Annotated in this window: 97 protein-coding genes and 1 riboswitch (2 of these 98 cut by a window edge); of the genes, 37 read left to right on the plus strand and 60 right to left on the minus strand. The window is 48.0% G+C overall.

All coding sequences use genetic code 11. From position 1 onward, the window contains the following. Both ACJJI8_RS18740 and ACJJI8_RS18745 read right to left on the minus strand, forming a co-directional pair. Positions 1–249, minus strand: the beginning of a protein-coding gene (locus ACJJI8_RS18740; protein WP_444933347.1) for a penicillin-binding transpeptidase domain-containing protein. 543 nt of this gene lie to the left of the window's left edge; only the first 249 of its 792 coding nucleotides appear in the window; its start codon is at positions 247–249; its stop codon lies beyond the left edge, outside the window. A gap of 290 nt (positions 250–539) precedes the next feature. Further along, on the minus strand, positions 540–1,442 hold the full coding sequence (locus tag ACJJI8_RS18745; RefSeq protein ID WP_444927968.1) for a prohibitin family protein: 903 nt from the start codon (positions 1,440–1,442) through the stop codon (positions 540–542). 868 nt (positions 1,443–2,310) lie between these two features. Here ACJJI8_RS18745 and biuH point away from each other — a divergent pair. Then, positions 2,311–3,033, plus strand: coding sequence for a biuret amidohydrolase (gene biuH / locus ACJJI8_RS18750; RefSeq protein ID WP_444933348.1), 723 nt, complete (start codon positions 2,311–2,313; stop codon positions 3,031–3,033). 68 nt (positions 3,034–3,101) lie between these two features. On the opposite strand, the gene ACJJI8_RS18755 is transcribed toward biuH, so the two are convergent. The 4 genes from ACJJI8_RS18755 to ACJJI8_RS18770 form a co-directional block, all read right to left on the minus strand. Then, positions 3,102–3,623, minus strand: a complete 522-nt coding sequence (locus tag ACJJI8_RS18755) for a DUF4166 domain-containing protein (RefSeq protein ID WP_444933349.1) — start codon at positions 3,621–3,623, stop codon at positions 3,102–3,104. Positions 3,624–3,743: 120 nt separating this feature from the next. Then, entirely contained in the window at positions 3,744–5,048 is a 1,305-nt protein-coding gene (locus ACJJI8_RS18760; RefSeq protein WP_444933350.1) for a S8/S53 family peptidase, read from the minus strand. 257 nt (positions 5,049–5,305) lie between these two features. After that, positions 5,306–6,514 (minus strand): ABC transporter permease, encoded by a 1,209-nt coding sequence (locus ACJJI8_RS18765; protein ID WP_444933351.1) that lies wholly within the window; start codon positions 6,512–6,514, stop codon positions 5,306–5,308. After that, complete coding sequence (locus ACJJI8_RS18770; protein WP_282932998.1) at positions 6,504–7,241, minus strand: ABC transporter ATP-binding protein; 738 nt, start codon at positions 7,239–7,241, stop codon at positions 6,504–6,506. Before ACJJI8_RS18770 ends, ACJJI8_RS18765 begins: the two co-directional genes overlap by 11 nt. Before the next feature lie 86 nt (positions 7,242–7,327). Here ACJJI8_RS18770 and ACJJI8_RS18775 point away from each other — a divergent pair, with 86 nt between their 5' ends. Beyond that, entirely contained in the window at positions 7,328–7,951 is a 624-nt protein-coding gene (locus tag ACJJI8_RS18775; protein ID WP_444894019.1) for a DUF3299 domain-containing protein, read from the plus strand. Between the two features lie 51 nt (positions 7,952–8,002). Here the strand turns inward: ACJJI8_RS18775 and ACJJI8_RS18780 are convergent, their stop codons facing one another. Beyond that, complete coding sequence (locus tag ACJJI8_RS18780; protein ID WP_444927975.1) at positions 8,003–10,228, minus strand: S46 family peptidase; 2,226 nt, start codon at positions 10,226–10,228, stop codon at positions 8,003–8,005. Positions 10,229–10,858: 630 nt separating this feature from the next. Between ACJJI8_RS18780 and ACJJI8_RS18785 the strand changes: the two genes are divergently transcribed. The 5 genes from ACJJI8_RS18785 to ACJJI8_RS18805 all read left to right on the plus strand — a co-directional run bounded on the left by ACJJI8_RS18785 (position 10,859) and on the right by ACJJI8_RS18805 (position 15,419). Further along, a complete protein-coding gene (locus ACJJI8_RS18785; protein ID WP_444927977.1) occupies positions 10,859–11,581 on the plus strand; it encodes a DUF1826 domain-containing protein in 723 nt (240 codons plus the stop codon). A 42-nt stretch (positions 11,582–11,623) separates the two neighbouring features. After that, positions 11,624–12,541 (plus strand): TonB-dependent receptor, encoded by a 918-nt coding sequence (locus ACJJI8_RS18790; protein ID WP_444933352.1) that lies wholly within the window; start codon positions 11,624–11,626, stop codon positions 12,539–12,541. Positions 12,542–12,696: 155 nt separating this feature from the next. Then, positions 12,697–13,950 (plus strand): TonB-dependent receptor domain-containing protein, encoded by a 1,254-nt coding sequence (locus ACJJI8_RS18795; protein ID WP_444933353.1) that lies wholly within the window; start codon positions 12,697–12,699, stop codon positions 13,948–13,950. A 165-nt stretch (positions 13,951–14,115) separates the two neighbouring features. After that, positions 14,116–14,331, plus strand: a complete 216-nt coding sequence (locus ACJJI8_RS18800; RefSeq protein WP_413662157.1) for a hypothetical protein — start codon at positions 14,116–14,118, stop codon at positions 14,329–14,331. 530 nt (positions 14,332–14,861) lie between these two features. Continuing rightward, positions 14,862–15,419 carry a hypothetical protein gene (locus tag ACJJI8_RS18805; protein ID WP_157953999.1) on the plus strand — a complete coding sequence of 186 codons (558 nt, stop codon included), beginning with the start codon at positions 14,862–14,864 and terminating at the stop codon, positions 15,417–15,419. A 170-nt stretch (positions 15,420–15,589) separates the two neighbouring features. Here ACJJI8_RS18805 and ACJJI8_RS18810 read toward each other — a convergent pair whose 3' ends face one another. The 6 genes from ACJJI8_RS18810 to ACJJI8_RS18835 form a co-directional block, all read right to left on the minus strand. Further along, positions 15,590–16,075: a DUF6702 family protein gene (locus ACJJI8_RS18810; RefSeq protein ID WP_444897483.1), complete on the minus strand. Its 486-nt coding sequence runs from the start codon at positions 16,073–16,075 to the stop codon at positions 15,590–15,592. A gap of 107 nt (positions 16,076–16,182) precedes the next feature. Further along, complete coding sequence (locus tag ACJJI8_RS18815; RefSeq protein ID WP_444933354.1) at positions 16,183–18,546, minus strand: M1 family metallopeptidase; 2,364 nt, start codon at positions 18,544–18,546, stop codon at positions 16,183–16,185. A 121-nt stretch (positions 18,547–18,667) separates the two neighbouring features. Beyond that, positions 18,668–19,708 carry a CobW family GTP-binding protein gene (locus ACJJI8_RS18820; protein ID WP_444933355.1) on the minus strand — a complete coding sequence of 347 codons (1,041 nt, stop codon included), beginning with the start codon at positions 19,706–19,708 and terminating at the stop codon, positions 18,668–18,670. After that, on the minus strand, positions 19,708–20,175 hold the full coding sequence (locus ACJJI8_RS18825) for a Fur family transcriptional regulator (protein ID WP_282933007.1): 468 nt from the start codon (positions 20,173–20,175) through the stop codon (positions 19,708–19,710). The genes ACJJI8_RS18820 and ACJJI8_RS18825 overlap by 1 nt, the downstream gene beginning before the upstream one ends. Positions 20,176–20,178: 3 nt before the next feature. After that, on the minus strand, positions 20,179–20,688 hold the full coding sequence (locus tag ACJJI8_RS18830; protein ID WP_444908145.1) for a ZrgA family zinc uptake protein: 510 nt from the start codon (positions 20,686–20,688) through the stop codon (positions 20,179–20,181). Positions 20,689–20,697: 9 nt separating this feature from the next. Continuing rightward, entirely contained in the window at positions 20,698–21,060 is a 363-nt protein-coding gene (locus ACJJI8_RS18835) for a MerC family mercury resistance protein (protein WP_444933356.1), read from the minus strand. 124 nt (positions 21,061–21,184) lie between these two features. On the opposite strand from ACJJI8_RS18835, the gene ACJJI8_RS18840 reads away from it, so the two are divergent. After that, entirely contained in the window at positions 21,185–21,604 is a 420-nt protein-coding gene (locus ACJJI8_RS18840; RefSeq protein WP_444933357.1) for a TraR/DksA family transcriptional regulator, read from the plus strand. A gap of 49 nt (positions 21,605–21,653) precedes the next feature. Here ACJJI8_RS18840 and ACJJI8_RS18845 read toward each other — a convergent pair whose 3' ends face one another. The 12 genes from ACJJI8_RS18845 to ACJJI8_RS18900 all read right to left on the minus strand — a co-directional run bounded on the left by ACJJI8_RS18845 (position 21,654) and on the right by ACJJI8_RS18900 (position 34,056). Further along, positions 21,654–22,904, minus strand: coding sequence for an anthrax toxin-like adenylyl cyclase domain-containing protein (locus ACJJI8_RS18845; RefSeq protein ID WP_444913944.1), 1,251 nt, complete (start codon positions 22,902–22,904; stop codon positions 21,654–21,656). 791 nt (positions 22,905–23,695) lie between these two features. Further along, the gene (locus tag ACJJI8_RS18850) at positions 23,696–24,193 is read right to left on the minus strand and encodes a hypothetical protein (RefSeq protein WP_444933358.1); all 498 of its coding nucleotides are present in this window, start codon (positions 24,191–24,193) and stop codon (positions 23,696–23,698) included. Between the two features lie 89 nt (positions 24,194–24,282). After that, positions 24,283–25,176 carry a cobalamin-binding protein gene (locus tag ACJJI8_RS18855; protein WP_444913946.1) on the minus strand — a complete coding sequence of 298 codons (894 nt, stop codon included), beginning with the start codon at positions 25,174–25,176 and terminating at the stop codon, positions 24,283–24,285. Positions 25,177–25,206: 30 nt separating this feature from the next. Further along, positions 25,207–26,040, minus strand: a complete 834-nt coding sequence (gene cobS, locus ACJJI8_RS18860) for an adenosylcobinamide-GDP ribazoletransferase (protein ID WP_444933359.1) — start codon at positions 26,038–26,040, stop codon at positions 25,207–25,209. Further along, a complete protein-coding gene (locus tag ACJJI8_RS18865; protein ID WP_444933360.1) occupies positions 26,024–26,629 on the minus strand; it encodes a histidine phosphatase family protein in 606 nt (201 codons plus the stop codon). The genes cobS and ACJJI8_RS18865 overlap by 17 nt, the downstream gene beginning before the upstream one ends. Then, positions 26,619–27,665, minus strand: coding sequence for a nicotinate-nucleotide--dimethylbenzimidazole phosphoribosyltransferase (cobT, locus tag ACJJI8_RS18870; protein WP_444933361.1), 1,047 nt, complete (start codon positions 27,663–27,665; stop codon positions 26,619–26,621). Before cobT ends, ACJJI8_RS18865 begins: the two co-directional genes overlap by 11 nt. A 20-nt stretch (positions 27,666–27,685) precedes the next feature. Continuing rightward, positions 27,686–28,234, minus strand: a complete 549-nt coding sequence (gene cobU / locus ACJJI8_RS18875; RefSeq protein WP_444933362.1) for a bifunctional adenosylcobinamide kinase/adenosylcobinamide-phosphate guanylyltransferase — start codon at positions 28,232–28,234, stop codon at positions 27,686–27,688. Then, the gene (locus tag ACJJI8_RS18880) at positions 28,227–29,009 is read right to left on the minus strand and encodes a heme ABC transporter ATP-binding protein (protein ID WP_444933363.1); all 783 of its coding nucleotides are present in this window, start codon (positions 29,007–29,009) and stop codon (positions 28,227–28,229) included. The genes cobU and ACJJI8_RS18880 overlap by 8 nt, the downstream gene beginning before the upstream one ends. Continuing rightward, complete coding sequence (locus tag ACJJI8_RS18885; RefSeq protein WP_444933364.1) at positions 29,009–30,031, minus strand: FecCD family ABC transporter permease; 1,023 nt, start codon at positions 30,029–30,031, stop codon at positions 29,009–29,011. Before ACJJI8_RS18885 ends, ACJJI8_RS18880 begins: the two co-directional genes overlap by 1 nt. Next, positions 30,028–31,536: a cobyric acid synthase gene (locus ACJJI8_RS18890; protein WP_444933365.1), complete on the minus strand. Its 1,509-nt coding sequence runs from the start codon at positions 31,534–31,536 to the stop codon at positions 30,028–30,030. Before ACJJI8_RS18890 ends, ACJJI8_RS18885 begins: the two co-directional genes overlap by 4 nt. A gap of 12 nt (positions 31,537–31,548) precedes the next feature. Continuing rightward, positions 31,549–32,163, minus strand: coding sequence for a cob(I)yrinic acid a,c-diamide adenosyltransferase (gene cobO, locus ACJJI8_RS18895; RefSeq protein WP_444933366.1), 615 nt, complete (start codon positions 32,161–32,163; stop codon positions 31,549–31,551). Between the two features lie 36 nt (positions 32,164–32,199). Beyond that, positions 32,200–34,056 carry a TonB-dependent receptor plug domain-containing protein gene (locus tag ACJJI8_RS18900; protein ID WP_444933367.1) on the minus strand — a complete coding sequence of 619 codons (1,857 nt, stop codon included), beginning with the start codon at positions 34,054–34,056 and terminating at the stop codon, positions 32,200–32,202. A 103-nt stretch (positions 34,057–34,159) separates the two neighbouring features. Continuing rightward, positions 34,160–34,307: riboswitch (cobalamin riboswitch) on the minus strand. Between the two features lie 1,736 nt (positions 34,308–36,043). On the opposite strand from ACJJI8_RS18900, the gene ACJJI8_RS18905 reads away from it, so the two are divergent. Next, positions 36,044–37,033 carry a right-handed parallel beta-helix repeat-containing protein gene (locus tag ACJJI8_RS18905; RefSeq protein ID WP_444933368.1) on the plus strand — a complete coding sequence of 330 codons (990 nt, stop codon included), beginning with the start codon at positions 36,044–36,046 and terminating at the stop codon, positions 37,031–37,033. Positions 37,034–37,497: 464 nt separating this feature from the next. On the opposite strand, the gene ACJJI8_RS18910 is transcribed toward ACJJI8_RS18905, so the two are convergent. The 4 genes from ACJJI8_RS18910 to ACJJI8_RS18925 all read right to left on the minus strand — a co-directional run bounded on the left by ACJJI8_RS18910 (position 37,498) and on the right by ACJJI8_RS18925 (position 40,964). After that, positions 37,498–37,728, minus strand: coding sequence for a hypothetical protein (locus ACJJI8_RS18910; RefSeq protein ID WP_444933369.1), 231 nt, complete (start codon positions 37,726–37,728; stop codon positions 37,498–37,500). 176 nt (positions 37,729–37,904) lie between these two features. Continuing rightward, complete coding sequence (locus tag ACJJI8_RS18915) at positions 37,905–38,258, minus strand: DUF1428 domain-containing protein (RefSeq protein WP_444897492.1); 354 nt, start codon at positions 38,256–38,258, stop codon at positions 37,905–37,907. Between the two features lie 106 nt (positions 38,259–38,364). Then, positions 38,365–39,117: a class I SAM-dependent methyltransferase gene (locus ACJJI8_RS18920; protein ID WP_444933370.1), complete on the minus strand. Its 753-nt coding sequence runs from the start codon at positions 39,115–39,117 to the stop codon at positions 38,365–38,367. A 911-nt stretch (positions 39,118–40,028) separates the two neighbouring features. Next, positions 40,029–40,964, minus strand: a complete 936-nt coding sequence (locus tag ACJJI8_RS18925) for an SPFH domain-containing protein (protein ID WP_413662199.1) — start codon at positions 40,962–40,964, stop codon at positions 40,029–40,031. A 448-nt stretch (positions 40,965–41,412) separates the two neighbouring features. Between ACJJI8_RS18925 and ACJJI8_RS18930 the strand changes: the two genes are divergently transcribed. Beyond that, complete coding sequence (locus tag ACJJI8_RS18930; protein ID WP_444933371.1) at positions 41,413–42,699, plus strand: hypothetical protein; 1,287 nt, start codon at positions 41,413–41,415, stop codon at positions 42,697–42,699. 545 nt (positions 42,700–43,244) lie between these two features. Next, entirely contained in the window at positions 43,245–44,519 is a 1,275-nt protein-coding gene (locus ACJJI8_RS18935) for a hypothetical protein (RefSeq protein WP_444933372.1), read from the plus strand. A gap of 288 nt (positions 44,520–44,807) precedes the next feature. Here ACJJI8_RS18935 and ACJJI8_RS18940 read toward each other — a convergent pair whose 3' ends face one another. The 4 genes from ACJJI8_RS18940 to ACJJI8_RS18955 all read right to left on the minus strand — a co-directional run bounded on the left by ACJJI8_RS18940 (position 44,808) and on the right by ACJJI8_RS18955 (position 51,071). Further along, positions 44,808–47,954, minus strand: coding sequence for an efflux RND transporter permease subunit (locus tag ACJJI8_RS18940; RefSeq protein ID WP_444933373.1), 3,147 nt, complete (start codon positions 47,952–47,954; stop codon positions 44,808–44,810). A 13-nt stretch (positions 47,955–47,967) separates the two neighbouring features. Next, positions 47,968–49,209, minus strand: coding sequence for an efflux RND transporter periplasmic adaptor subunit (locus ACJJI8_RS18945; protein WP_444933374.1), 1,242 nt, complete (start codon positions 49,207–49,209; stop codon positions 47,968–47,970). A gap of 14 nt (positions 49,210–49,223) precedes the next feature. Then, positions 49,224–50,594, minus strand: coding sequence for a TolC family protein (locus tag ACJJI8_RS18950; RefSeq protein WP_444933375.1), 1,371 nt, complete (start codon positions 50,592–50,594; stop codon positions 49,224–49,226). An 84-nt stretch (positions 50,595–50,678) separates the two neighbouring features. Further along, entirely contained in the window at positions 50,679–51,071 is a 393-nt protein-coding gene (locus tag ACJJI8_RS18955; RefSeq protein ID WP_444908108.1) for a hypothetical protein, read from the minus strand. 222 nt (positions 51,072–51,293) lie between these two features. Here ACJJI8_RS18955 and ACJJI8_RS18960 point away from each other — a divergent pair, with 222 nt between their 5' ends. Both ACJJI8_RS18960 and ACJJI8_RS18965 read left to right on the plus strand, forming a co-directional pair. Then, complete coding sequence (locus ACJJI8_RS18960) at positions 51,294–52,226, plus strand: DUF2092 domain-containing protein (RefSeq protein WP_444908107.1); 933 nt, start codon at positions 51,294–51,296, stop codon at positions 52,224–52,226. Then, on the plus strand, positions 52,223–52,711 hold the full coding sequence (locus ACJJI8_RS18965) for a hypothetical protein (RefSeq protein WP_413662207.1): 489 nt from the start codon (positions 52,223–52,225) through the stop codon (positions 52,709–52,711). Before ACJJI8_RS18960 ends, ACJJI8_RS18965 begins: the two co-directional genes overlap by 4 nt. A gap of 39 nt (positions 52,712–52,750) precedes the next feature. On the opposite strand, the gene ACJJI8_RS18970 is transcribed toward ACJJI8_RS18965, so the two are convergent. Together ACJJI8_RS18970 and ACJJI8_RS18975 are read right to left on the minus strand one after the other, a co-directional pair. Continuing rightward, on the minus strand, positions 52,751–52,954 hold the full coding sequence (locus ACJJI8_RS18970) for a zf-HC2 domain-containing protein (RefSeq protein ID WP_282933051.1): 204 nt from the start codon (positions 52,952–52,954) through the stop codon (positions 52,751–52,753). Positions 52,955–52,956: 2 nt separating this feature from the next. Continuing rightward, complete coding sequence (locus ACJJI8_RS18975; protein WP_282933052.1) at positions 52,957–53,574, minus strand: RNA polymerase factor sigma-70; 618 nt, start codon at positions 53,572–53,574, stop codon at positions 52,957–52,959. 403 nt (positions 53,575–53,977) lie between these two features. Here ACJJI8_RS18975 and ACJJI8_RS18980 point away from each other — a divergent pair, with 403 nt between their 5' ends. Next, complete coding sequence (locus tag ACJJI8_RS18980) at positions 53,978–55,024, plus strand: methyltransferase domain-containing protein (RefSeq protein ID WP_444913969.1); 1,047 nt, start codon at positions 53,978–53,980, stop codon at positions 55,022–55,024. A gap of 25 nt (positions 55,025–55,049) precedes the next feature. On the opposite strand, the gene ACJJI8_RS18985 is transcribed toward ACJJI8_RS18980, so the two are convergent. Continuing rightward, positions 55,050–56,042 carry a hydrolase gene (locus tag ACJJI8_RS18985; protein WP_444933376.1) on the minus strand — a complete coding sequence of 331 codons (993 nt, stop codon included), beginning with the start codon at positions 56,040–56,042 and terminating at the stop codon, positions 55,050–55,052. Positions 56,043–56,076: 34 nt separating this feature from the next. Then, positions 56,077–57,330, minus strand: a complete 1,254-nt coding sequence (locus ACJJI8_RS18990; RefSeq protein WP_413662210.1) for an MFS transporter — start codon at positions 57,328–57,330, stop codon at positions 56,077–56,079. A gap of 77 nt (positions 57,331–57,407) precedes the next feature. Here ACJJI8_RS18990 and ACJJI8_RS18995 point away from each other — a divergent pair, with 77 nt between their 5' ends. Then, positions 57,408–58,655 carry an ArsB/NhaD family transporter gene (locus ACJJI8_RS18995; protein WP_444933377.1) on the plus strand — a complete coding sequence of 416 codons (1,248 nt, stop codon included), beginning with the start codon at positions 57,408–57,410 and terminating at the stop codon, positions 58,653–58,655. Positions 58,656–58,664: 9 nt separating this feature from the next. On the opposite strand, the gene ACJJI8_RS19000 is transcribed toward ACJJI8_RS18995, so the two are convergent. From ACJJI8_RS19000 to ACJJI8_RS19015, 4 genes are all read right to left on the minus strand, one after another. Further along, positions 58,665–58,949, minus strand: a complete 285-nt coding sequence (locus ACJJI8_RS19000; protein ID WP_444933378.1) for a DUF411 domain-containing protein — start codon at positions 58,947–58,949, stop codon at positions 58,665–58,667. A 193-nt stretch (positions 58,950–59,142) separates the two neighbouring features. Continuing rightward, on the minus strand, positions 59,143–60,111 hold the full coding sequence (gene egtD, locus ACJJI8_RS19005; protein WP_444933379.1) for an L-histidine N(alpha)-methyltransferase: 969 nt from the start codon (positions 60,109–60,111) through the stop codon (positions 59,143–59,145). A gap of 2 nt (positions 60,112–60,113) precedes the next feature. After that, the gene (gene egtB, locus ACJJI8_RS19010) at positions 60,114–61,418 is read right to left on the minus strand and encodes an ergothioneine biosynthesis protein EgtB (protein ID WP_444933380.1); all 1,305 of its coding nucleotides are present in this window, start codon (positions 61,416–61,418) and stop codon (positions 60,114–60,116) included. Positions 61,419–61,780: 362 nt separating this feature from the next. Then, positions 61,781–64,330 (minus strand): TonB-dependent receptor, encoded by a 2,550-nt coding sequence (locus tag ACJJI8_RS19015; protein ID WP_444933381.1) that lies wholly within the window; start codon positions 64,328–64,330, stop codon positions 61,781–61,783. 355 nt (positions 64,331–64,685) lie between these two features. On the opposite strand from ACJJI8_RS19015, the gene ACJJI8_RS19020 reads away from it, so the two are divergent. Then, positions 64,686–66,983: a penicillin acylase family protein gene (locus tag ACJJI8_RS19020; protein ID WP_444933382.1), complete on the plus strand. Its 2,298-nt coding sequence runs from the start codon at positions 64,686–64,688 to the stop codon at positions 66,981–66,983. Positions 66,984–67,005: 22 nt separating this feature from the next. Here ACJJI8_RS19020 and ACJJI8_RS19025 read toward each other — a convergent pair whose 3' ends face one another. The 8 genes from ACJJI8_RS19025 to ACJJI8_RS19060 form a co-directional block, all read right to left on the minus strand. After that, a complete protein-coding gene (locus tag ACJJI8_RS19025; RefSeq protein WP_444908100.1) occupies positions 67,006–67,269 on the minus strand; it encodes a hypothetical protein in 264 nt (87 codons plus the stop codon). A gap of 64 nt (positions 67,270–67,333) precedes the next feature. Beyond that, on the minus strand, positions 67,334–68,728 hold the full coding sequence (cysG, locus tag ACJJI8_RS19030) for a siroheme synthase CysG (RefSeq protein ID WP_444913973.1): 1,395 nt from the start codon (positions 68,726–68,728) through the stop codon (positions 67,334–67,336). 92 nt (positions 68,729–68,820) lie between these two features. After that, positions 68,821–70,104: a serine--tRNA ligase gene (serS, locus tag ACJJI8_RS19035; RefSeq protein ID WP_282933066.1), complete on the minus strand. Its 1,284-nt coding sequence runs from the start codon at positions 70,102–70,104 to the stop codon at positions 68,821–68,823. A gap of 47 nt (positions 70,105–70,151) precedes the next feature. Then, entirely contained in the window at positions 70,152–70,526 is a 375-nt protein-coding gene (crcB, locus tag ACJJI8_RS19040; RefSeq protein WP_282933067.1) for a fluoride efflux transporter CrcB, read from the minus strand. Positions 70,527–70,545: 19 nt separating this feature from the next. Beyond that, positions 70,546–71,889, minus strand: coding sequence for a replication-associated recombination protein A (locus ACJJI8_RS19045; protein WP_413662219.1), 1,344 nt, complete (start codon positions 71,887–71,889; stop codon positions 70,546–70,548). Next, positions 71,882–72,493 (minus strand): outer membrane lipoprotein periplasmic chaperone LolA, encoded by a 612-nt coding sequence (lolA, locus tag ACJJI8_RS19050; RefSeq protein WP_444913974.1) that lies wholly within the window; start codon positions 72,491–72,493, stop codon positions 71,882–71,884. The genes ACJJI8_RS19045 and lolA overlap by 8 nt, the downstream gene beginning before the upstream one ends. 93 nt (positions 72,494–72,586) lie before the next feature. After that, a complete protein-coding gene (locus ACJJI8_RS19055; RefSeq protein ID WP_444933383.1) occupies positions 72,587–74,929 on the minus strand; it encodes a DNA translocase FtsK in 2,343 nt (780 codons plus the stop codon). 226 nt (positions 74,930–75,155) lie between these two features. Then, on the minus strand, positions 75,156–76,211 hold the full coding sequence (locus ACJJI8_RS19060) for a methyltransferase domain-containing protein (protein ID WP_282933071.1): 1,056 nt from the start codon (positions 76,209–76,211) through the stop codon (positions 75,156–75,158). A gap of 412 nt (positions 76,212–76,623) precedes the next feature. Between ACJJI8_RS19060 and trxB the strand changes: the two genes are divergently transcribed. The 4 genes from trxB to infA all read left to right on the plus strand — a co-directional run bounded on the left by trxB (position 76,624) and on the right by infA (position 79,407). After that, positions 76,624–77,571, plus strand: coding sequence for a thioredoxin-disulfide reductase (gene trxB, locus ACJJI8_RS19065; protein ID WP_444917332.1), 948 nt, complete (start codon positions 76,624–76,626; stop codon positions 77,569–77,571). An 87-nt stretch (positions 77,572–77,658) separates the two neighbouring features. Then, positions 77,659–78,351 (plus strand): leucyl/phenylalanyl-tRNA--protein transferase, encoded by a 693-nt coding sequence (aat, locus tag ACJJI8_RS19070; protein ID WP_444935176.1) that lies wholly within the window; start codon positions 77,659–77,661, stop codon positions 78,349–78,351. After that, complete coding sequence (locus tag ACJJI8_RS19075; RefSeq protein WP_413662222.1) at positions 78,344–79,063, plus strand: arginyltransferase; 720 nt, start codon at positions 78,344–78,346, stop codon at positions 79,061–79,063. Before aat ends, ACJJI8_RS19075 begins: the two co-directional genes overlap by 8 nt. A gap of 125 nt (positions 79,064–79,188) precedes the next feature. After that, positions 79,189–79,407, plus strand: a complete 219-nt coding sequence (infA, locus tag ACJJI8_RS19080; protein WP_010130378.1) for a translation initiation factor IF-1 — start codon at positions 79,189–79,191, stop codon at positions 79,405–79,407. 96 nt (positions 79,408–79,503) lie between these two features. On the opposite strand, the gene clpA is transcribed toward infA, so the two are convergent. Both clpA and clpS read right to left on the minus strand, forming a co-directional pair. Further along, on the minus strand, positions 79,504–81,783 hold the full coding sequence (clpA, locus tag ACJJI8_RS19085) for an ATP-dependent Clp protease ATP-binding subunit ClpA (RefSeq protein ID WP_413662223.1): 2,280 nt from the start codon (positions 81,781–81,783) through the stop codon (positions 79,504–79,506). Positions 81,784–81,917: 134 nt separating this feature from the next. After that, a complete protein-coding gene (gene clpS / locus ACJJI8_RS19090; protein ID WP_444913975.1) occupies positions 81,918–82,298 on the minus strand; it encodes an ATP-dependent Clp protease adapter ClpS in 381 nt (126 codons plus the stop codon). Between the two features lie 265 nt (positions 82,299–82,563). Between clpS and cspD the strand changes: the two genes are divergently transcribed. Continuing rightward, the gene (cspD, locus tag ACJJI8_RS19095) at positions 82,564–82,863 is read left to right on the plus strand and encodes a cold shock domain-containing protein CspD (protein ID WP_413662225.1); all 300 of its coding nucleotides are present in this window, start codon (positions 82,564–82,566) and stop codon (positions 82,861–82,863) included. Positions 82,864–82,967: 104 nt separating this feature from the next. Here cspD and icd read toward each other — a convergent pair whose 3' ends face one another. After that, positions 82,968–84,218 (minus strand): NADP-dependent isocitrate dehydrogenase, encoded by a 1,251-nt coding sequence (gene icd / locus ACJJI8_RS19100; RefSeq protein ID WP_020415259.1) that lies wholly within the window; start codon positions 84,216–84,218, stop codon positions 82,968–82,970. Between the two features lie 149 nt (positions 84,219–84,367). Between icd and ACJJI8_RS19105 the strand changes: the two genes are divergently transcribed. The 6 genes from ACJJI8_RS19105 (at position 84,368) to ACJJI8_RS19130 (ending at position 89,955) form a co-directional block, all read left to right on the plus strand. Next, complete coding sequence (locus ACJJI8_RS19105) at positions 84,368–84,970, plus strand: pseudouridine synthase (protein WP_444928047.1); 603 nt, start codon at positions 84,368–84,370, stop codon at positions 84,968–84,970. 97 nt (positions 84,971–85,067) lie between these two features. Continuing rightward, a complete protein-coding gene (gene mnmA / locus ACJJI8_RS19110; RefSeq protein WP_444933384.1) occupies positions 85,068–86,213 on the plus strand; it encodes a tRNA 2-thiouridine(34) synthase MnmA in 1,146 nt (381 codons plus the stop codon). Between the two features lie 6 nt (positions 86,214–86,219). Beyond that, a complete protein-coding gene (hflD, locus tag ACJJI8_RS19115) occupies positions 86,220–86,858 on the plus strand; it encodes a high frequency lysogenization protein HflD (RefSeq protein WP_413665869.1) in 639 nt (212 codons plus the stop codon). Positions 86,859–86,873: 15 nt separating this feature from the next. After that, complete coding sequence (purB, locus tag ACJJI8_RS19120; RefSeq protein WP_413662229.1) at positions 86,874–88,247, plus strand: adenylosuccinate lyase; 1,374 nt, start codon at positions 86,874–86,876, stop codon at positions 88,245–88,247. Between the two features lie 129 nt (positions 88,248–88,376). Continuing rightward, complete coding sequence (locus ACJJI8_RS19125) at positions 88,377–89,531, plus strand: JmjC domain-containing protein (RefSeq protein WP_444933385.1); 1,155 nt, start codon at positions 88,377–88,379, stop codon at positions 89,529–89,531. 1 nt (position 89,532) lies between these two features. Beyond that, a complete protein-coding gene (locus ACJJI8_RS19130; protein ID WP_444913226.1) occupies positions 89,533–89,955 on the plus strand; it encodes a GNAT family N-acetyltransferase in 423 nt (140 codons plus the stop codon). A 49-nt stretch (positions 89,956–90,004) separates the two neighbouring features. Here ACJJI8_RS19130 and ACJJI8_RS19135 read toward each other — a convergent pair whose 3' ends face one another. Then, positions 90,005–90,610: a TMEM175 family protein gene (locus ACJJI8_RS19135; RefSeq protein ID WP_444897520.1), complete on the minus strand. Its 606-nt coding sequence runs from the start codon at positions 90,608–90,610 to the stop codon at positions 90,005–90,007. A 493-nt stretch (positions 90,611–91,103) separates the two neighbouring features. Between ACJJI8_RS19135 and ACJJI8_RS19140 the strand changes: the two genes are divergently transcribed. After that, complete coding sequence (locus tag ACJJI8_RS19140; protein ID WP_444933386.1) at positions 91,104–92,402, plus strand: MFS transporter; 1,299 nt, start codon at positions 91,104–91,106, stop codon at positions 92,400–92,402. Here the strand turns inward: ACJJI8_RS19140 and ACJJI8_RS19145 are convergent. Both ACJJI8_RS19145 and ACJJI8_RS19150 read right to left on the minus strand, forming a co-directional pair. Then, positions 92,364–92,951 (minus strand): flavodoxin family protein, encoded by a 588-nt coding sequence (locus tag ACJJI8_RS19145; protein ID WP_444933387.1) that lies wholly within the window; start codon positions 92,949–92,951, stop codon positions 92,364–92,366. The genes ACJJI8_RS19140 and ACJJI8_RS19145 overlap by 39 nt on opposite strands. Further along, positions 92,948–93,793, minus strand: coding sequence for an arylamine N-acetyltransferase family protein (locus ACJJI8_RS19150; protein ID WP_444933388.1), 846 nt, complete (start codon positions 93,791–93,793; stop codon positions 92,948–92,950). Before ACJJI8_RS19150 ends, ACJJI8_RS19145 begins: the two co-directional genes overlap by 4 nt. A 192-nt stretch (positions 93,794–93,985) precedes the next feature. Here ACJJI8_RS19150 and ACJJI8_RS19155 point away from each other — a divergent pair, with 192 nt between their 5' ends. Together ACJJI8_RS19155 and ACJJI8_RS19160 are read left to right on the plus strand one after the other, a co-directional pair. Continuing rightward, positions 93,986–94,999: an MBL fold metallo-hydrolase gene (locus ACJJI8_RS19155; RefSeq protein ID WP_444933389.1), complete on the plus strand. Its 1,014-nt coding sequence runs from the start codon at positions 93,986–93,988 to the stop codon at positions 94,997–94,999. Between the two features lie 83 nt (positions 95,000–95,082). Beyond that, positions 95,083–96,221, plus strand: a protein-coding gene (locus ACJJI8_RS19160; protein ID WP_444933390.1) for an IS3 family transposase whose coding sequence is annotated in 2 segments (ribosomal slippage) — positions 95,083–95,332 and positions 95,332–96,221 — 1,140 coding nt in all. Because the reading frame shifts where the segments join, the coding sequence is not laid out codon by codon here. Positions 96,222–96,518: 297 nt separating this feature from the next. On the opposite strand, the gene ACJJI8_RS19165 is transcribed toward ACJJI8_RS19160, so the two are convergent. Next, the gene (locus ACJJI8_RS19165) at positions 96,519–96,953 is read right to left on the minus strand and encodes a helix-turn-helix domain-containing protein (RefSeq protein WP_444933391.1); all 435 of its coding nucleotides are present in this window, start codon (positions 96,951–96,953) and stop codon (positions 96,519–96,521) included. 1,190 nt (positions 96,954–98,143) lie between these two features. Between ACJJI8_RS19165 and ACJJI8_RS19170 the strand changes: the two genes are divergently transcribed. Beyond that, positions 98,144–98,944 carry an IclR family transcriptional regulator gene (locus ACJJI8_RS19170; protein ID WP_444933392.1) on the plus strand — a complete coding sequence of 267 codons (801 nt, stop codon included), beginning with the start codon at positions 98,144–98,146 and terminating at the stop codon, positions 98,942–98,944. Between the two features lie 35 nt (positions 98,945–98,979). On the opposite strand, the gene ACJJI8_RS19175 is transcribed toward ACJJI8_RS19170, so the two are convergent. The 3 genes from ACJJI8_RS19175 to ACJJI8_RS19185 all read right to left on the minus strand — a co-directional run bounded on the left by ACJJI8_RS19175 (position 98,980) and on the right by ACJJI8_RS19185 (position 102,829). Then, entirely contained in the window at positions 98,980–100,410 is a 1,431-nt protein-coding gene (locus ACJJI8_RS19175; protein WP_444933393.1) for a coniferyl aldehyde dehydrogenase, read from the minus strand. 64 nt (positions 100,411–100,474) lie between these two features. Then, entirely contained in the window at positions 100,475–101,602 is a 1,128-nt protein-coding gene (locus ACJJI8_RS19180; RefSeq protein WP_444933394.1) for an acyl-CoA dehydrogenase family protein, read from the minus strand. A 27-nt stretch (positions 101,603–101,629) separates the two neighbouring features. Then, positions 101,630–102,829: an acyl-CoA dehydrogenase family protein gene (locus tag ACJJI8_RS19185; protein WP_444933395.1), complete on the minus strand. Its 1,200-nt coding sequence runs from the start codon at positions 102,827–102,829 to the stop codon at positions 101,630–101,632. A 468-nt stretch (positions 102,830–103,297) separates the two neighbouring features. On the opposite strand from ACJJI8_RS19185, the gene ACJJI8_RS19190 reads away from it, so the two are divergent. From ACJJI8_RS19190 to ACJJI8_RS19215, 6 genes are all read left to right on the plus strand, one after another. Next, positions 103,298–105,175 carry an acyl-CoA synthetase gene (locus tag ACJJI8_RS19190; protein ID WP_444933396.1) on the plus strand — a complete coding sequence of 626 codons (1,878 nt, stop codon included), beginning with the start codon at positions 103,298–103,300 and terminating at the stop codon, positions 105,173–105,175. 55 nt (positions 105,176–105,230) lie between these two features. After that, positions 105,231–106,433 (plus strand): 3-oxoadipyl-CoA thiolase, encoded by a 1,203-nt coding sequence (locus ACJJI8_RS19195; RefSeq protein WP_444933397.1) that lies wholly within the window; start codon positions 105,231–105,233, stop codon positions 106,431–106,433. 62 nt (positions 106,434–106,495) lie between these two features. Further along, positions 106,496–108,598 (plus strand): 3-hydroxyacyl-CoA dehydrogenase NAD-binding domain-containing protein, encoded by a 2,103-nt coding sequence (locus tag ACJJI8_RS19200; protein ID WP_444933398.1) that lies wholly within the window; start codon positions 106,496–106,498, stop codon positions 108,596–108,598. An 82-nt stretch (positions 108,599–108,680) separates the two neighbouring features. Further along, positions 108,681–109,610, plus strand: a complete 930-nt coding sequence (locus tag ACJJI8_RS19205) for a DMT family transporter (RefSeq protein WP_444933399.1) — start codon at positions 108,681–108,683, stop codon at positions 109,608–109,610. 24 nt (positions 109,611–109,634) lie between these two features. Next, entirely contained in the window at positions 109,635–110,084 is a 450-nt protein-coding gene (locus ACJJI8_RS19210) for a PaaI family thioesterase (RefSeq protein ID WP_444933400.1), read from the plus strand. Positions 110,085–111,681: 1,597 nt separating this feature from the next. Further along, positions 111,682–113,577 (plus strand): acyltransferase family protein, encoded by a 1,896-nt coding sequence (locus tag ACJJI8_RS19215; protein ID WP_444933401.1) that lies wholly within the window; start codon positions 111,682–111,684, stop codon positions 113,575–113,577. A gap of 1,746 nt (positions 113,578–115,323) precedes the next feature. Here the strand turns inward: ACJJI8_RS19215 and ACJJI8_RS19220 are convergent. After that, a protein-coding gene (locus ACJJI8_RS19220) for a hypothetical protein (protein ID WP_444933402.1) crosses the window boundary here: on the minus strand, positions 115,324–115,343 show its 3' end. Its footprint extends 451 nt past the window's final position; the window shows 20 of its 471 coding nt (coding positions 452–471); the start codon falls outside the window, past its right edge; it ends in the stop codon at positions 115,324–115,326.

The raw sequence follows: 115,343 nt of genomic DNA on the forward strand, positions 1-115,343 counted from the left end.
CTCTTGTAACAGGTTCTCAACTAAACCCAAGTCAAGTGCAATAAGGGTATTGGGAACCTTAAAAGTAGAGAATGGTGTGAACTGCCTGGCTGCCCTCTCCCTATTAATTACCGTATATTCTGAGGTCCGACTATTCTTGAGCACAAAAGTACATAACTTGCTACATGAGCCCCCACTTTCTGCGATCACCGAGTTGCTGGCACCAAAAACCAATATTGCAGCAGTGATAAACCATATAAAGTGTTTCAACCGGAATCTCCTTGATTTAGAGTGCGTGATACCCGAGGAACATCAATAAATTTAATCAGGATATACCGGGTAATAAGCACACCGAAAAGTACCTTTCGGATATTGGGAGGAGTTAATTGGCAAGTCAAGTAACTACGAGACTAACAAACAGTCCTCATTAAGTAATGACTGTACCATCATTTAGAATTTAAGAAATACTGCCAACTGAACAAACTAGGTTTGGTGCTTCCTATTGATAAGCACCAAACCTTTTGTGTAAAAAGCAAGCAAAGCTCTAGCTTTGGGCTATCTTAATTTCTGCGGTCTGAGTTATTCCCCATATCCCACAGAATTGGCTGATCGCCACCCATAATAGTTGAAGGCATCTGACCATTCCATTGCTGCGCGCGGATATATTCAACCAAGGTATGGTTTCTGGCAATCGCATCAGCTTTTGCTTTAATCGCTGCAGCTTCCGCTTCCCCTTTCTCCAGAATCGCAAAAGCTTCCGCCTCGGCTTCTACACGAATCTTATGGGCTTCACCATCTGCTTTAGCTTTGGTGGCATCACGGCGCGCATTAGCAGTATTCACCTCACGTTGCGCTTCCAGCTTTTGACGTTCCAATTTATGCTTTTCGGCAGCCGCCAAGTTCAACTCTGTCTGCTTGGTTTCAATAGATTGGATGTACTTGGGAGGCAAGCTGATGCTCTCAATCTGTACATCTCCCAATTCCATAGGCAACCCCTTGGTTTCCTCCTCCAAGAGTTCCTCAATCCGTCGAATTGCTGCATTCCGGTTCTGGATAATCTGCTCTGCCTTGAATTCAGCCAGACCAGCTTTACTGGCGCTTCTCAGCCTGGGATCGAGAATCCGCTGTTCAAATTGTTCCAAACCGCCATATTGCTTATACAAATCTATGGCTGCACTGCGAGTTACCGTCCAGTTCACCGCGGTCACTGCTTTTAACGGCATTTGTTCTGCGGTGGCGGCATTCATCGTTTCAACATTTTTCCGGGTTCTCACTTCGATTTCGACCACATTATCCATAAATGGGACTTTCGTATGAATTCCGGGATCAACCTGTGAAACTGCCTTGCCAAATCGCTTTACGATTCCTACGTGACCCTCGTCAACCGTGAAAACTGTCCCCATGGTGATAGGGATAATCAGTAATGCAACACCAGCGAAAATTCCCTTCTTAAGATTTTCCACAAACTTTCCTTTAACTACTTACATCCAAAAACGGTTCTTAACTTCAAAGATGAATACAAAAGCGGGCATTTTTTAATCCCTATATTTCTTAATCAGATGGGAGTACCAAGTAAGCTCCGCTAAAATTCACTCAAAATGACCCGCAGGATGATATAGATAATTTTTCAATAAAAAAAGTATGACGCTTCACTTCCACATATCAGTAGAACAAACTCTTTGAACCGTAATATAGAAGTAAGCTTGAACTATCCAACCGTGATCTTGGGAGCCTCTGAATAACTCCATAATGCCTCTGCGGGCCTTGAAGGCTACAGATGTTAGGCGCAGCTCGCCGCGAATGGCTCGGTCCTTTGCAAGAGCTGCAACGCAGCAGCTGTGGCCTTCAAGGCCCGCCCTTCGGGGCTTGCAGAGCGATTCACACTCCGCGTTGCGACTTCTTGAAAGGTCTAGACATTCCTGCGAAGCCGCGCCTTGATTGTGAACCGCTCTGCAAGCCAGAGGTATCACGGAGTTATTCAGAGGCTCCCTTGTTTGTAGATATTTAGCGCACAATAAAATCGCATTCGCAATTTCATATGCTAGATATACGAATAAAAATCGCCTTTTAAATTTGATCAAATACTTGAAGAGAACCGTATACACAAAAATAGATGTCACAATATTTTTGGCCTTTCATGAATAAAAGATATAGGAGAGATACGCCTAAACCCACTACCAGATGAGCACTTATTACTTATGCAAATCCAGCTATGCCTCACCTAAGCAAGAATTGTGCGCCCGATAAAGCCTTGCCATTCAATCAAGCTCTCAATCAACGCTATTATCCATTAGCAATCACTTTCTCTATCAATAAGTAGAGGCCTTGACAATGAGCACTTCAGATTCATCGGACAAGAATGGCCCTGTCGAGGCCAACCCATACAAGTGGCCATATAATGGGGATCTCAGGCCAGAAAACACCGCTCTCGTGGTTATTGATATGCAGGTGGACTTTTGCAGCCCCGGCGGCTATGTCGACAAGATGGGATATGATCTGGAGGCAATGCGCAGGCCCATCGAACCCATCCAGCAAGTATTGAATGCGATGCGGGCAGAAAACTACCACATTATGTACACCCGGGAGGGACATCGCCCCGACCTTTCTGACCTCCCTCCAAACAAACGCTGGCGCTCACGACAAATTGCTGCAGGTATCGGCGACCCGGGACCATGTGGACGTATTTTAGTCAGAGGGGAACCTGGTTGGGACGTGATCCCAGAACTAGCGCCCAAAGCTGGTGAGGTCATTATTGATAAACCAGGCAAAGGTACCTTCTTTTCTACAGACCTCGGGCTAATACTCAAGCTTAAAGGGATCGATAACTTGATTCTCGTGGGCGTTACAACCGACGTCTGCGTACACACCACCATGAGGGAAGCAAATGATCGAGGATTCGAGTGCCTGCTTCTATCAGACTGCACTGGGGCTACCGACATCGGCAACCATGAGTCGGCTCTCAAGATGATTACTATGCAGGGAGGTGTCTTTGGCGCTCATACAGATAGCCATAAACTTCTGAAGGGACTAGCGGAAGCCTCTAATACCAAGTAAGTAAAAAATATATTGTAGTTGGGGAAGAGCTTGTTACTGAGATCGCTCTTCCCTAATGGCATTTTAAATCAAGCGGGCTCCGTAATTTTCAGATCGCCAGCATATGATAAAATGAACCCCACTAAAAACATGTGCACACTGACACTGAACTGATACTGCCCTTCACTCTCTGTTTCATAAGCCTTGACTTTGGGCCAAAGAAACTTTGGCAAAGGTATACCTAATAGCTTCGTTTTCGAAAACTGATATTCAAGTGCTCCGTCGACATTATGAGCGGTAAACTGCATTTCCAAAGGGCCGAGCCTTTCCACCAGGTAATTTTTTTCTGAATAAAATGATGAGCTCATCTTGAACCCATCGAAATCTCTCACCCAATCCATCCGATCGGAAAAGTGTCCACAATCAACAACTAACTGCGAACTTGAACTCGCCTTCGGGAATCTAAATATTGAACAAATAGTATTCGCAATAACCCCACCTCGTTTGACGACAACAGAACCCTCATACCTCTTCATCCCAGTGTGTGCAAATTGCAACAGTGGAGATAATTCATTGAATGAGGACCCCATATGAGCGGAAAGTATGTTCAATATTCACTCCTATTCCTATTCACTTCCTTTACCCACAGTACCATCTATACAGGTAACTGGCAGGCTGCAAATATTCAACCTGCCAGCGCACTCTCATTCAACTCGATGACTAAATCAAGCTTATTTGCTATTCGCTCTCAGAATAGCGCTCATAGCCCGGTGGGCGTCAACGAACCCAAGCCCGGTGTTGTGATCACCTAGCCAACTGCGGCGAGCATTATCTTTCAATGACTTGCTCACTAGTTGAGCAGCTTCTACCCTGCTAAGGCCGTAGTAGTCTGCCATTTCAAGGAGCAATAGGCTGACAGCCGCTAGTTGAGGAGCGGCAAAAGAGCTACCAGACTCAAAGTTTTGACTGGAAGCTGAATATACTGCATCGCCGGCAATAGCAAAGCTCTGCTTAATAGCCAAGGGGTTGTAACCCGGAACCGTCGCCGTAAGTGAGATCTCATTTGAGAATGGCTGGAGGTTGATTGCAAAAAACAAATTCTCAGCACCGGCCTGCCCTTCATTCTGAGCAAGGAATGCCCTGATTAAATCCAGGTCATAGGTAAAGAAGCTGCCGAGTGGCGGTAGTTCCAAGCGCTCTCTCACATCGGAGTTGTTATGCTCAAGATCCGTACCTGTATTTCCCAGTGACTTGGTAAAAATCTTACTTTGTAAAATAGCGGAAAGATGCTCTGCAAACTCTGGGTCTAGTTGGTCATTGGTGATATGGAATGCACGGCTCATATTGATCACACTAATGTCATCTCGATACCGCATATAGGCCATTGCATCATTATAAGTTTTGCTCTCAGCACTAACGGGTACAATAGTTGCCTTAGGGGCAATATCCAAAATGATATCAATTGCGGTGTTACCATGAAGGAAAGTAATGGGATCACCAAATGCAACTTCTGCTTCAATATTGGGATACTGTTCGCGCTGCTCTTGTAAGCGTGTCGGATCAAACAAATCAAAGACAGCAATTACCATACCCTCGCCATCAAAGCGCTTAGTCAAAATTTGCTGTTTCAGTTTATAACCGGGTACATGGGGAAGCAGTAACTCATTAATTGCCAATCTGAATAGATTCAGGTCGGCAATAGCGGCATCAAATTCCGGCCTGTATTGCTCCTGGTAATCTTCTGGCTGAAACGTGTACAGAAGTTCAGCTAATACAATAAATTCTGTGATTGACTGGCCCCACTTGTGCATCAGTAATTCTTCAACCATATAGTGGGATTTTGCCATCCCCGAGTATTGATCGAATTCAGCTGCCATATACTCTTCAATAATTGGAGTTACCGGCTCTTCCCAAGGCCAGGGGGTTAATTCTTTCACAATCTCTAAGGAATCTCTGGCCTGCTCAATATCTGGGGTTGAAGCAAATATATTGAGGCTACCCAGCAACATTAAGATTGTTAGTATTATCCTATTCAAAACTATTTCCTTGTCATGAAAAATTATTAGATAGTGTTTGTAGGCTGCTACAAGCCACGGGATATAAATAGTCCCAGTGACAGGAAAAGCTCGCAGCCTGGAAATAGGATCACGAATGGTGTGGAAAGGCAACAAAGCAAATATATATAGAAATTACAAAGCTAATATCGCCCATAAAATAAAAGATATTCGGTTACCTCTGACATCAAAATCTAGAGAAAGTCTTACTCTGAATTTGGCTCCGCCTCATCTTCTAGTCAATGCAGAAGATCACTATCCCCCAAAGACTGGCGGCATGCACTTATAGCGGGAATAGCAGCCACAATTAATGTGCTTACCAGTACTAAAGCTAAAAGCACAATCGTATGTTCGCCTATAACAACGCCGTCCAAATAGATTCCAAATTTATCTGTCAGAATTGGCTCAACCAGCCAGCCTCCCATTATCAATCCAGAAACAGCAATTGTCGCACCTAAAAGTAAAACCAAAAATGCCTCAGACTGGATCAATAGGAATAAAAACAAAGGGCCAGAACCTACAGTTCTCAGTAGTGCTATCTCCAGTCTGCGCTCGCGCATCGTGGAAAGTAGTAAGATACATAAGCCAAGTAATGCAGCCAAAACCACCATAGCTGAGACAAAAAATAATACCTTTTCTATACCACCGGATATCTGCCAAAGCTCCGATAGTGCAATGCTCGGCAATATTGCCAGCAGCGGCTCCTTCGAATATTCGTTTATTTTTCTCTGTACCTGAAATGTAGCTATAGGGGAATTAAGCCCGAGTAAGAAGGCAGTAATGTTATTAGGCACCAGATCATCGTGCTCCGCATCAGCACCATGAACGGCTTCCAGTCCCGCCAAGCTTACATAGAGTGCTCGATCTACTGGTGTACCAGTAGGCTTGAGTATGCCACTAACGATAAAGGGGTTTTCACCATGCTCTGTGAAGCGCGTTCCAACCAAACCGTGCGCCAGTGTGAGAGTGTCATCAAGTTGGTAGTTGAGTTCCCGAGCGACCTCCGTCCCCAATATGACACTAAAAGTATCGATAAAATTCTGGCCGGTTGATAGCTCCAATGGCCTCTTATTCCCATACCGATAGTGATCGAGAAATCCCGTTGAGGTTCCCACCACCCTGTAACCTTGGTGCGAATCCCCCAAGGATAGGGGTATCGCCCAACCTACCTGGGGTAAGTGAGAAAGTTCCTGGTAGCTATCCCATGAAATATGATTACTGGCATTCCCAATATGGAATACGCTGTATAACAAGAGATTCAATTGTCCCGTAGGCGCCCCAACAATAAGGTCTACCCCTGACACAGTTCGACTAAAGCTGTTTTTAGTATGGCTTCGCAACTGCTCGATCCCCAACATTAGAATCAAACTGATTGCTACAGACAATACGGCCAGTGACACACTACCCTTACGCTGCATCAGGCTTTGCCAAGCAAGTTTAAAAAACATCGGCTAAAGCCTCTGGTGCAGTGTCCCACTCGGGCCTAAGTTTCCAGGCAATATTTATTTCGCGCATATCCATAACCAGAGGGAAGTGTCGTTCCAAAGAGCTATCGTGGCTGACAAAGATCAGAGTGCATTTCTTTTGCTGACATGCAGTCATCAACAACTGGACAAAAGCATCTCTCGCTTCAGGGTCCAAAGCAGATGTAGGCTCATCAACCAGCAATAACTGCGGTTCATTGATCAATGCCCGCACGATTGCCACCCTCTGTTGCTGTCCGACACTCAAGCTGGCCACTTTCTTGGGTAAAATTTCCTCTCCTAAACAGAGCCCCGTTAGCAGCTCATTAACCCTGCCGCGAAAATCGCCACGGAAACCAGAAAAGTGGGTAGCGACACGAATATTGTCCTCCACACTCAAATAGGGAATTAGGTTAAAGCGCTGAAATACAACGCCAATATGTCTCGCCCTGAAGCGATCCCGCTTGCGCTCGCTCAGTTCATCCAACGATTGGCCTAGAACCTTTTGGCTCCCCGATTTTGTAACCAGAATGCCTGCCAGGAGGTTCAGCAGCGTTGACTTGCCACTACCGGATCGGCCGCGTAAAAACACCTGCTCCCCCACTGGTAGCGACCAATAGGGGACTTCTAAAACTGCCGGGCCTTTACGATAGGCGAAGCGCAACTGCTCCACCTCAATAGCAAGTTGAGGTCTTGTAGTGAAGGCATTCATCTTTTACCTCATTTACAGCATGGATTTTTGCAAACAGATATATAATGATATATCACATCATTTTGTATAGTAAATAAATCCGAGCCATGAACAGAACTCCCCTTTCGGCAGCCTGCACCCTGACCACCGCACTACTCACTGCTGCCTGTGACAGTCGAATTGAAACTCGTCCAATTTCGCCCCCAGTTGCAGAACATACTCAAGTCAAACAAGTAAGTATCAATTATCGCGAAGTCAGCTGGGAAGAGTTAATCCCGAAAGATGATCTGGATGCGTTACTCAACCCACCAGAATACATAGATGATATTGTTGAAGGCTCCACTGCCGACTCAATGCCTAACACATCAGCTATTGCCTCTACGAGCGAAAATGAAAGCCGTTACCAAGCCGCTTTGACTTCCACTCGAATAAAACCAGAGTTCGACAACCAACAGATACGTATTGCTGGGTTTATAGTTCCAATTGAATTCAATGACGAATTAACAATTTCCAATTTCCTTTTTGTTCCCTACTTCGGAGCCTGTATCCACCTGCCGCCCCCACCTCCAAATCAGGTTATCCATGGCAGTTTTTCTGAGGGAGTTCAAGTTGACGCTCTGTACGAACCTTTCTCTATAGAAGGGAAACTGAGAACATTGAAGATAGAAAGCGAGTTCGGAACTGCGGCTTACAGTATGGAAGTGGATAACATACAACCTTACACAGAATAATGTCCCCGGCGAGCGCTGCTCACCCGAGGACACTACTTCATCGATTGCCGGCTACTGGCCCATCTCCCGAACCAAGTATCCGGCCCCGTCAATATTCTCCATTACCCAGAGAATATAAGCGATATCGACATGAATCGCCCGGGTGCTATCGGTGAAGTCCCAATCAGCATTGATGCTATCGTATGTTCCGTCAAATACGACTCCCACCAGCTCGCCGCGACCATTCATTGTCGGAGATCCTGAGTTACCGCCCGTAATATCTACGGTACTTAGGAAATTAACCGGTACTGAATCCAGCTGCTTTTCATAGTAGCGGCCATAGTTCTTCTTATCGATCGCTTCCATCAAAGCCTTGGGAGCATCAAAGGGGTCCTCGCCGGTATACTTTGCCTTAATACCACGCAATGTTGTAAAAGGTACAAAGCCTTGTTTACCGTCATTACCATCTGCTGCCTCTTTAATTGTTCCAGCTGGTGGCTCATAGCCTTTAACCAGGCCATAAGTCACGCGAAGAGAGCTATTTGCATCCGGGTAGACCGGCTTACCTAAGGAGTGGTAATAATCTATCAGCATCTCCATATACTGTGGGCGCAATTGAGCGAAGCGCCCTTTCATGGACTCCTCATGCTCTTCACGGGCAAGCATATCATCGTACATGGCCACTGCCAGCTGGATAAACGGATCCTTGCTCTCTTTGAAGTCTTCGGGCTTTTTACCGATCCACGCTTCACGTACCTCGACATTGGAAAGCTCTGTTTCCTTATACATTTTGTCGAGAGTTGCCTCTAAGTCAGTATTGCCTTTGCCGATATTCAAGTAACGATCAAAGCTGGCTATACGCTGCTCCTTAGGGAGCGCCTGGTAACGGTCCAGGAAATAAAGCCAGATCTGTTTGTCGACTGATGGGTGATAGCTGCGTTCAATACGACGCATGCCCTCTGTGAATCGGGTCAGATCCCTTTCCTGATAACCCGGCTTGCGCTTAGCATCAGGTTTTTCGTTCTCTTTAGCCAAACGATACAGTTTGCTCGCGGAACCCAGCATAGCTGAACGATCCATATAATCGATGGCGAGATCCTGTTCACGGGTTGATTCTTTTTCTACAACCAGTGCCTCAAGGTCATCAATAGTAGACTGGTATTTTTTCTGGCGGGCTTTGTCTGAATCCACCCAGGCCTGCAAATCTTTTTCCAGCTTTTCTTTACGCTGCAATAGATCGCTACGCTGGTATCCCTCCATCATGCCGGTAAAGTTTTTAGAGTAATTATTCAAGCCTGCCACGAGACTGGCATACTTTAACTCTGCATCTTTATTGTCGGCGGTAGCCGCACCAATCGTTTCTGACCACTCACCCAATACCCGCTGCATGTTTGGGTAATACCAATTAAAATTACTTTCCACTTCCTGGGCGGTGCGATAGCGATTAGTGCGGCCAGGGTAACCGGCAACCATCACAAAATCGCCTTCCTTAGGGCCTTTTGCCGCTACGGGCAGGTAGTGCTTGGGCTCGTAAGGGACATTATCTTTGGAATAATCAGCCGGTTTACCATCTTTGCCAACATAGGCGCGGTAGAAAGCGTAATCGCCGGTATGGCGAGGCCACATCCAGTTATCGATATCGCCGCCGAATTTGCCAATCGAAGACGCCGGCGCATGAACCAAACGCACATCGCGGATTTCCAGCTGCTTAACCAGGTAGTAATTCAAACCGCCGTAGTAGCTATAGACCTCACAGCGATGGCCCGGATCTTTTTCACACTCGGAAACCAGCGCCTTCTCCGCTTCTTCGATTGCGGCAAAACGTGCAGCACCATCCATCTCATCTGTCAGGCGTTCGTTAACCTTGTCCGTTACTTCGTTCATTGCAACGGTGACGTAGACGCGGGAGCCCGGTGCAGCAGGCAGCTCTTCAGACAAATCTCCGGCCAGGAAACCTTCAGCCAGTAAATCCTTGGATTCAGTTGAATTGTATGAAATTGAACCGTAGGCGCAGTGGTGGTTGGTAATCACCAATCCCGTGGGAGAGACAAAGGAAGCAGAACAGTTTCCCAGGCTGATCACCGCGTTCATTGGAAATTCGGTAAGCTTGGTCATGCTGGCTGGGTCCAGCTCCAGGCCATGAGTCCGAAGCTCTTTGGACAGCTCAGGCAACTGGTGAGGTTGCCACATGCCTTCAGTTGAAACACTCTCTTTCTCTGCAGCGAGACTGGCGCAACTCGCTCCAGCAAATAACGCAGCAGTTGCAACCCCGTAAACAATAGAATTATTGATCTTCATATTTACTCAGCAATATTTAAAAAATAACAGGTTAATTTTGGGTACTTCCCAACGCTAACCCTGTCTTTTCCGGTACACCGAAAATTCACTCATAAACACGGCAGGCTGACAGAGTAACACACCCTCCCCGGCTGCAGGCCGGCACGAAGCTGCACCCCTAGCTAAATCCTGCCAATCATTGCCATTATTTCCCTGGCTCCTCCACTCAAGTGGGATAAACCATAAACACACAATTGATACACTATATCATTTTAATCCAGTCAAATCTGAGCAAAATGTGAATTACGACGACAGCAAGAAAGAAATCTGCGATAAACAGTTTTGCTGCTAAAAAGAACATCGCCGAATAATCTACTTGCGCCAGGCAGTGGTCAATACGTCTCACCAAGGTTCCTTCCAGCTATCAGAACTCCTGATGAATTCGGTCTTCAAGCTTGATTCACCCCAATGTTGGAGGTTGCCAAGGCCGACCATTCTCAATATGATATGTTATAACATCACCTACATTAAGGAGTGGGTAGTGCGAGTGAGGAATTTAGGTATTGCAGCGCCCGCCACAGCAGAGAGCAAAGCAATTAAAGCCTCTGAAAATAGTGTTTATTAGCCGAAGTTACTTAATTGGAGATTAGCTTGAGCCTGACCGACTTTACAGAAAGAAGCCATGAGACACTTATCACACAAACTCCAAGTGCTGAACTGGCTCCGAAAGAAGAAGGACTGTCAGAGGCAGACCTGCCAAATATCCGTCGGGCCGTATCTGCAGATATTGGAGAAGTTTTAACAGATATTTTCCAAGCTGATATCAATATGGCCATCTGGCAACGGGAACTGCCCAGTAGCATAGCCAGTGATTGCCGCACCCTCTTAAATAGTGGTGTACACCCCAACCGCCGGATTCTGCTTCCCACCACCAAGATTGACCGTCTCGCTGAAGTATTACCGGAGCTTAAGCCCTACCCGCACCTATGTGCTGATATCCAGCTACTGGCAGATATGTTCAGTTACCTATTTGAGCTAAGTGGAGTCGGTATTCGTTTAACAACCCTGAACGGTGCAATGTGCCCCAAGTTTCATGTAGATCGGGTGCCCTGCCGATTGATTACGACATATTTAGGTACAGGTACAGAGTGGCTGACTCCAGACTCTATTGACCCAAATACGCTCAACTTAAAGGCTAACCAGGAATTCCCTCCAACTTCCATCAATCACCTGGCATGCGGCTCGGTTGCCCTTCTCAAAGGCGAACTCTGGGAGGGCAATGAAGGGGCCGGTCTAATCCACCGCTCGCCGAGTGTCGAGCCCGGCCAACTGCGACTGCTACTCACTTTCGATTTCGGGTCCGCCGACGAGTAACTAGCGTGCACTTGGACGTAAAAATCTTATAAGGAATAACTCATGAAACTTACTGCGAACCTTTTCGCACTGATGACCCTATCTAACCTGGCCCATGGGATTTCCGGCCAGGTATTAGATTCTTCTGGAGAGCCCATCTATGGCGCTAGTATTGAAGTCGCGGGAAGTAGACAGCAGGCACAAACAGATGCGCAGGGCCGATTTTCACTTGAGGTGAATACTTCACAGCTCCGCGAGATCCATATCAATGCCCCGGGGCACAGCCATAAGACAGTAATTTTACAAGCTGGTCAGGATGAGCCCCTGAAGGTTACCTTGCAACACACTGTTATCGAGCAAATTGACGTAACAGCCACGCCATTACATGCTTCGACCATTGAATCAGCACAACCAGTAACAGTGGTAGCCGGCGAAGAGCTGCGTCGAAAACAAGCCTCCACTTTGGGAGAAACCCTCAAGAATGAAGTAGGGGTTCATTCCAGTTACTTTGGACCAGTAGCCAGTAGTCCCATTATCCGCGGACTCAACGGCCCCCGCGTTCTGATTACCCAAAATGGGCTCGATAGCGCTGATGCCTCCCGAGTTGGCCCAGACCATGTCGTCGCCACTGAGACCATTACTGCAGAGCAGATAGAAATCCTGCGGGGACCTGCCACTCTATTTTATGGTTCAGGAGCCATCGGTGGCGTAGTCAATGTGGTAGATGAGCGGATCCCTACCTCTAGTGAAAACAGGACTGCTTATTCGCTGGGAAGCAATACCGTGGCAGATGAGCGCGAAGCCTCGCTGGCTCATACCGGCGGCAATGATCAGCTGGCGTATCACGTGGACAGCTTCTGGCGCAAAAGTGACGACTATGAAATTCCCACCTCAAGCGACTATGGCGAAGAATCCAGTGGGGTATTAGAGAACAGTGACTCAAAAAGCAAAGGGTTCAACATTGGTGGCAACTGGTTTTAGATAATGGTTCAATCGGCCTTGCCTATGGACGCCTGGAGCGAATTAACGGTATTCCCGGGCACAGCCATTCGCACGCTGAAGAACATGAGGAACACGAGGAAGATGAGTCAGAGCATCATGACGAGCATGAAGAAGAGTTAGAAGTAGTCTCTGACTTGAAACAGGACCGCTGGCAATTGGCTAGCGAACTGTCACTGGATAACCCATGGTTGAGCGGCCTGGATGCCAGAATTGGCTACACAGACTACGAACATTCCGAGATCGAAAACAACGCTATCGGTACGACATTCAGTAATCAAACACTGCAAGCACGGGTCAACCTGCTGCTGCAAGAGATGGCCGGCTGGCGTGGTGCAATAACCCTGGAAAGCAAAACCACTGATTTTGAAGCAATAGGCGAAGAGGCGTTCACTCCGCCGAGCACAACGGAAAGCTCAGCGATTGGGCTAATACAGGAAAAGCACACGGGAGAGTTCCTATGGCAGTTAGGAGCCCGAATCGAAAGAGTCACTATCGAAGCCACCGATGATGACTGGGAGGGGGGAAATCTCGATAAGTTAGCTTTCACACCCTATAGCTTTTCTGCCGGCTTGGTCTGGGACATTGCCGCTAATTACAATGCCGGCATCTCTTTTACCCACGCCCAACGAGCACCCAGTACCGCTGAACTTTTTTCTTATGGTCCCCATATTGGCACCAGCACCTTCGAAGTCGGCGCACTATTTAGACTGGATGACACAGAAGAGCCCTATTTTTACTACGAGAACAATGTTGAGGAAGAGGTTTCCAACAACATTGACCTCAGTTTTCGCCGGCATTCCGGAAATATCGGCTGGGTGCTGAATCTATTCTACAACCAGGTTGATAATTTCTACTACGAGCGAAATACGGGCTACACCAGCGAAGATATTGAAGAGCATGGTCACGATGAGGAAGAAGAGAGTCACGATCATGGCGAATTACCCGTTTATGTCTTCGATCAAGCTAATTCGACACTCTACGGGCTAGAAGCTGAATTTGCCTGGCAAATATCCAAGCCACTCACATTAACACTATGGGGAGACACTGTTCGTGGAAAGTTAGATGACGGAGGTAACCTGCCTCGCACTCCACCTGTACGATTGGGCGGTATGTTAAGTTATAGCTCCAATGGATGGGATGCAGGAATTGAGATTACGCACGCGTTTGAGCAAAACAAAGTATCAGAACTGGAAACCAGCACCGCTGCTTACACACTTTTGAATACTGAGCTTGCATACACTTTTCAAGGAAGCCAACACGACCTCACCGTTTACCTGAAGGCTAACAATCTAACTGACGAGTTAGCTTACGTGCATTCATCCTTCCTAAAGGAACTTGCTCCACTGCCGGGGCGGAACTTTAGTGTTGGATTGCGAGGCATGTTTTAGTCAGGGAAAGGCTTTAGTCAATCAATCAAACCACCAGCAGTAATCATTGCCGGTGGTTTTTCCATTTTATAAATTGCCCTCAATAAGAACTTAGATAAATCCCTGCGTTTTCACAAGAACTTCCCTTAGGGCCCGTAGGCACCAAGAAAATAATTAGGAGTTATTATGACCCAGCCAGTAGTACCAGAGAATTTCAACGCTTGGCTACATTGCATTACGGTAGAGTGCGGCATCGAACTAACACCAGAATTTGTTGATGAGCGCATCAATGCACTGCAGGACAACAAGAATTACCACACCCGTAATTTTATTCTCTTATACGGGCAAGAACACCACCAGAAAGTACTCAGCTGGTTTAAACAAGTACGTGAAGGAATATAACCCCGGAGACAACCAAAAACCACCAAAAACAAAGGACACAATAGCCTCGACTGGCATTATGTGACTCCAGATTAATAGTTTTATAAGGAAATCCAAACACCCTACCCATCGATGCGGATAATTTAAGAAAGATTTACATCTAGCTATTACTCCAAGCTAAAACAACCATAGCGACCTCAACTCAACTGCCTTTACAAGCAACATGAAGCCGTTAATAACATCCAGAAATTGATACCAGAGATCACAGTTACTCAAACTAAAGATCTGAAACGGAAATTACGAAAATGAAACCCCTGATACCAAGTAGGGTTTTACGACTTGCCGCCCACAAAGCACGGCCATTTAATCAAAAAATATAAAATAAAGAGTCGCATCTAGAGATTGCCATTAGCCGACTAAAACACAGCATTACAAATAGCACTTTTTTCTAACAGTTAGGTCCGCCATTCATTTATCATGGCTTCAATGCGATTCATTTGGTGCATTAACATTTAGAAAACAACTTCTAAGCATAAAAATAAGGAACAAAAATGCCACTAATGACCTTAATCCCTGAGGGGCAAACACCGGGTAGAAGAACACGTCTGTTAGCTGAAGCGATGGGAAATGCGAAACCCGCTTTCATGAACGGCACTCTGACAGGGCCAGAGCTTTCCCTTTATACAAAACTAAGCAGTTTGCAATGCTGGGACGCTGCGCTCTACTGTGCCTGGAGCGCCAAGGGTGTAAACTGCCCAAGTGTAACCATGGACAACAAAAACTATAATGTTACTGGTAACAATAACTACAATAGAATTTTTGGAGCCACCCCCAGAACCCGATCAGTTAATACTCTGCACGATTTAATGACCTTGCCGGAGGGCTGCTTCGTTGGTTTTCTATCAAATTTAGGAGTTATGAGACATGTAATGATTCATACCTCAAATGGTCATGGAGCAGGCAATAAAAGTGACTGTGTTTTTACTGATGGAAATACAGGCGGTTGGGAGCTACTAGATATGGCTCATTTTTTTGGTAAAGATAGTAATCATAACGGCAACTCCCATACAACCATGATATATATGCCGGTAACGGGGCAAGTAATTTAACTTTTCTCAAGAGTGGACGTATAGCCTATTGAGCTATTCTGCTTTTGACTGCATCAGTTCAGATTTGATCTGACAGTTACCGGTTTTCAAAAGGTCTTCTGTCAGGTCAACCCTGAACTACAGCTCTTCAGACAAGCACAAAATTAGATGCTATCTGATAAATTTCCAGCTTATAAGGCAAACTCTACCCTACTCCCACCTGGTTTTAAGGTGTAACTTTGGGTTTTCTTACCTCGATTGACATTTATAGTATTCACTTGATCCTGCTCAATTTCCATGAGCATTGATTGCTTAACACACAATTTTTTGCTGGAAATATCTACCAAAGGTATTTCCTGATATATCCAGATGTCATGAACATCGGACTCCACACCTACCCAATTGAGCTTCAACAACTCACCATTTTCCTGGCTAATCTGGAATCTTGAATTGACATAGCTCTCCATCTGTTTTTGTGCTTCATTCAATTCTTTACTGGCACTTATTGATAAGGCCTTTTCAATATCAGCAACAAAAAAACGATGGGAGACCTCCAGTGTTTGAGTGCGCTCGTTTACGGAGAGGTCGGTCAAACCAAAATGATAGCGATGTGCATTTGCCTGGAGTGTAAATATCGAGGTCGTTACTATCAACAAGAAGGAAAATAAAACTTTCATCAATTACTACCACAACACAATGAATGTTTCAGGTGGATACGTTAAGTAAAGAGCACTAAGTGCAGCTCTCCAGGCCCACTGCCGCAGAGCTGCACTTCTTCCAAGGCTTAATCTTCCTCTTTAAGCTCTACGTCCCAATCCTTCATCAAGTTACGCGGCTTCTCATCCTTAAATAGCTCCAGGCGAGACTTGATAATTCGGCGTGGGTAGAAATTGTTCTCCACATTAACATCTGCTGTTTCCCAGTGGGGGTCGAGCACTACTGACTTGAGTACCTTGCTCTTGTCCCGCACCAGCATTTTGGAAGTTTTCTTAGCATTGCGAGTCCAGATTTCCGCAGGGATACGTAAGTCCTCAATACTTCCATCTTCATATTCCAGGCGCAGGAGTAACGGCATTACCAGGCCGCCAATATTGCTAAAGTCCATTACATAGACATTGCTCTCTACTTTGAGCATGTCCTTTTCCCAGTCCTCAAGCCCTTCAAGTTGGCTTTGGTAGCTATTGCGGTCCGCATTGGAGACATCAAATTCATCGTGCTTGTTGTAGAAGTCTTCCAGCTCCGGCTTACCATCAACGATGCGAGTCAGCTTTCGTTCGCGGTTTTCAATTACAGTGATAGTGTCTGGCTCATTTTCATGCTGGGCCCGTTTCCAGGGACCTTCCACTTCAGGGTTCTTGGTGCCTACTGTGTAATGATGGACCGCATCAAGGCTGATATCGACATTATCGGTAGTATAGAACCAGCCACGCCAGAACCAATCAAGATCCATACCTGATGCATCTTCCATAGTGCGGAAAAAGTCCGCAGGCATAGGGCGTTTGAACTTCCAACGCTGGGCATATTCCCGGAAAGCAAAATCGAACAACTCACGCCCCATAATGGATTCACGCAGGATATTCAGTGCAGCTGCAGGCTTACCGTAGGCATTGTTACCAAGCTGAAGCACAGATTCCGAGTTCGTCATAATCGGAACCTGGTTTTCACTCTTCATATACTCGACAATTTTTCGTGCATCGCCACGGCGGGATGGATACTTCTCTTCCCATTCCTGTTCAGCCAAGAACTGTACGAAGGTATTCAGGCCCTCATCCATCCAGGTCCACTGACGCTCATCAGAGTTGATGATCATAGGGTAATAATTGTGCCCCACCTCATGAATGATCACAGAGATAAGCCCATACTTGGTGCGGCGAGAGTAAGTACGCTTGCTGCGGTCCTCCTCATCAATTTCAGGGCGCGGACCATTGAAGGTGATCATGGGGTATTCCATTCCCCCCACAGGGCCATTGACGGAAATAGAGACCGGATAGGGATAGTCAAAACTGTAGCGGTTATAGATATCTATTGTATGAATAATGGACTCTGTTGAGTACTTGTCCCACAGTGGAGTGCCCTCTTCCGGGTAGAAGGACATAGCCATCGTATCGGTTCCACCCTTCTTGTAACCCTGTGCGTCCCACAGGAATTTACGTGACGAAGCCCAAGAAAAGTCACGTACATTCTCAGCTTCAAATACCCAGGTTTTACGCTTATTTGAACGACTTTTTTCGTTCTCCAGCGCTTCATTCTTAGTGACAATCATCACAGGCTTACTGGCTACTCGAGCCTTTCTCAAACGCTCGCGCTGCTTGGAGGTCAATACATCCTTGGGATTTTGAAGAACACCGGTTGCAGCAACGATATGATCTGCTGGCACTTCAATAGCAACGCGATAATCCCCAAACTCCAGCGCAAATTCGCCGCGTCCCAGGAACTGCTTGTTTTGCCACCCGCTAACATCGTTATATGCAGCCATACGAGGGAACCATTGGGCTATCTCGTATAAGTAGTTATCGTCGCGCTCAAAATATTCATAACCGGAACGCCCACCCAGTGCTTTCTGCTCAATAACCTTGTAAGCCCAGTCAATCTGGAAACTCACGCTGGAACCTGAGGCCAGAGGCTGGGGCAAGTCAATTCGCATGCCGGTATCGACAATAGTATGGCGAAGCTCCCTACCCCGAGTGTCAGCCACTTTAGTAATCTGGTATCCGCCTGGGAATTCACCGGATACTACTGCACGACGAAAACTCTTAAATGGAATGGTATCTGGAGCAATCGCCTCCATATCAACCGGCGTCGCCAAATTACCAGAGGAATTTGGCTTGAAGCGATTTTGATCCAGTTGCACCCACAAGTAACGCAGGGTGTCCGGCGAATTATTGGTGTAAGTGATAGTCTCTGAAGCAGTGATCAGTTGCTTATCATCATCCAATGAAACCTTGATATCGTAGTCCGCCTGCTGCTGCCAGTAGGCATGACCAGGGGCTCCCGAAGCTGTGCGATAGCTGTTAGGTGTCGGCAGTAGCTCCTCCAACTGGCGGAACTTATCACCGGTTACATTGAGGGGGTCTGCGGCAAAGCTGCCCGAGGTTCCGGACATAGCAAGCCATGCCACAGTTAAGCGGCCGAGTAATTTTATATTCATTGGTTTACTTCAGAGATTTACGTCAGATTAAAACTTTACGGAATACGGCCGCGAAAAAATGACCGAATTTATGCAAAAATTTCTAATAAGCCAGGCCAGATTTGAATACCTGGCCATATAGCTATTTGGATTCGTAAAACACTTTTGTTTCGGTACCCTGGTTATCCGCCAGGGCAGCGATCCAGGAGCTCTCCATTGCATCCCAATCCAAACGCGCTTGGTTAATCGCCTCTACCCGGCTTTCCAATGTGTCATCCAGCTCTAAAACTGTAAGCACTTTGTCAGCCTTATTAAATCCAAATACACCTTGCTCGGTAATAAATACCCCCTTGATTCTCTCAGCGTCAGTGCCACTGAATAGTGAAAAGAGCGCATCATAATCAAATATAAATTCAGGGCTAAAACGCCAGCCACAGCTGTAGTAACCCTCTCCGCTATTCTCTGAGCGGAGATAGCCACACTCCGGCAATAGCTCAATCTCATCCGCCGCCTGAGTTACTGGGTGGTGGTGGTCACTCCCCGACGAGACCTGAAAACTGCAGGGCAGCTGGAGCCAATCCAATTCGATACGCCCCTGCTCCACCACTTGCAGCGGTTTTTCAGCGCCCTCACCTAAGAACGAGAGAAATCGCTGAAGGTTTTGCATGTCTTCGGGGCCGTAGAGATCAGACTTATTAGCCACTACCAGATCAGCAACTTCTAATTGCTGCCGAAAAGTCTCACTGCGTAAGTAGCGGTTATCTTCAATACAGCGAGCATCGACCAAAGTTAGCGTACCGCAAAGGTCCAACACACCGCCGCGCACTGCATCAGACAAAGCCGCCAGCACCTCTCTAGGGTGCCCCAAGCCCGTCGGCTCAATTATTAATCGATGGGGTCTGGCCTTAGCCAGTAACTGGTTTAAAGCAACCTGCATCGGCAAACCAGCAGCACAGCACATACAGCCGCCAGGTACCTCCCGAATATAAATATTGCCTTCCTGTTCTGGTTCAAAAAGTGCGCCATCAACCCCCACTTCTCCAAACTCATTGACAAGAACAGCCCAGCGCTCATCAGCGGGCTTACTTTCCAGGAGATGCCGGATAGCCGTTGTCTTGCCGACGCCCAAAAAACCAGTGATAACGTTGGCAGGTACCCCGCGTATTAACTGACTAGCTGCCACTAAGCTGCATCCCGGCTGCACTCATCACAAACACAATCCAGCTCCAATTGGGATGTCTGGAGATGGTATCCAGCACTTTCAACCGTATCGCGCAATGCATCAATGACTTCGGGCCTAATACCGATTTCCCGCACTTTGCTGCAGCGATTGCAGATTAAAAACTGTGGAGTCTGGTGGCTGTGGTCACAGGCAATATGAGCACAGGCCAGATACTTATTTTCCGAATTAAGCTTGTGAACTAAGTTCTCTGCGGCCAGAAAGTCCAGCATACGATAGACAGACATGGCGGGAATTGAGTCGCCAAAGTCACCATTGTAATGCTCCGCTATTTCATAGGCAGAGAGCGGAGTTTTTGACCGCAACAACACGGTAAGAACGTTCTTACGCTTTTCAGTCAGGCGGGCACCTGAACTGCGACAGGTTTGTTCCGCCACACTCAGGGTCTGTTTGATTTGGGATGCTTTCATAGCCTATTTCATTTGCAATTTGTTGTCTTTACCAGTGAGCAGTTCAGCCCCCTGACGACCGGAGCTGATCCATTGCACTGCAATCCCATGAATACCGGGAAACCTCTCAAACAGGGTAACAATGACACTGTTGAACTGTGCCAGATTATCACACTTGAATTGGTAACTAGCACGGAAACCACTGTGCACCGAGTTGTCACTGGTAACTTCTGCGCTATATGGCGCCTTAACTTCCACATTTAAGGGTTTGCACTGGGCACCGACAAACTCAAGAAAATGATCTGGCTTGGATAGTTCGTGAGCAACCTGCTCTAACCGCTGCTTTTGGGCATCGCTACGTGGCGCATGCTCAAATCCCACTAGATCAACTGTGGGTGACTCCAGCTCGATGATGATTTTGTCTGCTTCGGCCACCAGGTACATCATCGCCTTACCGTGAACATGACTTCCCATTTCCCCAGCGACTGGGCCGGCCCAAAACAACGCAACAAACAATGCTCCTGCAAGTTTCATGACCCTCACCTACTCGACTAAAGCATCCCGATAAATCAAGCGCAGGTTTACCCAGTGGGCAACAATCAATAAGCCTGCACCAAGAACACTGGCAACTAGCTCCCATACCCCCTCGAGATATAGCGCACCAACCAACAGCAATGCCCCGGAGAAACCAACAATCATTACCGCGTAGCGCTGATGGCGCCGGCAAGAGGCTGGGAAGCGGGCCAAGGCCAGAATTACCACAGGTACAAGCAACAGCAAGTGGAGAAACTGGTCCTCTTGTAAAGCACCCAATATCCCCAAACCTCCCAATAGCGGTAACAAAGGAGTCAAAAGACAGTGCAGCAAGCAAAGCCCAGAAGCCAAAATTCCTAAAGTATCTCTCACAACAATCCTTTTAATCTACGAGAACCCAAGACAACCACATACACTTCAATCAACTTAATGATATGTTATATCATAAATTTAATATTTCAAGTCAACACGAGCTATGCAACAGGGGATTCATGGAATGCCAAAAATCGGTGAACAAGAACTGCTGGGGATGCCTGCATCAGACTATATGAACGAAAAGCAATTACTCTTCTTCAAACAGCTTCTGATGGAATTGAGAAATGACCTGCTAGCCGAGCTTGCACACGGGCAACAGGCTATTGCTACCACGAAACTTGCCTTAGCTGATGACCTGGACCGGGCGACCGCAGAGCAAGAGAACCAGCAACATCTGCGCTTTACCGGTCGAAAGAACCTGCTGTTGAGAAAGATCCAGCGGGCTCTGGAGAAAATAAAAGATGGCAGCTACGGTTACTGCGAAATCAGCGGTGACCCTATCGGGCTGCAGCGACTATTGATAAGACCCACCGCAGAGCTTTCCTTTGAAGAGAAAGCTCGCCAGGAAATACTGGAGCGTAACTACAGTAAGCGAAGATAAGGGTCACCTTCTAAGAGACCACTAATATTTCTTTCATACAGCCCGATAGTTAAGCATTGTACCAAGGTGGGACAATCCACTGACCAAAGTGCCAGTCGCGGGGTACAAACCTTCCGTAGCCTTGCCCCAATCGGTCTGGCTTATTATTGGTAGGGTTCATTGCCCAGCCCTCTGCCAGAGTGACATTGACACCATTTATTCTGCACATTGCTATAAGCTCTCTGAAAGCCTGCAAAGTTTGAATGACCACTTCACTGCGAGCAGGAGTAAATGCAATAAGGGGTAAATCTATGTCATTCACATATGGGCGTGCGGCTTCATCACTGTGCCATAGCACATTTCTTCTCGGGAATGGCCCCCACTGCCCAGCTCCAGCTCTCGGGCTGCGGATACCACCGATAGTGGAATTGAGTGTCTGGCTTACTTCATAAATCCGATTAGTTATATTACCCAGCTTGGTGCCTTGCCTTTGGGTAGTGAAATTTCTCTCTAATTGGGTTTCGATATGCTGACGCTGCGACCAAGCTTGAGCAGTGCCGAGAATACGGCGATCATCTCCATATCGATCAAACTTCTTTGCGCCCCGCTTAAATGGCCAGATAGCAAACAGATCATAATCTCCAGTAATTGCATTAAGGGGGTGCTCATTACGAAAATGACGATGCTCCACGGGGTTGGTCATTGCCAGTAGCGGCTCATACATATCCTTGTACTTAGTGTCATACTGAACAACAATGTTGCCACGCTCCTGAATAAAGCCTGACTGCCTACTTTTTTCCTTATCGACATAGACACCCCACATGTCTCCCAAGCATGTGTTAACCCTGATAAGAGAGTAATGAAAAGTAATGCCACTGAGGTGGCTGGCTACACCTTCGTAACGATCTTGAGTTTTTCTTGTAACATTGATCTTTCCTGATTGAATAAGCCAATCAACCCGTTCCTGATGTAATCGAAGAGGTGTTGTTGATGCAGTCCAACCTGCACCAGACTGTAGATCAGTAAAGGCTTCTCGATGTTGATCACGGTTATAGGCCGCTTTTCTCATCCCGTGTTTATTTAACCGGGGGTCTCGTAATACAAAGCCTGCCATCGGCCCCCAATCACATGACTTCCCATGAATCCTAAAGCCCTTTGTGTCATATCCCTGCTCAAGTAATTGGGTACATGTTGGCCCTGTTGCGCGAACGATGATAACGCAACGGTGAGATGCTGCGGTGGTTTTAAATGCGTCTGCATGAGAAGCCGGGCAGCCTATAAGGTTTTGACGCAATGCAGCATTGTTAAATATAAGGTCCATGTATTAACTTCCTGTTTCGGGGCAGCCTACATATAAATTTCGATTAGCTAAATAAATGCTATTTATAGAAATTTATTACGATGAATGTAAAACTACTAAATCTATATTTTGTGCCTCTAAAAATAAGCACTAGTCCAATTACTATTATCAAACACGCCAAGGTAGAGATCTTGCCCATCGCCCTGACTTATTTATAGGTCTGTATCTGTGAACACAAACTGAATTAGTTTTTTGAATCCAATTAATAAAGCCAAATTCTTAGGAAGCTTGGCTTGAAAAATGCCCTACCCCAAATTCATACGCAAAGGAAAGGCTACCAAAATACCAAAGTCCGTGGATCGTATCACTTAAAGCATCCAAAGGATTTCCAGTTTGCTCTAAAACTTAAGCCTACACGCAGTTCGAACCCCAGCCTTTAGGTTTTGGACATATTTTTTTAGATTTTGGCCTTTTGAATTGAGAAGGGTCGGTTTAAACAACTGAAGCATCAGTACTAGACATATATGATATCCTGTAGATGAATATATTCTTGATAGATATAGTATTTACCAGATTAGAGAAGGGTGGCCACATCAGATCACGAATTATAACCTAAAGAAAAAAGACCCCTAGCTAGCCTCCGAGATCTTTTCCTAAAGGAGCGCAATTAATCTACCTATCTGAGTCAGAACAGAGCCTGTTATACACAAGAGGAATCGTTGGACTTTACGACATTAAACACACCCGGACCCACCAAAATTTGAACACTAAGAAAATTGAGATTTATCAGACTGTATCAATTACATTGCCGACTACCTGTCACCGTCTAAAGTTCCAGATTCTGTTTTATCTCTATTGCTGAGTACTTGTTGCTTTACACATCTAACTGACACCCAAAGTATAGCGATGGCTCCAATAAATGTAGTGGCTGCCATTGACAACTCTAGAGCAATCAACGTTAAAGAAATGACACTTATCGATAACAGCTTTAAATTTTTGATATGAAATTGAAGATAATCTTGCCTTAGAAGATCTTCAATTAAAAACAATATGAGAACCGCCAAACCAAAAGCAATTACTATAAATTCAAAGCTTCCTGTCGACACCCCTCGATAAAACGATATATAACATGACAAGCCAGTGACTGGGATAGCTGCAACACTTTGCATTGTATAATAGTCTGCGGAAGCCAGCCTCCAGAAGGTTGACCACTGACTACTTTCATCTTGTTCAAGCATGGTTAGTTTAATCGCCAAATATGGGACTGCAAGCAGCCCTCCGACAAAGAGAATAACAAAAAATATTCCCATAAAAATATCTAGCCAGCAAATTCAATTTCGATAGTTGATCTACAAAATAATACGCTGCGACTGAGTCTTCCTGCTGATAAGCAGAAAAACTAACCGCTTCTTCTCACCCGATTCAAATCATCACAAACCATCTCCATACCATCCAGCACCCGAAAAGTATGTCGCTGGATGATATCCGGTGGTACATGAAACAGGTTTCCCTCTTTAACTGCATTAATTCTTGGGTATGCTTCCCAGGCATCCAACCAATCTGGCCGCTCTTCTCCCATGCCGCTGGCGATAATTACTCTCGGGTCTCTATCGAGTACAGACTCAATACTAATCTTCGGTGCTAATACCAATGCACCGGCAAATATATTACGGCCGCCACAGGTTTCAATAACATCGCTAATCAGGTGGTCGCCATTAAGTGTTTGCAGTGGCTCATTCCAAACTTGATAAAAAACACTGACCGAATCCAGATCCTTATGGCTAAGCTGTATTTGATTCAGTCGCTCAAGCCACTCTCCGGCAGATTTATCTGCATAGTCACTTGTGCCTGCAAGTGTACCGAAGCGCTTTACATTCACAGCGATATCTTCAAGAGTGTGAGATTCAGATACGAAAACTGTAAAACCGAGATCCTCCAGTTTATTAATCATCTGATCGCCATTTCCCGATCCCCAGGCAACAATCAAGTCGGGATTTAGCAATAGTAAACTTTCATAATTTACCGCCTTATAGTTACCTATCTCCGGTAATTGCTTAGCCTGCTCGGGGTAGTCACTGTAGCTTACTGCAGCAATTAGCTTATCCCCGGCCCCGGCACTGTAAAAGTTCTCCACGATATTTGGCGCTAGCGCAACAATACGCTCTGCGGGTGCAGGCAGTTCAACCCATTGGCCACGGGCATCTTTTACCCGCACGGAATCATCCGCCCAAGTATTACTAACCAATAACAGATTCAAGGCTAAAACAACACGGACAATACTGCTTCGAGACATCTCTTTAACTCGACTATAACTAAGGAGCTTCTAAACAGCCCCGTAATTCACATTGGCAACCACTGCCACCCATAATATCAATATCGACAATTCACTTATCTCGACCAAACCGCCCAAACAATCGCCGGTATAACCACCAATAGTCTTATCCCACAGGCGACGCCAGAATAAGACCAGGGCAATCAAACTACAGACGATGCCTATGGCAATGGGAGTTGGCGCCGCTAAACATCCAATAGCAACTACGATTGCAACTACCGGCAATAGGTCCCATCGGCGCTCGGAGCCAGCGGGCGGTACATGGCCTTCAACACGTGCGTATTGTGAAACTCCTATTAAAGCCAGGGCCGCAGCCCTGGCTAACATAGGTGAGAGCACTAACGGCAGATAGACCCAAGCATCTTTTGTTACCGGGTTTATTAGCTCTAGCAGGGTTGCTATTGCAGCGAACTTTATCAGTAGGAAAACAACAACAGCCGCTACCGCAATAGAGCCGCAGTGGGGATCGTGCATTACCCTCAGAATATGCTGACGTTGTTCTTCAGGATCGGCACACTTATGTCCAGCAAAGTAGGCATCAGTACAGTCAGCAAGGCCATCGAGGTGTAGTGCACCTGTCAGGGCCACCCAGAAACCCAATAGTATTGCAGCTTGCAACTGGGCACCTAAAGGAGCCAGAAGGTAGGCGGCCCCGGATAACAGAACACCAATCACCACTCCAACCAGGGGGTAAAAATATATCGACCGCTTCACCGTATCCTTGTCCACGTCCCGCAGCAAGCCCGCCACCGGCAGCCGGGTAAGAAATACCAGCGCATACAGAAATGCTTGGGATAGGTTGTACAACTTACGGGCAATAAACATAAGCTGACTGCTCTGGGTAGGAAACGGTAAAGGTCTTATTGTCCGAGTCGTATCTCAGCGATGCGGCAAACCCGTAATTAACTTGCAGTGAAATCATTTTCACTGGAAGCCAGTTATTCGCATATGCGAGCAACAACTTGATAACGCCACCGTGAGTAATGAGCAGCAGGGACTCTCCCGAGTATTGCTGGGCTAGATTATCAATAGCTTGAAGAACTCTGGATCGAAATACGGGAAAGGGCTCACCTCCCGGCGGTGCGTGCTTTTCCGGGTCACGCCCCCAGGCTTCACACAGCGCTCGTTGCTCAGTCCAGATCTTATCGACTGACTGCCCCTCCCAGTCCCCGAAACCAATTTCCCGAATATCAGGAACTTCAGTTATCGGCAGCTCTTTCTCTCGGGCAAGCTGAGCAGCGAAGCGTTGGCAGCGTTTCAAGGGTGAAGTAATAATCCGGTCCCAGGAGCCATCGAGCTCGGCAAGCCCTCGCAACATCTGCTCCCTACCCTCACTGGTTAGGAGCACATCGATCTGGCCGCGAAAAATATTTCCACCTTCACAGGCACCGTGTCGTAAAAGATCAATCCGCAACTGGCACTCCTGCCTCACTGAAAGTGAACATTTTGTTATGCAGGTTCAGCGCTTGCTTGATAATACTGATGGCCAACACTGCACCTGTGCCTTCGCCAAGGCGCATATTGAAGCTCAGCAATGGCTTCACCCCCAGGCACTCGAGGGCCAGTTTGTGACCAGACTCATCAGAGAGATGGGCGTAGAGCAACCAGGGTTTCACTGACGGATTAATAGCACCGGCAATAGCTGCTGCGGCAGTCGCCATAAAACCATCAACCAATACAGGGACACCTCGCTGGGCACTGGCGACAAACGCTCCCGTTAAGGCTGCAATCTCAAAGCCACCAAAAGTTTGCAGAATAGCAAGTGGCGAGCCCAGCGCTGCCCGGTGCTGCTCCAAAGCAAATTCGATCAGTTCCACCTTGCGGGCGAGCACTGCATCGTCGATACCTGTTCCTCGCCCCGTAATGCTGCCAACCTCTAGCTCAAAAAGGGCGGCAAACATGGCAGCGGCGGAAGTGGTATTGCCAATACCCATGTCTCCGCCAATAAAACAATCTGCATCGGTAGACTGGCGGCGACCGGCATCAAGAGCAAGAGCCAGCTGCGCTTGGGTCATAGCTGGGTTACCTTGGGAGAAATCCGCAGTAGAGGGAGCTATAACTTCATCAATCAGGTCGGGGTGTTCAGCGGGGACCACACAACCCAGATTAATTGCGGCAAAATCAGCATTCTGCTCGCGGCTCAACACATTAATAGCCGCCCCACCCTCGCAAAATAGTTTCAGCATTACAGAAGTGACTGCCTGAGGAAATCGGGAAGTTCCCTGGGCTGCAATACCGTGATCAGCGCCGAATACCCGCACCGACAATTTATTCAGTTGGGGTTGCTCCCACCCCTGGAATCCGGCGAAATCCACGGCAATACTCTCGAGCCGACCGAGTGCGCCCTGCGGCTTAATCAATTGCTTCTGGCGGGCAATCGCGGCATTGCGAGCACTCTGGTCCGGGGTTGGTGCAGGCTTATCGAGCCAACTGAGTTCATATGTCATCATTATCAGTCTCAGGTGATTCTTTACTTTACAGTGAGCGGCAAACCTGCAATTGCCAAGGTGACGCTATCAGCTCGCTCGGCTAATGCCTGATGAAGCCAACCTGCAGCATCCACAAATTCCCGTGATAACTGCCCAAGGGGCACAATACCCGAACCGACTTCATTACTGACAAAAATCCAAGGTGGGGTATTACCGTTAGCGAGTGTACGCCTCTGATCGATACATTGCAGAAGCGCCTCTTGCTCACGCTCCCAAACGCCCTGATGAAGACAGTTGCTCAACCACAAAGTGAGGCAGTCCACCAGTACACAGTGGGACTCAGGAGCAGTAACCAGAGCCTCTGCCAATGCAATAGGCTCTTCCAGGGTCTCCCAGCGATGATCCCGGTCTTCCCGATGTCGAGCAATACGGGTAGACATTTCTTGATCGCCCGCCGTAGCCGTTGCCAGGTAGATAAGTCCACCATCGCTACTGCTGTTTAGCCACTGCTCCGCGCGCTGTTGCGCGAGTCGGCTTTTTCCACTGCGTGCGCCTCCTAGTATCAGATGCACACCACTGGCACTAGACATCGGCAATCACCAGGGATTTACCGGTTACCGGGTGTGGCATCACCGTGACACTGTAGCCATAAAGCTGCTGCATATTCTCCGCAATCAATACATCCTCTGGATTTCCGTAGGCCATACTGCGCCCCTGCTTTAAGGCGAGGATTCTGTCGCTATAGCCGCTGGCATGGGCCAGATCATGGACCGTCATTACCACAGCTACGCCACTTCGCGCGAAGTCTCTTACCGCTCTCATCATTCCATATTGGTGTGCAATATCCAGGCTGGCAGCGGGTTCATCTAATAAGAGGAGCCGCTCTCCCCCATCCTCTGCCCGCCAGACCTGGGCCATCACCCGAGCCAATTGCAAGCGCTGCTGCTCGCCGCCGGATAATGTTGGGTACAGGCGCTCAGACAAATGACTAACATCCAGCGCAGCCATGGCTTCCAGGCAGATTTCTCGGTCCCGGTCAGTGCCGGTGGAATGCGGAGTTCGACTGAGGGCGACCAATTCCAGCCCGGTAAAGGCAAATGTCAGTGGGTTATTTTGCGGCAGGACGGCAACTTGCCTGGCTCGATTGCGGGCCGACAATTTTGAAAAAGAGTTACCTTTAAAGTGGACCTGCCCGGAATCCATCCTCACTTCACCGCAAAGGGCACGCAGCAGGGTCGACTTCCCCGCGCCATTGGGGCCAATCACACAAACCAGCTCGCCGACATCTACCTCCAGGTTGATATCTTGCAACAGCGGCCGATTATCGACACTAACCGCAACTCCCTCCACCTGTAGCAGAGCCATTAAATTGCCCCCCTGCTTTTACGCAACAAGGAAACAAAAAAAGGCACCCCAATCAGTGCGGTAATCAGCCCTACCGGGATCTCCACCGGGGCAATAATGGTTCGTGCCAGGGTATCGGAAACTAGTAATAAACTGGCTCCAGCCAGGGCAGAAAGCGGCAACAGTTGCCGGTGATCAGGTCCTACCCACAAACGCACTATATGGGGCACTACCAGCCCCACAAAAGCAATACTGCCGGCTACAGCAACCGAAGTGCCCACTCCCGCCGCAACAAGCACTATCAAACGGGTTTTTACCCGCTCCACATCAATACCAAGATAGCGCGCCTGGGATTCTCCCAATAAAAGAACATTTAGTGAGGTACCGAAGCGGGGCATACTGGCAAGCAAAGCCCCCAGCACGGCCAAAACCAGAAAAGCGCGAGGATAGCTCGCTGCATCCAGCCCCCCCATTAGCCACAGGCTCATACGGCGCAGGGTGTCATTATCAGCAAAGTACTCCATTAGCCCGATCAGGCTTGCGGAAAAAGCGGTAACGGCAATCCCCATTAGCAACATGGTGGCCACGGAAGTGCCATTAATACTTTTCGCCACTTTGTAGACCAGTGTCACCGCTAAAAGGCCGCTGAAAAAAGCAGCTATGGATACAACGGGCAAACTCCCAAACGCAGCGGCAACCTCCGCTCCTAGCAGGATGGCCAAACAAGCACCGAGAGAAGCCCCTGCGGTAACACCAATCAGGGATGGGTCAGCTAGAGGGTTTCGGAATAAGCCTTGTAACATTGCCCCGCAGATAGCGAGCACAGCACCCACTCCAGCGGCCAACATCGCTCTCGGTAATCGTATTACCTGAACAATATCCCCAGCGAGTCCACCATCGCCCTGGCCACTGATCGCGGCAAATAGTTGTGAGGGTGAGAGATACACTGCACCTATAGCAACGGCAGCAGAAAAACTAAGGGCAAGTGCTGTGGGCAGTAACCACCAGGCAACATTTAATGCTTTGATACGGGCAACAGTCACTGGGTATCCTCTTGCAGCACTGCCGTCTCCTTAGCTCCCTCAAATTGCTCGAGCCAGTTTCCCTGGATATTCTCGGCAATAGTCTCAGCCAGCCTGTCCAATTGTTGCTGTCGCTGTTCACCCACATCCAGCGGCGTAGAGTCTTTCAACCCACCCCAGGCAAAAAGTGCGCTCAGCGCTTCGGGTGAATCGAACAGCCCATGCACGTAGGTCGCGAATATCTGTCCATCAGCACTTATTGCACCATCAGGCCTGGAATTTCCGTCTTTATCACAGATATGTACCGCTGGAGTTTGCAGAGCTACACCTTCTGTTATACCACAGTGGATTTCGTAGCCCTGAACAGGAGTAGCTTCTTTTACTTCATGTTCCAAAGCTAAAAAGCCGGTAATATTTTTCAGTGCTTTGACTGGCTGCAAGCGAGTTGTGAAATCCAGATAACCCAAGCCCGGTTCGTTACCCGGGGTATCCTCTACCCCATCCGGGTCCTGTACCTCGCTCCCCAGCATTTGCAAACCACCGCAAATACCCACGAGTTTGCCGCCATAACGCAGATGCCGATCCAACTGTACAGGCCAATCGTTTTCTTTTAAGTAAGCCAAGTCTGCCCGTACATTTTTACTGCCAGGAAGAATAATCCAGTCGCACTGTGGGACTGGTTCGCGGACACTGACAAATTGCAGATCGATATCCGGATGCAACCTCAGCGCATCAAAATCTGTATGATTGCTAATGCGCGGCAATACCGGCACTACCACTTTCAATCGAGCATCAGCACCGCTCTGCTGGGTACTAATAGCATCCTCCGCGTCAAGGTAGAGGTCATGGAGATAAGGTAAGACTCCGAGAACTGGCTTGCCGGTATATTTCTCTAACCAATCGAGCCCCGGCTGAAGTAATTGCAGATCGCCACGAAAGCGGTTGATCATAAAACCGACGACACGCTCTCGCTCTGAGGAAGACAGCAATTCGAGGGTGCCTACCAAGTGGGCGAACACACCTCCGCGATCGATATCGGCAATCAGTATAACCGGGCAATCAACCGCCTCGGCAAAGCCCATATTAGCAATATCGTTTTCCCGCAGGTTAATTTCTGCCGGACTACCTGCCCCTTCAACTAACACCAGCTCATATTGATTATCGAGCCGTGCGAAGGATTCCAGCACTGCATTATGCGCGGCGGCTTTATAGTGGTGGTAATCCAGCGCCTGCATATTCCCCAGCACTTTACCCTGAATAATAACCTGAGCCCCGGTATCTGAAGCGGGCTTAAGTAACACCGGGTTCATATCGCTGCGAGGGGCGATTCCACAGGCCTGGGCCTGCAATGCTTGTGCCCGCCCTATCTCACCACCATCCACCGTAACGGCACTATTGAGTGCCATATTTTGCGGTTTAAAAGGTGCGACACTGACTCCGCGCTGGGAAAAGTAACGAGCGAGCCCGGCCACCAAAGTACTCTTGCCGGCATCGGAAGTCGTGCCTTGAACCATCAACACGGACATAGTGAAAACAACCTAGTAATCTACGCCTTTGCGGGCTTTGATGCCCGCTTTAAAAGCGTGCTTAACATCTTTCACTTCAGATACTGTATCCACTAGCTCCTGTAGTGCACTACCACCACCTCGACCAGTCACCACCAAACTCTGTTCCTGTGGCCGCTGGGCTAGAGTCTCCAATACTTTGGACTCATCCAGGTATTTGTAAGCGAGCATATAAGTGAGTTCGTCCAACACCACTAAGTCATAGGTGGTATCGGTAAGCATTTTTTCTGCCTCTGCCCAGGTTCTCTCTGCAGCAGCAATATCGCTGGTGCGATCCTGAGTATTCCAGGTAAAGCCGGTGCCCATTTGATAGAGAGTAACTTCCGGGCAATGGTTTTTAAGGAAAAGCTCTTCCCCAGATTGCTGTGCGCCTTTAATAAATTGCACCACACCCACTTTCTGCCCGTAACCCAGTGCGCGCATCACCATGCCGAAAGCTGAGCTCGACTTCCCTTTGCCATTTCCGGTGAGCAGGACAGCAACTCCACGCTGGATATCGGCTGCTGCAATGTTGGCATCAACCTTCTCCTTGTGTTTTTGCATTGCCTGCTTGTGCTTGGCATTTCGTTTTTGCTCGTCTTCCGACATGGCCACCTCGTTCAAGAACCTATAAAAGAAAGTGCTTTAGAAGCTAAATTCCACACCAGCATAACCGGCGAGGCCCGCAGTGTTATAGCCTGTGACTTCCACATAATCTTCGTCGGTAAGGTTTTCACCGCGAACAAATACAGTCGTGGAGTTGTTCAGCTGATAACGGACACTGGCATCCAGCACTTGATAATCATCCAGCGAGGTGCCATCGCTATCTACCACATCCGCACTGGAGCGCAGGTTCATAACCAGACTCAAGTCACTGGTAGGCTTATATGTGAAGCCTAGGTTGGCCAAGTGCTTGGGGCTACGAGCTCGGGGAGAATCATCGGCTTCTTCAGCGTCGGTGTAGGTGTAGTTGGCAGAAAGCAATAGACTGTCAGTCAATTGTGCTTCGACAACAAACTCCGCGCCTTGGGACTCACTTTCTCCACTGCTCTGCAGGTAACCTGTGTAGCCCACCATATCGAATCCGATTTCATTCTCAATGACCTGTTTAAACAGTACGAACTCCAGGTAGAGAGAGTTTTCACCAAAGTATTCAACACCAAGATCCAGGCCTTGGCTCTCTTCCGGCTTAAGGGACGGCAACTCTAATGGAGTAAAAGTTAACCAGTCGAATGCGGTAGCGTTGTAGTCAACTTCATATAAGCTCGGGGCACGGAAGCCAGTGCCGTAACTACTTTTTATTTTTACCGTACCGTTGGCAACATCCTCAAATAAATAGGCTGAGCTGGCGCGGAAGCTGTTGTAGCTGCCAAAATCAGAGTTATTGTCATGGCGAAGGCCAAGGGTGATATAAGCCTGATCGGCATAGCTTCCCTGATATTCGGAATAAACTGCCCACTGATCCCGATCCAGGTCTCCCGAAGTATCTTCACGATGCTCTACCCCGTAGACCATCCCATGTTCGCGACTAAACCCGTAGGAACCGGTGAAGTTCAACTTTTCGATATCACCTTCCGCTTCATAAAAGGGCACGCCTTCACTGATATAGGTACGCTGCAAATCAGAACGTGTATAAGCCAACTCCTGCTGACCATCTTCGCCTTTATGAGCTAAGCTGACACGAACACTTTCCTGGCTGAAATCAAAGTTACAATCATCCTGAGAGGGCCAGCCGCAGCGATCATACTCACCTGAAGCATCGGTATCCCGCGCCACAGCCTCAAGTCGCCACTGCTCAGAAATATTCCAACCTACACGGCCATGCAAGGTTTCATTATCGTAACCGTCGTCATCTCTCAATTCCGTGTCATAACTACTGGTATTAAAACCATCGGTTTCTGCCGCCGCAGCAGAAACAAAATAATCCAGTGCTTCATTAGCTCCGCTAGCGCTGGCACTGTAGCGTTCAGTATCGAAGCTACCGCCCTCAGCTGACACCTCAAAGCGCTGCCCTTCACCCTCGCGACGAGTCGAGATATCCAGTACACCACCGGCATCGGCTCCGTAGAGCATACCTTGTGGACCGCGTAATAATTCCACGCGCTGCAAGTTGCTGCTCATAATATGTTCAATATGAGCCCCCGCCTGGGTACCGGTTGGGTCAGAAACGTCGATACCGTCTATCTGGACCAAGGTTCTGAAACCGGACTCTCCACGTACCCTTAAGGAGGTTGTCTTGCCCATACCCCCTGTATTGGTAACAGACACGGAAGGCACACTGCGCAAAACATCGGCAAGGGACACCAATCCCCGCTCTTTTAGCTGCTCTTCATCCAATACAGTTACTGAAGTAGCTACCTGGCGCAGCGGCTCACCCTGACGGGAGCTCACAACAACCACGGTTTCCAGGTCTGGAATTGAAGATTCGGAAACAGTGGATTCAGCAAAAGACGGCGCGCTCACGGCTGATAAAACAGCCAGGCTAAATATAGATTTTTTCAAGCTTCAACCCCTAAGACAAAAGCACATGGGATCGAGGGAGGAATAGCAATGCGGCACGCCGAAGCGCGAAAGATCGTATTGCAAGATGGTAGCCCTCCGCTCCATCGTGTTTAGAAAAGAGGCCGGTATCGGGCTTACCACTCAGAATGCAGGTGGATCACCGTTGCGGGGGCAGCGCCGGACTTCCGGACTTCCCGTTTAACCTTCTCAGCCAATTCAGGGCAGAAGGCACCTCTAATCGTGATCGCGAAACTAGTGGAAAGGTACCGGAAAGTCAACAGAAACCAAAAAAGATTAACTTTCACGTCATAAGTCATTAGACACCTTGCTCTGGAGCCATTCGAGGGGGGGCAGTTCCTCCAATTTTAGATACATCAACTTATTCGAGTTATTTAACCATTAGCGAGATTTTTTTGAGATAACACTCAATAATAATTAACCCACGAAGAAAGGAGGATATAGACAAAAATATGAGAGGTTTTTCTTTGCAAGCACGATTATTACTCAGGGTGATCACAAATTTTATCCGCTGCCTAAGCGAATACTTTCAAGCATGATCGTTAAATAACCATTATTCAGCACTCAAACTCGTACCTATCAGCCCCTTTCCTACAAAAATATAAAAATCACGTCAGCCTAAGTTCAGAGCTCGGCTAAACCAGGTAACTATTTTAGCAAATAGATTAATAAAAGTACCCCTGAGTATATTAACTCGCGAGTCAGACGTACTTTCCCTGCTTGAAACACTAACCATACCTGCTCCTATCCTGGCAGCATTCTACGAACAAGAGGCCATCAGCTACAGGCAAAATATATTAATAAGCAATTAAATACAGCTTTAAAAAGGAGCAATTAATAAGCCACTCCCTATAATTATTATCAAATACTGCAATCCAATCCGAGAAACATTTATCGGTACATTGGCGAAACAATGAAAACATCGAAGATGCATTTTATTTATGGAGATTACAGCCACCTCCATTATGAGTAATTACATTTTTGTCAACTATTCCAGTGAGAACATGATATAGAGCCAAAGCACGAAAGATTGCATTGCAAGATGGTAGCACTCCATTCCATTATATTTAAAAAAGGAGGCCGGTATTAGGCTTAACACTCAAAATACTGAGTGGATCACTATTGCTTGGTCAGCGACGGATTTCCGGACACCCCGTTTAACCTTCTTAGCCAATTCAGGGCATAAGGCACCTCTAATCGTGATCACGAAATTGGCAGAAAGGTACCAGAAGGTCAAACAACACTAATCAAATGAGGAGATACAACTGGGAAAAGTTATTATTAAAGCGCCATAATTCAATTTTTAATAGGGGCCTTAAAATAATTCTACAGTATATTGTAGGTATTAATGGTCGCAGACATTAGGCGCAGCATGCAACGAATGCCATCAGGGTCACAGTGCAGCAACTGCGGTCTTCAAGGCTTCCCTATGGGACTTTCGAGGCATCACAAAATTGTCCACCCCCTAGATATTCATGTGGAAGTACTGAACCACCTGGTTATTAGAGCCTATCACTCCCAGTACTTGATCATAGTCCCTACCCAGATTGCCACTTAAAACTACCCGGAGTATTGACCTTAAAGGAATTCAAAAAGTATTACCTGAGGTGACAAGTATCAGACAAGATAATTACACCCACTAATTCTCAATATCTATATAGGACAACCGACACTAAACATCTCCATATAAATATTAAAAATCAACACCAGTACTTCCCGGACAAACCTAACCTCATAGACCAAGGGAAACACCCAAAGACTTATAAAAAAATATAATTACAATAACCTCAAAACTCCAAAAAAATATTTGAAAAAAACAACCACACAAAGCAGAATTGTTGCTGCAATAACAGCCGTCCACTTTAACCACAAAACTGCATTGAAGACTCTAAAAAAACCATTTCAGGATACCTAAAAAACAAGGATAAACTAAACCTACTCATACCCTATTATATGGAAGGAATCATCAATGAATATCAAATTTTCTAAGTCTTTGACTGCGCCCATCTACTTAATGGTAAGCACTTCAGCCGTTATACTTTCCCCTCAATCACTTGCCGTTGAATGTTTTGATACTATTAATTCACCTACCACTCTTACAGAAAATTTACTATGTGAGTTAACGCCAGAAAACCCTTACGCTTTAACCATTACCGGCCCCTCAGGAAACCTGTATATGTCAGGTGATGGCGGAATCACATGCATCGGCGAAGCTGGAGAAACTGGACAATTTGGTATAATGGTTGAGGGTACCTCTCGTCAAGTTATCGGTGGGAGCGTAGAGAATTGTCCAGGGGGCATTCTGGTAGCCGGCTCCGGCTTACACTCAATTCTTCACACACAAATCACTAATTTTCTCCTCGATGACGGAATCAGAGCAGAGAGTAATAACAATCTAATACAGGGCAATATTATTACTAGTAATGGGGTGGATGGTGATGATGGCATAGATGCCAGTGGCGACTTCACTACAGTAACACAAAATATAATTAATGGGGCAGGTGACGAAGGAATAGAAATTAATGGCGCCTCAGCCTCTATCATCCAGAATTATACTGCAGGCAGTGACGATGACGGAATTGATCTAAACAGATCAGGAGCAACCATATCATTCAATATTTCTGAAAACAATGATGGTGGCGGAATCGTCATTAATGGAAACAACTCTTATATATCCCAAAACATTGCCTCCAATAATGGTGATGATGGTATTGAGATCTCCGACAGCGGCTCTAGCAACACAATCCTCCAAAACACAGTCCAATATAATGGTGACCAGGGAATATATATAGAGCAGTCAGGAAGTGTCGACAATGTAATTCGAGGCAATATATCTACAGATAATGTTGGTTTCGACTTGCTGGACCCATTTGCCGATCCCACCTGCACTAATTTAAATAATACTTGGAGCTCCAATACAGCCAATACTTCCGACCCTGACTGTCTTCGATTTCTCTAGCGTATCAAATAACTGTACTTGTAGATAAGTCCTACATTTACAGCGTGGGCGATCGATCATGGGGGTAGGCAGTGGAAAAAAGAAATTTAATAGCCGTGGATTGGCAACTTCCAGAGTTATGTATATTAGACAAGCCTACCCCCTAAATATAGGTACATTCAAATCCAAAAGAGCGATAATGAACCGAATAAAACCGATAACAATAATCACCCTAAATCTACTGGCATTGAATAAAATACACAACCGTGCAATATAGTTGTAACACTAACCACATGTTCCGGATCATTCGATATGGAGAACAAACTCCTACCATCTCCCAAACACCAACCTGACAAGTCCGTCGTGGGGCTACCATGGCGGCATGACTTGTAACCAAGGTCGTCAGGTCCGTAGAGGAGGCAAGTGCTTAACAAACATATACTCTTTAAGAGAGAAACATCTCTACTAAAGCCACCAGCCGAACATTAACCACCCCAAATGACCAGGATAAATAGTGCAAGATTGGTAGGAATTATAGTCATACCATTAACCAGGATTACCCAATTTTCCTGGGAGAGACCTAAACAATACCACATTGCGATATTGGGATTTGACGAATTTACCAAACTAAAGAAGTTAAGACCATCTTCGAAGCCGTGAAATGCAATTTCACTTTCTTTAGGCAGTGGATAGTCGCCACCAGCTTCGAGAATCACGAAGCCCAACTAAGCTGCAGAATATATCCACCCTCTTCAGGTGTAGCTGCACTCCAAATACAACTACGTATCAATCATTAACGGAACCTTCGCACTACTCAATTCACGATAAAATACTACCTCAAAGGCAACTCAAACTAAGCTATTGACATTCCGCAATGACCCACAAACATGCCTTATTCATCCAATATAATATTAAAGCCACCATAGATTAACCTCTTACCATCAAATGGCATAGGGTTTTGATCTGGATTCATCCTCGGATCATCCATAACCGCCTGCCATCCAGAGTCTCGAACCTCTTTAGAAGGCCAGAGGACCCAGGAGAACACTACAGTTTCATTGCCAGCACACTTTACGGCCAAAGGAAAAGAGGTTAATTCGCCTTCTGGAACATCATCACCCCAAGTTTCAACAACCTTTAGAGCCCCCTGCTCTTTAAATACCTCTGCAGCAATTTTTGCATGCTTAATATATTCTTCTTTGTTATCTGAGGGTACAGCTGCTACAAATCCATCTGCATAAGACATTTTTAACTCCCCGACATTTTCTAATTTAATAAGTTACTATTGAAATTAAATACAGATTTACAAAGCACTTCTACTGCCCTAATCTAGTGATAGCGATATCTCTCTATCACCAACCCTTCTTACACCCTACATAGAGCACAAAATCAAATGCTACCACTCGTTTCTCTTGTGGCATTTTCCAAACCTCCCTAGCCTTACGGTAGGCCCACTCCATAAATTCACCACCCATGCCATCTATACATCTCCGCACAGCCGAAAAAGTATGTATAAAATTAAAAAACTCATTCAGGTCCCAGACTGCTTCCATAGTTGGCTTCGAAACCTGTATAGTACTAAAAGGAAAGTCTATATCCTTAAAATGATTCCAGAGCAATTTGTTTTGTGGAGCCCAGTACGTCTCTATTGGACCCAAAATAAGATCATTGAATATTTGAGCCAGTTCTCCATCTAAGACTGGCCAGTTATAGCCCCAAGCTGAAAAAATACCTTTTGGCTTCAAAACCCTTAGAACTTCGGGCCAAAAATCATCAAGGTCAAACCAATGCAACGCCTGGGCTACACAAACCAAATCACAACTCTCATTTGCCAGGTCACACTGCTCAGTAGGTCCTACTTGATAGTGAATATTAGGGTGAGCTTTAGCCGCTTTTATTTGCTCGACACTAATATCAGATGCGTACACACTACTAAATAGTTTCGCCAATCCTATCGCTGCCTGACCACTACCGCAAGCACAATCCCAGGCAAGTTTATTTGATGGAGCCAAGCTTGAGAGACACTTATAAAGCTCTGGAGGATAGGTTGGCCTAGCAGTCTTATAAAGCTCACTCTTGTCACTGAATAGTTTTTGATGGTGCATTCCTGCCCCCAGGTTCTTTAAGCAGCCGCGGCAAGCTAATATATATGAGCTACTATAGCTGCACCTCTTATCCTAGCTCTTAGGTCATAATCAAAAAAACCATGTTATTCTTATTTATTAGCAGCTGGGACCCCCACCAAGCATTACCCTACCAATAACTTCTTGAGATGCAACAATTCATGTGAGACCAATACTGGCGCGACAGTGGACATCAATACTCCTGCCCAATACCAACAAACTATAAAATAGCGATACCTTGCCCTTCCGAGACATAATACGAGCATCATCTTCCAGGTAAAAACTTGACAGCTTCGATATCACGTATAATTTTCCGCCACTAGCTATGCAGACCAAATGCACATTAGGAGTCACAATAGAGCTTCGAAACAGCAATAGCACAAAAGACACTAAGAACTTTGCTTCAACGGCCTTCTAAACAGGAGAAACATAACCCTCCATCCAGGGTCAAAAATAATCCAAAAAATAAGAGTGCCTTGGAAATATCATCCACATATAAAGTGCTAAGGATTTATCTGGATTATCGATCATTCATATCATTGCTCGCATGAGAGCTAGGGTGATTATGCAGACTATCAGTGCTTTTATAAATACAATCAGTTCATACCCTAAATTGGACCAACCATAGTCGGGACTAGCTGGCTTGGACTCGCCGGTAAAATGCCTAGCAAAGATTATATCGGCCCATTGAATCAAATTACGACCAAAGATAACTGAAAAAGTAATATAAGCAGCGCCAGGACCATGAAAAAAAATATTGTAGTTGTACCACATAGAATATCAAGTACTGTAGCGCTGAGCAGTACGACATCGACTATCGGGGTAAAGTACTATCTAGGTACCCCGAAGCCACCAAAGGATAAGCCCATAGGCTTACCCCTCGGATGACCTTACTAGACTGGCTCGGGCTCTCTCAGCGGTCGTTGTTTTGCTACCGCAGCCGACTTATCAGGTAACGGCAAAGCGACAGGTACTTGCTGCGCCTGGCTGGTAGCCATTACCACAGTACTACCGTGACGTGCAGCAGTTACCAGTGCATCATTATCTGCAATGGCAGTCATAAAGCGCAACGCTTCGTCTGCGCTGGTACCAGCGCTGGTAAGAACCTTAATAGCCTCGGCTGCACTTTGTGCATATACCCGTCGTGCCTCCCCCATTTTCTCCATACGAATCTTTACGGACTCGCCATCAGCTTTAGCCTTACCCACTTCGCGCTCCCGGATCGCCTCAGCCTCGTAGGTAGCGGCCTGCTTCTCCCGCTGCATTTCCATAACTTTGTTAGCCTGAACCTCTACCGACTTGGGTAGCCGCGGCTCATCTGATAATACATCGACAATCTCTACACCAAAGTCGTGGAAAAATTGGCGAAGGCGCTCTTTAGCCTTATCAGCTATATGTTCTTTTTTGTTATAAACGTCTTCAAGCTCAATGCCGTTGGCAACAGGAATAGCTGCATCTGTCGCAAAAGACTTCAGCTGTGCCTGGTAATTCTCTAGATCATAGAGAGCTTTGTATGCAAGCTGCACATCCGACGACACCTGATGCTGAACCTTTAGAATCAAACCAAATGTGACATGATTACTGGTCTTTAGACTCAACTCAACAGGGGTTTCGTGTAGAGCCGTTGAGGCTTTTTTGTCTACCCAGGAAAGGTAGGGAATAATCAAGTTGAAACCAGGGGTGGCAGTTTTCCAGTACTTACCAAGAAATAGCACGAAGTGGTACTGCTTTGGCTCCACTATCACGATGGATTTAGCTAGCAAAAAAAGTACTACAGCTCCAAGTATCGCAGGCCAAAAAGGTAAAAGTGTAAAGAGTTGTTCCGGCATATTTTAAAAGCCCAGTCAGAATAAATTATATAAGATGTGCAAATTATCTTACTCAGCAAGGGGCAACCAATGGATAAGCAAATATACCCCCCCTACTAAGAGCACTCACCCACAGCTTACATCAACTACAACATGCTGGCCACAAAGCTACTGTCCAAAACCCAACTGTAAGTCTACTTCCCCCCAGTAGGGTAAAAGCAAATGTAAAGAACTTCACTAAAACCGCTACAGACCAATAAACAACAATTTTCCTGGAAAAACCCTTAAATAAAATCCGCACCAATAAAACCATTGTTAGTACAACTTACCATCACTTAACTACTCTTCTGCAACAAAGTATCCAAAATCAAATCTACAGCCATTTATCTTTAAGCAATTGTTTTTTGCGATTCAAGCCTATTCAAGTTACTTTACATGATATGGATGGGCTTTAAAAAGGAGGTACTTTGTGCCGGCTACAGAGCTCTCCAGAGTATTAGGTGCAGAGGAGGCTATGTTCACCGAGTTGGCAAGGCGAACTTGCGGGGGGACATTAGTAATCTCCTTTATCAAAGTACTCACTCCTCTTAGCGTTGAAAAATTGATAAGTGGTTTCGCATCGGCACATAAAATCTACCCACTTTTACAGGCAAGAGTTGAGTCCGGCAACAAGCTTCGATGGCGCTGCGACGTACCATTCGAGTCAATTCCAATTGAGATTCGAAAATTGAAGGAGCCTCTTGATTTCGAGGCTGAATTCAATCGTCGGGGTAAGACGGGCCTTGATGTTGAAAAATGCACATATACACTTTCTTTCTATATTAATTCCCATGACGAAGTTGAATGGATCTCACTAGTCAGCAGCCACGCAGCTTTGGATGGCCGATCAGTGATGACTTTATTCTGTATTTTGGACATATTCTTTAAAGATGTAGGAACATTCAGGTTGGGCGGACAACCACTTTATGAAGCTGTCGAAAGCTACTTTAGCTCCTCTAAATACTTTGCCCATGAAAAACCATCTTCTCAAAAAGATGAACTTTTTAATTGGCCCGTAGAGGAACCTGCTTTTGTATCAGAACGTGAAGGTCATGCTATATATCGGCAATTTCCGATTGCAGAAATCTCACAACTGGTAAAAATAGGGAAAAGTCACAAGGTAAGGCCAAGCGCCCTGTTTTGCGCCATTGCGATTCAAGCATCCAAAATATTACCCAACCATAAAGATTGGATAAAAATTTTACTACCCATGGATGTTCGTGAACTCTGCGGCACTGAAATTGGATTAAGTGCAGTAGGTGCTTTTTCATCAGCAACCACTCTTGAAATCATGCCCAATATAGACATAGAAGATACTTGGCAACTAGCGCGCCACTTACAGATTGAGCTTGATAAACAGGCGGAAGAAGGAGAACCATTCAAGTTCATGTTTCCCAAGAAATATAAACTCGAGGATATTATTGAATGGGCTCAGGATTATGAGGAAAAGAAATCTGTCTTTTCTGAAGGAATGTGTATATCTAATGTAGGCAGCATGAAAGCGCTTGGCACGGCAATGAAGTACTTTGAAATCATCACGGCAATTCCATTTCAAACACATGGGGCTCACCCTATCTCACTACTAACCTATTCAACGGTACGTAATTCAGTATTTATATTTTCGTACTGTGATCCACTCACAAAACGAGATAGCGTTTTGAATTTTGCAGAAAAATTCATTAACACTATCAAGAGGCTTTTAGAACCTGAGAACTAACCCTTGACTTAAAAAACGAACAAAAGCAAAAGTAAAGCAAAGGCGCCCATTACTCCCTAATCAGCCAAGGCCACCCCCCAAACAATTTCACCTTATGTACGATTCTCCAATAAAGAATCAATTGGTCACTACAAGTGACCACCAAAAATCAATGCAAGGAAATATTGGCAACGCCAACCAAGTACAGTCAGTCATATCATATACATCTCACAGATTCCACCAAACATCAACCTTAAGCCAATAAACCATATAAAATTCAGTACTTGATTTTTAATGTAACCTGCCAAAAGGAGGCGACGTTACTAGCTTTATTGAAAGGCATACATGTATTCCAAAGGAGCTATTGCCCCATACCCCCACTCAAGTAATGCACCTCAAACCAGTCAACATTAGATCAAGCCACGACAAATCTTAGCCAACACTTATGTATTCCGAACATGTATATATAGATAAGCAAGCAATATTTAGGTATCAATATCTTTGCATCTTAACTTCTATTTTATTAAGTTTGACATTAAGTCAATCTGTTCTTGGAAAGAGCACCTATGTCCAGCCGAGAGTTCTCCAGGGTGCTGGGGCCTGAAGAAGCATTATTTACCGAGCTAGCCAGGAGAACTTGCGGGGGAACCTTGCTGGTTTCCTTTTATAAAGTTCTAATTCCACTGAGTGTTGAGCAACTTAAAACTGCCTTTTCTTTAATCCATAAAATTTACCCCCTTCTACAGGCTCGTGTTGAGTCAGGTGAGCAACTGCGCTGGTATTGCGACGTACCCTTTGATGATGTCCCTTTAGAGATAAGAGGGCTTTCAAAACCCATTAATATTGAATACGAATATACTCGCAGAGGTAAAACAGGACTCAACGTTGAAGCATGTACATATACTCTTTCCTTCTATCTAAATTCACTCGGTAAAGTCGACTACATATCTATGGTCAGCAATCATGCTGCATTGGACGGCCGGTCTGCCGGGATCATATTCTACATTTTAGATTTGTATTTTTTGGATCAAGGAAGATTCAGGTTAGATAGACAGCCGTTATACGACCCTGTTGAGACCTACTTTGATTCAAGCAAGCATTTCTCCAACCAGCAAACATCTGGAATTAAAGAAAATTTATTTAAATGGCCAGTAGAAGAAGCCGCTTTTGTTACTGAACGGGAGGGCCATATTTTATATCGCAAATTTCCTATGGAGGAACTCTCTCACGTTGCAGCTATTGGCAGAAAACACAAAGTAAGACCTAGTGCGCTTTTTTGTGCTATTGCCATCCAGGCATCAAACATACTGCCAAATCACAGAGAATGGATCAAAATCTTATTACCCATGGATGTCCGCGACCTATGCGGCACCGGAATCGAGTTAAGCGTTATTGGTACCTTTTCTGCAGTTACCACTCTTGAGGTTACACCAGATATCGATATCGAGAACACCTGGGAGCTGGCAAAGCACTTACAGATTGAACTTGATCGGCAGGCAGTGTCCGGCGAATATTGTAAGTTTAACTTTCACAAGAACTATGATTTAGGGAATATTATTGAGTGGGTTGAAAAATACGAAACCAACAATCCCTACTTTCTTGAAGGATTATGCGTATCCAACTTGGGTAACCTGGAATCCCTGGGTGTGCACATGAATTTTTTTGAACCTATCATAGGTACCTCACTCCAAACTCACGGCGCCCATCCAATATCATTGAGCACTTATTCAACAGAAAAAAGTTCCGTTTTTGTCTTTTCATATTGTGACCCACTGACAAAAAGAAATAACGCTTTAAATTTTACTGAAAAATATATCAACACTCTAAAGAATTTGATATGAATCAGCTGCACATAAACTAGACGTCTCAAGCTATCGAGTCACTTTCGGCATGTACCACTCACAAAAACACAGCGCCATAAAAGCAATGCATTTAAACCATACGCAGTCTGTATATTAAACACTAAGATTATCTTACAGACTCATAGGGGAGTTTATTAGGAAGCCGAACGACCTGCACTCATACCTTTTGTTTAGAGCGTCACTAGGAGTCAATAAATTAACTGAATCTTGCCTCATTGGTTCTACACCTACTTCACCTCTTTTGTGAGGTGAAGTAGGCAGAAACATCTACTTAATAGAGTTTTTAGCCATCTCGTCTCCTCCCCTGCCATGCACAATCCGATAAAGTAACGGAAGTACAAACAGAGTTAGAAGTGTGGAAGAAATAATCCCCCCAATCACAACCGTGGCCAGGGGCCTTTGTACCTCTGCGCCGGTACCCACATTCAATGCCATAGGCACGAACCCCAAGCTGGCGACCAGAGCGGTCATCAGTACAGGACGAAGACGAATCATTGCTCCGTCAATAATCGAAACCAAAAGCTCACCGCCCTGTTGCCGCAGCTGACGAATAAATGACAGCATTACCAGGCCGTTTAAAACCGCAACACCAGAAAGGGCAATAAACCCAACCCCTGCAGAAATCGATAGAGGCATACCGCGCAGCCATAGAGCTAGCACCCCGCCAGTTAACGCTAAGGGAACTCCTGTAAAAATGATCAAGGCATCTTTGAATGAGCCGAAAGCCATTACCAGAAGACCGAGGATTACCAAAAGCGTCAGCGGGACAACGATAGAAAGACGCGTACTTGCAGATTCCAGTTGTTCAAATGTACCTCCATATACCAACCAGTAACCGGCAGGCAAAGACACCTGTTGTTGGATTCGGGCTTTTGCCTCCTCCACAAAAGATCCTAAATCGCGATCGCGTACATTCGCGGTTACCACTACACGGCGCTTGCCATTTTCACGACTGACTTGATTGGGAGCCGGTGTCATTTCAAGATTGGCTACTTCAGACAAAGGCACATAGCTACCTAGCGGGCTACCAGCGGGTAAAGGTACAGGTAAGTCACCAAGATTTTCATAGTCCCGGCGCAGCCCTTCCGGCAGCCTTACTACCAATTGGAAGCGGCGGTCACCCTCATAAATCAGCCCTGCAGATTCCCCTCCAATTGCGGTTGATACCAAGTCCTGTAGGGTTTTCAGGTCGATACCATAGCGGGCGAGCGCTATACGCTTGGGGACTACAGAGAGAACTGGCAGACCTTCAACCTGCTCTACTCGAGCATCGGCTACACCCTCAATCCCATTTAACACACCCAGGATTTGATTAGACGAAGCGACAAGCTGGTCCAGGTCATCACCAAATACTTTGATGCCCAGATCTGCACGCACACCAGAAATCAACTCGTTGAAACGCATCTGGATTGGCTGGGTAAATTCGTAGTTGTTACCTGGAAGCTCTCGAACGGCTGCTTCGATTTCTGCCACCAATTGCTCCTGAGGCAGTTTTGGATCGGGCCATTGATTTCTGGATTTTAGGGTCACAAAGTTATCAGCCACATTCGGAGGCATTGGATCTGTAGCTACCTCTGGAGTACCAATTTTTGCAAATACCTTGTCTACCTGGGGGAACTCCTTAATGCGCTGCTCTAGTAGACGCTGCATTTCCACCGACTGCTCGAGGCCAGTCCCCGGAATACGTAAAGCGTGTAGTGCAATATCGCCCTCATTAAGCTGGGGGATAAACTCAGAACCGAGAGTCGTAGCTAGCCAACTGCAAAACAGGACTAAAGCAAGAGCCCCTGATAGTACCAGCCAACGCACTTTCATTGCGGCAATTAAAAGCGGCTTGTACAGTGACTTAGTAGCAACAATCACCTTATTTTCTTTTTCACTGACTTTCCCGGTGAGAAAAACAGCAACCGCTGCAGGTACTACGGTGAGAGAAAGAACCAATGCAGCCAATAACGCCATAACCACAGTAGCGGCCATAGGGTGAAACATCTTTCCTTCGACACCAGTCAGTGTGAACAAAGGAATATACACCACCGTGATAATCAACACTCCAAAAAGGCTCGGGCGAATCACTTCATTGGTGGCCTGGAATACCAGCTCCAGTCGCTCTTGCAGAGGTAACTTAGCGCCCTTGCGCTGTTGGGCTTCGGCGAGCCTGCGAATCGCATTTTCTACGATAATTACAGCCCCATCGACAATCAGGCCGAAATCGAGCGCACCGAGACTCATCAGATTGGCAGAAACACCGGTTTGCACCATACCAAATATAGTGGCAAGCATGGACAGCGGAATCACAGCAGCCGTAATAAAGGCAGCCCGAATATTTCCAAGCAGCAAGAACAGCACGACGACTACCAGCAACGCACCTTCAATAAGGTTTTTCTGTACTGTAGCGATGGCTTTGTCCACGAGCGTCGTGCGATCGTAAACCGCTTCCACCTTTACACCTTCAGGTACAGTGGATTTTACTTGCTCCAAAGCTTCCGCCACATTGCGCGCCACCTCGCGGGAGTTTTCCCCCACCAGCATCATAGCGGTACCCAATACGGTTTCTTCACCGTCTCGCGTAGCAGCACCGGTACGCAGCTCTTTACCAATAGCCACTTCAGCAACATCAGAAATTTTAACCGGCACCCCGGATCGGCTGGTAATTACTACGTCTTCAATTTCTCCGATATTCTGTAGTTGTCCCGGTGAACGCACTAACAGTTGGCGTCCATTATTTTCCAGATAGCCAGCACCTCGACTTTCGTTGTTGCGACGCAAAGCCTCGGCAATGTCCTCCATCGATACGCCGAAGTTAAGCATCTGGCGGGGGTCCGGTGTTACGTGATACTGCTTGTTATAGCCACCGATAGTATTTAGTTCCGTAACCCCCGGAACGAGAGACAATTGCGGTTTAATAATCCAATCCTGAATCTCCCGCAGTGCCGTGGCGTCGTAGGGCTGACCATTGGGCTGGGTTGCTCCGGGCAGAGCCTCCACGGTATACATAAAGATCTCACCGAGCCCGGTGGCAATGGGCCCCATTTCCGGCTCCAACCCCGGGGGCAGATTGCTCTCGATGGTACCCAGGCGACTGTTTATTAAGTTTCGCGCAAAATAGAGATCTGTCCCCTCTTTGAAAACCACAGTCACTTGGGATAGCCCGTAGCGCGAAATTGAACGGGTGTACTCCAAGTTGGGAAGTCCGGCAAGTGCCGCCTCTACCGGATAGGTGATTCTCTGTTCAGCTTCTAAAGGCGAGTAACCAGGTGCTTCAGTATTAATCTGCACCTGAACATTGGTGATATCGGGGACCGCATCAATAGGGAGTTTCTGGTAACTCCAAACCCCTAGCCCCACCAGAATAAAAATTAGGGACAATACGAAATAACGCCGCTCAATGGAGAAGCGCAGGATGCTTTCAATCATCTTCTGGCCTCAATTAATGGTGGTGAGCAGCGCCGGATTTCTCTATATCCGCCTTGATTAAGTAACTGTTTTCAGTGACGTAGCGGTCTCCAGAGTTGAGTCCACTTAATACCTCTGTAACCCTGCCATCGGTCCGCCCAAGTTCCAGTGGGCGAATCTCATAAGCATCCCCTACTTTTACAAACACAACGGTCCAATTGCGGAAGGGTTGTAGCGCTTGATTTTCCACCACTAAAGGCGCGGGACTCTCATTGGTGACAACATCAGCTTGAACCATCAGGTCTGTTGTCCAAATTTCCTCTGGATTCTCAATCATCGCGCGGGCTATTGCGAAAGGCGTGCCATTGCCCCCCGGTGCCAAGCTGACAATTGTCGAATCAAATGAGAGCCCATCGGCGGTAATAGAAACTTTTTGTCCGCGAGCAATTTGTCCCCGGCGAGTGGGGAATACTTGAAGCTCTGCCCATATTTGCTTGTAGTTCGCAATCGTAAACAGTACCCGGTCACCGCTAAACTCCCCTCGACTGGCCTGCTTATCGATAATCTGACCGCTGATAGGCGCTATCAAGGAGTAAGTTTGCAAGCTGTCATTGGACTCAATTGTTGCAAGCTTTTCTCCTTTCTGTATTGAATCTCCCAACGCTTTCTCAATCGTGACAACGGTGCCTGGATAACGAGCACGAACATGACTGAGGCTGCGATGATCGATAGTAGTTTTACCGTAAAGGGTAATACGCTCTTGAATAACTCCCGGTGCGGCTATCGCAGTTTTAATGCCGGCCTTTTCCGCCGTGCTTTCATCTATCTTTACTCTTCCTTCATGTGATTCAAACTGCCATTTGGCACGGCCTCGCTTGTGAATCAAAGAGAGCTCAATGTCGAATGAATGGGGTTCAGCCAGATGTTCTTGGCTGCGCCAGTAATCAATATTTGCATCACGGTATAAGGCAATATGTTGCGATTCACCCCCAAGTCGAACCAGAGTTAGGGTCAATTCTGCATTGTCCAGCGCTTTTCCGTCTTCCTGAATCCATGCGCGAAACTCAGCCTTACCACTCCGCTCTACCAGAGCCAGCTCAACCACAAGATCCCCCTGCTCTAAGAGGCGGCCCCCATGTGGCCCTTTACTTTCTTCTTGATGATGCTCTCCACCGTGGGAGCCACTGGCATAACTAAAATTTGCCACCCACCCTTGAGGTACCAAAAGGATTAGGAACAGCATCGCTAGCTTAAAAGTTCTATTTAATCTGCTCATTTTTAAACTCAACTTCATCTACTGCTCTCGACAACCACGACACCCAATGGCCGGGCAGTTAACCTCTCAATTTCCGCTCCATACACATGAACAGAGCGTGCCGCCACAATTCTCGAGCGCTCAGCATCGAGCAATTCCTCGCGGGCAGAGATCAACTCAACATAGGAATAGCGCCCCCGGCGATAGGCCCGGTCAACCTCAGAAAGCGCCTTACGCAATGTGGGAATAACGGTATTTTGCATTTCGTCAACAATGGCCAGCGCTTGTTCACGGCTCGTTACCGCCAAGAAAAGCTGGGGATAGAGCTTCAGCAATGCCGCCTCTCTATCCAACTGAACCTGTTCCAGCTCAGCCATTGCAGAAATCTCTTTACCCCGGTTACGTCGCCCGGTAAAAAGCGGCACGTTAAAGCCAACAACAACAGCATTCTCATCATCTTCTTTGTCGTTCCGATAGCCTGCATACCAACCAATATCAGGTGTCGACTTCGCTTGTGTCAGATGCAGGTGAGATGCGCGCAAGCGCTCTTCAGAGGCAAAACGGGCAATAGAAGGGTTTTCCTGAGCCCGCTCGTACAGAACATCAAAGCTGGCATTTGGCTCAAATCGGAAGAGCACGCTGGAGTCAACTGCAAAGTCCTGGGTAGGTTGCCCCCACAGCGCGGATAGTGCGTACTTGTAGTAGCTCAGCATTCGCTCCTGTGCCTCGGCGGCCAAAATGGCATTCGCCAGTGCAGACTCAGCCCGCATGCGTTCAGCTATGGGGGACGCAGCAGCATTGACCCTTGTAGTTACAGCGTCCAACGCTTCTTGCGCCAGCGAGACCTTCTCTTTTTCCAGAATCAGTAATTCTGCGGCAGCGAGTACTTGCGCATAGCCACGAACCACCTCGGCCAAGACATCCAGTGCTGTCGCTTGCTCATCGGCAATTAAGAGGTCCCGCTGAGCATTGACAACATCGATTCGAGCCTGGCGTTTGCCCCCCAACTCAATAACTGATGACAAAGAAGCAGTCAGCTCAAGTTCCTTGTCATCATCATCATCGTCGTCACTTGGCGGACCGGGCCGGCCGGGGGAGCCTGAGCTTGAGCTTGAGCTTGATGAACCATCATCTCCGTATACCGCATACTCAGCTTCGAAACCAAAATCCCATGCAGGACGTAGGCCGGCTGTGAACTCAGCACCATCCAATGCCCATTGCTGGAGTGGAAAAACTGCAATCTGGGGATTTTGTGCCAGAGTTTTCTGTATTGCCTCTGGCAACGTCAATACTTCTCCCCTCTGCGCAGAGGTAGCTTGCGCAGACATAAGTAGAGCGGTCGTCAACAAAAATCTAAAGGATGTACGACCAATCACGCTCAGCGAGAGCGTGGAAAAAAAATCCATGGAATTCTCCCAAGTCACAACTCGATCATCGTGTGCGAGCAAAAGCTACATACTTCTATAGCGGCACACGCAGTATTTAACTAATCAGACTTGGGTTATAGGTGGGCGTAAAAGTGGAGAAAAATAACCTGAGGGCACAGCTGCACTAATTGTGTCACTGTAACTGATAGTGCCCCGAAGAAGAGGTTGATAAGACTGCCCCAAAAGCCCGGTTGCATTAATTCCGTGACAATGGCAACAGTGATTACAGAAATCCAACGTCGGTGTAGATTGCTCTTCACCGGAGGAAGGCAGCGAGAAAGTGACGGAACCCCCATCAGGCTCGTCAGTAGGAGCTACCCCCGGGAGTTGATCAATATGATTTGAAGAGAAGTGGATGGTGATATCTTCTAGCTCATCATGACTGTCATAGAAGGCGCCAGCTGTCTGGAAAATCAGCAGCGCAATCAGTAAAAATGACAGACGAACCACATTCATAGGAGCAGGCTAGTATCAATAATGGACCGACTCTAGCAAACATAACCCAGAGCCTCAATTGAATACGGCAAAAGTTTTGTAAAACAACAGCTTATTGACCAGCAATTCTGGATAGCCAGTCTCGTTTCAATACTCGATTTGACGCAACAGCAGGCGCGAAGGTTCTCCTCTACACTGATTCAGATGCCACAACTATGGCTATGTATTGGGAGGTACCGGTAAATGCTTGCTTTTCAACCCTTTGGTGGCTTGGCTAGGGCGCTGATTCTTGCAGCGACGGTGGCATTAGCCCCTGCGATTGTCGCTCAAAACCCGACTCCACCCCCGCAACCCGATAGCACTGGCTCCCAAGGCCAAACCCCGCCACCAGGGCACCCCACTCAATCGACCGATGACAGCAATCCCCCCCAGCCACCAGGGCAAATGCAGCAAGGCAAACCTCCTCAAGGCCAAATGGGGGCCATGGAATCAAACGAGCCCCTAGACCCCAAGGCGATGGCAACCTTGAAACGAATGGGTGACTACCTCGCCAGCCTCAAAATGATGATGTTTAACGCCGATATATTCACAGAAGTCGTTCTGGAAAATCAGGAAAAGCTCCTGATTGGCGGTACCGTCAAATATATGGCAATGCCACCAAAGCAACTGCGTGTAGACCTGAAAACAGATTCTATTACCCGTCAATTTATTCACAATGGCGACAAGTTCACCGTGATTGCTCCCCGCGATGGTTATTTCGCAGAAATGGAAGCACCCCAGCCTACAGCGGAAGTTTTGACCAAAGCCGCCAAGGATTACGGCATTGAGATTCCTTTTGCCGACCTCCTCGAATGGGGAAGGAAGGAAAATGTTTGGTCCGGTATCAAAGAAGGCTTTCTGGTAAACCGGCCTATGGTTGACGGCCAAAAAACCGAGCACTGGGCATTTCGCTCTGAAAACCTGGACTGGGAAATCTGGATCAAGGCTGGTGACAAGCCCCTGCCCCTGCGTATTTCAACAGTGAATACCCGCGACCCCGCCAAGCCGCGCTTTATTGCCACCTTGAAATGGATGGAAGCCAAACCTGGTGCCGCCGGGCAATTTACCCCTTCCACCGACAAGCTCAAGCAGATCCAGTTTAAGAAGGCGGAACCCAATAAGGAGGCCACACCATGATGCATCGCAACGGTCAAAAGACGGGTTTCCTTGCACAACTGGTTGTGCCTGCCCTGGTCACGGGGGCACTACTGACTGCATTGGCCAGTCCCTCAGCCGAAGCCTTTGGTCGGTTTGGTGGTGGTGGGGCTCATTTCAATATTGGGGGACATTTTAATGGGATGCGTCCGATGGGTGGAGGCTTCCACGGTGGCTATGCCCCGGGGGAGTTTGCAAGGCGCTTTCCCAATCACCCCCCATTTCACCCCCATCATCCACCCTACCCACCGCCCCCTTGGCGCCCCCACTACTGGCCCTACCCGGGACCAGCATTTTGGGGTACGGCAGCAGCCGTAGGTGTCGGCGGGTGGTTATATACGTTGCCTCGCAGCTGTGTTGCAGTAACTGTTGGTAACGTTACCTATGAGCACTGCGGGTCCTACTGGTATGAACCGCACTTTGTCGGTGGCCATATCGCCTACCGCCCGGTTCGCCCTCCCCGCTAGGAACGCCAATATTGGATAAGTGGCCCCAAGTGCTAAATGCTATTTTTCGTTGTCAGCTTTCTCGGGGCCACCCTGAGCATAAGATTTGGTGATATGCCTGAGGGTCTTCATCTGCTTGCCGAAATTGCGGCAAGGTGTGCAAACCGCCAGATGTAACTTCAGGCTCGCCTTCTCGGAAATGAGCAGGTCCCTCTCCTGGGACTCAGACATCAGCCTCGTGGCTTCCCGGCAGGTCTTCATCATTGTCACTTCTCCACACCAAACCAGTTATCTTCCAGACACTCGCGCAAGCGAAGGCGCGCCCTGTGCAATGTGACATTTAAGTTGCTAACGGTAATCTCCATGGCAGCACAGATTTCATGGCTTTCCAGCTCAATAAATTCCCTCATCATAAAGATCTGCGCTTGGCGCGAGGGAAGATGGCTGAGACAGGCCTCGAAGATCCGCCAGAAATGCTTGTCGTGGATTGCCGACTCAGGATCAGCCCAGCGCTTGGGCTTTTCATCCTTCTGCCAGTGTCCCGTCTGATCAAACAGCTCATCGTGATCATATTCTTCCCTATCCCCACGAACCAATTGATCCGCATCCACGAAGCGCTGTCTCTGTCGCAATATGTCGGCAATCTTGTTCTTGAGAATGGCGAAGACCCAGGTCTTCAAAGCCGAGCGACCGGAAAAGCTGCGCGAGTTTTTTAGGGCACCCATCAATGCTTCCTGAACAGCATCCTCAGCCAGCTGTGTATCCTGCAACTGCAAACTGGCAAAACGCAGCATCTGCTGGCGCAAATCCACCAGGAACTGCGAATTCTGTAAGGAATCCTCGGCGGACTCTGTCGAAGCACTGGGAGCTAGGTGATCGCTCAATTACGTTCCCTCATAATATCGAAGCGGAGAGAGTCGATATTAACGAAAATAATGCGATTCTCTACAAACCAATTCCCACTGGCGCCAAAAGGCAATTTTGCTGATTCTGAAATATCTAGTGCATCATGCTGGTATTTTTGTGCCAATTGAGACTTTTCTGCTTTTCCCCGCCTCTCGAGTCAGAATGAGTGAAATATCATGCCAGTATAGAGCTCTGCATCAGTTTCGAAAGCGGAAACCTTTGGCCAGAAGAACCTCTAACTCCTCAACTCTTCCCTGATTCCTCTGGTTTTTAGTCGCGGGAACCGCAGACTTGTTACACTTCCTCAGCAAAATTACAAAGAGCGCCAATACCGGCGCAACTGCGCCTTTTTGGTTAACCCCCGCAATAGGTAAAGAGCCAATGCACGATTTAGTACAGGACTACTACGGACGCCAACTAAAGAACTCTTCAGACCTGAAGACCAATGCCTGTTGTGATCCCAGCGATATGCCAGAGTGGCTAAAACCATTGCTGTCCAATATTCATCCCGATGTCCTATCCCGCTATTACGGCTGCGGACTTGTCTGCCCTCCACTTTTGGAAGGCTGCCGGGTACTGGATCTTGGCTGTGGCTCAGGCCGGGATATTTACTTGCTCTCCCAGTTGGTAGGCCCAAAAGGTGAAGTAGTAGGTGTCGATATGACGGAAGAGCAGTTGGCTGTGGCCAGGCAGCACCAAGCCCATCACGCCGACAAGTTTGGCTATGACAATGTCCGCTTCCTGCACGGCTACATCGAAAAGCTGGAGGAACTGGAATTAGAGCCTGAAAGCTTTGATGTGATCATTTCCAATTGTGTGGTTAACCTTTCCACAGACAAAGATGCTGTACTCAAAGGCTTGTTCCGGCTGCTGAAACAAGGGGGAGAATTTTACTTCTCCGATGTCTATGCCGACCGTCGCATTCCCCCCGCAATTAGCTCTGACCCCGAGCTGTTTGGCGAGTGTCTTGGGGGCGCACTCTACTGGAATGACTTCCTGGAAATTGCTCAGGGCAGCGGCTTCCGCGATCCACGCCTGGTGGAGAGCCGGCCATTACTTATCACCAACCCAACCCTGGCCCAGCGCTGTGGATCAATTCGATTTTTTTCCGCCACTTATCGATTGTTCAAATTAGCGCAACTGGAAAAAGACTGTGAGGATTACGGCCAAGCAGTGATTTACAAAGGCACACTACCGGGCTCTGCCGATCAATTCGTTCTCGATGGACACCACATTATTGAGACCGGACGAGTATTCCCTGTGTGCGGTAATACTTGGAGAATGCTCGCAGAGACCCGTCTCGCACCCCACTTCGAGTTTATTGGCGATTTTTCACGGCACTTTGGCCTGTTTCCCGGCTGCGGCAAGGAAATGCCATTTGCCAGCGACACTCCCGAAGCGGATCAATCGAGTACCCAGTGCTGTTAACCCTGAGCCTGGAAATGGGAGCCCCCTAACGGGCTCCCTTTGGAATCCCAACGACTGCCCCCAAAAAGTAGGGTATTTTTTTCTCCAACCAATAACTGGGGCTCCATACCGTCCCATCTATAAACCCTACATGCCCCCCTCGATCACTCACCGCCAAATCGACAGCAGAACTAACTTCGCTGGTTACGGGGATCGCTGATGGACAAATAAAAGGATCATCAACGGCGTTGATAATCAAAGTCGGCGTGCGAATATCTTTGAGTAAAGGCTTGCTGGATGCCTGAGTGTAATACTCATCCACATCACGAAAACCATGTAACGGCGCAGTGAAAGCATTGTCGAAATGCCTGAAATCGACAAAGTCCTCACTGCAATTGAGATCGGGTAAGGCCGCAGCCAACTGTGGGTCTTTCGCCTTATGAAGCAGGCTCAAACGAAGCCCGCTAATCAGGTGGCGCTCATAAAGGTGGGATATACCAGTGTTGATGTAGCGACTACAGGCATGGAGGTCCATTGGCGCCGAAACAGCAATCCCAGCGGCTACCTGCCCGCGGCCACCATCTTCACCTAACATTTTCAGAACAACATTTCCGCCCAATGAGAAGCCAACCACGGCAATCGTCATTAATGGAAACTGTTTCTTAAGTTCACTAACCAGCCAGCGAGGATCTTCAGTGTCACCACTGTGATAGGCCCTCGGCAACTTGTTAGGCACACCACCACAACCTCGAAAATGCATTACAGCGACCTGGTAATGGTATGCCAGAAGAGTTTCCATCAGCCCCTGCACATAGGGCGACTCAACCGAACCACCCAAACCGTGAAGTATCAATACCAGAGGATAATCGGGATCATTGCGTAGCGGCCTGGGAAAATGCAAAGAAAGGCGATCGCCATCAGGCGTTTCGTACCAGCGGCAATCTGTCTCAATCCAGGGGGTGGCGCGGTGAAAACGACTGAATACGGTCTGAATATGTCGATTGCCAAGGCCTCGGGCTGGAGAAAAAGAATTAACCATAGATTTCTATCAATAGTCGAAACAACCGGGGCTATCAGTTTCCTGCTGATGGTTTAGGGATTGTTGCCCCTTTCGTTTCTGGGACAAAAATCAGAAAAAATGTACCGGCGATCAGAGCAATAGCTCCCAAAGTAAGAAAAGCAACGCCATAGCCAAAATACTGAACAATATATTCCGCAGAAAAATTACTACATGCCGAACCAATTCCCACCAAGGCGGCCATAGCGCCCTGAGTAACATTGAAACGGCCCGTACCACGTGTCAGGTCGGCACACATTAAAATAATAATGACGCCAAATATACCATTAGCCACGCCATCCAGGGATTGAATTGCTACCAGGAAGTACGGATTGTCCGTAGACATAAACAACAGCGCCCGTACCGGATTGATAAAAAAACCGATAAGGAAGATTAGCTTGCGCCCCCAGGTATCCGCTTTGGCCGCACACAGAAAGGACATCAGCATCATCATAAACTGGGCGGCGATGATACAAGCTGACGTAAAGGCAATAGCTATATCAGCATTCGAGTTAATCGACAGTTTCTGACTCACCAAGGGCAACATCGCAGCATTGCCAAAGTGGAATAGAAACACGCTGACAGCCAAAGCGACCAGGCGCCGGTCAGATAGCAGTGACTTGAAGCCTGACGGCTGCGCTTTGCCCTCTAGATCCTTGTGCTCTCCGCCCCGAGCACGGATATGATCGATAGATTTTCCCGGAATAAAGGCTACCGAGATCGCCATAAGGGCACCCATAACCGCCATCAACCAGAACACCCCCTGCCCGGAAATAGTCAGGGCAAGAATCGCTGCAAGCCCAGCAGCAAAGACATTGCCCGCATGATTGGAGGCCTGGTTGGCACTGGTTTGATAGGTAAAATTTTTATCGCTGGTAACCCCGAGTGTGATTGCCGCAATAGAAGGAGCCACGAAGGCAATTGCGCCTCCCATCAAAACCTGGGAGAGATAAATCAATGGCTTGTGGCTGGTAAATTCCACAATAGTGATAGAAACAATACCGATAATGATCCCGCAAGTGGCAATAAGCCCTCTCTTAAAGCGAGTACTATCGATAAATGCGCCAGCAGGTGTCTGCAGCAGTACAGTGGTTACCCCGCCAATTGCCAGGACAACCCCAATATCTCCCGGCTTCCAGTGCATGGCTGAGAGCAGGTAAATAGCCAGGTATGGTCCCAAACCCGCAACCACATCTCCAGCAAAGAAATTCGTAAAGAGAAGAGGTTTGTTTAAACTCTTATGAATGGCCTTGTTGGCACTCTGCTGCACTGGATAGAGCCTCAGAAAAATAGCAACGCTGAAAACCAGAGTAGCAGTTGGGACTAGCGACACTCGGATAACGATAGATGTCTATCAGCTTAACCGTCTCGGCAATCATCTTTATCCTAATAGCCGTGCGCCAATGGCTACCGTCTGCCGTTCGTATCTGGCACATCATGACCCTTGGCGCAGTAGCACTTTTGGCCTTGAGGCAAATCACACTTAAAGACGCATTCTTTGCTGTAGATTGGGATTTAATCCTCTACTTATTCTCTGTATTTTCGATTGCATCCGCTCTATACGACACAGGGATTTCAGCACAAATCAGCAGGCGAATACTCTCCCGTAAAAACCCCAATACCATACTGGCAAGCTATGTCCTGATCATGGCCGTCTGCGCAGCCCTTCTCACCAATGATGCTGCAGCAGTGATTGGTGTACCCATCGCGCTATTGATGGCTCGGGATATGAACTGGGGTGTTGTACCCCTACTTATTTTACTTTGTGCCACCGTAACGATCGGCAGCATGATCTCACCTGTCGGCAACCCACAAAATATCTTGATTGCCAACGCAGGGCAGTTTGACAATATGTTTCTGGTATTTGCCGAGTGGATCTTTATCCCGGCAGCAATCACCATGCTGCTGTCGATTCTTTGGTTAAAAAGGTTTCTTAAAGTTGACGAACCCAGTCACAATGTAGGCATTCAGCCTCGAGAGGACAATGAGATAGCACAAAAATGGCCACCTCTATTGTCGGCAGCCCTTCTGGTAATTCTAATAGCATTAGGCAGTGTACTTCATAACGTAGAAGGTATTTACCACCCAACCTTGGGTCAAATAGGCTTGGTCGCCTGCTCACCCATTTATCTGGCAAGTCATGAAAGAAGAAAAATACTGAGAGAAGTAGACTGGCCCACTCTCTTTTTCTTTATTTCCATGTTTATAGTGACCGGCTCACTACTCAAGTCCGGATCACTACAGTTTTTTTTGCACGAGAGCGGGATTAATCTGGCTGAACCCGGAACTGTAACTTTTGTCAGTTTTTTTGCCAGCCAACTGTTTTCCAATGTTCCCGTAGTGGAAATCTACCTGAATCTGCTACATGAACACGATACCCAAACACTTATGATGCTATCAGCCATATCTACAGTTGCCGGTAACCTCTTTATCATCAGTGCAGCCAGCAATGTAATAGTGCTGCAGCAGGCGGAAAAATTTGGTGTGCAACCATTTAACTTCTGGCAGTTCTTTTTATTGATGTTGCCGGTAAGTGTTATCAGTGTGGCAGCGAGTTATCTCTATATTATTTGGTACAGCTCGCTACAGACCTAAAAAAAAGAGCTAACTCTGGGGCTTCTCGACTCGGACAAAGGGGCGATAGTCTCCCCCTTCCAGCAGCAGATAAATATTGTAAGGTTCAAACTTTCCATCCACTTCCATTCCTGGGCTACCAACGGGCATCCCGGGTACTAATAGACCGATTCCATCCTCTGGAGGAGAGGAAATAAATTGCAGGATATGTTTGACGGGAACATGGCCTTCAAAAACATATTTGTTGTGCCACACCGCCGTATGGCAACCCTCCATCCCCCGAGGAACACCCCATTGCTGCCGAATTTTGGCCATATTCAGCTCAGAACTGGTAGATACAGCAATGTCTTTACCCCGTAGATAATCCACCCACTTGTTACAACAAAAGCAAAGCGGGTGTTTATACACAATAAAACTATCAGCATCCCACTGTTTTTTTTCCTCCGTACCAGCAAAACTTACTGGTGCGGTCAATATCACCAGTGAGAAAAGGAGAGCTAAAACCTCCCTAGATAGCCTGGGCATAGTGAATAGCATAAGACTCAGAGGAATCAGTCCAGTGGCGAACAGGCTTAAAGCCGCCTTTCATCAACAGGGTATTAAAACTACTCACTTTATATTTATGGCTATTCTCGGTATGAATAGTCTCCCCTTCCGAAAAGACGATTTGTTCCCCAGCGATTGCGACGCTTTGTTCCCGGAGGCTAACTAAATGCATTTCTACGCGTTGTCGCAATGGCTGATAGAAGGCGCGATGAGAGAAAGATGACAAATCAAAGTTGCCTCCCAACTCACTGTTAATTCGTTGCAGGAGGTTCTTGTTAAACTGCTCCGTAATATGCTCACTATCGTGATACGCCCTCTCCAGCACAACGGAATCTTTAACTAAATCAGTTCCGATAAGCAGGCCGTCTCCCGCTCTCAAATTTGCCGCAAACGTCTCCAGCAATTGCTCCGCCCTATCCGGCTCAAAGTTTCCAATTGTCGAGCCAGGAAAAAACACCACACGTTTTTTTGATTCAATATTCGACAGATTGTCCCATACTTCGGCTTGAGTAAAGTCACCTACTTCCGGCCAGATAGAAATATGAGGTAAGCCTTTTTTAATTCGTTGCCCCGCCAGATAGAGAATCTCCGGGGAAATATCGATGGGATAGTATCCGCTAGGGCTTTTTAAAAGATGCAGTAGGCCCTCTACTTTTTCGCAGTTGCCTGCACCGGGCTCCACCAGTAACGCCCCTGGGCCAATTTCCTCAGCAATATCCGGTAGATACTGATTGAATATCTTAGCCTCAGTACGGGTTAAATAATAATCATCTACATCACATATTTTCTCGAACAACTGAGAGCCAAGTTCGTCGTATAGGTATTTACACGGTAGTGTTTTCTGATCTCCGGCCAACCCCCGTAACACATCACTGAGAAATTCATGGTCTTGTTGTGAACTTTCCTGCATCGATGATACGGCTGCTTTCACATTTAGTCTCCTGCCAAACGGATACCGGTAAATTGCCACGACTGGTGTGGATAAAAGAAGTTGCGGTAACTGATCCGAATATGGTCAGCCGGGGTTGCAAAAGATCCACCGCGAAGAACCTTTTGGTTACACATAAACTTTCCGTTGTACTCCCCTACTGCATCCTCCCGGGCTCTGAAGCCCCGATAAGGTAAGTAAGCGCTGGAAGTCCACTCCCACAAATCCCCTAAGAACTGCGTTTGCCCCCGCTGCGCCTGCAATGGCCTAAAGTGACGTTTTTCCAGAAAATTAGCTGATGCCATTTGATTCGGCTGGCGTAAATGGCAAGCAGCTGCCTCCCATTCAAATTCAGTAGGCAATCGTTTTCCAGCCCAGGTTGCGAAAGCATCTGCCTCATAGAAAGAAAGATGGCAGACAGGCTCAGCTGGATTTAAGGGTAGCAACCCATAGAGGGAGTACTGATGCCAACCATCACTGTTCAACCGCCAATAGGATGGGTGCTTTTGCTGATTTTTCTGCAAATGCAGCCAACCATCCGAAAGCCACAGACGATGCTGTTCATAGCCACCATCCTCTATAAATTCAAGGTACTCCCTATTAGTAACCAGTCGGGAGGCAATAACAAAGTCATCGATAAACTGCTGATGCTCAGGCCCTTCATTATCAAAGCAGAAAGCATCGCCATTACTCCCAATCCCATAGAAGTCCTTGGGTATGCTCAACCAACGGAGTGGCTCCAGTGCCCCGTCTTCATCTTCAGGAAACATATCCCGGTAAGCTGGTGCCATGGGATTAGTTGATAGAGCATGCTTGATATCGGTCAATATCAATTCCTGGTGCTGCTGCTCATGATTCAACCCCAGCTGGACCAGTGCGGCCAAATTTTCAGGAATCGGGTACTCACTGAGCAACCGGTGCATGGAGTCATCGATAAACTTTCGATATTCATAAACCTGGGCACTATCTGGACGCGAAATTAGCCCCCTGTTAGGGCGTGCAAAGGGGGTACCCAAACTGTTGTAGTAAGAGTTGAACAGGTGGTTGAAGTGTGGGTTAAACGTTTGATATCCCCGCAACCGGTTGGCAAGGATAAAGGTCTCAAAGAACCAGCTCGTATGTGCTAAATGCCATTTGGTAGGACTGGCATCCGGCATAGACTGTAGCTGCATATCCTCCGGGGATAACGGCAACGCAAGATTCTCTGTCTCTGCACGAACTTTCTGGTAATCACTGAGAAGTTGATGTTGTACTTCCTCTAAAGTTACTTCACCGACGTGTATTGCCATATTAGTAATCAACTGCGACACATTTCTTCTCTATTGAAATCATCATACGCAGTTTTAGGTGTAAACCTAGAGGCTAGCTATTCAACAGAAGGGTATATGCGCCAGTTTATTTTTCTCTTGAAGGGTCAATAAAAAAAAGGGCCGGATAAACCGGCCCACTCTCTCGTCATGCTGACAGGAATAACTTAATAAAATAGAGCAAAAATTGTTTTATGTAATATTTCTTTCAAAATTTAGACGCAATTTTCACAATCTAAACGTTTTTTATAGGCTACTGCCGGAATAAGGGGCTCTAAATAATCCCACAATGCCCCTGTGGCCTTTAAATGCCCTCCCAAGGTCGACAACAGCACATCCCTGTGCCGTATTAACCCATGGGTTAATTAAAATCGGACAGTTAAATCCGCACCGTACATTCTCGGCATAAAGCGCCAAGCGGGACTGGCACCAATGGCTGCACCGGTACCACCATAACCGCCAGCAATTTCTTCATCCGTCAAATTTTGTATCCATAGCGCTAAAGAATAACTATCTGAAGGGCTGTTCCAGGCCGCCCGTAGGTTGAACAACTGATAGTCTTCCACGATACGTGTCCGGTCAGTAATCGAACCAATTCGCTCATCTGTCCAGTTATAATCGCCACGGAAAATAAACTCCCCGCCAGATGCAAGGTCCACTGTGTATTCAGCCATTAGGTTGAATTTATTCTCTGGCGTTGATACCCGAGACTGGCCTACTTTCGAGTCCTCTTCAGTCTCACCAATGGCTTCGATGATCTGGTAGTCAGTAAACTCTGTATCCAGGTAGGAGTAATTACCGGCAATAAACAAGCTCTCTGTTACTGCCCACTGCACTTCGATCTCCGCCCCAGTACCCTCTGCATCCGAATTCCGCAGGTTATAACTGGGAATAGGAGTACCCACCAGATCCAGCTCCTGCAAATTGTTGTATTCGTAGGTGTAAATAGAGGTATTCAAGCGTACTCGGTTGTCGAACAGGCTGCTCTTAAGACCAACCTCCAGGTTAACGACATCTTCCTGATCAAAAGACGACTCAACCCCGGGACCAAAATTAAGACTATTGAATCCACCAGCTTTAAAACCATCCGCCAGGGAGACATAGGTCATCACATCGTCATTCCAGCGGTAATCCAGCACTATACGACCGGAAAGGTCGCTCCAGCTATCACTCAATTTGGAGTCCAAAACCGGCTGGCCATTGTTGAAAAACACAATACCAAACAACTGCGACCCCAAATCGACCTCAGGCAGGGTTACAGTGCCGATTACGTTGCCATCTCCGTCAACCAAGCGCACATCTCCGCCGGATAGTGACAGAGGAATACTGTTGCCATAAGCCGTCTGGATGGTGAAATCTTTTTGATCGTAGGTATAACGAGCACCGACAGTCAGGTCCATCTTATCGGTAAGGCTCCAGGTCATGTCGCCGTAAATAGCACTGGAACGGTAATCACCTGTGTTGCGAACGCTCTCCCCCCAATGTGCATCCGAGGCTATCCAGGGATTGAAGCCCGCCATCATCTGTCCGACTACATCTTCCGCATAGAGCATATCGCCGGTTATACCAGTGGCCCCTAACTGAGCGAGTAACGCATCCACCTGGCCTGTTTGCAGCATCAGGTCATAGACAAAGGAAGCGCTGGCAATTCCCTCCAACCCCGCCTGCTGTAGCTGCGCACGGGTGATAACCGCTAAGTCCTCTTGCTCGGTTTGGGTCAGGTCTGGATAGGCAGCTTTTACCCCTTCATAGACGGCAAAGGATTCCACCGATCCGGTAGTGAAATTGGCATAAGTGGTGTGATCCACCTCTTCTTCGGAGTAAGAAGCTCCCAGAGTCCATTTGATGGTATCTGTAGCACCATTGAGACGGAATTCTTGAGAGAACTGGCTTTGATCATCAGTATTAGCTGACCCAAACATATAGTCCGGGTTGGCAGTACCATCCTCATCCTGCTGCAGGTGGGCATCGAATTCGCTATAGGCTGTAATCGAAGTAAACGTGAAATTATCGAAATCTTTGGTAATTGTCAGTGATGTGCCGAAGGAATCACGATCCTCAATGGTCGGGGTATCCAGGGCGTAATCGCCAAAAACATCCGTTTCATCTTTAAGACTGGGCACTATCGTTGTTCGCAAAGCGCTGCCTTGATCCATAACCCCGTAATTGGCGCGCCACAGCACCTCGGTATCCGTCGCCGGCTCCCACAACACAGAGGCGCGGTAGGTCTGAGTATCCTGATCCCCTACAGAGAATCCATTTGCTAAATTATCAGCAAATGGATCGCGACGATTTGTCGACGCCGAAAAACGGCCATACAGGTTGTCACTAATCTGGCGATTAACCAAAAGATCCGACGACTGGCGCCCATAATTACCGGCAGTTAGATTTAATTCCGTAGAATCATCCGCCTGCGGTTTGGTGGTAATAATGTGGATCGCACCACCGGTGGCATTGCGACCGAATAGTGTACCCTGAGGCCCTTTGAGGACTTCAACCCTCTCAATATCGGTCAGCGGTATCTCGGCACCTGCACTGCGGCCGGTATAAACCCCATCCACATAGACCGCCACTGCTGGATCAGAGCCTATGGTCCAGTCATTAGTTTGCACGCCGCGAATACTGTACGTTGGTTGCAGGGCGGTATCATTGTGCATTTCCACGCCCGGCGTATATTTCCCCAAGTCAGTCAAATTTTTGACACCGGCTTCTTTTATATTTTCCCCGGTGAAGGCGGAAATCGCGATAGGTACGTCCTGTAGGTTTTCCGCTCGCTTCTGCGCAGTAACGACAACCTCCTCAATTTCCGCAGCGTGAACGTGAGAGCCGACAGCGGTGAGGAAAGCAATGGTTCCAGAAAGAATGGAAAGATTGAATCTACGGTTTGTTACATCTCTACCAACATCGTGCATCATCGCGTCCTCGCGTTTATTGTTATACAGCCTGATGTTTTCGATTTCTTGTTGTTTTTGTTATTGCACGCCATCTTACGGTTGCGTTTTCATATTGAAAACCCTGCGATGACTTTTTTCTTGTGACCAGTCAGTTCTTCGAGAAATAGCAGTGAAAGACAGGAAAATCCTATAATTTAAAGCTTGGGTTTTGTCACTAAAAGTTACTCTTTGTATCGCTTAGTAACTTTGCGAGTGAAATTAAAATTGCACAATAAAGTGCTACCGACATTAACTCAGAGATTTTGCGGCCACCACAATGACAACATTTCCATTTCTCAAGCGGTATATGCCAGCACTAATTATCAGCATATTGGGTTTGATAATTATATTTTTAATTGGCTCCTGGATCTGGCTCCGACAGAGCTTGCCTATTCTCGATGGAACCATTACCACGAGTGAATTAAAAGACCCGGTTGTTATCGAGCGCGATTCACAGGGAGTGCCATTAATTCATTCTGAAAACCGAAGCAGTTCGGCCTTCGCATTGGGCTTTTTACACGCGCAGGAACGTTTTTTTCAAATGGATCTATTGCGGAGAAGTTCTGCTGGGGAATTATCAGAATTACTGGGCGCATCCACTATAAAACACGATCAAAAGGTACGTTTGCATCAATTTCGCCAGCGAGCAGAGCGAAACATTGCTGCGATGCCGGCGGAACAAAAGGCCCTTCTGGATCAATATATCAACGGTATTAATTTTGGCCTCAACCAGCTTCCCGCAAAACCCTGGGAGTATTTGTTATTGGGTCAGGAACCGCGCCCCTGGAATTCTGCCGACAGCCTGTTAACTATCTACAGCATGTACCTGACGCTACAAAGTGAACGCGGTAGTTATGAACTTCGCGACACCGCTTTAGCCGAATTACTTCCAGCAGATCTCTACGCTTTCTATTTTCCCCAAGGCGGGCGGTGGGACGCACCACTATTTGGAGACGCACGAGAAAAGGTCAGCCTCCCAGAAACACCGATTTCTGCACTTTTAGATGAACAGGACACTATCGTTTATCAGGCGATGGAGAGTGATGACAAAATTTACGGCAGTAATAACTGGGTGGTCGGCGGTAATTTAACAGCGCACGGTGGAGCCATTCTTGCCAACGATATGCACCTCGGGCTGAGTGTTCCCAATATCTGGTTCCGAGCAGGCTGGAGCATACCAGGCACCAACCGATTTGTTCGTGGCGTAACCCTTCCAGGCGGCCCAATTATGGTTGCCGGAAGCAACGAATTAGTTGCCTGGGGATTTACCAACACCGGTGGCGACTGGAGTGACCTGATTCCACTGGAACTCAGCGAAGACGGCAATCAATATAAAACGCCTGAAGGCTGGAGGAATTTTGCCTATGAAACAGAATCTATCGCCGTCAAAGGCAGCGACCCAAAAACCATAGAAGTTCGCACAACTATCTGGGGTCCCGTTATCGGTACAAACCACGATGGCGTTCCTCTCGCATTCCGCTGGGTTGCTCACGACACTCTGGGCGGCAATATGAACTTGATTGATATGGAAGTTGTTCGCACCGCCGAAGAAGCTCTGGAGCTTGGCCCCACCATAGGCATCCCCCACCAGAACCTAGTGGTTGGCGATAGTAACGGCAATATTGGTTGGACTGTGGCTGGCGCTATTCCCAAGCGAGTCGGGTTTGATGGCAGTCGATCAATCAGCTGGGCAGATGGTAGTGCCTATTGGGACGGCTATTTAAGCCCCCAGGAGCATCCCCGCCTGTATAACCCGGAGTCCGGCCGAATCTGGAGTGCCAACGCTCGTATCGTTGATGGGGACTATCTCAAACTCATGGGCAACCACGGCTATGCGCTCGGCGCACGTCAGCAACAAATTCGCGAACGGCTTTTCGCTCAAGAAAAATTCAATGAGCAGGACCTTTTAAATATCCAGCTCGACGATCAGGCAGTTTTTCTCGAGCGGTGGCAGCAACACCTCCTCACCTTACTTGAAGATCAGCAAGACTACCGCGAGGTATATACACAGATTCAAAATTGGGGAGGCCGAGCCGCCATCGACTCCGTAGGCTATCGCATCGTTCGCAACTATCGCCTGAAGTTGATGGAGCTTACGACAGCGCCCATTTTGACTTACATGCGCCGCTATCAGCCTAAGTTTTCTTTCGGCCAACTCAAGCGCCAATTTGAATACCCACTTTGGGAAATGGCTCAGCAAGAGCCAAAACAGCTTCTCAACCCGGATTTTGAATCCTGGAACGCGATAAAGCTCGCCGCCCTGGATCAAGTACTGGAAAAAATGAACCGCAGCAATCAGCCCCTTAAGCGTCAATCCTGGGGTGCTGAAAACACGGCAAAGATCCAGCATCCACTGGGCAAAGCAATACCACCGCTGAACTGGTTCCTGGCAATGCCTGCGGAGCCTCTCGCAGGAGATACCCATATGCCCCGCTTCCAATCTCCCACTCATGGCGCATCCCAGCGCTTAGTGGTTTCACCGGGTCGGGATGCAGACGGTATTTTCCATATGGCAACAGGTCAAAGTGCCCATCCACTCTCACCATTTTTCGGTAACGGCCATCAGGATTGGGTAAAGGGAAACGCTTCATCATTTGTTGAACGCGAGCCTCGCTACCGACTCACGTTAAATTAGAGGTACCGCAGGGACGCTAAAGTCAAGCAGTCTCATCGAGAATTGCGAAAGACAGAAACGTGGTGAAGAAGGCAAGACTCACAACGAAAGGCAGCACGGGAAAGCACAACATCAATGCCGCCGATGTAATCCAGAGATTTCTCACCCAGCTCTTCTTTTGCTGGTAGTGGTAGGTGTAGCGCCGGGTGTGACTGTCTAGCTGTGCAGGAATTGCTATTTCACGGACCGGTGGGAGAAAAAAGCGCACAGCATTGGTGCAATAAAAGCGAATAAATGCAAGCAGCATATTGAACACCACTCTGAGAGTACCTTTTCAGTATAGGTACTCTCGGCGTCATTGAGTGCCTGCCTTAATCCTCTCGATTTGGCTGATACCACTGAAGCTTTTCATGCAAGCTCACTACCCCACCAATGATGGTGAGTGTTGGCGCTCGAACTTCACTGTTTTCAGCAAGGGCCGGCAAGCTGCTCAAGTCACCGACAACTACTCGTTGGTCTCGCGTAGTGCCCTTTTCAACCAAGGCAGCCGGCGTATTCGCATCGAGCCCGTGTTTAATCAATTCAGCACAAATAGTTTGTAACCCCGTAAGCCCCATATAGAAAACCAGGGTTTGTGCTGGGCCCGCAAGTTCTTGCCAAGGGAGGTCCAACTCACCCTCTTTCAGGTGCCCGGTAATAAAGCGCACAGATTGAGCGTGATCCCGGTGAGTCAGTGGGATACCGGCGTAACTGGCGCAACCAGAGGCCGCAGTGATTCCCGGCACTACCTGAAAGGGGATCCCCGCCTCTGACAACTTGTCTATTTCCTCACCGCCTCGACCAAAAATAAAGGGATCGCCTCCCTTAAGCCGCAAAACCTTTTTACCTTGGCTGGCCAGATCTACCAACAGCTGATTGATATCGTCCTGTGGCACCGCGTGGAAAGCCTTGCGCTTACCCACATAGATTCGCTCTGCATCCCGGCGCACCAACTCCATCACTTCCGGTGAAACCAGCCGATCGTAGAGAACCACATCTGCCTGCTGCATCAAGCGCAGTGCGCGAAAAGTCAGCAGGTCTGGATCTCCCGGACCTCCACCCACCAGGTAAACCTCACCCACCGGATTGGGGCTCCCCTGCCAGTCTTGGAGCGCATCCACCAGCGCCTGCTCGGCATCTGCCGGTTGCCCGGCCTCCATGCGGTTGGCAACGGGGCCGGCAAAAACCCACTCCCAAAAATTCTTGCGGCGAGACTCTGGCAGCGCTGCCTTAACCCTATCGCGCATTCGCGCCGCCAAAGTTACCAGCGGTCCCAGACCCGGCGACAGCAGAGCTTCGAGCTGGGCCCTGATTCTGCGTGCCAGTACTGGAGCCGCGCCACCACTACTGATACCGATCGATAGATCTCCCCGCTCCACAATGGCCGGAAAAGTAAACGTGCACAACTCTGGCGCGTCCACCGCATTGACCGGCAGGCGCTGAGCCTGGGCATCGGCTGAAACCTGTGCATTCACGGACTCGCTATCGGATGCAGCAACGACCAGCCCCGCTTTCTGTAAATGCTCGCTCGCATAAACTGATTGAAACCATTCCCCACCAGAATCAGTCACCATTTGCTGAAGCTCATCGGTAATTTCCGGGGATACCACCAATATCCGTGCACCCGCTTTGTGCAATAAACGAGCTTTACGGGTGGCAATGGAGCCGCCTCCAACAATCAAACAGGGATGATCTTTGACATCAAATGCGAGGGGTAAATAACGCAACTTCTTATTCCATCAAATAGCGGGCAAAGTGAAACTCATGACTACAAACAAAAAAGGGCGAACTCTACGCTCGCCCTTTTGGAGTGCTACGCTCAGGAAGCTGAGATCACTTCCTGGCCTCGCATATAGGGCCGCAATACTTCCGGCACCTCTATACTGCCATCCTCGCGCTGGTAATTTTCCAGAACAGCGATAAGGGTACGACCCACGGCAAGGCCGGAGCCATTCAGCGTATGCACCAATTCGGGCTTATTGGTTTCCGGGTTGCGCCAGCGCGCCTTCATTCGGCGCGCCTGGAAGTCACCTACCAGGGAGCAAGAGGATATCTCGCGGTACTTATCCTGGGACGGAATCCAAACTTCAATATCGTATGTCTTTCGAGCAGAGAAACCGATATCGCCACCGCAGAGAATCACTGTGCGGTATGGCAGGTTCAGCTTCTGCAAAATGGTCTCAGCATTTTGCGTCAGGGTTTCCAATGCCTCTTCAGACTGATCCGGGCGCGCCACCCAAACCAGTTCTACCTTTTCAAACTGGTGCTGGCGAATCATGCCACGAGTGTCGCGGCCGTGAGAGCCAGCTTCAGAGCGGAAGCAGGTAGTGTGAGCAACCAATTTATGCGGCAGGCTAGCACTGTCTTCAACAATATGATCGCGATACATATTGGTGAGGGGCACTTCCGCAGTCGGGATCAGGTAAAAACCACGATCATCCTCGAGCTTAAACAGGTCTTCCTCAAATTTAGGCAGCTGGGAAGTGCCGTACAGGGAATCAGCATTCACAACAACCGGCACATTGGTTTCCTGGTAACCATGCTCTTCGGTGTGAGTATCCAGCATAAACTGTGCCAACGCGCGATGCAGACGCGCAACATCACCACTCATTACCGCAAAGCGGGAGCCGGTTAGCTTCACTGCCATCTCGAAGTCAAGGCCACCAAGGTGTGTGCCCAGGTCTACGTGGTCTTTAACTTCAAAGTCAAAAGTACGCGGCTGGCCCCAGCGGCGAACTTCTACATTATCGTCTTCACTCTCGCCTTCAGGCACTGAGGCATCCGGCAAGTTGGGAATCGCAGACAAGATTGCATCCAGCTCTCCCTGCAATTCTGTCAGTGCATGTTTGGCATCTTGCAACTCACCACCGAGGGACTCCACTTCTTTCAAAAGCGGGGCAATATCTTCACCATTCGCCTTGGCACGGCCGATATTTTTCGACTTGCTATTGCGCTCGTTTTGCAAACTCTCGGTGCGCACCTGCAATTCTTTGCGGCGTTCTTCAAGGGCTTCAAGTTTGGCAGTATCCAGTTCTACACCGCGCTTTTTCAGGGCAGCGGCCACCTGGTCCATATCCGTGCGAATCAGTTTGGGATCGAGCATCGTTTCCAGTTCGCCTGTTATCAGGCTCCTACAACAGAGAAGTTAAATTAAAAATACCGTGTCGCCAAAGCGACAGCAGCAGCGGTGGCCAACAAACAACCAACAAGGCTGCCGACAATATAGCCAAGGGCCACCAGCGGCTGGCCATTGTGCCACAGTATCAGGCTTTCGAGGGAGAAAGTGGAAAAGGTTGTCAGTGCGCCAAACATGCCGGTCATCAACAGTAGACGCCATTCCTCCCCCAACATGGCGCGGTGAGCGATCAGTACATAAACAATACCGATCAAAAAAGAGCCTGTTAAATTGACAATGATGGTTCCTAGCGGAAACCGACCCTCAAATACCGGAAAGCTCCAGATACTCACCAGGTGGCGAAGAACTGCCCCAAGTGCGCCGCCCAAGGCGACTGCCAGCCACTGCATTTAGCTGCTTCCTCTCTATCTATTTAGAGTTTCTGTAACGCTGCCTGTCACTCTCGCGATTTAGTCGGCGCAGAGTCTGCAATTTTTCTGAAATTTTTAACTCCAACCCTCGGGGAACCGGCTGGTAGTACTCGCGCTCAGCAATCTCTTCGGGGAAGTAATTCTCTCCCGCAGCAAAAGCATCGGGTTCGTCGTGGGCGTAGCGATACTCCGCACCGTGGGACAGGCTTTTTGCCAGTTTGGTAGGGGCATTGCGCAAATGCACTGGCACTTCGTAACTGGGCTCGCGACGAACATCCGCCACGGCACGATTGTAAGCGGAGTAAACCGCATTGCTTTTTGCCGCAACCGCCAGGTAAGTAATGGCTTGGGCAATTGCCAGCTCGCCCTCGGGGCTCCCCAGTCGTTCCTGCACATCCCAGGCATTCAGCGACAACTGCAAAGCCCTCGGGTCCGCATTGCCGATATCTTCACTAGCCATACGCACGACACGGCGAGCGATATATAGCGGGTCGCAGCCTCCATCCAGCATCCGCACAAACCAGTAGAGCGCCGCATCCGGGTCAGACCCCCGCACTGATTTATGCATGGCGGAAATCTGATCGTAAAAATAATCGCCGCCTTTATCAAAACGGCGAACATCGGCACTGAGCACCTCGGCGAGCACGTCTTCATCGACAATCAGTCGCCCGGCCTCCTCTTTGGCCAGATCGCATGCCACTTCCAGCAAGTTCAAAGCACTGCGGGCATCCCCATCGGCAGCCCGGGCAATCTTGCCCAACACTTCTTCGGGAATGTTGACGCTCCGCTCGCGCAACTGCTGGTCAGTTTGCAGGGCGTAGCGCAGCAACCCCAACAATTCCTCTTCGGGAATACTGCGCAAAAGATAGACCCGGCACCGGGATAGAAGCGCATTGTTCAACTCAAAAGCCGGGTTCTCCGTAGTCGCCCCGACAAAAGTCACAGTGCCCTCCTCCACGTAGGGAAGGAAGGCATCCTGCTGAGCCTTATTAAATCGATGCACTTCATCGACAAATAAAATAGTGTGTCGGCCCGACTGTATCCGGTGCTGTTCAGCTTCGGCCACCGCCTGGCGAATATCTTTCACTCCGGCGAGTACCGCAGACAGAGTGGCAAATCGAGCATCGCACTCTTCAGCTAGCAACCGCGCAAAAGTGGTTTTGCCAACACCGGGTGGCCCCCACAAAATCATTGAGTGCAGTTGGCCGCGCTCTACGGCCTCCCGCAGAGGTTTGCCCTCCCCCAATAAATGCGACTGGCCCACATAGTGGGCCAGGGAATTCGGCCGCATACGGGCCGCGAGGGGTTGGTGGGTTTTGGGAGTATCGAACAGATCACTCATCTTTAATAATGTCAGTACCGGCCGGGGGCTTAAAATCAAATATAGAAGCGGATAGTTTTGGGTTCGCCTCCATACCACTGAACTGAATTTCAGTGGTTTGTCCCATACCATCGCGCACGGTCATTGCCGACGGCAAGCCATTTTTGGCAAATCGAATTTCCATGGCTTTAAAAGGGGCCGAGGGGTTCTTGGGGGTCAGCTGATAAACCCCTTCTTTCTGGCTCACATTAAACGAGCCTCGAATTTCCTCTACTTTGCCCCCCAGTAATAGGGCTGGGGTATCCTTAATACGGGCATCCACCGGGCGAACTGTCACCTGCTCCAGGTCCGGATCGTACAGCCAGAGCGTCTTGTTGTTTGTCACCAGTAACTGGGGGTAAGGCTCACCGGTTTTCCAGCGCAATTTGCCCGGGCGCTGCACAGAAAAGCTACCATTGCTCTTCTGTGTGACCTCACCGCGCTCGTCGATCAATGTCTGTTTGAAATTACCCGAAATCGCCTCCAACGGCTTGAGTAAATCGCTCAGGTCATCGGTGGCATCAGCCCAGGCCGCGCTGGCGGTAACACTGATTGAAAGCAGCAGACCCTGCAGAATTCTTTTCATAGTGGAGTCCCAACGTATTGATTTCCTTAAAGATTAACCCCGACTAAGTGAACAGTGGCTTAACCCGCCACTGCTCCAAGGGCCAAACTCGTATCAGGCTGGCGGCGGTGCCAGCACCTCTCGATTGCCGTTGTGGCCCGCCGCAGATATCACCCCGGCAGCCTCCATGGCGTCAATAATTCGAGCCGCGCGATTGTAACCAATCCGCAGCTGACGCTGCACAGAGGAAATTGACGCCTTGCGGGATTTAGTGACGAAAGCTACGGCTTCGTCGTAGAGCGCATCGGCCTCAGGGTCTTCATCCTCACCGCCTTCAGACTGTAATCCAGGCACGGGAATACTGTTATTACTATCGTCGACAATACCATCGATATAATCAGGCTCACCGCGACGGCCCCAATCCGCGACAACTTTATGCACTTCGTGATCGTCGACAAAAGCGCCGTGGACACGAACGGGAACACCACTTCCAGGCGGTAAGTACAACATGTCACCATGACCGAGCAGCTGCTCCGCGCCGCCCTGGTCGAGGATTGTGCGGGAATCCACCTTGGACGAAACCTGGAAACCGATTCGAGTAGGTACGTTGGCTTTAATCAAGCCGGTAATAACATCCACCGACGGACGCTGGGTTGCAAGCAGTAAGTGGATGCCAGCTGCACGGGCTTTTTGTGCGATTCGAGCGATCAGCTGTTCGACCTTTTTACCGACGATCATCATCATGTCGGCAAATTCATCAATCACGACAACAATGGCAGGCAGTGCTTTCAGGGCCGGTGCGGTTTGTTCATCTTCCGGCACGCTGGAGGCGGGATCTGGCTGCCAGATAGGATCGATCAGCGGCTCCCCGGCCTCTTCAGCTTCTTTCACTTTGCGGTTAAAGCCTGCGAGGTTTCTCACCCCCATTGCCGCCATCAACTTGTAGCGGCGCTCCATTTCTCCAACACACCAACGCAAACCATTGGCGGCATCGTTCATATCGGTGATGACCGGGGTCAACAAATGCGGAATGCCCTCGTACACCGAGAGCTCCAGCATTTTGGGGTCCACCAGGATCAGGCGGACCTCATCGGGCGTGGATTTGTACAGCAGGCTCAACAACATAACGTTGATACCCACGGATTTACCCGAACCGGTGGTACCCGCTACCAGTAAGTGAGGCATCTTGGCCAGATCGGCCACCACCGGCTGACCGGAAATATCGTGACCGAGCGCCAGAGTCAGCGGCGATTTGGCATTATCGTAGACATCTGCCGACAACACTTCACTGAGGCGTACCATCTGTCGATTTTCGTTAGGGATTTCGATACCCACAACCGACTTGCCTGGGATTACCTCGACCACACGCACACTGATCACCGCCAGTGAGCGCGCCAGGTCTTTTGCCAGATTGGAAATCTTGCTCACCTTTACACCGGGAGCTGGCTGAATTTCAAAGCGGGTTACTACCGGTCCCGGCAGCACAGATACCACTTCGGCAACAACGCCGAAGTCTTTCAGCTTAAGTTCCAACAGGCGTGACAGCGCTTCCAGGGATTCCCGGGAGAAGCCGGCCTTCTTGTTTTGATCTGCTGGATCGAGTAGACCCAACGGCGGCAGGGTTCCAGTAACCGGGCCACTCTTGAAAAGCTCTCGCTGTTTTTCCTTTGCTGCCCGAGGACTCTGCTTCGGCTTGGGGGCAGTGGGCTCAATCTTCGGGGGAATTCGTTTGGCAACTCGCTGTTTCTCTTCCTCCACAGCCGCCTTGCGCACGACAATCGCCTCTCTGGCCACCCTCCGCTCATTGCGCTTTTGGCGCCAGCGTTGATAGAAACTGCCCAGTAAGGCAAAAAAGCCGAGCACATTCTTGCCGATTGCCTCTGCCAATTTGAGCCACGACAAACCTGTAAAAACAGTGACACCGATAGCAAATATCGCCAGCAGTAAAATGGTTGCCCCTACATAGCCGAGGCTAGAACCCAGGGCAGACGCCATCGCACTGCCGATGATGCCTCCGTTGGTAAACGGCAATGGGTTTTCTGCGGGATCAAAACAAAGAGTCGCCATTGCCGCCCCGCTGACAAGAACAAGCAGCAAGCCAAATACTCTCAAAGCAAATAGCGGCAAATGGAAGCGGGCATTGCGATCGCGAAGAATGTGATAGGCCCGCAGACCAATCAGCAAGGGGAACAGGTAAGCCATCCATCCGAGCAAAGACAAACACACATCTGCCAGCCAAGCACCGGCTGGCCCAATGGCATTGTGCACTTCTTGGGTACTGCCAGTTTGCGACCAGCCCGGATCTTCTGCGCTAAAGCTTAACAGGCTAATGGCGAGCAACAGGGCACCAGCCAGCAAACTGATCAGGGCCCCCTCGCGAACGAGTCGGGCGATCAATGAGTCTGGCAATGCATTGCTCTCTGCAGGGCTTTTTTCAGTTGCGCTTTCGGCCTTCAATGGCTTACCTCAATAATGCTGTACTTTTTATGTCCACATGAACTTGGCGGTGTCTACCTGGGACCTGAATCCCCATGCCGCCCGACAAAATTCTGTATTGCTTACAGAAGAAAGCAACTCAATCAGGCTATTTTACAATCTACGCTTTCAGATTGCGCCTTACGATCCCTGACACCAAGTAGTTTTTTGTTGTTTGGCGGCAGTATCGAAAAACCTGGAGCGCTTCCTAGCCAGTATTCTCTTCTAAATTTATCGGTTTGTACGTGCGATAGATGCAATTTGGAATCATCATCGAGATATCCTGCCCTGAATCCTCCCAGCAAACCTCATCAATAATCGCCTGGGTAACTCTCTCGCGGAGGTAACTATTCAGAATTTCCAATTTGTATTGATCCCCGCCCAACTCTGTTTTTAATTTGTCTTGAGTACTATCCCGGTAATAGGTTCTGGATACCCGCTCTGCTTGCGAAAAGCCTGCATCGCTGAGCAATTGTAACAACTGGTCTTCCCGCAAAAAGAACCGATCCAAGAGCAACGATTCACGGTGTGTCAGCGCTGACAATTTTCGCTTTTGGGCACACAGTAAATCTTGGACCCCGGCAGATGCCGGCATCAAGTCCCAAACCAACAGCGGACCTCCCGGCTTCAAAACCCGATAACACTCCTGGAGAACCAGGGGCTGATCTTTATAAGGCACTTCGTGCAGGCCCATTCTGATTGCCACAGCATCAAATAATTCACTGGGATATGGCAAGTTTCTTCCGTCACCTATAGTGATATCGGCAGCTAGCAATTGAATATTTGGGTCAAGGTTTTCAAGCTGCGAAGGGTGGGAATCGCACAAGCTACATTGAATAATAACCCCATGAGCTTTGGCAAACTTAAGCAGGTAGCTACTCAGGACTCCCCTGCCACACATCAAGTCGAGAACTCGACAACCATTGCTGAGGCCCAGCGCCATAGCAAACTTCTCGAGTTCTTCTGGCTCACCCGCGCAAGTAACCGCCCCACCTCCTGTATCACCATATCCATCAGAGACAATTTCACAGCGTATTTGCAAGTTAAGCGCGGTAAATAGATCCAGCAGGTGGGGTGGGCCATGTAAGCTCGCCCGGTGATCGCCATCGGGCTCCAGATCAATGGAAAAACGCAACGAATAACTATCGTCGATAATTTCGGCTACGAAAGCCTGGGCCTCCTCACTAAGGGTCAGAAAAGTTTTAGGATGCCCCAACTGCTCTCGCTTCAGGTTTAAGGGTATAAACTTTCTTTTATAGCGCATAACGATCCTCAACCCACTGGGGTTTGGGCACTTACTCGAAGTCACTGGCCCCTATGACGCTCACACACTCAATACATCTAACAATCCGTAATTCTAATTTGTGACACCCCATTCTCCCCCTAGCAGTGCCAGCAGCAGCTGCGTTAGATTGGAACTTTTTTACATTTTTCCAGCTCTTACGGCCAGCTATGGCGCAAACTCCGATTTGAGCCAAACCTCTAGCAAGGTCAAAGATAGAGTTGAATAGGTAGGATCAATCGAACAAATTAAGGCAAACTATTTCGCCGAATGGTAAATATCGCCTATTATATCGCCCAATTTAATAGTCTCGCCTGATCAAAAAATGGACGGGCATATGGACTCCCAGCCCATTGGGTAAACTTCGCAAATTGAGAGTTTTAAAGAGTACTTCATGAGCAATAACCATCATCGACTGATCATCCTCGGCTCAGGCCCTGCCGGCTACACCGCGGCTATCTACGCTGCACGGGCAAACCTGAACCCGGTTGTTATCACGGGTATGCAACAGGGTGGGCAGCTGACCACCACCACTGAAGTCGAGAACTGGCCGGGCGGTATTCCGGAGCTTCAAGGTCCGGACCTGATGGTGCAAATGCAGCAGCACGCAGAGCGCTTCGAGACAGAAATCATCTTCGATCACATCGAATCTGTTGATCTGAAACAGCGCCCTTTCACCTTGAAAGGTAACGAAACTTACACCTGTGACTCGCTGATTATCGCCACTGGTGCCTCAGCTCAGTACCTGGGCCTACCTTCTGAGGAAGCCTTCCAGGGGCGCGGTGTCAGCGCCTGTGCGACCTGTGACGGATTCTTCTATCGCGACCAGAAAGTTGCTGTTGTCGGTGGTGGCAACACCGCCGTAGAAGAGGCCCTGTACCTCTCCAATATCGCCAGTGAAGTGACCCTGATTCACCGCCGCGACGAGCTTCGCGCAGAAAAAATCCTTCAGGACCGCCTGATGGATAAAGTGGAAAACGGCAATATCAATGTCTGCTGGCACAACACCCTGGACGAAGTGCTCGGTGACGACAACGGTGTAACTGGGCTGCGCCTGCGCAACACCCAGGACGACACCACTTCAGAGCTGGACGTTTCCGGTGTGTTTATTGCTATCGGTCACAAACCGAATACCGGCATCTTTGAAGGCCAGCTTGAAATGAATGGTGGTTACCTCATTGTGGAGAGCGGCCTGAACGGCAATGCCACCCAGACTTCTGTTCCCGGTGTATTTGCCGCAGGTGACGTATCCGACCATATTTACCGCCAGGCGGTAACTTCTGCGGGTACCGGCTGTATGGCCGCCCTGGACGCCGAGCGCTTCCTCGACGCCGAGAAGTAAGTCAAATCCCCGGGCAGAGCTTTCTGCCCGGTATCCCCCTCTACCGACAGGAGTCAGATCGTGGCAGGGAACACCCAAAGCCGCCTGATGTGGCTCGACCACACCGTTGTAGACTTTCCCCCAACTGAATTCGCACTGGATGACCCCAATGGCTTGCTGGCAGCCGGAGGTGATCTGACTCCCGAGTGGCTGGTTGAAGCCTATCAAAGAGGGGTCTTCCCCTGGTATTCAGATGACCAGCCAATCTTGTGGTGGAGCCCCTCCCCTCGCTGCGTGGTTATCCCGCATAACTTTCGTATTGGCCGCACTTTGCGCAAAGTATTGCGCCGAGGAACCTTTTCGGTCACCTTCGACCAAGCCTTTGCCGAGGTAATTGAGGCCTGCCGTGCCCCCCGGGCGGATGAAACCGGCACATGGATCACCGATGAGATGTGCGACGCCTATATCGACATGCACCATCAGGGGTTTGCCCACTCAGTGGAGGTTTGGCGCGACGGTCAACTCGTTGGCGGACTCTATGGTATTGCGCTGGGGCGAGTGTTCTTTGGGGAGTCGATGTTTCACCGGGAGACAGCCGCTTCAAAAGTCGCTTTTGTCCACCTCGTTCGGCAATTAGAATTGTGGGGCTGCCCACTGATCGACTGCCAGGTGAGCAATCCTCATCTCAGCAGCCTTGGGGCAGTGGAAATGTGTCGTAAGGATTTCGAACAACTGCTGGCAGACGGCGTTAAGCAGCCGCCTTTCCCGCAGCCCTGGAAGCTTTCGTGGACTTATGGGTAAATACTCTCAGCTGGATTCAGTGCGCCTACTGGCCACCCTGCCCCACCCCTGCGGTTACCTGCCGGATCGGGAGGCAACAACGGTGTTTGTCGATCCACAAACAGAAGTGGATCAGCGTCTGTACAACCGCCTGTCAGAGCTGGGATTCCGGCGCAGTGGTGCCTACCTTTATCGCCCCCAGTGCGCGACCTGTCGCGCCTGTATACCGGCTCGCGTACCTGTGAGCCTGTTTGTCCCCGACCGCAACCAGAGACGCTGCTGGAAGCGCAACAAGGACCTGGACATATTCCATATCGAGTCCATCGATACAGATGAGCATTACGAACTCTACGCCCGCTATATCGAGCAGCGCCACGCCGATGGGGAGATGTACCCGCCCAGCCGGGAACAATACCGCAGCTTCCTGAGTCAGGCTTGGGGGTCTACTCGCTATATTGAGCTGAGAGCCCGCGGCAAGTTGGTGGCAGTGGCTGTAACAGATATCCTGACTGCCGGGTTATCGGCCATCTATACTTTCTTCGATCCCGATGAGGACAAACGGAGCCTGGGCAGTTACTGCATCCTCTACCAGATCGAATGGGCCCGGCGCTTGGGACTACCTAATCTCTACCTGGGGTACTGGATTGAGAAGTGCCACAAAATGGCCTATAAAAGCCAATTTCGCCCCATCGAAATGTTAAAAGAAAACCGCTGGAGCCTTAAATCGCTCTAGTTCAACACACTCTCCCTTTGCTCTATCTTGCCTTTTCGTGCAAAATGCTCGCCCGTCAAGCCGCGGCTAGGCCAAAGAGCCTCCGGGGTAAAGGTCTGATCAAGTTATTGTAAGGTTGCTGCCGCATGGCAAAAGACGATTATATTGAAATGGAAGGCGAGGTGATCGACACCCTGCCGAACACCACTTTCCGCGTAAAACTGGAAAACGGACACGTGGTAATTGCGCATATCTCTGGAAAGATGCGTAAAAACTACATTCGCATTCTCACCGGCGACAAGGTGAAAGTGGAGCTGACTCCATACGACCTGAGCAAGGGCCGCATTACGTACCGCGCGCGCTAATTCGCTCAGAGGTCAAATTCCGCAAGGCAATTTGACCTGAAATAAAAAAGCCACCTCTCGGTGGCTTTTTTATTGCCTGGCTGAAGCTAATTAACTTTAGGCGGGCACCGCCGTTTTAATCGCCAGCTCATCATCTTCAATAGTGACGCAAACACGCCCACCCTCTTCTGCCAACTCACCAAAGAGCACGGCTTCTGCCAAAGGCTTGCGCAGCTTGTCGCGAATCAGGCGGGACATAGGCCTCGCACCCATCTTCTCGTCATAACCCCGCACCGCCAGCCACTCTCGAGCCTCATCATCAACGACCAGTGTCACCTTGGAGTCATCCAACTGGGCCTGCAACTCAACGATAAACTTATCCACCACCGTCTTCACGACATCCAGAGGCAGAGAACGGAATTGAATAATATTATCGAGGCGATTGCGGAACTCCGGGGTAAACATCTTCTTGATCTCCTCCATTCCATCGGTGGAGTGATCTTGATGGGAGAAACCGATTGAACGACGGCTCATCACCTCAGCGCCCGCATTGGTTGTCATAATCAGGATGACATTGCGGAAGTCCGCTTTGCGGCCGTTGTTATCAGTTAGGGTACCGTGATCCATCACCTGCAAAAGCAGATTGAATACTTCGGGGTGTGCTTTCTCAATTTCATCGAGCAGCACAACACTGTGAGGGTGCTTGGTTACCGAGTCTGTCAGTAAACCACCCTGGTCAAAACCTACATACCCAGGGGGCGCGCCGATCAGGCGGGAAACCGTATGGCGCTCCATATACTCAGACATATCGAAGCGAATCAGCTCGATACCCATCACCTTCGCCAACTGGCGGCAGAGCTCTGTCTTGCCGACTCCGGTGGGGCCCGAAAATAGGAAGGAGCCGATGGGTTTCTCTTCAGAACCCAGGCCGGCGCGACTCAGCTTAATCGCAGTACCCAGGGCATCAATCGCGCTGTCCTGCCCAAACACCACCATTTTGAGGTTGTCATCCAGGCGTGATAACTGCTCCTTGTCAGAAGCAGACACGCTCTTGGCAGGTATTCTCGCCATCTTGGCGATAACCATCTCAATCTCACAAACCCCAATAACCTCTTTGCGGTCCTCTTCAGGCAGCAAAGATTGGTAGGCTCCCGCTTCATCGATTACATCAATGGCCTTATCTGGGAGGAATCGCTCGGTGATGTGACGACTGGATAGCTGCGCAGCAGCATCCAAAGCTCCATCGGTAAAGCGGACCTTGTGGTGATCCTCAAAGCAGCTTCTGAGCCCCTGCAATATTTGCACGGTCTCTTCCACTGAGGGCTCACTGACATCGATCTTTTGAAAACGGCGCGACAGCGCGCGATCTTTTTCAAAGATACCGCGATATTCAGTAAAAGTAGTGGAGCCTATGCAGCGCAATTGACCGCTGGAAAGTAGCGGCTTAAGCAGGTTGGAGGCATCCATGACGCCTCCTGAAGCGGCGCCGGCCCCGATGATGGTGTGGATCTCATCAATAAACAGTACCGCGTGCTCACGCTTCTTGAGTTCCGCCAGCAGCGCCTTAAAGCGCTTCTCAAAATCACCGCGATACTTGGTCCCAGCCAGTAGGGAGCCAAGATCCAGAGAGTAAATAGTGCTCTCTTTCAAAGGTTCGGGGATATCCTCATCGACAATACGCCGTGCCAAGCCCTCAGCAATTGCCGTCTTGCCGACACCGGACTCACCCACCAACAGTGGATTGTTCTTGCGGCGACGAGCGAGAACCTGCGTGACACGCTCCACCTCAGGTGCACGTCCCACAAGCGGATCAATACGGCCAAGAATTGCCTCTTGATTGAGGTTGGTGGCGTAGCTTTCCAGGGGGTCGGAACCACCTGGCTCAGCGCCCCCGCTAATTTCCTCATCTACCTGCTCAGGTGCAGTATCGGAACCGTGATGGTGATTGTTACCGCTGGAGCCAACTCGGGAAATTCCGTGGGTGATGTAGTTAACGACGTCTATCCGGGCAACACTCTGCTGCTTCAAGTAGTAAACAGCCTGGCTCTCCTGCTCACAAAAAATGGCGACCAGGACATTTGCCCCTGTAACTTCCTTTTTACCGGATGACTGGACATGGAATACGGCCCTCTGCAGGACCCTCTGGAAACCCAATGTCGGCTGGGTTTCTCGATCTGTATCGGCCTCCGGGATCAACGGTGTTGTGGAGTCCACAAACTCCAGGAGTTCACGGCGCAATGCACTTAAATCCGCCCCGCACGCATGTAGAACATCTGCTGCGGATTCGTTATCCAAGAGCGCCAGCAATAGGTGCTCAACGGTCATGAATTCATGCCGTTTCGCTCGAGCACCTTTGAACGCTAGATTAAGCGTTACCTCTAAGTCCTTGCTGAGCATCTAAACCTCAAACCCTAATCGCCAATATTTCCCGCCGACTCCGCTGGTAGGCGCGCACCCTTCGCCGGCGTTTATATCCTGGCTGATTCCCTTCAGGTGACGGGACCCTTTGTTCAAAGCAGTTTTTGTCAGAATCAATCCTCTTTGCTTTCGTCCGCTTCAATTTCACATAACAGGGGATGCTCATTCTCTTGAGCGAACTGATTGACCTGTGCGGCCTTTGTCTCCGCTATATCCCGAGTATAGACACCACACACTGCTTTTCCCCGTGTGTGAACCTGCAACATTAACTGTGTGGCGCGCTCCCGGTTTACTGAAAAAAACAACTCCAAAGTCTCAACAACAAAATCCATGGGGGTGTAGTCATCATTGAGCATAATGACTTTATACATCGGCGGCCGCTTCAGCTGCGGCGGCGCCTCCTCAAGGGCCAACCCACCATCGAAATCATCGAAGTACGGGTTGTCTCCATCGGAGTCACTGGAGCTTAGTTTAATGATTCGCGAAGTACTCATAACAATTATCAATGAATTCTATCGAGCCTGAAAATTGCACCCAATGCAACCTTCAATGACGTGACATTGTAACCTTATTTGACCTTTGACACAGCGGTCAGCGGGGAACCTTGACAATCCCCCTGCTGTTGACTACAAGAGGTAGTGACCGCTACATCAAACGTTAGTCGCAGATAGGATCGCAGCCGACTAACCAGCAGGTCAAATAAATATAAAAACTCTGTAAGGTGGCCAGGGGCCACTCAGGCAATTAGAGGGAATCGTTATGCCTACCGGTACTGTAAAGTGGTTCAACAACGCTAAGGGATATGGGTTTATTCTTGCAGATGAGGGAGGGGAGGATCTGTTCGCGCACTATTCCGCAATTCAGATGGAAGGCTACCGAACCCTGAAGGCCGGCCAGCAAGTCACCTTCGATATTATTCGGGGAGACAAGGGCTACCACGCTGCAAATATCTCCGCATTGACCTCCGAAACCACTTCACCCAACACTTCGAGCAAAAGCGAATCTGATGCAGTACACACAGAAAAGTCGAGGGAGAAGGAAGCGGAAGCTGTCGGCTAAGCGAGCCCAGCAAACAGACAATAAAAAAGCCCTTCACCAATGTGAAGGGCTTTTTTCATGGGGCTCGGACCAACTTAAAGCCAGCCCGGCCTCACGGATGTAGCTTAAGCCATGTGCTTGATAACTTCGTCACCAAACGCAGAACAGGACTTCAGCTCAGCACCGTCCATCAGACGCTCGAAATCGTAGGTTACGGTTTTGGCTTCGATAGCCCCTTCCATACCCTTGATTACCAGGTCAGCAGCTTCGTTCCAGCCCAGGTGACGCAGCATCATCTCAGCGGAAAGAATCAGGGAGCCCGGGTTAACCTTGTCCTGGCCAGCGTACTTAGGCGCAGTACCGTGGGTTGCTTCGAACAGGGCAACGTCGTCGGACAGGTTTGCGCCCGGAGCGATACCGATACCACCAACCTGTGCAGCCAGTGCGTCAGACAGGTAGTCGCCGTTCAGGTTCAGGGTAGCAATTACGTCGTACTCAGCCGGACGCAGCAGGATCTGCTGCAGCATAGCGTCAGCAATTACGTCCTTAACAACGATTTCCTTGCCAGTCTTCGGGTTCTTGAAACTGTGCCAAGGACCGCCGTCCAGCGGCTGAGCGCCAAACTCGTCGCGAGCCAGCTCGTAACCCCAATCAGCGAAGGCACCTTCTGTGAACTTCATGATGTTGCCTTTGTGTACCAGGGTTACAGAATCGCGATCCTGGTCCACAGCGTACTGGATAGCCTTGCGCACGAGACGCTTGGTACCTTCTGCAGAAACCGGCTTAACACCGATACCACAGTTCTCAGGGAAACGGATCTTCTTAACACCCATCTCGTCCTGCAGGAACTTGATAACTTTCTTAGCTTCGTCAGTGTCAGCTTTCCACTCGATACCAGCGTAGATATCTTCGGAGTTTTCACGGAAGATAACCATGTCTACCTTGTTCGGCTCTTTAACCGGAGAAGGTACACCGCTGAACCAGCGCACCGGGCGCTGACATACGTACAGATCCAGCTCCTGACGCAGGGCTACGTTCAGGGAACGGAAGCCGCCGCCTACTGGAGTGGTCAGGGGGCCTTTGATGCTAACAACGTAGTCTTTGATCGCTTCCAGAGTTTCGGCCGGGAACCAGTCGCCAGCGTAAGTCTCTGCCGCTTTCTCACCGCAGTAGATTTCCATCCACTCGATTTTCTTTTCGCCGCCGAAAGCTTTTTCTACAGACGCGTCGATCACCTTGCGCATTACCGGGGTGATATCCACACCGATGCCGTCACCCTCGATGAAAGGAATAACCGGGCGATTCGGAACATTCAGCGAACCGTCGGAATTGACTGTAACTTTTTCGCCGTCTGCCGGCACTTGGATATGACCCATATTGCGTAAACTCCCAAAATTCTATGACTTTTTAGGTCCAGCGTTGCTTGCACCGCTCCCCCGGGACCTTAGGGCGGGGATGAAAAACGGCGGGATTATAGCAGCCTCGGCTAATTTTTGTAGTTGGATTACAATACTCAATTTTTCTTATGGCAAAGATTATTCTCCTCAACAAGCCTTTTGGCGTATTAAGCCAATTTACAGATGATCAGGATCGCGCCACTTTGGCTAACTTTATCCAGCACAAGGGATTCTATGCGGCGGGCCGCCTGGACTACGATTCTGAAGGATTACTACTACTGACTGATGATGGAGCGCTACAACATCAAATCAGTCACCCCAAGCGGAAAATGCCCAAAACCTATTGGGCCCAGGTGGAGGGTGAAATTACTGATGATGCCCTTTATATGCTCAGGCAAGGGGTCGACCTGAAGGATGGCCGAACCGCACCTGCCAAGGCCAAGCGCCTGCCTGATATGGAGCCCTGGCCCCGCACGCCGCCAATTCGCGAACGCAAATCGATCCCAACCAGCTGGCTGGAGCTGACTATCTCTGAGGGGCGGAATCGCCAGGTAAGGCGGATGACTGCGGCGGTAGGCTTCCCTACCCTGCGGCTAATCCGGGTGGCGATAGGCAGCTGGAAGCTCGACTCATTAAAGCCTGGCGAGTATCGAATGGAGGAGGTTTTTAGCGCTCCCAAGCCCCGAACAAAGCCGGCAAACAACCGCAATCGACCGCGCCGAAAGCGATAATCTATAACGGAAGATCAAAGCGGTCTTGGTCAAATGGGGCGTTCGCAGGTAAAATTCGCCCCCCTTTCATACCAGTGAAGTAGTGACTGTCCTTCTTATGCCTGATTCCACCCACAACAAACAGCCAAAGCGCGTCATCGTCGGTATGTCCGGCGGTGTGGATTCCTCTGTAGCCGCACACCTGCTGATCCAGCAGGGCTATCAAGTGGAAGGCCTGTTTATGAAAAACTGGGATGAAGACGACGGCACAGAATACTGTACCGCCAAGGCAGACCTGGCTGATGCCCAGGCAGTTTGTGAGAAATTGGGCATCAAGTTGCACACCGCCAACTTTGCTGCGGAGTACTGGGATCACGTATTTGAGTACTTCCTGGCAGAGTATAAAGCCGGGCGCACTCCCAATCCGGACATCCTGTGTAACCGGGAAATAAAATTTAAGGTCTTTCTTGAGTACGCCGAAGTGCTGGGTGCCGATGCAATAGCCACCGGGCACTATACCCGTCGCCGCGATATCGATGGCCGCACCTATTTATTGAAGGGCCTCGACGGTAACAAAGACCAGAGCTACTTCCTGCATGCGGTGGGAGAAGCCGAATTTGCCCGCTCACTCTTTCCTCTAGGAGAGCTGGAGAAGCCCGAGGTTCGCCATATCGCTGAAGAAAACGGCTTTATCACCCACAACAAGAAAGACAGCACCGGCATCTGCTTTATCGGCGAGCGCCGCTTCAAGGATTTCCTCGAGCAGTACCTGCCCGCCCAGCCCGGCGATATGGAAACCCCAGAGGGTGAAGTCATGGGGCGCCACGCGGGCCTGATGTACCACACCATTGGCCAGCGCCAGGGGCTCGGTATTGGCGGCGTCAAAGGTGCAGGCGAACAGCCCTGGTATGTTGTCGGAAAAAATCTGGAGCGCAATGTCTTGATTGTGGCCCAGGGTGCACACCACCCCCTGCTTTATGCAACGGGGCTGGAAGCAACACAGACCCACTGGATTAATGGCGCAGCACCGGGCAAAACCTTCCGCTGCCAGGCCAAGACCCGCTATCGCCAACCAGATCAGGATTGCACCGTGCACCTGCAGGACAATGGCGATTTGGTTGTAGAGTTCGACGAGCCACAACGCGCAATCACACCGGGACAATCTCTGGTACTGTACGATGGAGAAACCTGTCTCGGTGGTGCGGTGATCGAGAAAGCCACGGGAGTTGGCGCCGCAGTACCGGAAAAATACAAGAAAGATTAAGGAGTAATTTTGAATAACTGGCGGGATCAGGCACTGGCACTGGCAGGAATATTCCAATCCGCAACACTGGTGGAGCGCCTGGCCAAAACAGGCTCTGCACCGCAGGAACAGCTGGAAACCGGGGTATATAGCCTCTTCCAACTAAACCCTGATCGCACTGAAGATATATTCGCCGGTGCAGACAAGCTGCTGCCCGGCTTAAAAGTATCGCAGCAAATACTAAAGACCCGGCAACACCCGGAATATACCGACGGTCTACGCTACGCCCTCTCGGTGATCTACCTGCAGCGACAACTCAGCAAGAATAATGACCTGCTATCAATCATTGGCAGCCGATTGGATAAGGCCAAGACTCAAGCAGAGCACTTCGAGCTGACTCACGAGAATGTATTTTCCAACCTCGCCAGCATCTACAGCGATACGCTAGGTACCTTCCGCTTCCGGATTCAAGTACTGGGTGACTTCAATTACCTGCAACAGCAGCGTATCGCCAATCAAATTCGCTCCATGCTATTTGCCGGCATCCGCTCGGCAACCCTATGGCGACAGCTGGGTGGGCGTCGCCTGCACCTTCTGTTCCAGCGCAAAAAGCTTTTGAATGCGACCAACGAATTGATCGCACATATCGAATCTATAGAACACTAATCCCGGAGATTTACTATGACAGTTGAGCTTTCCGCACTCACAGCGGTATCCCCTATTGATGGTCGCTACGAGAGCAAGACTGCCCCCCTGCGTGAAATTTTCAGTGAATACGGCCTGATCCGCGCCCGCGTTGAAGTGGAAGTACGCTGGCTGCAAAAACTTTCCGCACATAAAGAGATCGCCGAAGTTGAGCAGTTCGACGAAGCTGCCAACAAGCTGCTCGACAGCATTGTGGCCGACTTCTCCCTGGAAGATGCTGAGCGCATCAAGGAAATCGAGCGCACCACGAACCACGATGTAAAAGCGGTTGAATACTTCCTCAAGGATAAAATCAGCAGCAATGCCCAGCTGGCAAAAGTGAGTGAATTCGTACACTTTGCCTGCACCTCTGAGGACATCAATAACCTATCCCACGCCCTGATGCTTCGCGCCGGCCGCGACAACGTCATGTTGCCTGCGATGGAAGCCCTGATTGACGCTATCGTAGGCCTGGCCCAGGACTTTGCCGACGTACCCATGCTGTCCCGTACTCACGGCCAGACTGCCAGCCCGTCTACTGTTGGTAAAGAACTTGCCAACGTGGCCGCGCGCCTACGCCGCCAGGTAGCCCAGATTAAAGCGGTACCGCTGCTGGGTAAAATTAACGGTGCGGTAGGTAATTACAACGCTCACCTGTCCGCCTATCCCAATATTGATTGGGAGCAAAATGCTGAAGAATTCATTTCTTCTCTGGGCCTTAGCTGGAACCCCTACACCACCCAGATCGAGCCCCACGACTACATTGCTGAGCTGTTCGACGCTGTTGCCCGCTTTAACACCATCCTGATCGATTTTGACCGCGATGTATGGGGCTACATCTCCCTGGGTTACTTCAAGCAAAAAGTCGTAGCCGGTGAAGTTGGCTCCTCCACCATGCCGCACAAAGTTAACCCCATTGACTTCGAAAACTCCGAAGGCAATCTGGGTATCGCCAACGCCGTATTCCAGCACCTGGCAGCCAAACTTCCAGTATCCCGCTGGCAGCGCGACCTGACAGACTCCACCGTGCTGCGCAATATGGGGGTGGGTGCGGGCTACTCTGCCATTGCCTATGCCGCCACCATGAAAGGCCTGGGCAAACTGGAAATCAACCGCGAGCGCCTAGCGGAAGACCTGGATAATTCATGGGAAGTGTTGGCAGAACCGATCCAAACGGTTATGCGTCGCTACAACATTGAAGAGCCTTACGAAAAACTGAAGGCCCTTACCCGTGGCCAGGGCATCACCCGTGAAACCCTGAAAGTATTTATCGAGAACCTGGAGATTCCCGCAGAAGCCAAGAGCGATCTGCTGGAAATGACTCCGGCATCCTATATCGGTAACGCCGTAGAACAAGCTCGCAAAATTTAACCGAGCCCAGCTACCAGCCGCACCCAGTGCGGCTGGTCATCTTTTAAAAAATACAAAAGTACGCTGGATAGTTTCCGAACCTCAGAATATCCAGATACAAACCCCAGCCTTCTGACAGTGAGAGTTACCGTGGCCAGCCCCCTTACCCATCTTGGCGACATGCCCATCGAAGTTTTTATGCGTGACTACTGGCAGCAGAAACCCCTGCTGATACGCAATGCTTTCGCCAACTTTGAATCACCCATCTCGGGTGAAGAACTCGCTGGTATGGCCCTGGAGGAAGCGGTCGAGTCTCGCTTGGTATTGGAAAATGGTGAGAGCGGCCCCTGGGAGCTGCGCACCGGTCCATTCACTGAAGAGGATTTTCTCTCCCTCCCTAAAACCCACTGGACCCTGCTGGTACAAGCTGTCGATCAGTGGATGTCAGAAATTGCTGAACTAAAAGATTTCTTCCGCTTTATCCCCGACTGGCGGCTGGATGATGTGATGATCAGTTACGCCGCCGATAAGGGCAGCGTTGGTCCCCACTACGATCACTACGATGTGTTTCTTCTCCAGGCCGAAGGCAAGCGTTTGTGGCAACAAGGCCCCAAGGTGGATGAAAGCAATCCCCGCCTGGAAGGAACGCGCCTCAATATCCTGAAAGAATTCGAAGCAGAAAACAGCTGGGTACTAGAGCCCGGCGATATGCTTTACTTGCCGCCCCAATACAGCCATTGGGGAATAGCCGAAGGTGGGTGCACCACGATCTCTATTGGTTTCCGCGCGCCTTCCGCCGCGGCGACCCTCGAAGATCTCGCCGCTGAAATCGCTATGGATTTGCCGGACAGCCAGCGTTACACCGATGCCGGTGCTGAAGTGGCGAAAAACCCAGCGGAAATTGACCCCACCTCTGTTGCCCGCCTGCAACAACAACTCGGCGAATGGCTGCAGCAGCCGGAGAAAATCGCCCAGTGGTTTGGTGCGGTTATGACCGAAGCAAAATACCCGGATACTGTCGCCCTGGATGCTGACGATGCTGCAGACTGGCGCGAACAAATGCCCCGGGGAGCACAACTGGTTTTAAATCCCGCTTCCCGCACCGCCTTTTGCCGCGAGCCAGCCACTTTGTTTGTTGATGGTGAAGCCTTCCCCTGCCCCCTGGCGTTTGCCGAGCAGTTTGCTGAATCCCATGAAATTTCCTGGGATGATATCGAAGCCTTCCCGGAAATAGCCGAAGACAGCGCCCTTCTCGATCAGCTGGTTGCACAGGGCACCTTGATCTACCCTCCTGAGGATTTCTGAGATGCCAGTAGCTATACGCCTAGCGGATTGGAACACTGACCGGGACGCAATTCGTTCAATTCGCGAAGCAGTTTTTGTACAGGAACAACAGGTACCTGCGGACCTGGAATGGGATGATCAAGAGGAGACATCCCAGCACTTCCTCGTCTTCCGCGAAACAATCCCAGTTGCCACCGGGCGCCTCACCCAAGGCGGAAAAATTGGTCGTATGGCTGTACAGAAATCTTCACGCGGATGCGGCATCGGGGCCCAGCTATTGCAGGCCATCTGTGAGCGGGCGAAGGAACAAAACTTTCAGCAAGTCTATTTACATGCACAGCAACATGCCGAGGGGTTTTACTTGCAGGCTGGGTTTGAGGTGGAAGGCGACGTGTTTTACGAAGCGGGAATTCCCCACATCAAAATGGTGCGCGGCCTGATTTGACCATTTTGAGGCCTGCCACCAGCACCCATATGGCAGGCCCAGCCCCATCTCAACTCTCTACTGGGGCATAGCGCTTCTCGACAAAGTGAGCCAAAGGCGCTATCCCCAACACATATACTATCCAGAGCCCAAGCCCCCAATAGGGATTGAAAAGGGTCAACAAGCACGCCAGGATACTGGTACACAACATCACCATGCTGACCACTAGTACACGGTGCGCGGATACGTTCGTTCGGTTCGCAGCGACACACCACATACCCGCAATTGCGATAGCGGCCACCGCGTAGCTGGCTGACAATAAGATCACTGACCAAACCTGGTCTGGATACTCCCCCATCAAACTTGCTGGAAAAGGAATAAACGCCACCGCCCCCAATAGCAAAAAGTTAAAACTGGTAAAGGCAACCGATTTAAATTGGTGGTCCGACATCAGATGATTGTGGGTAAGCCATAGCCGACAGAGAATCGCAAAGCTCAGTATCCAGGAAAAAAAGTGGGGCAACTGCTGAAGAATATTGCTGTGGAAATCCTCGCCCGGCTTTATATCCTCCAGATCGGGAATCTGGATATTAAAAACCAACAGCGTCATAGCAATGGCAAAAACGCCATCACTCACGGCATTAATACGGCTAGCCAAGAAAGACTTTCGACGCATGGGCCACCATCGATTGCCAGGGTTGCATACTCATTAAAGCCCAGTCCCGAAGCACGATCTCACCTCCAGTATCAAGATGCCAACAGCGTTCACACTGCTCACATCCCTTCCACCTGATAACGAGCCACGGAATGTTTCTATTGGGGAGATGAAATCACGTGATAACGACTTTGTAAGTGTATTCTTTTGAATAAAGAGTCTATTAAAGCTCCTCAATACGGCACCGCCTAGCAAATAGCATTCAACTTCAACAGCCGTTGGCGATACTTTGATCAAACCTAGCTGCCCGATCGATTTCAATCCTGCTTACTATCAACTACTTGTGTTCGGGCTACGGCTCCTAATTGCTCTAAGATCTATCTAATGCGACTTGTTTCATATCCATTTAAAACCCTAGCGCTTTATCCCTATTGGTCGCTGCAATCATAAGCAGGAGCTGAGGAGTGAAGCCCAAGGCCGAGACGTGGCAATAGACACCGATAAAGAAAAGCCTATGGGGCAGAAACACTTCCGCTACGCGTCTTGGACAGTTGCAGTCATATTTTTCAGCGCCAGCGTAACCAACTCAATCCTATTTGCCCTACTATCACCTAGCCTCACTCAAGAACTCAATCTCAACCATCAAAGCTTAGGGATGCTGGGAGGATATTACTTTGTCGCCTATTCTATTGGTCAACTGACACTTGGCTCACTATTGGGCCCTATAAGTCCACGGTATTTACTGGGTATCTCAGCCGCCCTCGCCGCTAGCGGCTGTGTAATTTTTGCCAGCAGTCATTCTTTCGGAACAGCCCTTACAGGGCAGCTCTTAGTCGCACTTGGATTATCCAGTAGCTTCTTGGGAGTTATCTATGTTATCGGACGGGATTTACCTAATAAGTTTTCACTAATGGCCGCTGTTAGCCAAGGACTAGCTAATTTCGCAGCAGCTTCACTCTCATTACTTATCGGTTTGTTCGATACCGAAGTCTCATTCCGGGAGCCCTACTTCATCGCAGCGCTATTTTTTATTTGCCTTGCTGTGCTGCTATTTATTTTTATTGGCAGCAATCAAAACTCTTCCCATGAACTCTCTGCCAAAAAAGCCACTCAATTTGACAAGCTAAATTCATGCTTCAAATCAAGAGCTTTTTGGCTGGCCCTCACCTTCTACTCCTGCCTTTTCGGCGTAATTATCGCCTACTCTGATTTATGGAATATCCAGTTCCAGGTTGATTTTTTTCGTGAAACATCCAAAGAAAGTGCCCTACTCAATGCGATGATTTCAACGGGCATCATTATCGGCAGCTTTATTGTCGGTGCTTGGTCTCATTATCGGGGAGATTATATAATTCCAGCGAGAACTTTTAGTTTCCTCTCAATTATTGCTGTCACAGCTTTACTGAGTATTCACTTGTCGGACTCCTGGACTTTGGCGGCAAATTTTCTCTTAGGGTTTGGCCTCAGCAGCTCAATTCTATCTCTCTCGATAGTGCAATCTGAACTTCCTGAAAAGGCGCACGCCATTGCCTCTGCCCTTATTGTAACTGGGGGCTTTGTTTTAGGAGGGGTAATTCAAACCCTCATAGGGCTCTCACTCGATCAAGATATAGAGTTCGCTTATATCCGCTCCCTCAGCAATCTACTAGCCAGACTTTTTGACTTTGCTCCACAACCAACACAGAAATTCTACAATTACCAAGCGGGATTTCAGCTAATCGGGATTGTCGTCATCATAGGCTGCATCAGCAGCCTACTTTTGAACAGCAAAAAGCTAGTCAAGAAGCGCGGTTCTAAAATCGGAAGTTCGTAGTGCTAAGCCTGCGACTCGACGACCTAAATGTACGGCTGTAAGTCGGTCCAACTGATGAATTTCACCAGCCCCCTCAGCGACAGCTACCAAGCCCGACTGACAACCACCCCGGTTTCTACCCAGGGAATCTTGGCTCGGTAGAATATCCAGGGGAACCCACAACATGCCCATTTGTGCAGCAAAGACCTGTAGAGTCCTGATGGTACCTAGCTGATCACCACTAAAATTACTACCAACAGTAAATCCTGCAGCTAACTTATCCAGCCAGCACCGATCTCCATAGCGCTCACTTGCTGCATCCATAAATGCTTTGAATTGAGCGGAGACAGTACCCATAAAGGTCGGCGAACCCATTACTATGGCTTCACATTGATCCAACTGAGCTAATAATGACTGATCTTCATAACGTCCGTGAAGAATGCTCTCTCCCTGAATCTCAAGGGCAACACCAATACACTTCTCTAGCGTGTTAACCCCCTCCACCACGGACTCCGCAAGAACTTTACTGCAACCAGATACAGAATGGTAAACAACACCCACCCTCTTCATATGACGCGCTCCGCTATGCCGTCTGACTCAAATATCCGGCCTAACTTTTGATCAATTTCTCTGCCAAACGGCACTTCTATCCCAAAGATATCCAGTAAAGTAGCCCGAAGCTCATCAACATCCGCTAACATGACAACACTCTTGGAGCCTAAAAGTGGTTGATAGCTTAACTGTCTATTGAAAAGTGTATGCCGCCCCTCTGGGAAAGACCGAGCAACAATCAAGTGCTCTACAAACCTGGATTTAGGGTGCGTTGAGCAATACCAACTACCAATTTTATAATCGCCATGAGTTTTAGGTTTCAAGTCAAAGCTGTACATAGGTTGCCAACCACTATCGGTTGTAACCTCTAACAGGTACTCATCATCTATTAAAGTAAAGCGGTAAACACCGTGCGGTGTGCTCTGACGATCACTGGAGTCTAAATTGAGTGGTGCAGTCAAAGTGTTACTTCCAAATCCCGCATCTATCAGGAAGCGTGTACCCTCAAGCTCCACCATCAGAATCATATGCGACTGAGCGGGTTGATGCCCTATCGGCATTTGCCACAGTATCCGTGCGGCGAGGTTCGTAACTTTTAAACCGATTTGCCCTAACACTGCCCCTAATAAGGCATTTTGCTCGTAACAATAACCTCCACGTTTTTGTTGTACCAACTTGGCCTCAATAGATTCCAACTCAATATCCACGGGGCTTCCCAAAAATGAAGTGACGTTCTCGAATGGAATCGTACGTACGTGCTGGGTCAACAACTGCTGTAGACACTGCAAGTTAGCACCCGGGGCTCCATCAAAATTAATACGGTCTAAATATTGCTGCAAGTTAATACCGGGGGTACCCATCTCGATTGTCTCCTCAAAATCCGGGCTCATAAACAATAGACGGGAGCTTAATACCTAAACCTAACTTGAGGTCAATAGCTTTTTTTCATCTTCTACACTGCTTATCAATCAGAAGTTAATCACAGCCAAAGCTCAGGAAGCCCCCTAGCCAGCGTAATCTTCAATATTGCTAAACAATCAGGTAGCGACTAAGTGGAAATACTGTTTTTGGGGACATCATCAGGCACTCCGACCAAGCAGAGGAATGTTTCTGGTATTGGGCTATTAGAAAGCCTGGGAAAGAACTGGTATTTGATCGACTGTGGGGAAGGTACCCAGCAGCAGATTCTACATACAAACTTATCACTAAATAGGCTAAGTGCAATCTTTATCACCCATAAGCATGGCGATCACTGCTACGGACTCCCCGGTCTACTTGGTAGCTCAGGAATGCAACGAAGGACAAGACCACTGACACTTGTTGCTCCTAGGGCCGTCTATGATTGGCTTCTATCAACTCAAACAGTCACAGAACTCTATCTTCCATTTGAACTCAACTTCATTCCTGTTGAAGATTTACCCCAAATAGAAATGGGACAGTTCACCACAACCACTATACAACTTTCCCACAGGGTCCCCTCTTATGCGTACAGTTTTACGGAAAGATGTGTTGAGGTTACATTAGATACACAAAGTTTACTTGCCACCGATATCCCTAAAGGACCGCAGTGGGGGAAGATAAAGAACGGTATCGATGTCGTTCATCACGGTAAAATATACACTGCAACGGACTTTATTCTAAAGCCGAGGCCTCCACGTAATATTATAATTTGCGGAGACAATGATAACCCTGAGCTTTTAAAAGATACCTGTGCCAACTGCAATGTCTTAGTGCATGAATCGACTTATGCAAAAAATTTGGCTCAGAAAGCGGGGCATGTAGGGCACAGCTATTCCACCCAAATAGCCTCTTTTGCCGAGAGCCTTTCAATTCCCAACCTGGTTCTCACACATTTCAGCACACGCTACCAAAAAGATAGCAAGGCGAGCTGCTCAATTGATACTATCAAAAAGGAAGCGCAGTTGATTTATAAGGGACAACTATATTTAGCTGAGGATTTTATGCATCTTTTATTGGAGAAATCTGGAAAACTCCTCCATATACAAAAAACCAGCGCTAAAGGCTATGCGGCAACTACACGTGGATATTTACCCCCTAACCTTTAAGGTATTATGTATACAAAGTCTGTAGTGGTCTAATCCTTCCGGACACTTCGCTAAGATGGTAAAACTACCAAGCGAGGTGAAGTATGACAACAAAAGGTACACGTCGGCATTTCAAGCCGGAATTTAAGAAAGACGCCGTAGCGCTAGTCTCTGAGCAAGGGTATTCAATTTCTAAAGCAGCAGAGGCTGTAGGAACAACAGCCAATAACCTGCGACGCTGGATAAAGGAACAGGAGCAGGAAGAAGACGGTGTGAGGTTGGGTGTAGACGAGCGCGCAGAATTAGAGCGATTACGACGTGAAAATAAGCAGTTGCGGATGGAGAAAGAAATCCTAAAAAAGGCCAGCGCCTTCTTTGCGAAAGAAATGAAATAAAGTACAGCTTTATTGAAAAACAGCAAGGCAGCTTTCCTGTTAGGGTGCTCTGCCGGGTAATGCAGGTAAGTCAGACTAGTTATTACGATTGGTGTTGCCGTGGTAATAGCTCAATAGATGCTCAAACATGGCAACTATGCCATCGTTTGAAGGCCCTATTTGCAGAATCTAGACAGAGTCTCGGAAGTCGTCGGTTAATGAAGCTGTTACGTAAAGAAGGCTTTGAAGTCGGGCGCTATCGAGTCCGCAAGCTCATGAAAAAGCTAGGCTTGGCAGTAAAGCGCAAGAAGCGATTTACACTGACGACAGACAGTAAACATCACCTGCCTGTCGCAGAGAACCTTCTGAATAGGGAGTTCTCACCGAGTGCTAAAAATCAAGTTTGGACGACTGATATTACATATATTTGGACTTCGCAGGGCTGGCTGTACTTGGCGGTAGTGATTGATCTCTATTCGCGCCGGATTGTTGGTTGGCATCTAGATCGCAAGATGGAAACGGCCCTGGTAACTCGTGCGTTGATGATGGCTGTCAATTTGCGTACGCCCCCAAAAGGTCTCCTGCATCACTCTGATCGTGGCAGTCAGTATGCCAGCCATACCTACCAAATGTTATTGAGTCAGCAGGGGATGGTGTGTTCAATGAGCCGTAAGGGAAATTGTTGGGACAACGCACCGACTGAACGTTTCTTCAGCAGCCTGAAGCGGGAGTGGTTAACGGGAAACCTCTATCCGACAAGGGAGGATGCGGTAGCAGATGTAAGAGCCTATATTGCTTATTACAACTCACGCAGAATACATACAACACTGGGAGATCTAGCCCCTATCGAATTTGAGGAATGTGCTTAAAGAAGTGTCCGGCTGGAGTTGACCACAACAGTCTAACTTTTCTACCCAGTAAAATAAAAAGCTACATTTAACACTTCTTTTTAGCCATCACTTTTCCAGCCATTAGAGATTCTATATTTCAAAGCCCGAGCAATCACACTTGCGCAGCGTACCCACTCAATTTTAAATCGGGATATAAGACAGCTACAGAGTGCAGCAGACTATGCCCTATATTTTGCTTATCATATATCTACTAGTGACTCATTATCCAACAGTATAAAAATACAACCCGAACAGTTGTCAAAAAATCACCTCCATTCACCAAAAAAGTTCCGGAAATTTGAACCCTGCTCGCTGAATTCCATTCCATAGGACTAAAGATATTGAACCCAGATAAACTGCAGAAATGAATAGCGTAAATATGCTAATTTGATATGGAGATAGCTCTGATCTACTAAAATAGATGGATACCAAACTACAAAGATGGACAATAGTTAAAATACACATCGCCAACTTGTAAACAGCCATTTTATTTTTATCACTAGGTTCTGGGTTAGCTATTAATAACTTTTCTCTAGGTAATTCCAGTGCAGAACTAAGTGCGCTTAATGACTCTCGTGAGCAGGCTCCAACTTTTTCAATCCTTTGTATAGTTCTCAAGCTGACGCCACAGATATCAGCCAGTTGCTGCTGTGTCCAATTATTGCTCTCACGAGCTTTTTTAATTAGTGCAATGTTTACGTTCATATCCATCTTTCTTTCCCACACATTAGAAGTTTCCATCTAAAGTACTTAGAAAGCTCCCTTAACTCTACGAAACCTTTACGACATCATATGACACAACAGCGTAAACGTCTAAAATTTAGCCAATAACGGGATACCCGACTTGCAGAACATGGTACAAAGTTAGCAATTTCGAATAGCTGTAACGATAATAGTCGCCTCACATTCACCTGTGATACACAATTATTTTCGCTCCAATCAATATACTCTTTTGAGGTCAAAAAATTATAAATTATATGGATAAATAAATGCTTGTAAGCCTCAAACAACAAGCGTACATGAGCCACCTATTCATTCCATATAGAACAACCGATATACCTTGCCCTGCGCTCGATTTGTAACTCCATGCATACGGCTTAATATATTAACTGAGTTAGACTGCTATTCCTCATAGAAACACTTACTGTAACTCTAAGTACACAGGATGTGTACCATTTACAATTAATACCATAGGTTTGAATTAGCTGCTACGTGAAAGTAAATGTTAGGGACCACTTCAAACTAATAACGACTTTATGAAACCCTCTCTAGGGAACATCTTACTTTCACCTTATACCTCGCACCTGAATAGCCTGCCGCATCTCACTATCAGGAGTTATTTTTTATACGCCAGTAAGATCGAACACCCAACCTGACATCCATTTATAAATAGCCGTTCAAGCTCTTTTAAAAATTCATATCAAGTGTTGATCGCAATGCTACAAATTATATTTACGCTCAAACATTTACCTTTACCATAAATCGTTATTTCATAGAGGTAATTTAAGATTCACATGTTAAGTTACACCCGCGATAACATAACGGTCAGTCACTCTATGTAATCAGCACCTTCCACCCCATATTCGTATAATTATAGCGCCCCAATATAATTCAATCATGTTTCAAGACATATAAATTTAAGGGAGGTACGGCAATTAGATTCCGCCGCCAAACTATTTTTCCAATCATTCTTGGAAAATTTTAAAATGGTTCTCCAGGGCATATATGTCTGTAAGATTCACATACTCTAACCATAAAGAGCACCCACTGTTTAATATATTCCTGATGAGTATTTTTCGAAGTCAGACAGGAGCAAAATTAACATATAAACCTTAGGGTGTTCACTTTAGCTCTGGATACAAAACTTATATACTTATTAGCAACAAAGCAGGACTAAGCCAATGGTTTCCTTAAGTGACCTTCCCAGACAGAAAGATACTGAACCAGATCGAAAATTTATTGAGGCTTTAGCTCGTGGGTTGGATGTACTCCGAGCTTTTCAACCAGGTGATGGCTTCCTAGGTAATTTGGAGATCGCCCAGCGTACTGGCCTGCCCCGCTCCAGTGTTTCCAGACTGACTTATACTCTAACCAAGTTAGGTTATCTAACCTACTCCGATCGAATGGAAAAATATCAGCTGGGTAGTGGCGTCCTGGCTCTTGGTTATGCTTTTGTCTCAAATCTCACAGTCAGGCAGGTAGCCAAGCCTTTAATGCAGGATCTCGCCAATTCTACTGGTACCGCTGTTGGTCTCTCTGATCGGGACCGGCTGGATATGATTTTTGTCGAGTTCTGCTCTCCAGCAAATGTCACAACTTTTCGCCATGAAATCGGAAATCGCGTACCCATAGCTTCCAGCGGCTCCGGGCGAGCCTTTTTGGCAGCACTCCCTCAAGAAGAACGGGAATATTTTTATGGCTACTTGGAGAAAAAAGCTGGTGATCAATGGCCAACGATCAAAGCCGGTATTGAAGAAGCGGTCAACAGCTACCAGCAGCGCGGCTTCTGCTGCTCTTTTGGCGAGTGGAATCGCGATGTCAACGGTATCGCAGTACCTCTCTCTTTAAGCCAAGGTCATATTTACACTTTTAATGCTGGCGGACCTGCTTTTAGACTTAACCCGGAATACTTAGAAAATGAAGTAGCTCCTCTGTTGAAAAACCTGGTAGGCAATATCGAAGCTATGTTAATCCGATATTAGTCGACTCAAACTCCAGATCTTCTCAACCAGTACAGCTACAGCTTGAAGCGTAGTAGAAAATTGAAAATTTTATCAAATCTTTGGCCATAAGGTGGTCGTAAAGGCACCGCCGCTGACTTTTTGGCTTGTGTAAAGATCGGTCGTAATTTTGAGAACTCCAAAAAACCCTCATAAGCGTGATATTGCCCCATGCCACTCGCCCCAATACCACCAAAGGGCAAGTCTGCCTGGGAGACATGAATCGCGCAGTCATTGATACAAACACCTCCAGACATTGTGCTTTTGATAATCTTTTCCTGAGTCTCCCCGCTAGAACTGAAAATATATAATGCTAAAGGCCTATCTTTACTATTTATGTAATCTATCGTATCAGACAGATTCCTATACGTAAGAATAGGTAAAATAGGGCCAAATATCTCCTCACGTAGCAGGCTTATGTCTTCTGTCGGGTTTAACACTAAGGTGGGAGCAATTTTTTGCAAACATTTATTGTTTTCAACATCTAATAACGGCAGAACTGTAGCCCCTTTCTCCAGAGCATCCTTTAGACAAGTATTCAGCCTATTAAACGCCTTTTCATCAATAATCGAAGTATAATCTTCTGAATTTAAAGATGGATACCATTTGGGTACAAGTCTCTTAGACGATTCCAAGAATCCTGAAAGTTTCTCCTCAGGAATCAATAAATAATCTGGAGCTACACAAGTTTGGCCCGCATTGAAGAATTTTGAGCTCAAAATACGTTCCGCAGCAATATTTTCATCAAAGTCGCTACATATTATGGCTGGCGACTTGCCCCCCAGCTCTAATGTCACAGGAGTTAGGTGATCCGCAGCCCTCCGCATTACCGCTTTTCCTACTTTGCCAGATCCAGTAAAGATCATGTGATCATATGCCTGGGCTGTAAACTCCGTAGCGCTCACTCCAGGAAGAATAGCTACCAGATCCTCTGAAAAGAATCTATTAAATAACTGATGTAATAATGCAGAAAGGGCACGCGAGTTAGCAGCCATCTTGATCATACAGCGATTCCCTGCGGATATCGCACTCACCAAGGGCCCAACAGATAGAAGTAGTGGGTAATTCCAGGGGGTAACAATAGCAACCACCCCTTTTGGTTGAGGTAATACGCGATTTTTTACTCCTCGAAGTAGCAAAGGCACATGACGTTTCTGAATTTTCATCCACTTTTTTAAGCGCTTACGAGTGTAACGAATCTCCTCGATACACCCATAGATCTCTGCAATTTTAGTTTCCTGGATGGCACGATTACCAAAATCCTCGCTTATTGCCTTTGCTATGGATTTCTGGTTTTCCAGGATCAATTGCTCTAATTTTTTTAAACTTTCCAGACGCTCCTGAAGACTCGGGTGGGGGTTCCTATTAAATGCATCCTTTTGAAGTTTAAAAACACTCTCTACTTTACCTATGCTCACAGATCTGGTGTGCTCGACAACTTTTTCCATGTGTGTGCCCTCGCAAAGTGGCAAGTAGAGAGTGAGTTTGGCCGTATAGTCAGTGCTTTATGATTTACAGCTTGGCAAATCGTAAAGTGTGGTAATCAGTACTGCCAAATAGGTACTGAGTTGTTGTTAGACGCTTAAAGTAGTGACTTACATCCAACTCCTCAGTAACCCCTATACCGCCATGTAACTGTATCGCCTCTTGACCGATAAACCGCGCAGCTTTACCAATACGGCTTTTTGCAGCGGATATCGCCTTAGGCGCAACTCCGTTATTGCTGTCAAGCTGTAGCGCAGCCATCAACAATATTGAGCGCGCTTGCTCATACTCAGTAAACATATCCACCATGCGGTGCTGTAGTGCCTGGAACTTGCCAATAGGAACACCAAACTGCTCCCGCGTCTTAGTGTACTCAACTGTCTTCTTATAGATCCTTTCCATAGCTCCAACAGCTTCTGCACACAATGCCAACGTCGCTCTATCAACAGCCTTTTCTATAGCTCCTAAAGCCGCCCCCTCTTCCCCTATCAGATTAGCTATGGGTACTTTCACGTTATTGAATTTAATTTCGGCGGCACGGTGTGCATCCACAGTGGCATATCCATGCCGCTGAAGCCCTTCTGTATTAGGATCGACAAGTAGTAAGGTGATCCCCTCACGATCTCGCTGTACTCCGCTAGTCCGCACAGCAACTAAGAGTTTATCTGCTACGTCACCATTTAGAACGACAGCTTTATGTCCATTCAGGAGGTAATTGTCTCCATCCTTTACCGCAGTCATGGCTATATCAGTAAGGTTATAGCGACTCTGGGACTCAGTAAAAGCGAATGCCAATTGCAATTGGCCTTCCATTAACATTCCCAGGAGTTCTCGCTTTTGCACCTCACTGGCGCAGTCAGCGATAAGACCACCACTGAGAACAACACTGGCCAGGAAAGGCTCAACCACTAAACCTCGACCGAACTCCTCCATAACCACCATCAAGTCTACGGCGGAGCCTCCTAGGCCTCCATCATCCTTTCCAAATGGCACCATTAACCAGCCGAGTTCCGCAAATAGCTTCCAATTTTCCTTACTGAAGCCAATATCGTTACTCACTATTTTACAACGACGGTCAAAGTCATAATCCTGCTGGATAAACTTGCTCACACTGCTTTGCAGCATCCGCTGCTCTTCGCTATAGGAAAAATCCATCGCTCAAGTCCTCTTTAGATGCTGCACTTACAGGCCAAGTACCCATTTACTGATAATATTTTTCTGGATCTCATTACTTCCGCCATAAATTGAGGATTTACGGTTATTTAAGTAACGAGGCACACTGCTGGCAATAACACCGGGGCCCACCCATTCTCCGTCAAACCCGCTCCTAAACTGCTCTCTCACAAACGGCATTCCGTAGTAACCCGCAGTCTCCATATACAGTTCATCGATAAGTTGAGCGACTTCGGTTCCTTTGATTTTAAGGATGGAAGATTCCGCTCCTGGGGCACCACCTGTACTTACCGCCGCAAGCGTACGTAGTTCAGTAAACTCCAGGGCCAAGAGATCAATTTCAACTTCGGCCAGTTTTTGGGCAAAAGCCGGATTCTCAAGCAGACTATTTTCTCCATCGCAGGTCTCTTTGGCTAAATCCTTTAACGTTTGTAAGCGTTTCTTGGATTTTGCCACCCGCGCAATACCGGTGCGTTCATGGGTTAGCAAAACCTTGGCGTAAGTCCACCCTTGCCCCTCCTCGCCAATACGGTTTTCTACCGGCACCCTCACATTATTGAAATGGACTTCATTTACTTCATGGTGACCACCCAAGGTCATAATTGGCGAAACCGTAATACCGGGGTGTTTCATATCAATTAGCAAGAAGCTGATAGCAGCCTGGTTCTTTACTTGAGGCCCACCAGTACGAACCAAACAAAATATCCAGTCTGCAAAGTGACCCAAGGTATTCCAGGTCTTGGTGCCGTTGACAATATACTCATCGCCATCACGGACAGCTGTTGTTTTTAAGGAAGCTAAATCTGAGCCAGCATTTGGTTCTGAATACCCCTGACACCACCAGACATTACTTGCCAGGATGTCAGGCAGAAATCGTTGCTTTTGTTCTTCACTACCGTAGGTAAAGATCACTGGAGCAACCATTTTTAAGCCGAAAGGAATCAACTCTGGTACACCATAGTTAGCACATTCGTCTGCCCAAATGTGTTTCTGAGTAGGTGTCCAACCGGTACCTCCATATTCAACCGGCCAATTCGTAGCTGCCCACCCTTGCTCATAGAGTATTTTTTGCCAGCGAATAAAATCCTCTTTCTCCAGGGGGATTTCCTTCAGGGTTTTCTCTCTAATATCTTCAGGAAGTTTCTCTTGGAGAAACTGCTGGACCTCCTGCTGAAAAGCTAACTCTTCGGGAGAAAAATCTATATTCATTCGCCTGCTCCTTTATTAGTCGGCGCATTGAACAGCAGCTCCTACAAACTGCTTCTATCACAATCTTGCGCAGCAAAAATACGCAATCTTTTGAAAGATCCCCGGTACAGGCGGAACTAGTGTTTAACAGCTTCACCTCGACAAATTACTTAATTGCCTTTGAATCGATCCCAACGATTTAAATTATTGGCGCAAAATGCCTTTATCGAAATAAAAAACCGAGCACTTCTAGCGCCAATCAACTCCAGATAGGCACACAAATCGACCGCTCGAAAAATAAAACTGGAAAAACCTCATCAACATGGCGCCTTTTTATTTTTGATAAGTTTTTTTGCGCCATTTTCCATTAAAAAATGCATTAGGCACTTCTTAATAGGTAAAACACTAACACCTTATTCCGCAGAGTGGAATGCTGTATTCACTTTTGCTATGGTCGTCACCATAATAACCAAAGTGAGAGAAGCCCCCATGTCGATCACGCCCATTCAATCCTCCGATACAATGTTGCAGTCACTTGCTGAAATTCAGGAGTATGAAAAAGTCCCCCTTTCGCAGCGATACCCCTGGGAAAGCACTTTTGATTTAATCCGGCAATCTGCCCGCCTCTACCAACATGACTCGGCCATCGAGTTCCTGCCAACGGCCGCACCTGACGAAGACACGGTTAAAGTAAGTTTCTTCGAGTTATCCCAGCGAGTGCACCAGACTGCCAATCTTCTTTACTCCATCGGTGTTGAGCCGACCGATACAGTGACTTTACTACTACCCAATTTGCCAGAAACCCATTTTGCACTTTGGGGAGGCCAGGCAGCAGGTATTACCAGCCCTATTAATCCGTTGCTGGAACCCGAACATATAATCGAAATTATGAATACCACCAAGGCTAAAGTCCTGGTAACTCTTGGCCAAGATCTTAGCGAGGAAATATGGGATAAAGTAACGCAAATTCTCGAGCAAGTTCCCACATTAAAAACTCTGTTACTAATCAGTAAAAAGCCAATTAGCAATACTCCAGTCCCAGCGGGTATTCACGCAGATAATTTTGTCTCAGCTATATCCCAACAGCCGGACGATCATCTAAAGAGTGAACGTTATATCCAGGGGAGTGAAACCGCTAGTTATTTCCACACCGGGGGCACTACTGGAAGACCTAAAATAGCCCGCTTAACTCACAGCAATATTGCCTTCGTCGCTCAATTAAGTGCTGATACGTCATCCAGTAAAGGGCGCTTCGCTACCCTGAGCGGACTTCCGCTGTTTCATATTTTCGGTACGGTTGTTGCGGGTATTGGCACCCTATTGGCCGGACGCACAATTGTTATCATGACACCCTCTGGTTTTCGCTCACCCAATGTCCTGCCAAATTGGTGGCATCATGTTGCGCGTTTTCAGGTGAAGGGCTTTGCCGCCGTCCCCACCATCCTCGGTGTATTGCTGCAAATTCCCGTGGGTGACAATGACATCAGCTGTCTAACAGATATTGGCTGTGGAGCCTCCACCCTGCCAACGGGGTTGAAGAATGCCTTTGAGGAGAAGTTCAATGTCCTTGTCAGTAATGGCTACGGCATGACGGAGTCCAACTGCCTTTTAGCTCGCCCTCCTACCGATATGCAAGCCCCTGAAGGCAGCGTCGGCCGGCGATTGCCTTATATGGAAATGAAAATTGCCGAAGTAGACGGTACCCGACTGGTTAGAACCTGCAATACAGGAGAGGTGGGCATAGTACTCGCGCGCGGGCCACATATTTTTTCTGGCTACTTATCAGAAGAGGATAATGCTAAAGCCTGGGTCGATAAGTCCTGGTTTAATACCGGCGATATGGGATATCTCGATGGAGATGGTAACCTGTTCTTAACCGGACGGGCCAAGGATTTAATTATTCGCGGCGGCCACAATATAGATCCGGCTCTGATCGAAGAACCATTATCCCGTCACCCTGCCGTTGCTATTGCCGTTGCAGTTGGTCAACCAGATGCTTATGCCGGAGAAGTTCCAGTAGCTTACGTTACCCTGTTCCCATCCACTAACCCGCCCACAGAAGAACAACTAATTGACTATTGCCGCAGCCAAATTTCTGAGCGTGCAGCCATTCCTAAGCGCGTGGAAATTATTGATGAGATTCCACTCACGGCTGTAGCCAAAGTATTCAAACCGGCTCTGCGCAATCGCGCTACCGAATATGTCGTAGGCCAGGCATTAGAGGAAAAAAGTATTACCGCTAAGTTTTCCGCCCACTTCGATACATCCCTTGGCCAGGTAGCAAAAGTTCAACTTGAACAAGCCTCCAGTAAAGCCGATGTAGAGGAAGCCCTGGAAAATTTACCCGTGGCTTTGGAGTTTGAATAAAAGAAATTACCGCATGACTCAATGCATTTAGAACTCCAATATCGGAAATTTCACTATGTCACATGCCTATATTTATGACGGCGGCCGCAGTGTTTTTGGCCGCCACGGGGGCAGTCTTTCCTGTATCCGGCCCGACAATCTGCTTGCCCATGTCATCAGGACCCTGACTGAAAGAAACAATTTTAACCCTCAACATTTTGAGGACGTTATTGCGGGCAATACCAATCAGGCGGGAGAAGACAGTCGCAACGTTGCCAGATTTTCAGGCCTACTAGCTGGATTGCCCATATCCACAGGCGGCATAACGGTAAATCGCCTTTGTGGTTCCGGCTTATCCGCTATAGCAGATGCCGCTCGCTGCATTCGCGCCTCGGAAGGAGAGCTATTTATCGCGGGAGGTGTCGAATCAATGAGTCGCGCCCCCCTGGTTCTCTCCAAAGCCAACAGTGCTTTTGATCGCAATCAGGTATTGGCAGATACGACCCTAGGCCCGCGCTTCACCAACCCAGACATTGTTGCTGAGTATGGAAACCACAGCATGCCTCAGACCGCAGACAATATTGCATCAGACCTGAATATTTGCCGGGAAGAGTGCGATACATTTGCATTGGCATCACAAACTAAATACGAGTCGGCACGTACCGATGGCTTCTTTGTCGATGAAATTATTCCCATCGAAGTACCCCAAGGCCGCAAGAAGCCAGCGCTTCTTATCGATACAGATGAACATCCCCGTCCCAATGCAACATTGGAGCGACTTCAAGCCCTACCCGCACTTTTCGAAGATGGAGTGGTTACTGCCGGCAACGCTTCCGGCATCAACGATGGCGCGGCGGCACTCATTATTGGTAACACCGAAGCCGGCCAAGCAGCGGATCTAAAACCTAGGGCACGAATTCTCGCCAGCGCCATTGCAGGAGTAGAGCCACGGGTGATGGGGTTGGGCCCGGTACCGGCTACCCGTAAAGCCCTTGCCCGGGCGGGCTTGGAGCTTGGGGATATGGATGTAATGGAGTTCAACGAAGCTTTTGCAGTACAGGCTATGGGCTGCCTCAAAATGCTCGAAATTGATTATGCGGACCCACGGGTAAATCCCAATGGTGGTGCCATCGCCGTTGGTCACCCCCTGGGTGCCAGTGGTGCCCGTATTTTGCTGACAGCATTGCGCCAGCTGGAACGTACGGGTGGGCGCTATGCATTGGCCACCATGTGTATCGGGATCGGCCAGGGCATCGCTGTAATCATAGAACGCATATAAACCTGATTAGATGTAAATAAAACCGAGACCGAACAGTTGTCACTTAAGATCTGGAGATAGCAATGTCTAGTGTAAGTTATGAACTCATTGGCGATATCGGTGTAATTCGATTGAACAATCCCCCTGTGAACGCCCTCTCTCACGGCTTGCGTGAGGGTATTTGGGGAGCGATTAAGAACGCTCAAGGCGATGCATCAAAAGCCCTGGTGCTAGTGTGTGAAGGCCGAACTTTTATCGCTGGTGCGGACATTACGGAATTTGGCAAGCCACCACAGGCGCCCGCCCTATCAGAAGTGATTGAGGAAATAGAAAACTCCTGTAAACCAGTGATCGCCGCCATTCACGGCACGGCACTCGGCGGTGGATTCGAAGTCGCTCTAGCCTGCCATTACCGCTGTGCAATAGCATCGGCCAAAGTGGGGCTTCCAGAAGTCAAGCTGGGATTACTGCCAGGGGCCGGTGGCACCCAGCGCACCCCACGCTTGGCTGGTGTTGCCGCTGCACTGGAATTAATCACAAAAGGCAGCCCAGTACCGGCCTCTAAAGCCAAAAGTATGAAGTTAATAGACCGGGTTATCGATGATGACTTGTTAGAGGGAGCCCTCGCCTTTACCCGTGAATTGATAACAAATGAAGCTCCTCTGCGCCGAGTCAGAGACATCGCAATAGATCCTGACAGCATTCCTGAGGGGTTATTTGATGATTTCCGCAAGCGCCTTGAAAAGAGATCACGAGGTCAGCTTGCACCGCAACATATTGTTACCTGTATAGAGGCCGCAGTTCACCAGCCTTTTGATCAAGGGCTCGCAAAAGAGCTCGACCTGTTTATCGAATGCCTGCTCTCCAGCCAATCGGCCGCCCTCAGGCATTTATTTTTTGCCGAGCGCACTGCAACCAAAGTCACAGGCTTACCAAAAGACCTACCCACCAGGGAGATAAAGAGCGTAGGCATTATCGGTGGAGGCACTATGGGCGGAGGCATCGCCATGAACTTTGCCAATGTCGGTATTCCAGTCAAGCTGGTAGAAATCGATCAAACTGCGATAAATCGAGGGCTAGCAGTGATCGACAAGAATTACACTATCAGCATGCAGAAAGGGAAACTCACAGAAGGTCAAAAAACTCATTGTCTCTCGTTGATTTCCGGCACAACTGACTACGCAGACCTAGCAGACGTAGACCTGGTCATTGAGGCCGTATTTGAAAATTTGGAGCTCAAACAGGAAATTTTTGCCAAATTGGATCACTCCTGCAAACCCGGTACTATCCTTGCAACCAACACTTCCTACCAGGATATTGATCAAATCGCATCTGCAACCAACAGGCCTCAAGATGTTATAGGGATGCATTTTTTCAGCCCTGCCAATGTAATGAAACTACTCGAAGTGGTTCGCGGCTCGCAAAGTGCTGACGATGTAATTGCCACTGCCATGCAACTCGCTAAAACGATCAAGAAAGTTCCCGTATTAGCGGGAAACTGTTACGGCTTTATTGGCAATCGAATGTTGCGCCCCTATGGCAGAGAGTCGCAGCTGTGTTTAATCGAGGGCTCAACACCGGAGCAGATTGATTCGGTTATGCAGTCTTGGGGGATGGCTATGGGCCCTATCGCCGTTGGAGATCTAGCGGGACTGGATATCGGCTACAAGGCGCGCCAGGGCCTGAGCGAATCAGAAAGAGGAGATCCAAAAACCTACTGTATTGCAGATGCCCTGGTTGAAATGGGCCGCCTGGGCCAGAAAAGTGGAGCCGGCTACTATCGCTACGATCCCGAAACTTGCTCTCGCAGCAGCGACCCGGAAGTACTGAAAGTCATTGAAGCCCAAGCTAAAAGCCAAGGGGTTGTAAGGCGGGAAATTTCCGACGAGGAGATTCTAAACCGCCTAACTTTCGCGCTGATTAATGAAGGAGCCAAAATCCTGGAGGAAGGCATAGCCCAACGTCCGAGTGATATAGACGTTGTATATGTTTACGGTTATGGCTTTCCGCCCCATCGTGGAGGACCTATGCACTATGCCGACAGTATCGGCTTGAAGGAAATCTACGAAAAAATATGTACTTTCCGCCAGCAGCATGGAGATACCTACTGGACTCCAGCCCCTTTACTGGAACGGCTAGCCCAAGAGGGAAAAACATTTGCGCAATGGGCTGATGGCAAAATCTAAGCTTGTAAACTATAGGGGAAGTCAGTATGACTACTGGCTTCCCACTTTACCCGCTGCAGCCAAATAAAGAAGTTGTGTCACCATGAGTAGGCCTGATGCCTTAGTCGAAGTACAATCCCCACCAAGTCAGCCACTCCGCACGGATATCCAAAACTGGAAGGGCATTGGTTTTGCATTGGCTACCGCGCTGGTAGCAAGTACAGCGGCCGCAGCCAGCAAATGGGTGTCTACCGCTGTCCCCGTGCCATTAATTACGCTCAGCCAATACAGTATCTGCCTGATACTGCTAACCCCATGGCTAGTGCGACAAACACCTCGACACCTTACCACCCAACACTGGAGAACCCACCTAATACGCGGTTTTGCTGGGTGGTTATGCTTTTTCACATATTTTTCTTCCCTAAGCAAAATTTCACTAATGGAAGCGGGACTATTGCGTAATGCAGCTCCCATTTTTGTTCCCCTTATTGCCTGGCTTTGGTCTCGAGCAAAAATCCCCATAGCCCACTGGCTACCAATCTTACTGGGCTTACTGGGGATCACCTTGATTCTTCAACCCAACGTGGACGGTATTAGTAGCGGCCATGCCTTCGGCCTGATTTCAGGGCTTACCCTGGCTGCCTCTATGGTCGGAACACGAATTTTGTCCCGTACCGACCGGCCCAGCCTTATATTGTTTTACTACGTATTAATCTCGTTCGCGTGCAGCCTGCCCCTGGGTATCTATTATTGGGAACCAATACCTTTATGGACACTCCCCTTTCTTTTTTTTAACGGTGTCTCTGTACTCTTGGCTATCTGGCTGTACACCAAAGCATATAGCTATGCAAAACCCAGTGTGGTGTCGCCAATCAGTTACTTTGGTGTGGTTATTGCCGGACTTCTAGGTTGGCTCATTTGGCAGCACTTACCTAATACTATTGCACTGGTGGGGACGCTGATCGTTATCAGTGCAGGATTGCTTACAGTCTACCTTTCAACTCAGAAAACAAATTGTAGCGACCCATCATAAACTTACTTTCTAAGGTGAAATTGGATGAATTGGCAGAACAAGAAACAACCCCCGTTCAATGACCATCTAGGTGTAACCATAGATAATTGGCAGGAAGGCCATGTTGCAATCAGCGTAGAAGTACAACCGGAACATCTGAATACCCACGGTGTACCCCACGGTGGTTTTATTACAACATTAATCGATATCGCTGGCTCTTACTGCGGCCTCTACTGCCCCCACGCCAACCGCCGTCGCAGAGCCCTTACACTGTCTTTAACAGCAAATTTCACCGGTCAGGCAAAGACTAATCAACTCACTGCGATAGGTAAGTTAACGAGTACTGGGCGAAAGATATTCTATTCATATACAGAGGTATACGACAGTGAAGGAACTTTAATTGCTACCGGCCAAATGACTATGCGCTATCGTGGTGGTAGTGAAACATTGGATGGTGAACTGATTGAAAAGGAATCTTACGAAGCTGCTGAATAGATATTCTAAGTATCTATCCACTTTACCATAAAGTATCTCCAGACTCTCACCGCGATGCGGCACTAGGTCGCAATGATCAGCGGCTCAATTAGCTTCACCGAAACTACTAGAAATGACATAAACGAAATAGGTCTTAAAATTAGAAGAGGGTCTTCCTTAGAGAAAGTAAACATCCATTGAAATTTCTCTTATTCTAACTTAACATTCAATACATATATGCTTACTGTGAAACTGGCTTAAATTCTCATTTAATGTTGCAGCCTATAAATCCACATCAGATTAATATTGATTTCTATATGCATTTAAATACGAGCCAAAATTTTCATACTATCTTAGATCCCTCACCAAGCTAAGAAAAGATATCATATACTATTGATCCATGCGGAGAACTATAAAACCAACAACTCTCCAGCTGCAAAAAATGAAATGCCAAAGAAATACATCAAAAAATATAACATACCCATTTAAATTAGCTTGTTTTTCGCATGAGCCACCAGATGGACAAATCACCCTTCTACTGTGTTTAACCATGATAAACTAGTGCCATCGTTATTTCAGTATGGTTATATTTGAATTTTAAGGGCGCATTTATAGGCAGTCGGGGCCGGAGCGAAAGCCATACCATTCAAGGGCTAACAATGATTATTCACGAATAGTACGTGCCCCCCCTTTGGGATGAGGCAGGTGAGCTAATTATGACTCCAATTATTATAATAGAAGCTATTCTGTTACTAACACCCCATAAAGCACGCTCTGCAAGGGCATTTTTGTTAACCGGTACAGATCTCGACCGTCGCGAGTAATTAGCTTGACTCAAGTCGGCCTATTTAATGTTACGCGCAGATCATTGATAAACATATAGAATACATCAGATATTAATCTCAGCTGATCGATTTAAATCTTATTTCCTTTATTCACGCCCATAAGTTCCAGCAGAACATTTTTTGGACTGACTCGCAAGCAAACTGACAAATGATGAATGTTACAAAAACAACCCTGCCATGCATATCATCTGACATTACAGTATTCAACTTAATCTTCAGTTTTTCGTAAAATTTTATTAGGATGAATATCATCTGAATCAACAATAACTTTTCCTTCCTCCAACTTTTTACTAATTTTTGGCAATAAAGATTTTTATGTTGGACGACCTCCAAGATACGTGATATTAGAAAGGAAAGTATTAAGCAACTCTGTGATTGAACGCTCTTAACCCTCTACGTTAATTCTAGAACTCATACTGGCATGGAAACAATTAACGATTTTAATACAAAACTACTTCAAGCGTATGCCAAGGATCGGCTTGAAACCAGGTTTTGAGCTGAAATATGGGAGATGGTTACCGGTCGTTACTAAATGAGCCGGTTTTGAAAGATTGGTGATACTATTATATTATTTGAAGTTGGCTGTGGATTGTCTGACTTAGGGCTTGCCTTATAGCGTAAACGTTGCATTTGGGCCTGAGGGTTAACTACTACCTATTTGGCGAGAAAAAACTAACTACTTACCAATATGACTTTATTTCTCTCTACCCTTGAAAACATTAACCGGGAATTGCTTTATATTCTAACTCCTTATAGATGAGAATATTCTTCTAATGCATGAATACAGAAAAGAAATTGACGGATTAAGATTCTTGGCTGTTGCTCCCGTAATTATCTTTCACTATCATCCGGCCACACTGCCTCTGGGTTACTTGGGGGTAGATCTTTTTTTTGTGATCTCTGGATATTTGATCACCGGGCTGATAATGAAAGATACCGATAAAGGGAGTTTCAATTTAGCTCACTTTTACATCCGACGAATTAGGAGAATTTTACCGGCTGTATTGGTCGTATTCCTTTTTGTGTTAATTTCTGGTCTGATTTTTTTCATCTCTTCAGATTTAATCAGATTATCTACAAGCCTGCTAACAAGCTTATTTTTTGTTTCCAATATATACTTTTGGCGCTCAGGTGGTTATTTTGGTGCTAGTGATGAACTGAAGCCTTTATTACATTCTTGGTCCTTGAGTATCGAAGAGCAATTTTATCTTGTTTTCCCTTGCACGCTATTACTGCTAACCAAATTATCCAAAAATAAGAATTTTTATATAATCTTAGCTTGCTTAGTTATATTGGCATCCATCAGCCTAAATATATTCATTCTTTCTATCGGGGGTGAAAATCCTGCTTTTTTTCTTACACCCACACGAATCTGGCAGCTTGCAATTGGCGTCCTGGTTGCTCTATTAGCTTATAGAAACCCACAGCAAAATAAAAACATAAATATTCTGCTATCTTACCTGGGGTTTGGGATGATCATAGTCGCGTATTCATATCCCGAAAACTCGATTATTCCAGCTATTTTGATAACGACAGGGGCAGGACTAATGTTGTATCAACCCATTGGTTCGCAAAGTTTGTTATATTGTATCTTAACTTTATCAGCAATTCGTTTTATAGGCCTTATTTCATATTCCATGTATTTGTGGCACTGGCCAGTTATCTCTATCATTAAATATGTTTATGTTGATCCACCTAGTAATTATGTATTGATATTAGGATTCTTATTTACATGCCTTGCTTCAGCTTTGACTTGGAAATTTATTGAAATTCCTTTTCGCCACAAATATCCTGATAAACTTTCCATACTATTGATTGCCCTGTTATATATCTTGATCGTCGCATCGACCGCACTAATTTTTAGCTTTAATGGATTTCCTAAGCGTCACCCTCCATTAGCAAATAATTTTTCGGAATCAATAAGCTCTAACTTTCGTTGTGGGGTTAGAGAATACTTACCTTTTGGTGCCTCTAGAGCTTGCTTAGTCGCAGGTGATAATAAGCAACCCTATTCAACAGTACTTTTGGGTAATTCTCATGCACAAATGTATGGGCCAGCTTTTGTTAATGCATTAAACAGTATTGATGAGAAAGGTCTAATTGTCCCTTTAAATAGCTGCTTGCCAACACTTAGAGTCAATCTCAGTCAAGATTGTTTGAGAAAAGCAAAAAAGAACTATGAAGCTATTGTTTCTACTAAGGAAATACAGAAGGTAATTATCGCACAAACTTGGCATTCTAATAGATATATTAGCTCTGAAGGTAGCCTTGTCAGTAGAAGAGCCAGGGAAGCTTTGGCTGAGGCTACAATTAGCTTTGTCAATCGATTGGAGAAGGCTGGTAAGATAGTCTATGTATTAGGGCCGATTCAAATACCTGGCTATAATTTTCCATCTATTCAAAGCCGAAAGTTGGCTATGGGGATCTATAATCCAAAGCATTTCTTTGTAGGAATTGAAAAATTTAATGAAGATTATCTTGACGTTGTTAACTACCTACATAGTAGATTGGGTGACCAACTGATGTTACCTCACCAGATTCTATGCCCAGAAAATACCTGCCTATTTTCTAATGGTGAGGTTTCATACTTTAGCGATAGTCACCATTTGAGTCCTGCAGGTGCATTACTTATGACTCCGTTATTTGATACGATAGTCAAGGGAACTTAAGTTAACTGTTAGGTTAGATTAAGTCGAGTATATAGTTTATTCAGGATATAAATAATGAGCATAAAATATAAACAAGGAACTAAAGCTGACTGTCATCGTGTAGCGGAACTCGATTACATAACATCCGACGGTGTTGTTGAGTATCTTTTACTCGATTTTATTCCCGACCAATCGCCCTTCGTTTCGGATAATATGTGCCGTTAGTCCGGGAGGGTTCTTCTGATCGCGCCGGCACCTCTCCCGGCCAAGATATGATCTGAGGGAGTTGTAATGATATTGTGGAGGAACAGCTTGGATGGAATCCCAGGGGCCTCGCGTAGCTTAAACGAGAAACAATATATAAAGTAAGGCAATCCTTAGGAATAACTCGTGAGCCTTGAAGGCTAAGCCAGATCAGATATAGTTTAAACCGTATTTCCGGACACCCATCAAAGAAGTATATTTAAATGTCAAATTCATTGACATAATGTAGGGACTTCCACAAAGTACTGGATACAAAAACAGCCACCTCACCTAATTCCATGACCCTATCTCGATGCTCACAGATATCTCTTGATGCAATACCCTACTATCCCTGCGTCTCTCGCTGTTTACATAGGGCATTTCTTTGCCGAAAAGATGTTCAGCTTGGGAAAAACTATGAGTATCGACGTCACTGGATTGAGGTCGGAATGTAAAAACTGCCATTTTCGCCCTTGATATTGCAGCCTATGTAGTAATGAGTAATCATATACCATATCGTACTCTATATTGACTCAAATACAGCCAAAGCTTGGTCCGATACTAAAGTCATTCATCTCTGGCAGCGAGTTTTTTAGTACATCAATACTGGCTCAACGCTGTATTCAAGGTCACCCCCTTAATCACAGTGAAATGGAAAAGCTCAACGAGCTTATCTCTCTAACGAACCTATTGCTCGCCAGGCCAATGCAGAATACAAGTGTACAGGCCGCTTTTCCGAGGCGTGCTTTAAATCCCAAGCTTCGACGGATGAGAGAGCCCTTGCCACCTACATGACCTATGTCGATCTCAATCCTATCCGAGCCAAAATGGCCAAACCCCGAAAGATTCCAGTCACACTTCCATTCAACAGCGTATTCATGTTGCGACCACAGGTGAGCAGCCCAAAGACCTACTGCCATTTGAAGGAGGCGAACATGCGTAAGGGGTTACCCTTTCAATTGGAGCACTACCTGGAACTAGCGGGCTGAAGCGGTCGATATTTAGATCCCAGAAAGCGCGGCTCCATTTCTGAGAACGCTCCCCCATGCTCGAACGCTTGGGTATACCACTAAAACACTGATTGTATCTCAGTCGTAATTTTGTATACCACTATAATCGCCTGGTTGGATCAGCAGAGACCGTACGACAAGCTTGCATCAAGATCGGGAAACACAGGGTACAAAGTATCAGCAATTTCCAACGCTACCTTTCTGCAACACCCTGCTAATTCTAACTCTCTCCAACCGCCTTCATTCCTTTCAGATTTTGCCTAAAACCTTAATTTTCAAATCCGTGGCATAATACTTGGTCTTTCATTACGCGTTAGTGCCAATTTATGAAAACCAGTCGCCAAGGGGGGTACCTGCGCCTCAGCTGGCCCCCTACCTTTATCTATGGGTGTCCACAAGACCAATTCATGCACAAGATCAACTTCAAGCCCGCTTAGAAAAGGAATTTGTTATGAAAAGTAGATATCTAATGCTGCTGTTTCCTTTTGTGCACGTTATTATAATTAAGGCAAAATCAAGAATCTCCATGCTCTT

It is taken from the genome of Microbulbifer maximicatervae (SeqCode), assembly GCF_052467695.1.

Coding starts and splice junctions, on each gene's coding strand:
- ACJJI8_RS18855 (WP_444913946.1), bottom strand. CDS start 25,176: ATGTCTCGAAGCAGTATTGTCCGTGTTGTTTTAGCCTTGAATCTGTTA.
- ACJJI8_RS19150 (WP_444933388.1), bottom strand. CDS start 93,793: ATGGGTACCCCCGGTATTAACTTGCAGCAATATTTAGACCGTATTAAT.
- ACJJI8_RS18880 (WP_444933363.1), bottom strand. CDS start 29,009: ATGGCTCTGCTACAGGTGGAGGGAGTTGCGGTTAGTGTCGATAATCGG.
- ACJJI8_RS18925 (WP_413662199.1), bottom strand. CDS start 40,964: ATGCCGGAACAACTCTTTACACTTTTACCTTTTTGGCCTGCGATACTT.
- ACJJI8_RS19000 (WP_444933378.1), bottom strand. CDS start 58,949: ATGGCCAAAATTCGGCAGCAATGGGGTGTTCCTCGGGGGATGGAGGGT.
- lolA (WP_444913974.1), bottom strand. CDS start 72,493: ATGAAAAGAATTCTGCAGGGTCTGCTGCTTTCAATCAGTGTTACCGCC.
- infA (WP_010130378.1), top strand. CDS start 79,189: ATGGCAAAAGACGATTATATTGAAATGGAAGGCGAGGTGATCGACACC.
- ACJJI8_RS19215 (WP_444933401.1), top strand. CDS start 111,682: ATGCATGAATACAGAAAAGAAATTGACGGATTAAGATTCTTGGCTGTT.
- ACJJI8_RS18765 (WP_444933351.1), bottom strand. CDS start 6,514: ATGTTTTTTAAACTTGCTTGGCAAAGCCTGATGCAGCGTAAGGGTAGT.
- cobU (WP_444933362.1), bottom strand. CDS start 28,234: ATGTCTAGTGCCAGTGGTGTGCATCTGATACTAGGAGGCGCACGCAGT.
- ACJJI8_RS18985 (WP_444933376.1), bottom strand. CDS start 56,042: ATGGTTAATTCTTTTTCTCCAGCCCGAGGCCTTGGCAATCGACATATT.
- ACJJI8_RS18830 (WP_444908145.1), bottom strand. CDS start 20,688: ATGAAACTTGCAGGAGCATTGTTTGTTGCGTTGTTTTGGGCCGGCCCA.
- icd (WP_020415259.1), bottom strand. CDS start 84,218: ATGGGTCATATCCAAGTGCCGGCAGACGGCGAAAAAGTTACAGTCAAT.
- ACJJI8_RS19180 (WP_444933394.1), bottom strand. CDS start 101,602: ATGGATTTTTCCTATAGCGAAGAGCAGCGGATGCTGCAAAGCAGTGTG.
- ACJJI8_RS18790 (WP_444933352.1), top strand. CDS start 11,624: ATGAAACTTACTGCGAACCTTTTCGCACTGATGACCCTATCTAACCTG.
- ACJJI8_RS18965 (WP_413662207.1), top strand. CDS start 52,223: ATGATGCATCGCAACGGTCAAAAGACGGGTTTCCTTGCACAACTGGTT.
- ACJJI8_RS18920 (WP_444933370.1), bottom strand. CDS start 39,117: ATGCACCATCAAAAACTATTCAGTGACAAGAGTGAGCTTTATAAGACT.
- ACJJI8_RS18945 (WP_444933374.1), bottom strand. CDS start 49,209: ATGAGCAGATTAAATAGAACTTTTAAGCTAGCGATGCTGTTCCTAATC.
- ACJJI8_RS19175 (WP_444933393.1), bottom strand. CDS start 100,410: ATGGAAAAAGTTGTCGAGCACACCAGATCTGTGAGCATAGGTAAAGTA.
- ACJJI8_RS18840 (WP_444933357.1), top strand. CDS start 21,185: ATGCCAAAAATCGGTGAACAAGAACTGCTGGGGATGCCTGCATCAGAC.
- cobS (WP_444933359.1), bottom strand. CDS start 26,040: ATGTTTATTGCCCGTAAGTTGTACAACCTATCCCAAGCATTTCTGTAT.
- ACJJI8_RS19135 (WP_444897520.1), bottom strand. CDS start 90,610: ATGCGTCGAAAGTCTTTCTTGGCTAGCCGTATTAATGCCGTGAGTGAT.
- serS (WP_282933066.1), bottom strand. CDS start 70,104: ATGCTCGATCCCAAACTGATTCGCACGGATATGGACCAGGTGGCCGCT.
- ACJJI8_RS19170 (WP_444933392.1), top strand. CDS start 98,144: ATGGTTTCCTTAAGTGACCTTCCCAGACAGAAAGATACTGAACCAGAT.
- ACJJI8_RS18980 (WP_444913969.1), top strand. CDS start 53,978: ATGCACGATTTAGTACAGGACTACTACGGACGCCAACTAAAGAACTCT.
- ACJJI8_RS18935 (WP_444933372.1), top strand. CDS start 43,245: ATGTCCAGCCGAGAGTTCTCCAGGGTGCTGGGGCCTGAAGAAGCATTA.
- ACJJI8_RS19185 (WP_444933395.1), bottom strand. CDS start 102,829: ATGAATATAGATTTTTCTCCCGAAGAGTTAGCTTTTCAGCAGGAGGTC.
- ACJJI8_RS19130 (WP_444913226.1), top strand. CDS start 89,533: ATGCCAGTAGCTATACGCCTAGCGGATTGGAACACTGACCGGGACGCA.
- ACJJI8_RS18915 (WP_444897492.1), bottom strand. CDS start 38,258: ATGTCTTATGCAGATGGATTTGTAGCAGCTGTACCCTCAGATAACAAA.
- ACJJI8_RS19145 (WP_444933387.1), bottom strand. CDS start 92,951: ATGAAGAGGGTGGGTGTTGTTTACCATTCTGTATCTGGTTGCAGTAAA.
- purB (WP_413662229.1), top strand. CDS start 86,874: ATGACAGTTGAGCTTTCCGCACTCACAGCGGTATCCCCTATTGATGGT.
- ACJJI8_RS19015 (WP_444933381.1), bottom strand. CDS start 64,330: ATGATGCACGATGTTGGTAGAGATGTAACAAACCGTAGATTCAATCTT.
- crcB (WP_282933067.1), bottom strand. CDS start 70,526: ATGCAGTGGCTGGCAGTCGCCTTGGGCGGCGCACTTGGGGCAGTTCTT.
- ACJJI8_RS18950 (WP_444933375.1), bottom strand. CDS start 50,594: ATGGATTTTTTTTCCACGCTCTCGCTGAGCGTGATTGGTCGTACATCC.
- cobO (WP_444933366.1), bottom strand. CDS start 32,163: ATGTCGGAAGACGAGCAAAAACGAAATGCCAAGCACAAGCAGGCAATG.
- trxB (WP_444917332.1), top strand. CDS start 76,624: ATGAGCAATAACCATCATCGACTGATCATCCTCGGCTCAGGCCCTGCC.
- ACJJI8_RS18810 (WP_444897483.1), bottom strand. CDS start 16,075: ATGAAAGTTTTATTTTCCTTCTTGTTGATAGTAACGACCTCGATATTT.
- cobT (WP_444933361.1), bottom strand. CDS start 27,665: ATGATGACATATGAACTCAGTTGGCTCGATAAGCCTGCACCAACCCCG.
- ACJJI8_RS18905 (WP_444933368.1), top strand. CDS start 36,044: ATGAATATCAAATTTTCTAAGTCTTTGACTGCGCCCATCTACTTAATG.
- biuH (WP_444933348.1), top strand. CDS start 2,311: ATGAGCACTTCAGATTCATCGGACAAGAATGGCCCTGTCGAGGCCAAC.
- ACJJI8_RS18780 (WP_444927975.1), bottom strand. CDS start 10,228: ATGAAGATCAATAATTCTATTGTTTACGGGGTTGCAACTGCTGCGTTA.
- ACJJI8_RS18815 (WP_444933354.1), bottom strand. CDS start 18,546: ATGAATATAAAATTACTCGGCCGCTTAACTGTGGCATGGCTTGCTATG.
- aat (WP_444935176.1), top strand. CDS start 77,659: ATGTGGCTCGACCACACCGTTGTAGACTTTCCCCCAACTGAATTCGCA.
- ACJJI8_RS19045 (WP_413662219.1), bottom strand. CDS start 71,889: ATGAGTGATCTGTTCGATACTCCCAAAACCCACCAACCCCTCGCGGCC.
- ACJJI8_RS19075 (WP_413662222.1), top strand. CDS start 78,344: ATGGGTAAATACTCTCAGCTGGATTCAGTGCGCCTACTGGCCACCCTG.
- ACJJI8_RS19140 (WP_444933386.1), top strand. CDS start 91,104: ATGGGGCAGAAACACTTCCGCTACGCGTCTTGGACAGTTGCAGTCATA.
- mnmA (WP_444933384.1), top strand. CDS start 85,068: ATGCCTGATTCCACCCACAACAAACAGCCAAAGCGCGTCATCGTCGGT.
- ACJJI8_RS18770 (WP_282932998.1), bottom strand. CDS start 7,241: ATGAATGCCTTCACTACAAGACCTCAACTTGCTATTGAGGTGGAGCAG.
- ACJJI8_RS18940 (WP_444933373.1), bottom strand. CDS start 47,954: ATGATTGAAAGCATCCTGCGCTTCTCCATTGAGCGGCGTTATTTCGTA.
- ACJJI8_RS19210 (WP_444933400.1), top strand. CDS start 109,635: ATGAATTGGCAGAACAAGAAACAACCCCCGTTCAATGACCATCTAGGT.
- ACJJI8_RS18955 (WP_444908108.1), bottom strand. CDS start 51,071: ATGAATGTGGTTCGTCTGTCATTTTTACTGATTGCGCTGCTGATTTTC.
- ACJJI8_RS18850 (WP_444933358.1), bottom strand. CDS start 24,193: ATGGGAATATTTTTTGTTATTCTCTTTGTCGGAGGGCTGCTTGCAGTC.
- ACJJI8_RS19200 (WP_444933398.1), top strand. CDS start 106,496: ATGTCTAGTGTAAGTTATGAACTCATTGGCGATATCGGTGTAATTCGA.
- ACJJI8_RS19060 (WP_282933071.1), bottom strand. CDS start 76,211: ATGCGCTATAAAAGAAAGTTTATACCCTTAAACCTGAAGCGAGAGCAG.
- ACJJI8_RS19195 (WP_444933397.1), top strand. CDS start 105,231: ATGTCACATGCCTATATTTATGACGGCGGCCGCAGTGTTTTTGGCCGC.
- clpS (WP_444913975.1), bottom strand. CDS start 82,298: ATGAGTACTTCGCGAATCATTAAACTAAGCTCCAGTGACTCCGATGGA.
- ACJJI8_RS18845 (WP_444913944.1), bottom strand. CDS start 22,904: ATGGACCTTATATTTAACAATGCTGCATTGCGTCAAAACCTTATAGGC.
- ACJJI8_RS19205 (WP_444933399.1), top strand. CDS start 108,681: ATGAGTAGGCCTGATGCCTTAGTCGAAGTACAATCCCCACCAAGTCAG.
- ACJJI8_RS18805 (WP_157953999.1), top strand. CDS start 14,862: ATGCCACTAATGACCTTAATCCCTGAGGGGCAAACACCGGGTAGAAGA.
- ACJJI8_RS18995 (WP_444933377.1), top strand. CDS start 57,408: ATGTCTATCAGCTTAACCGTCTCGGCAATCATCTTTATCCTAATAGCC.
- ACJJI8_RS19190 (WP_444933396.1), top strand. CDS start 103,298: ATGTCGATCACGCCCATTCAATCCTCCGATACAATGTTGCAGTCACTT.
- ACJJI8_RS19025 (WP_444908100.1), bottom strand. CDS start 67,269: ATGCTGCTTGCATTTATTCGCTTTTATTGCACCAATGCTGTGCGCTTT.
- clpA (WP_413662223.1), bottom strand. CDS start 81,783: ATGCTCAGCAAGGACTTAGAGGTAACGCTTAATCTAGCGTTCAAAGGT.
- ACJJI8_RS18775 (WP_444894019.1), top strand. CDS start 7,328: ATGAACAGAACTCCCCTTTCGGCAGCCTGCACCCTGACCACCGCACTA.
- ACJJI8_RS18800 (WP_413662157.1), top strand. CDS start 14,116: ATGACCCAGCCAGTAGTACCAGAGAATTTCAACGCTTGGCTACATTGC.
- ACJJI8_RS19105 (WP_444928047.1), top strand. CDS start 84,368: ATGGCAAAGATTATTCTCCTCAACAAGCCTTTTGGCGTATTAAGCCAA.
- cspD (WP_413662225.1), top strand. CDS start 82,564: ATGCCTACCGGTACTGTAAAGTGGTTCAACAACGCTAAGGGATATGGG.
- ACJJI8_RS18970 (WP_282933051.1), bottom strand. CDS start 52,954: ATGATGAAGACCTGCCGGGAAGCCACGAGGCTGATGTCTGAGTCCCAG.
- ACJJI8_RS18825 (WP_282933007.1), bottom strand. CDS start 20,175: ATGAAAGCATCCCAAATCAAACAGACCCTGAGTGTGGCGGAACAAACC.
- ACJJI8_RS19165 (WP_444933391.1), bottom strand. CDS start 96,953: ATGGATATGAACGTAAACATTGCACTAATTAAAAAAGCTCGTGAGAGC.
- ACJJI8_RS18890 (WP_444933365.1), bottom strand. CDS start 31,536: ATGTCCGTGTTGATGGTTCAAGGCACGACTTCCGATGCCGGCAAGAGT.
- ACJJI8_RS18960 (WP_444908107.1), top strand. CDS start 51,294: ATGCTTGCTTTTCAACCCTTTGGTGGCTTGGCTAGGGCGCTGATTCTT.